The 88,332-nt window shown below is 69.0% G+C and carries 92 protein-coding genes and 4 tRNA genes; 65 read left to right on the top strand and 31 right to left on the bottom strand.

Going from position 1 to position 88,332, the window contains the following annotated elements:
* Window positions 1-381: hypothetical protein (locus tag DXK32_RS12100; protein WP_432612342.1), on the top strand; the 381-nt coding region annotated here is incomplete at its 5' end.
* 5 nt (window positions 382-386) lie between these two features.
* Here DXK32_RS12100 and DXK32_RS12095 read toward each other — a convergent pair.
* Complete coding sequence (locus DXK32_RS12095; RefSeq protein ID WP_114858721.1) at window positions 387-1,169, bottom strand: EAL domain-containing protein; 783 nt, start codon at window positions 1,167-1,169, stop codon at window positions 387-389.
* Window positions 1,170-1,299: 130 nt separating this feature from the next.
* The gene (locus DXK32_RS12090; protein WP_114858720.1) at window positions 1,300-3,618 is read right to left on the bottom strand and encodes a xanthine dehydrogenase family protein molybdopterin-binding subunit; all 2,319 of its coding nucleotides are present in this window, start codon (window positions 3,616-3,618) and stop codon (window positions 1,300-1,302) included.
* Between the two features lie 166 nt (window positions 3,619-3,784).
* Between DXK32_RS12090 and DXK32_RS12085 the strand changes: the two genes are divergently transcribed.
* The 3 genes from DXK32_RS12085 to DXK32_RS12075 all read left to right on the top strand — a co-directional run bounded on the left by DXK32_RS12085 (window position 3,785) and on the right by DXK32_RS12075 (window position 6,001).
* Window positions 3,785-4,498: an SOS response-associated peptidase gene (locus DXK32_RS12085; RefSeq protein ID WP_114858719.1), complete on the top strand. Its 714-nt coding sequence runs from the start codon at window positions 3,785-3,787 to the stop codon at window positions 4,496-4,498.
* Window positions 4,499-4,625: 127 nt separating this feature from the next.
* On the top strand, window positions 4,626-5,027 hold the full coding sequence (locus tag DXK32_RS12080; protein WP_114858718.1) for a thermonuclease family protein: 402 nt from the start codon (window positions 4,626-4,628) through the stop codon (window positions 5,025-5,027).
* Between the two features lie 194 nt (window positions 5,028-5,221).
* On the top strand, window positions 5,222-6,001 hold the full coding sequence (locus tag DXK32_RS12075) for a response regulator (protein ID WP_114858717.1): 780 nt from the start codon (window positions 5,222-5,224) through the stop codon (window positions 5,999-6,001).
* A gap of 80 nt (window positions 6,002-6,081) precedes the next feature.
* Here DXK32_RS12075 and DXK32_RS12070 read toward each other — a convergent pair whose 3' ends face one another.
* The 4 genes from DXK32_RS12070 to DXK32_RS12055 all read right to left on the bottom strand — a co-directional run bounded on the left by DXK32_RS12070 (window position 6,082) and on the right by DXK32_RS12055 (window position 8,926).
* Entirely contained in the window at window positions 6,082-6,339 is a 258-nt protein-coding gene (locus DXK32_RS12070; RefSeq protein WP_014240033.1) for a GlsB/YeaQ/YmgE family stress response membrane protein, read from the bottom strand.
* A gap of 144 nt (window positions 6,340-6,483) precedes the next feature.
* Entirely contained in the window at window positions 6,484-7,140 is a 657-nt protein-coding gene (gene rpe / locus DXK32_RS12065) for a ribulose-phosphate 3-epimerase (RefSeq protein WP_114858716.1), read from the bottom strand.
* A 220-nt stretch (window positions 7,141-7,360) separates the two neighbouring features.
* Window positions 7,361-7,774, bottom strand: coding sequence for a winged helix-turn-helix domain-containing protein (locus DXK32_RS12060; protein ID WP_114858715.1), 414 nt, complete (start codon window positions 7,772-7,774; stop codon window positions 7,361-7,363).
* Window positions 7,775-7,912: 138 nt separating this feature from the next.
* Window positions 7,913-8,926: a zinc-binding alcohol dehydrogenase family protein gene (locus tag DXK32_RS12055; protein ID WP_114858714.1), complete on the bottom strand. Its 1,014-nt coding sequence runs from the start codon at window positions 8,924-8,926 to the stop codon at window positions 7,913-7,915.
* A gap of 118 nt (window positions 8,927-9,044) precedes the next feature.
* Here DXK32_RS12055 and DXK32_RS12050 point away from each other — a divergent pair, with 118 nt between their 5' ends.
* The 6 genes from DXK32_RS12050 (at window position 9,045) to DXK32_RS12025 (ending at window position 14,299) form a co-directional block, all read left to right on the top strand.
* Window positions 9,045-9,422 carry a winged helix-turn-helix transcriptional regulator gene (locus DXK32_RS12050; RefSeq protein WP_114858713.1) on the top strand — a complete coding sequence of 126 codons (378 nt, stop codon included), beginning with the start codon at window positions 9,045-9,047 and terminating at the stop codon, window positions 9,420-9,422.
* Window positions 9,419-10,537, top strand: coding sequence for an NnrS family protein (locus tag DXK32_RS12045; protein ID WP_114858712.1), 1,119 nt, complete (start codon window positions 9,419-9,421; stop codon window positions 10,535-10,537). The genes DXK32_RS12050 and DXK32_RS12045 overlap by 4 nt, the downstream gene beginning before the upstream one ends.
* Before the next feature lie 92 nt (window positions 10,538-10,629).
* The gene (locus tag DXK32_RS12040) at window positions 10,630-11,550 is read left to right on the top strand and encodes a hypothetical protein (RefSeq protein ID WP_114858711.1); all 921 of its coding nucleotides are present in this window, start codon (window positions 10,630-10,632) and stop codon (window positions 11,548-11,550) included.
* Window positions 11,551-11,674: 124 nt separating this feature from the next.
* Entirely contained in the window at window positions 11,675-12,541 is an 867-nt protein-coding gene (locus DXK32_RS12035) for an NAD(P)-dependent oxidoreductase (protein ID WP_114858710.1), read from the top strand.
* 6 nt (window positions 12,542-12,547) lie between these two features.
* Window positions 12,548-13,303 (top strand): SDR family oxidoreductase, encoded by a 756-nt coding sequence (locus DXK32_RS12030; protein ID WP_162801148.1) that lies wholly within the window; start codon window positions 12,548-12,550, stop codon window positions 13,301-13,303.
* 3 nt (window positions 13,304-13,306) lie between these two features.
* The gene (locus DXK32_RS12025; RefSeq protein WP_114858709.1) at window positions 13,307-14,299 is read left to right on the top strand and encodes a threonine/serine dehydratase; all 993 of its coding nucleotides are present in this window, start codon (window positions 13,307-13,309) and stop codon (window positions 14,297-14,299) included.
* On the opposite strand, the gene DXK32_RS12020 is transcribed toward DXK32_RS12025, so the two are convergent.
* From DXK32_RS12020 to DXK32_RS32110, 4 genes are all read right to left on the bottom strand, one after another.
* The gene (locus tag DXK32_RS12020; RefSeq protein WP_114858708.1) at window positions 14,274-15,152 is read right to left on the bottom strand and encodes a class I SAM-dependent methyltransferase; all 879 of its coding nucleotides are present in this window, start codon (window positions 15,150-15,152) and stop codon (window positions 14,274-14,276) included. The two genes, DXK32_RS12025 and DXK32_RS12020, sit on opposite strands and share 26 nt — an antisense overlap.
* Window positions 15,153-15,287: 135 nt before the next feature.
* The gene (locus DXK32_RS12015; RefSeq protein WP_114858707.1) at window positions 15,288-15,689 is read right to left on the bottom strand and encodes a type II toxin-antitoxin system VapC family toxin; all 402 of its coding nucleotides are present in this window, start codon (window positions 15,687-15,689) and stop codon (window positions 15,288-15,290) included.
* The gene (locus DXK32_RS12010) at window positions 15,686-15,940 is read right to left on the bottom strand and encodes a type II toxin-antitoxin system VapB family antitoxin (RefSeq protein WP_114858706.1); all 255 of its coding nucleotides are present in this window, start codon (window positions 15,938-15,940) and stop codon (window positions 15,686-15,688) included. The genes DXK32_RS12015 and DXK32_RS12010 overlap by 4 nt, the downstream gene beginning before the upstream one ends.
* Window positions 15,941-16,045: 105 nt before the next feature.
* Window positions 16,046-16,186, bottom strand: a complete 141-nt coding sequence (locus DXK32_RS32110; protein ID WP_162801147.1) for a hypothetical protein — start codon at window positions 16,184-16,186, stop codon at window positions 16,046-16,048.
* Between the two features lie 167 nt (window positions 16,187-16,353).
* Between DXK32_RS32110 and DXK32_RS12005 the strand changes: the two genes are divergently transcribed.
* Window positions 16,354-17,112, top strand: a complete 759-nt coding sequence (locus DXK32_RS12005) for an HAD family hydrolase (RefSeq protein ID WP_114858705.1) — start codon at window positions 16,354-16,356, stop codon at window positions 17,110-17,112.
* Here the strand turns inward: DXK32_RS12005 and DXK32_RS12000 are convergent.
* The 6 genes from DXK32_RS12000 to DXK32_RS11975 form a co-directional block, all read right to left on the bottom strand.
* The gene (locus tag DXK32_RS12000) at window positions 17,064-18,272 is read right to left on the bottom strand and encodes an NnrS family protein (protein ID WP_114858704.1); all 1,209 of its coding nucleotides are present in this window, start codon (window positions 18,270-18,272) and stop codon (window positions 17,064-17,066) included. The two genes, DXK32_RS12005 and DXK32_RS12000, sit on opposite strands and share 49 nt — an antisense overlap.
* A gap of 144 nt (window positions 18,273-18,416) precedes the next feature.
* Window positions 18,417-18,983, bottom strand: coding sequence for a hypothetical protein (locus DXK32_RS11995; protein WP_114858703.1), 567 nt, complete (start codon window positions 18,981-18,983; stop codon window positions 18,417-18,419).
* Between the two features lie 129 nt (window positions 18,984-19,112).
* Window positions 19,113-19,652 (bottom strand): molybdopterin adenylyltransferase, encoded by a 540-nt coding sequence (gene mog / locus DXK32_RS11990; protein WP_114858702.1) that lies wholly within the window; start codon window positions 19,650-19,652, stop codon window positions 19,113-19,115.
* A 31-nt stretch (window positions 19,653-19,683) separates the two neighbouring features.
* A complete protein-coding gene (gene ccoG, locus DXK32_RS11985) occupies window positions 19,684-21,147 on the bottom strand; it encodes a cytochrome c oxidase accessory protein CcoG (protein WP_114858701.1) in 1,464 nt (487 codons plus the stop codon).
* 184 nt (window positions 21,148-21,331) lie between these two features.
* Window positions 21,332-21,823 (bottom strand): YbaN family protein, encoded by a 492-nt coding sequence (locus tag DXK32_RS11980; RefSeq protein WP_114858700.1) that lies wholly within the window; start codon window positions 21,821-21,823, stop codon window positions 21,332-21,334.
* Between the two features lie 18 nt (window positions 21,824-21,841).
* The gene (locus DXK32_RS11975; protein WP_014240051.1) at window positions 21,842-22,267 is read right to left on the bottom strand and encodes a YqaA family protein; all 426 of its coding nucleotides are present in this window, start codon (window positions 22,265-22,267) and stop codon (window positions 21,842-21,844) included.
* A 203-nt stretch (window positions 22,268-22,470) separates the two neighbouring features.
* Here DXK32_RS11975 and DXK32_RS11970 point away from each other — a divergent pair, with 203 nt between their 5' ends.
* Window positions 22,471-24,792, top strand: coding sequence for an ATP-binding protein (locus DXK32_RS11970; RefSeq protein WP_247877106.1), 2,322 nt, complete (start codon window positions 22,471-22,473; stop codon window positions 24,790-24,792).
* Between the two features lie 11 nt (window positions 24,793-24,803).
* Here the strand turns inward: DXK32_RS11970 and pyk are convergent, their stop codons facing one another.
* Window positions 24,804-26,246 (bottom strand): pyruvate kinase, encoded by a 1,443-nt coding sequence (gene pyk, locus DXK32_RS11965; RefSeq protein WP_114858699.1) that lies wholly within the window; start codon window positions 26,244-26,246, stop codon window positions 24,804-24,806.
* A 321-nt stretch (window positions 26,247-26,567) separates the two neighbouring features.
* Between pyk and rpsM the strand changes: the two genes are divergently transcribed.
* From rpsM to DXK32_RS11940, 5 genes are all read left to right on the top strand, one after another.
* Window positions 26,568-26,936 carry a 30S ribosomal protein S13 gene (gene rpsM, locus DXK32_RS11960; protein WP_014240054.1) on the top strand — a complete coding sequence of 123 codons (369 nt, stop codon included), beginning with the start codon at window positions 26,568-26,570 and terminating at the stop codon, window positions 26,934-26,936.
* 15 nt (window positions 26,937-26,951) lie between these two features.
* Complete coding sequence (gene rpsK / locus DXK32_RS11955) at window positions 26,952-27,350, top strand: 30S ribosomal protein S11 (protein ID WP_012974490.1); 399 nt, start codon at window positions 26,952-26,954, stop codon at window positions 27,348-27,350.
* A gap of 131 nt (window positions 27,351-27,481) precedes the next feature.
* Complete coding sequence (locus DXK32_RS11950) at window positions 27,482-28,501, top strand: DNA-directed RNA polymerase subunit alpha (protein ID WP_014240055.1); 1,020 nt, start codon at window positions 27,482-27,484, stop codon at window positions 28,499-28,501.
* Between the two features lie 221 nt (window positions 28,502-28,722).
* Window positions 28,723-29,145, top strand: a complete 423-nt coding sequence (rplQ, locus tag DXK32_RS11945; RefSeq protein ID WP_094304321.1) for a 50S ribosomal protein L17 — start codon at window positions 28,723-28,725, stop codon at window positions 29,143-29,145.
* Between the two features lie 161 nt (window positions 29,146-29,306).
* The gene (locus DXK32_RS11940; protein ID WP_109071710.1) at window positions 29,307-29,885 is read left to right on the top strand and encodes a YqaA family protein; all 579 of its coding nucleotides are present in this window, start codon (window positions 29,307-29,309) and stop codon (window positions 29,883-29,885) included.
* Window positions 29,886-29,934: 49 nt separating this feature from the next.
* On the opposite strand, the gene DXK32_RS11935 is transcribed toward DXK32_RS11940, so the two are convergent.
* A complete protein-coding gene (locus DXK32_RS11935; RefSeq protein WP_114858698.1) occupies window positions 29,935-30,198 on the bottom strand; it encodes a hypothetical protein in 264 nt (87 codons plus the stop codon).
* Between the two features lie 125 nt (window positions 30,199-30,323).
* Here DXK32_RS11935 and DXK32_RS11930 point away from each other — a divergent pair, with 125 nt between their 5' ends.
* Both DXK32_RS11930 and DXK32_RS11925 read left to right on the top strand, forming a co-directional pair.
* Entirely contained in the window at window positions 30,324-30,728 is a 405-nt protein-coding gene (locus tag DXK32_RS11930; RefSeq protein WP_114858697.1) for a hypothetical protein, read from the top strand.
* Window positions 30,729-30,756: 28 nt separating this feature from the next.
* Window positions 30,757-32,094, top strand: a complete 1,338-nt coding sequence (locus DXK32_RS11925; RefSeq protein WP_114858696.1) for a replication-associated recombination protein A — start codon at window positions 30,757-30,759, stop codon at window positions 32,092-32,094.
* A 7-nt stretch (window positions 32,095-32,101) separates the two neighbouring features.
* Here DXK32_RS11925 and DXK32_RS11920 read toward each other — a convergent pair whose 3' ends face one another.
* The gene (locus tag DXK32_RS11920) at window positions 32,102-32,578 is read right to left on the bottom strand and encodes a hypothetical protein (protein WP_114858695.1); all 477 of its coding nucleotides are present in this window, start codon (window positions 32,576-32,578) and stop codon (window positions 32,102-32,104) included.
* Window positions 32,579-32,662: 84 nt separating this feature from the next.
* On the opposite strand from DXK32_RS11920, the gene DXK32_RS11915 reads away from it, so the two are divergent.
* From DXK32_RS11915 to DXK32_RS11905, 3 genes are all read left to right on the top strand, one after another.
* On the top strand, window positions 32,663-33,574 hold the full coding sequence (locus DXK32_RS11915) for a hypothetical protein (protein ID WP_114858694.1): 912 nt from the start codon (window positions 32,663-32,665) through the stop codon (window positions 33,572-33,574).
* 67 nt (window positions 33,575-33,641) lie between these two features.
* A complete protein-coding gene (gene crcB, locus DXK32_RS11910) occupies window positions 33,642-34,043 on the top strand; it encodes a fluoride efflux transporter CrcB (protein ID WP_114858693.1) in 402 nt (133 codons plus the stop codon).
* On the top strand, window positions 34,043-35,062 hold the full coding sequence (locus DXK32_RS11905) for an RluA family pseudouridine synthase (RefSeq protein ID WP_114858692.1): 1,020 nt from the start codon (window positions 34,043-34,045) through the stop codon (window positions 35,060-35,062). Before crcB ends, DXK32_RS11905 begins: the two co-directional genes overlap by 1 nt.
* 10 nt (window positions 35,063-35,072) lie before the next feature.
* Here DXK32_RS11905 and DXK32_RS11900 read toward each other — a convergent pair whose 3' ends face one another.
* Window positions 35,073-35,762, bottom strand: coding sequence for a GntR family transcriptional regulator (locus DXK32_RS11900; RefSeq protein WP_114858691.1), 690 nt, complete (start codon window positions 35,760-35,762; stop codon window positions 35,073-35,075).
* 83 nt (window positions 35,763-35,845) lie between these two features.
* On the opposite strand from DXK32_RS11900, the gene DXK32_RS11895 reads away from it, so the two are divergent.
* From DXK32_RS11895 to DXK32_RS11880, 4 genes are all read left to right on the top strand, one after another.
* The gene (locus DXK32_RS11895; RefSeq protein ID WP_114858690.1) at window positions 35,846-37,069 is read left to right on the top strand and encodes a benzoate/H(+) symporter BenE family transporter; all 1,224 of its coding nucleotides are present in this window, start codon (window positions 35,846-35,848) and stop codon (window positions 37,067-37,069) included.
* Window positions 37,070-37,132: 63 nt separating this feature from the next.
* Window positions 37,133-37,822, top strand: coding sequence for an HAD-IA family hydrolase (locus tag DXK32_RS11890; protein WP_114858724.1), 690 nt, complete (start codon window positions 37,133-37,135; stop codon window positions 37,820-37,822).
* 21 nt (window positions 37,823-37,843) lie between these two features.
* Window positions 37,844-38,542: an ATP12 family chaperone protein gene (locus DXK32_RS11885; protein WP_114858689.1), complete on the top strand. Its 699-nt coding sequence runs from the start codon at window positions 37,844-37,846 to the stop codon at window positions 38,540-38,542.
* Window positions 38,543-38,643: 101 nt separating this feature from the next.
* A complete protein-coding gene (locus DXK32_RS11880) occupies window positions 38,644-39,042 on the top strand; it encodes a COG4315 family predicted lipoprotein (protein WP_205215695.1) in 399 nt (132 codons plus the stop codon).
* 70 nt (window positions 39,043-39,112) lie between these two features.
* On the opposite strand, the gene DXK32_RS11875 is transcribed toward DXK32_RS11880, so the two are convergent.
* The 3 genes from DXK32_RS11875 to DXK32_RS11865 form a co-directional block, all read right to left on the bottom strand.
* A complete protein-coding gene (locus tag DXK32_RS11875; protein ID WP_114858688.1) occupies window positions 39,113-39,706 on the bottom strand; it encodes a PRC-barrel domain-containing protein in 594 nt (197 codons plus the stop codon).
* A 160-nt stretch (window positions 39,707-39,866) separates the two neighbouring features.
* On the bottom strand, window positions 39,867-40,772 hold the full coding sequence (locus DXK32_RS11870) for a YgfZ/GcvT domain-containing protein (protein WP_114858687.1): 906 nt from the start codon (window positions 40,770-40,772) through the stop codon (window positions 39,867-39,869).
* 169 nt (window positions 40,773-40,941) lie between these two features.
* The gene (locus tag DXK32_RS11865; protein ID WP_114858686.1) at window positions 40,942-41,349 is read right to left on the bottom strand and encodes a GreA/GreB family elongation factor; all 408 of its coding nucleotides are present in this window, start codon (window positions 41,347-41,349) and stop codon (window positions 40,942-40,944) included.
* Between the two features lie 318 nt (window positions 41,350-41,667).
* Between DXK32_RS11865 and DXK32_RS11860 the strand changes: the two genes are divergently transcribed.
* From DXK32_RS11860 to DXK32_RS11845, 4 genes are all read left to right on the top strand, one after another.
* Window positions 41,668-43,203, top strand: a complete 1,536-nt coding sequence (locus DXK32_RS11860) for an ABC transporter ATP-binding protein (RefSeq protein ID WP_114858685.1) — start codon at window positions 41,668-41,670, stop codon at window positions 43,201-43,203.
* Window positions 43,204-43,351: 148 nt separating this feature from the next.
* Window positions 43,352-44,443, top strand: coding sequence for an ABC transporter permease (locus tag DXK32_RS11855; RefSeq protein WP_114858684.1), 1,092 nt, complete (start codon window positions 43,352-43,354; stop codon window positions 44,441-44,443).
* Window positions 44,440-45,372, top strand: a complete 933-nt coding sequence (locus tag DXK32_RS11850) for an ABC transporter permease (RefSeq protein WP_114858683.1) — start codon at window positions 44,440-44,442, stop codon at window positions 45,370-45,372. Before DXK32_RS11855 ends, DXK32_RS11850 begins: the two co-directional genes overlap by 4 nt.
* 79 nt (window positions 45,373-45,451) lie before the next feature.
* Window positions 45,452-46,528, top strand: a complete 1,077-nt coding sequence (locus DXK32_RS11845) for a BMP family ABC transporter substrate-binding protein (protein WP_114858682.1) — start codon at window positions 45,452-45,454, stop codon at window positions 46,526-46,528.
* Between the two features lie 77 nt (window positions 46,529-46,605).
* Here the strand turns inward: DXK32_RS11845 and DXK32_RS11840 are convergent, their stop codons facing one another.
* Window positions 46,606-47,010 (bottom strand): hypothetical protein, encoded by a 405-nt coding sequence (locus DXK32_RS11840; RefSeq protein ID WP_114858681.1) that lies wholly within the window; start codon window positions 47,008-47,010, stop codon window positions 46,606-46,608.
* Window positions 47,011-47,272: 262 nt separating this feature from the next.
* Here DXK32_RS11840 and DXK32_RS11835 point away from each other — a divergent pair, with 262 nt between their 5' ends.
* Both DXK32_RS11835 and DXK32_RS11830 read left to right on the top strand, forming a co-directional pair.
* The gene (locus DXK32_RS11835) at window positions 47,273-47,752 is read left to right on the top strand and encodes a hypothetical protein (RefSeq protein WP_114858680.1); all 480 of its coding nucleotides are present in this window, start codon (window positions 47,273-47,275) and stop codon (window positions 47,750-47,752) included.
* A gap of 68 nt (window positions 47,753-47,820) precedes the next feature.
* On the top strand, window positions 47,821-48,417 hold the full coding sequence (locus DXK32_RS11830; RefSeq protein ID WP_114858679.1) for a hypothetical protein: 597 nt from the start codon (window positions 47,821-47,823) through the stop codon (window positions 48,415-48,417).
* A 16-nt stretch (window positions 48,418-48,433) separates the two neighbouring features.
* Here the strand turns inward: DXK32_RS11830 and DXK32_RS11825 are convergent, their stop codons facing one another.
* Together DXK32_RS11825 and DXK32_RS11820 are read right to left on the bottom strand one after the other, a co-directional pair.
* A complete protein-coding gene (locus tag DXK32_RS11825; RefSeq protein WP_114858678.1) occupies window positions 48,434-48,985 on the bottom strand; it encodes an NUDIX domain-containing protein in 552 nt (183 codons plus the stop codon).
* Between the two features lie 67 nt (window positions 48,986-49,052).
* Window positions 49,053-49,955: a GGDEF domain-containing protein gene (locus DXK32_RS11820; protein ID WP_114858677.1), complete on the bottom strand. Its 903-nt coding sequence runs from the start codon at window positions 49,953-49,955 to the stop codon at window positions 49,053-49,055.
* 186 nt (window positions 49,956-50,141) lie between these two features.
* Between DXK32_RS11820 and DXK32_RS11815 the strand changes: the two genes are divergently transcribed.
* The 10 genes from DXK32_RS11815 to thiD all read left to right on the top strand — a co-directional run bounded on the left by DXK32_RS11815 (window position 50,142) and on the right by thiD (window position 62,899).
* The gene (locus DXK32_RS11815) at window positions 50,142-51,035 is read left to right on the top strand and encodes a ribose-phosphate diphosphokinase (RefSeq protein ID WP_114858676.1); all 894 of its coding nucleotides are present in this window, start codon (window positions 50,142-50,144) and stop codon (window positions 51,033-51,035) included.
* Between the two features lie 78 nt (window positions 51,036-51,113).
* On the top strand, window positions 51,114-52,721 hold the full coding sequence (locus DXK32_RS11810) for an MBL fold metallo-hydrolase (RefSeq protein ID WP_114858675.1): 1,608 nt from the start codon (window positions 51,114-51,116) through the stop codon (window positions 52,719-52,721).
* 72 nt (window positions 52,722-52,793) lie between these two features.
* Window positions 52,794-53,300: a hypothetical protein gene (locus DXK32_RS11805; RefSeq protein ID WP_109469174.1), complete on the top strand. Its 507-nt coding sequence runs from the start codon at window positions 52,794-52,796 to the stop codon at window positions 53,298-53,300.
* A 142-nt stretch (window positions 53,301-53,442) separates the two neighbouring features.
* Window positions 53,443-56,256, top strand: a complete 2,814-nt coding sequence (locus DXK32_RS11800) for a bifunctional diguanylate cyclase/phosphodiesterase (RefSeq protein WP_247877105.1) — start codon at window positions 53,443-53,445, stop codon at window positions 56,254-56,256.
* Window positions 56,257-56,493: 237 nt separating this feature from the next.
* Window positions 56,494-57,765: an ergothioneine biosynthesis protein EgtB gene (gene egtB, locus DXK32_RS11795; protein WP_114858673.1), complete on the top strand. Its 1,272-nt coding sequence runs from the start codon at window positions 56,494-56,496 to the stop codon at window positions 57,763-57,765.
* The gene (egtD, locus tag DXK32_RS11790) at window positions 57,765-58,739 is read left to right on the top strand and encodes an L-histidine N(alpha)-methyltransferase (RefSeq protein ID WP_114858672.1); all 975 of its coding nucleotides are present in this window, start codon (window positions 57,765-57,767) and stop codon (window positions 58,737-58,739) included. The genes egtB and egtD overlap by 1 nt, the downstream gene beginning before the upstream one ends.
* A 78-nt stretch (window positions 58,740-58,817) precedes the next feature.
* Window positions 58,818-59,276, top strand: coding sequence for a hemerythrin domain-containing protein (locus DXK32_RS11785; protein ID WP_014240091.1), 459 nt, complete (start codon window positions 58,818-58,820; stop codon window positions 59,274-59,276).
* A 108-nt stretch (window positions 59,277-59,384) separates the two neighbouring features.
* Entirely contained in the window at window positions 59,385-60,545 is a 1,161-nt protein-coding gene (folP, locus tag DXK32_RS11780) for a dihydropteroate synthase (protein ID WP_114858671.1), read from the top strand.
* Window positions 60,546-60,674: 129 nt separating this feature from the next.
* Window positions 60,675-62,042, top strand: a complete 1,368-nt coding sequence (glmM, locus tag DXK32_RS11775; RefSeq protein ID WP_114858670.1) for a phosphoglucosamine mutase — start codon at window positions 60,675-60,677, stop codon at window positions 62,040-62,042.
* Between the two features lie 41 nt (window positions 62,043-62,083).
* Entirely contained in the window at window positions 62,084-62,899 is an 816-nt protein-coding gene (gene thiD / locus DXK32_RS11770) for a bifunctional hydroxymethylpyrimidine kinase/phosphomethylpyrimidine kinase (protein ID WP_014240094.1), read from the top strand.
* 27 nt (window positions 62,900-62,926) lie between these two features.
* Here thiD and DXK32_RS11765 read toward each other — a convergent pair whose 3' ends face one another.
* On the bottom strand, window positions 62,927-64,321 hold the full coding sequence (locus DXK32_RS11765; RefSeq protein ID WP_114858669.1) for a PLP-dependent aminotransferase family protein: 1,395 nt from the start codon (window positions 64,319-64,321) through the stop codon (window positions 62,927-62,929).
* Between the two features lie 180 nt (window positions 64,322-64,501).
* Here DXK32_RS11765 and DXK32_RS11760 point away from each other — a divergent pair, with 180 nt between their 5' ends.
* The gene (locus DXK32_RS11760; RefSeq protein WP_114858668.1) at window positions 64,502-64,828 is read left to right on the top strand and encodes a YgaP family membrane protein; all 327 of its coding nucleotides are present in this window, start codon (window positions 64,502-64,504) and stop codon (window positions 64,826-64,828) included.
* Between the two features lie 41 nt (window positions 64,829-64,869).
* Here the strand turns inward: DXK32_RS11760 and DXK32_RS11755 are convergent, their stop codons facing one another.
* Window positions 64,870-65,208 carry a hypothetical protein gene (locus tag DXK32_RS11755; RefSeq protein WP_114858667.1) on the bottom strand — a complete coding sequence of 113 codons (339 nt, stop codon included), beginning with the start codon at window positions 65,206-65,208 and terminating at the stop codon, window positions 64,870-64,872.
* Window positions 65,209-65,485: 277 nt separating this feature from the next.
* Between DXK32_RS11755 and DXK32_RS11750 the strand changes: the two genes are divergently transcribed.
* From DXK32_RS11750 to DXK32_RS11720, 7 genes are all read left to right on the top strand, one after another.
* Entirely contained in the window at window positions 65,486-66,211 is a 726-nt protein-coding gene (locus tag DXK32_RS11750) for a Bax inhibitor-1/YccA family protein (RefSeq protein WP_114858666.1), read from the top strand.
* Window positions 66,212-66,397: 186 nt separating this feature from the next.
* On the top strand, window positions 66,398-67,690 hold the full coding sequence (locus DXK32_RS11745; RefSeq protein WP_162801146.1) for a DUF2254 domain-containing protein: 1,293 nt from the start codon (window positions 66,398-66,400) through the stop codon (window positions 67,688-67,690).
* Window positions 67,691-67,874: 184 nt separating this feature from the next.
* Window positions 67,875-68,123, top strand: a complete 249-nt coding sequence (locus DXK32_RS11740; RefSeq protein WP_114858664.1) for a DUF1127 domain-containing protein — start codon at window positions 67,875-67,877, stop codon at window positions 68,121-68,123.
* 4 nt (window positions 68,124-68,127) lie between these two features.
* Window positions 68,128-68,544 (top strand): GNAT family N-acetyltransferase, encoded by a 417-nt coding sequence (locus DXK32_RS11735; protein WP_114858663.1) that lies wholly within the window; start codon window positions 68,128-68,130, stop codon window positions 68,542-68,544.
* Window positions 68,545-68,553: 9 nt separating this feature from the next.
* A complete protein-coding gene (locus tag DXK32_RS11730) occupies window positions 68,554-69,348 on the top strand; it encodes a PhzF family phenazine biosynthesis protein (protein WP_114858662.1) in 795 nt (264 codons plus the stop codon).
* A gap of 42 nt (window positions 69,349-69,390) precedes the next feature.
* Window positions 69,391-69,846, top strand: a complete 456-nt coding sequence (locus DXK32_RS11725; RefSeq protein ID WP_114858661.1) for a MaoC family dehydratase — start codon at window positions 69,391-69,393, stop codon at window positions 69,844-69,846.
* 105 nt (window positions 69,847-69,951) lie between these two features.
* The gene (locus DXK32_RS11720) at window positions 69,952-71,235 is read left to right on the top strand and encodes an Hsp70 family protein (RefSeq protein ID WP_114858660.1); all 1,284 of its coding nucleotides are present in this window, start codon (window positions 69,952-69,954) and stop codon (window positions 71,233-71,235) included.
* A 145-nt stretch (window positions 71,236-71,380) separates the two neighbouring features.
* On the opposite strand, the gene glnA is transcribed toward DXK32_RS11720, so the two are convergent.
* Together glnA and DXK32_RS11710 are read right to left on the bottom strand one after the other, a co-directional pair.
* On the bottom strand, window positions 71,381-72,790 hold the full coding sequence (gene glnA / locus DXK32_RS11715) for a type I glutamate--ammonia ligase (RefSeq protein ID WP_014240105.1): 1,410 nt from the start codon (window positions 72,788-72,790) through the stop codon (window positions 71,381-71,383).
* Window positions 72,791-73,062: 272 nt separating this feature from the next.
* Window positions 73,063-73,401: a P-II family nitrogen regulator gene (locus DXK32_RS11710; protein ID WP_014240107.1), complete on the bottom strand. Its 339-nt coding sequence runs from the start codon at window positions 73,399-73,401 to the stop codon at window positions 73,063-73,065.
* A 337-nt stretch (window positions 73,402-73,738) separates the two neighbouring features.
* Between DXK32_RS11710 and DXK32_RS11705 the strand changes: the two genes are divergently transcribed.
* The 8 genes from DXK32_RS11705 to clpX all read left to right on the top strand — a co-directional run bounded on the left by DXK32_RS11705 (window position 73,739) and on the right by clpX (window position 81,155).
* A tRNA-His gene (locus DXK32_RS11705) sits at window positions 73,739-73,814 on the top strand.
* 110 nt (window positions 73,815-73,924) lie between these two features.
* A tRNA-His gene (locus DXK32_RS11700) sits at window positions 73,925-74,000 on the top strand.
* Between the two features lie 129 nt (window positions 74,001-74,129).
* Window positions 74,130-75,596 (top strand): NAD(P)H-hydrate dehydratase, encoded by a 1,467-nt coding sequence (locus DXK32_RS11695; protein WP_114858659.1) that lies wholly within the window; start codon window positions 74,130-74,132, stop codon window positions 75,594-75,596.
* Window positions 75,597-75,701: 105 nt separating this feature from the next.
* Window positions 75,702-77,252 (top strand): malonyl-CoA decarboxylase, encoded by a 1,551-nt coding sequence (locus tag DXK32_RS11690; RefSeq protein ID WP_114858658.1) that lies wholly within the window; start codon window positions 75,702-75,704, stop codon window positions 77,250-77,252.
* Window positions 77,253-77,425: 173 nt separating this feature from the next.
* Window positions 77,426-77,510, top strand: a tRNA-Leu gene (locus DXK32_RS11685).
* Between the two features lie 91 nt (window positions 77,511-77,601).
* Window positions 77,602-78,936, top strand: coding sequence for a trigger factor (gene tig, locus DXK32_RS11680; RefSeq protein ID WP_114858657.1), 1,335 nt, complete (start codon window positions 77,602-77,604; stop codon window positions 78,934-78,936).
* A gap of 101 nt (window positions 78,937-79,037) precedes the next feature.
* Window positions 79,038-79,670 (top strand): ATP-dependent Clp endopeptidase proteolytic subunit ClpP, encoded by a 633-nt coding sequence (gene clpP, locus DXK32_RS11675; RefSeq protein ID WP_114858656.1) that lies wholly within the window; start codon window positions 79,038-79,040, stop codon window positions 79,668-79,670.
* Window positions 79,671-79,886: 216 nt separating this feature from the next.
* Window positions 79,887-81,155 carry an ATP-dependent Clp protease ATP-binding subunit ClpX gene (clpX, locus tag DXK32_RS11670; protein WP_038528404.1) on the top strand — a complete coding sequence of 423 codons (1,269 nt, stop codon included), beginning with the start codon at window positions 79,887-79,889 and terminating at the stop codon, window positions 81,153-81,155.
* A 103-nt stretch (window positions 81,156-81,258) separates the two neighbouring features.
* Here the strand turns inward: clpX and DXK32_RS11665 are convergent, their stop codons facing one another.
* On the bottom strand, window positions 81,259-82,005 hold the full coding sequence (locus tag DXK32_RS11665) for a hypothetical protein (RefSeq protein ID WP_114858655.1): 747 nt from the start codon (window positions 82,003-82,005) through the stop codon (window positions 81,259-81,261).
* 283 nt (window positions 82,006-82,288) lie between these two features.
* Between DXK32_RS11665 and lon the strand changes: the two genes are divergently transcribed.
* The 7 genes from lon to nusG all read left to right on the top strand — a co-directional run bounded on the left by lon (window position 82,289) and on the right by nusG (window position 88,095).
* Window positions 82,289-84,703, top strand: coding sequence for an endopeptidase La (lon, locus tag DXK32_RS11660; protein ID WP_114858654.1), 2,415 nt, complete (start codon window positions 82,289-82,291; stop codon window positions 84,701-84,703).
* A gap of 164 nt (window positions 84,704-84,867) precedes the next feature.
* Window positions 84,868-85,140 (top strand): HU family DNA-binding protein, encoded by a 273-nt coding sequence (locus tag DXK32_RS11655; protein ID WP_114858653.1) that lies wholly within the window; start codon window positions 84,868-84,870, stop codon window positions 85,138-85,140.
* 107 nt (window positions 85,141-85,247) lie between these two features.
* A tRNA-Val gene (locus DXK32_RS11650) sits at window positions 85,248-85,322 on the top strand.
* 365 nt (window positions 85,323-85,687) lie between these two features.
* A complete protein-coding gene (locus DXK32_RS11645; protein WP_114858722.1) occupies window positions 85,688-85,957 on the top strand; it encodes a helix-turn-helix transcriptional regulator in 270 nt (89 codons plus the stop codon).
* 9 nt (window positions 85,958-85,966) lie between these two features.
* Complete coding sequence (locus DXK32_RS11640) at window positions 85,967-86,308, top strand: hypothetical protein (RefSeq protein WP_114858652.1); 342 nt, start codon at window positions 85,967-85,969, stop codon at window positions 86,306-86,308.
* 2 nt (window positions 86,309-86,310) lie between these two features.
* Complete coding sequence (locus DXK32_RS11635) at window positions 86,311-87,396, top strand: helix-turn-helix domain-containing protein (RefSeq protein WP_162801145.1); 1,086 nt, start codon at window positions 86,311-86,313, stop codon at window positions 87,394-87,396.
* A 165-nt stretch (window positions 87,397-87,561) separates the two neighbouring features.
* Entirely contained in the window at window positions 87,562-88,095 is a 534-nt protein-coding gene (gene nusG, locus DXK32_RS11630) for a transcription termination/antitermination protein NusG (RefSeq protein WP_114858650.1), read from the top strand.
* The last annotated feature ends 237 nt before the right edge of the window (window positions 88,096-88,332 follow it).

Below are 88,332 nucleotides of genomic sequence, written 5' to 3'. Positions count from 1 at the left end.
CCACCCCACCGAAACACTGGCGTTCCCGCCCCGCCCAAGCTAGAACCGCGCCGGTCCGTGACGGTTCTTCCTGGCGGGGGACGGGTGCAGTACCGACTCGACGACGAGGCGTCCCTGTGTTCGATCGACATCCTGGCTCAGGCGGTCGAGCGCATCTGCGTCAAAGGCGTGCTGGAGCTGCGCATGCTGCGCAACGCGCTCCGCGAGGCCGCCACCAGCCCGACCCCCGACGCGGTCAAGTTCGCCTTCGCCATGTTCTCGCGGGTGGACGGCGACTACCGGCGCCTGATCGCGCACGAGGCGCTGACCCTCGCGACCGAGCAGCGGGGCCGCTACGCCGCTCCCCGGCCGCGGGCGGTGCGCCGCCCGCGGATGCTGTAGCCCGCTCAGGCCAGCGCCGGCTCGAAGTCCATACTGGGCACCACCAGCGTCTCCACCGCCGGGCGGGCGAACAGGTAGCCCTGCATCAGCGTGATCCCCAGGTCGCGCAGCGCCTTGGCCTCGCCGGGCGTCTCGATGCCCTCGGCCACCGGTGTGATGCCGAGATCGCGGCACACGGTGAGGATCGCGCCGACGATGCTGCGGCGGGCGCGGTCGGTGTCGATGGAGCGGGTCAGTTCCATGTCCAGCTTGATGATGTCCGGCTGGAACTCGGCGAGCAGGTTCAGGCCGGAATAGCCCGACCCGAAATCGTCGATGGCGGTGTGGAAGCCCTGGCGCTTGTATTCGGTGAAGATGGACTTCAGGTGCGCGCCGTCGACCACCCGCTCGTTCTCCGTCACCTCGAAGATGATGCGCTCCGGCGGGAAGCCGGTGCGTCTGGCGGCGGCCAGCGTGGCGCGGATGCAGGCTTCGGGCTGGTAGACGGCGTTGGGCAGGAAGTTGATCGACAGCCGGGTGTCGGGCTGCTGTCCCATGCCGAGGCCGGCGGCCAATTCGATGGCCTTGACCCGACAGGCCTGGTCGAAGGCGTAGCGGTTGGCCTCGGTCACCTGGCCCAGCACCCAGCCGGCCCCCTGGCCGTCGAGGCCGCGCACCAGCGCCTCATGCGCCCAGGGCCGCCCGCCGCCCACATCAACAATGGGCTGAAAGGCCATGGTGAAGTCGAACCCCAAACCCTCGGTGCAATGCCCGCCGCACCCGCCGCCCTTGATCCGCTCCGCCGTCATGCCCGTTTCTTTCGTGGGGTGATACTGGGTTTAATTCATTATAGTGCGTATGTTGTCTCAAATTTATTCAACACAAGGTGTGACATCGGGGCTGGAAATAGGGCCTATGACGTCGTTACTCCGTTCTTCCTTATTCGGCGGCGGCTTTACTATGCGTTTGGATCGCGGTCCATACGGACAGCGGGGTCGCCGGCATGTCGATGTGCTCGATTCCATAGTCCGCCAGCGCGTCCACCAGGGCGTTGATCACCGCCGGCGGCGCGCCGATGGCCCCGGCCTCGCCGGCGCCCTTCATGCCGAGCGCGTTGGTGGTGCTGGGCACGCAGTTCAGCTTGATGCGGATGTCCGGCACGTCGACCGCGCGCGGCATCTGGTAGTCCATGAAGGAGCCGCTGAGCAGCTGGCCGCTGTCCGGGTCGAACACCACCCGCTCCTGAAGCGCCTGTCCGATGCCCTGGGCGACGCCGCCATGGACCTGCCCCATGACCAGCAACGGGTTCACCACCGTGCCGAAATCGTCGACGACGGTGTAGCCGACGACCTCGACCACCCCGGTGTCGGGATCGACCTCAACCTCCGCCACGTGGCAACCGTTGGGAAAGGTGTTGGCCGGTGGGGTCCAGCGGGCCGCCTCGGTGAAGGCGACGGGGCCTTGCGCGGCCGCCTTGGCGGCCACCTCCTTGAAGGAGACGCTGCGGTCGGTGCCGACGACGCTGAAGCGGCCCTCGACGAACTCGACGTCCACCGCGGCGGTCTCCAGCAGGTCGGCGGCGACCTCGGTCGCCTTGGTCACCACCCGCGCCGCCCCCTCGGCCAGCGCCGCGCCGCCCACCGGGACGGAGCGGGAACCGCCGGTGCCGGCGCCCCAGGACACCCGGTCGGTGTCGCCCTGCACGACCTCGACATCCTCCGGCGGGACGCCCAGCCGGTCGGCGATGATCTGTTTGTAGGCGGTCTCATGGCCCTGGCCGTTGGTCTGGGTGCCGATCATCAGGACGATGCGCCCGTCGCCGTTGACCTGCACCGTCGCCTGCTCAGCGCCGCCGCCCGCGCAGGCCTCGATGTAGGTGGCGATCCCGACCCCGCGCAGCTTCCCGCGCGCCTTCGCCGCCGCCTTGCGGGCGGGCAGGCCGGTGTGGTCGGACAGCTCCAGCCCGTCGCGCAGATTCTGCTCGAATTCGCCGGTGTCGTAGGTCTGGCCCATCGGCGTGGCGTAGGGCATGGCGGCGGGCGGGATGAAGTTGCGCCGCCGGATCTCCGCCGGGCCGAGGCCGGTGACGCGCCCGGCATGGTCGATCAGCCGCTCCAGCAGATAGGCGGCCTCCGGCCGGCCGGCGCCTCGGTAGGCGTCCACCGGCTGGGTGTTGGTGAAGACGCCCTTGACCCGCACATAGACCGCCGGTGTGGTGTAGGAGCCGACGAGCATCGCCGACCCGGCGTCGGTCGGGATGAAGGGGCCGTAGTTCGACAGGTAGGCCCCCAGGTTGGCGACCGTGTCCACCCGCAACCCGAGGAAACGCCCGTCGCCGTCCAGCGCCAGCCGGGCGCGGCTGACATGGTCGCGCCCGTGGTCGTCGCTGAGGAAGCCCTCGGTCCGCTCCGCCGCCCATTTTACGGGCCGGTTCAGGCGGCGCGCGGCGAACAGGCAGACCATGTATTCCGGGTAGTTGAACAGCTTCATGCCGAAGCCGCCGCCAACGTCGGTGGTGATGACGCGGAATTTCGATTCCGGCAGGCCGAAGAGCTGGGCGAACTGCTTGCGCAGCCCGTGCACGCCCTGGCTGGTGACGTAAATGACCAGCCGTCCGGTCTCCGCCTCCACCGCGGCAAGGCAGGCGCGGCCCTCCATCGGGTTGGCGACGACGCGGTTGTTGACGATCTCCAGTTCGACCACGCGGGCGGCCTTGGCAATCGCCGACTCCACCGCCGCCTCTTCGCCCTGTTCCCAATCGAAGCAGAGGTTGCCCGGCGCCTCGTCCCACACCTGCGGGCGACCCACCTCCAGCGCCTCCGCCGTGCCGGCGATGGCGGGCCGGTCGTCGTAATCGACCATCACCAGCTCCGCCGCGTCGCGGGCGGCGTCCAGCGTTTCGGCCACCACCACGGCGACCGGATCGCCGACGTGGCGCACGCGTCCCTTGGCCAGCGCCGGGCGGGGCGGGGCGACGTAGGGGGAACCGTCGCGCTGGGTCAGCGCCGCGGCGCAGGGGATCGGCTGGATGCCGTCCGCCTCCAGGTCGGCGACGGTGAAGACGCCGAGCACCCCCGGCTGCGCCGCCGCCTCCACCGCGTCGATCCCGCGGATGTCGGCGTGGGCGTGAGGGGAGCGCACGAAGACCGCGTAGGTCTGGCCGGGAAGCGACACGTCGTCGGTGTAGCGCCCGCCGCCGGTCAGCAGGCGCGCGTCTTCGGTGCGGGGGACCGGCTGGCCGATGCCGAACTTCATCATGGGGCGGGGCTTTCCTCTGGCGTGGGCCTATGGCGTGGGCCTATGGCGTGGAGATGCACCCGGAGAAGATAGGCGGAGCCTTGGCCGGCGAAAACCCTCGGTTGGGCATAAGCCGGCGGTGGCGTGGGGGCGCCGGGCCACCTATTCTTAGGCCATGTGCGGACGCATGATACTCGCCACACCGGCCGCGGAGGTCCAGCGGCTGTTCGGCTTCCCCGAACTGCCGAACCTCCAGCCGCGTTGGAACGTGGCCCCCACCCAGCCGGTGCCCGCCGTGCGGCGGGAGGAGGATGGGCGCCATCTGGTCACCCTGCGCTGGGGCCTCGTGCCCTTCTGGGCGGACGACCCGTCCATCGGGGCGCGGCTGATCAACGCGCGCGGGGAGACGCTGGCCGAGAAGCCGTCCTTCCGGGAGGCCTTCCGCAAGCGGCGCTGCCTCGTCCCGGTGGACGGATTCTATGAGTGGAAGGCCGTGGGCAAGCGCAAGCAGGGCTACGCCATCCGCCGCCGCGACCGCGCGCCCTTCGCCTTCGCCGGCTTGTGGGAGCGCTGGAACGGCCCGAAGGGCGGTCCGGCCCCCGCGGAGCCCCTGGAGACGCTGACCATCGTCACCACCACGGCCAACGCGGTGCTGAAGCCGCTGCACGAGCGCATGCCGGTGATCCTCGACGAGGCGGACTGGGACCTGTGGCTGGACCCCGCCGCCCCGCTGCCGGTGCTGGAGGGGCTTCTGAAGCCGGCGCCCGACGCGCTGCTGGAGGCCCGCCCGGTGGGACCGCGCGTCAACAACGTGCGCAACGACGACGAGGCGTGCGCGGCTCCCTTGGACGATTCACCGTCCGATGATGCTTGGCCCGATGACGCGCCGACCCTGTTCTGAGTGGCTCGCTCCTTTGGTGGCGATTCTTCTCATCGGCTCAACCGGAACGGTGTATGCCCAGGGAGGGACGACCAAAGGCAAGGTCGCCAACACCCCCAATGAAACGTTAAAAGGACAGGGTGTCGCCATGGAAGGCGATACGCTCTCCATCAAGGGGACGCCGGTTCGCCTCATGGGCATCGACGCCCCCGACGTCGGGCAGAAATGCCGGAACCGCTACGGGCATGAATTGGATTGTTTCCGCATCGCCACAGCGGTGCTGGCCAGCCTGATCAAGGACCAGGAGGTGACCTGCACCATCGCCGAACGTGACCGCAACGGCCAAAAGCTGGGCGAGTGCCGGGTGCTCGGCGTCGATCTGGGGGCGGCCATGGTGGCGCGCGGCTGGGCCTTCGCCTACCGCAGCCTGTCCCCCGCCTACGCGTCGAGCGAGGCCTTCGCGCAAAGCCGCCGGCTGGGCCTGTGGGCTGGTCAGGTGGAGAAGCCCTGGCAATGGCGGTCGCGCCAGCAGCGTGAGCAGGCGCGGTAGGTCTGCCGGTCGTCATCGGCCATGCGGACTCTGCCAACGGAGGAAGGGGGACTCGGCCTTTTTTTCGGTTCGCCCTCCTTGGGGGGCGTGATAGTGTTTCAGAGTGTTAACAAGTTATGAATCAAGCCGACCGGCCAGCGCCCCTCGGTGCCGAAGGCCGGACGGACCCACCCACCGGCGCGGAAGAACGGGTCATGCGAGTCTACGCACGCCAGCTTTACGATCATCTCCCCTACCTGCGCCGCTACGCGCGCGCGCTGACCGGAGCGACCGAACGCGGTGACGATCTCGTGACGCGCTGCGTCGAGGTCGCCGTGATGGCCCCCTCCCGCTTCGGGCTGGAAGCCGGGGCGCGGGTACCGCTCTACGCCTTGCTGAATCTGCTGTTCGACGAGGATGGGGACGGGCTGCCGACCCCGTCGCCGCACCCCATCGAACGGGCGCTGGCCTCCCTGCCGGAAGGCGAGCGGCGCATGTATCTGCTGATCACGCTGGAAGGGCTGACGGTTCCCGAAGCCGCCCAGGTTCTCCAGATCCCCGCGCCGGAGGCCCAGGAGCGGCTGACCATCGCCCGCGACAAGGTGCGCAACGCCCTGACCCAGCGGGTGCTGGTGGTCGAGGACAACCCGATCCTGGCGATGGAGATCGGCTCGCTGGTCACCGACATGGGCCATGTCGTCTGCGGCACCGCCAACAACGAGCAGGAGGCCCTGGAACTGCTGGAGGCCGAGAAGCCGACGCTGGCCCTTCTGGACGTCCGGCTGGCCGACGGCGGCAGCGGGGTCGAGGTCGCCCGCCGGCTGCGCCAGAAGCGTGCCATGCGGACCATCTTCGTCACGGCCTTCGACGGCGACCTGGAGGAGGCGGACGCCCGCCATCTTGGCCAGATCGTCCGCAAGCCCTTCACCAACGAGGCGATTCAGGCGGCGATCTCCCGCGCGGTCTTCATGCCGAGCCCGGTGGCCCTGGCCTAACAACCGCGGTCCGGATGGAAAAGCGAAAGGGCGGCCCCGTCGGGCCGCCCTTTGCGTGTGCGGTGTGGTGTGCCGCAGTCTCAGACGGTGGTCCGGCGCCCGGCGATCATGCGGTAGATGGCCAGGATGATGATGGCGCCGACGATGGCGCCGATGAAGCCGGCCCCTTCGCCCGCCCGGTACCAGCCCACGGCTTCGCCCAGATAGGTGGCGACGAAGGCGCCCGCGATGCCGAGCAGCGTGGTGATGATGAAGCCCCCCGGATCACGGCCCGGCATCAGGAACTTGGCGACGATGCCGGCCAGGAAGCCGATGATGATCGTCCACAGAATACCCATAACCTCTCTCCCTCCAGTATCGATGTCCTCGATCCCACGCAGCCATAACGCCCGGGACGGCGTTTGGTTCTGCCCGAAGGAGGACCCTCTTGCGGATAAACCCACCTGGAGCATGGCCGGGAGGGAGAGGGGAAGGGCCGGCGGTCAGCTCCGCAGGGCGCGGATGTTGGCGGCGTAGCGGTCCGGCCCACCGGTGAAGGTGGCGGTTCCGGCGACCAGAACGTCGGCGCCCGCCTCGATGGCGATGCGGGCGGTTTCGCCGTTGATGCCGCCGTCGACCTGAAGGTCGATGGGCTTGCCCAGCGCGTCGATGCGGCGGCGCAGCTCATGGATCTTGGGAAGCTGGTTGGAAATGAAGCTCTGCCCGCCGAAGCCGGGGTTGACCGTCATGACCAGGACGAGGTCGAGGTCTTCCAGCAGATAGTCCACAACTTCCAGCGGGGTGGCCGGGTTCAGCGACAGGCCGGCCTTCTTGCCCAGCGACTTGATGAGCTGGATGGTGCGGTGGACGTGGGCGCCGGCCTCAGCGTGGACGGTGATGATGTCGGCGCCGGCGTCCGCGAAGGCGGCGATGTAGGGGTCCACCGGGGCGATCATCAGATGCACGTCGAAGGGCTTCGCCGTGTGCGGGCGCAGCGCCTTCACCACCGCCGGGCCGATGGTGATGTTGGGGACGAAATGACCGTCCATCACGTCGATGTGGATGTAGTCGGCGCCCGCCGCATCGATGGCGCACACTTCCTCGCCCAGCCGGGCGAAATCGGCGGAGAGGATGGACGGGGCGATCTTGACCGGGCGCATGGCGGACATCCTTGGCGTGAACGGTGCGGGAAAGGGTGGTGGAAAATCCGCCTTCCCATACCACGGCTCCCCCGCCGCCCCAACCCCTCTCGCCGATAGCCCTCTCCCCTCTGGGGAGAGGGTGGCCCAGAGGGCCGGTGAGGGGGTTGCGCTTATGCCGAACGTGGCGCCGCGCGCAACCCCCTCACCCTATCCCTCTCCCCGGAGGGGAGAGGGGATACTATTTGCAGCCGGGCTTCAGCCCAGGGTCGCCGGAGAAGCTGCCGTCGTCCGCCGGGTTGCTTCCCGCGCCATACCCGGCGTTGAGCATCCCTTCCAACGCCTCCAGCCGGGGCGTGGTGGCGGCGAAGGCATCGCGCTCCACCGCTCGGTAATGCTCGATCACCCGTTCGCCGAAGGCGGTCAGCGCGGTTCCGCCGCCATGCTTGCCGCCCACCGCGGCGGAGACCACCGGTTCGGCGAAGATGCGGTTCAGGTCGTCGACCAGAAGCCAGGCGCGCCGGTAGGACATGCCCAGCGTCCGCGCCGCGGCGGAGATGGAACCGGTCTCCCGGATCCGCTCCAGCAGCATGATCTTGCCCGGCCCGACCGAGCCGCCGGTGTCGAAGTCGATGCGGATGCGCAGGCGGGTCATGGCGCCACCCAGGACGCGCCGGTCTTGCCGAGCCGCTTCCGGCATCCAACCCACGTCACCCCGGCCATTCCCGCTTCTCCGCTCCGCTCCCTTGGGACGGGAGACTGACCGTCCCCCGCCCAAAAGGCAAGGCGCGGATCAGAAGCCGGCCAGCACGATCTTGCCCTTGGCCCGCCCGCTTTCGAGCAGGGCGTGGGCGCGCGTCAGGTTGGCGGCGTTGATGGTGCCGAACGTCTCGGCCAGCGTCGTGCGGATGGTGCCGGCGTCGACGAGGCGCGACACCTCGCCGAGCAGCGCGTGCTGGGCGTCGATGTCGGCGGTGCCGAACACCGGCCGGGTGAACATGAACTCCCAATGCAGCGACACGCTCTTGCGCTTCAGCACCATGACGTCCAGCCCCGCCGGATCGTCGATCAGCGCGACGCGGCCCTGCGGGGCGATCAGGGCGGCGATCTCCGGCAGATGGGCGCCGGTGTCGTTGGTCGAGAAGACGAAGGCCGGGGCGCCGATGCCCAGCGCCTCAACCTGGGCGGCCAGCGGCTTGCGGTGGTCGATGACGTGGTGGGCGCCCAGGTCGCGGCACCAGGCCTGAGTCTCCGCGCGGGAGGCGGTGGCGATCACCGTCAGGTTGGTCAGCTGCCGGGCGAGCTGGATGGCGATGGAGCCGACGCCACCGGCCCCGCCGACGATCAGGATGGCGTTCGCCGCCCCCGGCACCGGGCGCCGCACGTCCAGCCGGTCGAACATGGCCTCCCACGCCGTGATGCTGGTCAGCGGCAGCGCCGCGGCCTGGGCGAAATCGAGGCTGGCCGGCTTCGGCCCGACGATGCGCTCGTCCACCAGATGGAACTCGGCGTTGGTGCCGTCGCGGTCGATGGCCCCGGCGTAGAAGACGGCGTCGCCCGGCTTGAACAGCGTGGCCTGCGGTCCGGCGGCGACCACGACACCAGCGGCGTCCCAGCCCAGCACCTTCATGGCGCCCGGCGCCGGCGGCATGTTGCGGCGGACCTTGGTGTCCACGGGGTTGACCGAGACGGCCTTGATCTCGACCAGCAGGTCGCGGCCCTGGGGTTCGGGGCGGGGACGCTCGACGTCGATCAGGGCGTCGGGGGCGTCGATGGGCAGGGATTGGGTGAAGGCGACGGCGCGCATGGTCTCAAGTCCTTATGCTTGTTGCGGCGTGGTGTGCTCTGCCGACAGACTTGCGCCTTGCAGCACCGGGGCGCAAGAATGCACATGAAACGCACATAGTGTCGAAAAGGATACCGTCATGGCCCGCGTTCCGCACACCAACCTGGACTGCTCGCCGGGCTGCCCGGTGGAGGGTGTCCTCGCCCTCATCGGCGGGAAGTGGAAGGGGCTGATTCTCTACCATCTTCTGGACGGCACGCTGCGCTTCAACGAAATCCGCCGCCGCGTGCCGAACGTCACCCAGCGCATGCTGACCACCCAGCTCCGCGAGTTGGAGGCGGACGGGCTGCTGGTCCGCACCGTCTATGCGGAGGTGCCGCCGCGCGTCGAATACAGCCTGTCGCCGCGCGGGCGCAGCCTGGAGCCGATCATCCTGGCGCTGAAGGCCTGGGGCGAGGAGCATCTGCGCCCCGCCGCCGCGGTTTCTGACGCCGCTTCCGCTGTCGCCGCCGCATGAGCGCCTTCGTCCCGCCGCCCCCGCAACGTCCCTGGGGGCATCGCCTGTTCTTCCCCGCCGCCGCCCTCTACGGGGCGCTCAGCGTGCCGCTGTGGGTGGCCGGCTATTTCGGCTGGCTCGGCATCGGCTGGACCCCGGCGCTGCACGCGCACGAGATGCTGATGGGCTACGCGCTGGCGGTGGTCGGCGGCTTCCTGCTGACGCGGCCGTCCGGGCTGGCGCTGAGCGTCGCCTTCGCCGCGTGGCTGGCCGGGCGGCTGGCGGTGCTGGGCGGCCTGCCGCCGGAGATCGCGGCGCCGCTGGCGCTGGCCTATCCGGTGGCGCTGTTCGTGGTGGCCGGCGTGCCCTTCCTGCGCGCCGCCAAGAGCGGCCACAACCTGCTGTTCGGACCGGTGATCGGCGCCTTCGCGCTGGCCGAGGCGCTGGTCTGGTGGGGCGGCGACGGCGGGCGGACGGGAGCCCTGTTCGCGCTGCATCTCGTCGGCATCCTGATGCTGGTGATGGGCGGGCGCATCATCCCGTCGGCCACGGCGGGGGAATTGCGCAAGCAGGGCGGGGCACTGGTGGAGCGGGTGCAGCCGCGCCTGGAAGGGGCGGGCGTCGCCGGGGCGGTGCTGGCCGCCCTGACCGTGGCCGCCGGAGTGACGGCCGGCCCGCTGGCCTGGATCGGGGCGGCGGGCGCCGCGCTGGCCGGGATGACCGCATGGGCGCGTCTGACGCGCTGGCGGACGGGCGCGGTGCTGAAGCGTCCGGACCTGTGGAGCCTGCATCTGGGCTATGGCTGGCTCGGGCTCGGCTGGCTGTTCCTCGGCGTGGAACGGCTGGCGCCGCTGACCGGCGGGGCGGGCTGGCACGTCATCGGGGCGGGCGCGCTCGGCACGCTGGCGGCCTCGATGATGGTGCGGGCGACCCTGCAGCGGGAGGCGCTGCCGCCGGACTTTTCGCGGCCCGCCACCGCCGCCGTCGCTCTGGTCGGGTTGGCCGCCGCGCTGCGCGTCGCCGCGGCCAGCACGGCGCCGGATCTGCTGATGCCCGCGGCGGCGCTGGCCTGGACGGGTGCGCATCTTCTGGTGCTGTGGGTGCTGCTCCGTGTGCCGAAGCGGATCAGGGCGTGACTCCGGCGCAATAATTTTTAGCGCTCCGCTTCTGGCCTTCGCGTACCGCCATCGCTATGGTGCGCCGGGTGCAACTGAGGTCGGCGCGTTCCATGGACACCTTGCCGTTCGAGGCCGAAACCGCCGTCGTGATCTGCGCCGATCGCGGCGTGTTCGAGCTTCTGGTTGGGCTTCTGCTGTCGCTCCGCCCGCTGGACCGTCGGCGCTACCGGGTCTGCCTGATCGATGTCGGGCTGACCGCCGCGCAGCGCGACCATGTGGCGCCGCTCTGCGACCGCATCGCGCCGGTGCGGGATGATCTGGTGGTCTGGCCGCACCCGCAGCTCGTGGCGCGGCTCGACCGGCAGATCCCTTTCTGGAAGGCGATGCTCTGCCGCCCGTTCCTGCGCGACTATTTTCCCGGTTTCCAGTGCTACCTGCATCTGGACGCCGACATCTGGGTTCAGAACGTCGCCGCCCTGGACGCCGCCGTCGAGGGCGTGCGCGGCGGGCACGCCGTGATCGTCCCGGAGGCCGACGCGGCCTATCCCTTCCTGGCCTCGCACACCGCCAACGCCCAGTCCGTGGCGGAGCGCGCCAAGCTCATCACCCGCTTCTTCGGCGAGGAGATCGCCGCGCTGGCCGGTTCGCTGCCTTATTACAACCTGGGCTTCTATGGGCTTCGCCACGACGCGCCCCATTGGGACCTGTTCCGCGACAGCCTGCGCGACGCGACGCGGACCACCTTCCACTTCCTGTGCGAGCAGATCGTCCTTAACATCGTGATGTTCCAGGTGCGGAACACGCTGCTGCTGCCGGCGACCGCCAACTGGATGTGCAGCATGGCCGTGCCGGTGCGCGGATCGGACGGGCTGTGGCGCTCGCCCGTCTACCCCCACACGCCGATCGATCTGCTGCACCTGACCGGAACGGACAAGCTGGAGCGCTACCAGCCGCTGGGGCTGCTCCACGACGGGGGGCGCTATCTGGAGGGCATCGCCCATCTGGCGGCTCCGCACGCGCAGGTCGGCTGATCGCCGGCCCGTCCGTCGCGCAAGCGCGCAACGGCTTGACGCTCCCCGTCCCAACCCCCGACACTCCTGGGCAACGGCCTCCACCGAGGGCCATGAGAGGCGGGCAAACCCGCAAGGGGGGATCATGAGCGACGCGTTGGAACCGGTCCGCAGCGCGGGCGTCGTCGGGCTCGGCTCCATGGGCATGGGGGTGGCGCTGTCGCTGCTCCGCGCCGGCTTCCGGGTCGTCGGCTGCGACCTCGACGCCGCCAAATGCATGAGCCTCGTCACCCATGGCGGGGAGGCCGCGGGGTCGCCCGCCGACGTCGGCCGCCGGGTGGACCGCGTCATCGTCCTGGTCGCCACGGCGGAGCAGGCGGAGGAGGTGCTGTTCGGCGCCGAGGGCGTGGCCGGCACCCTGGCGAAGGGCGGCGTGGTCGTCCTCTCCACCAGCGTCCCGCCGGACATGGCCACCGCCATCGGGCGCCGCCTCGCCGAGCGTGACCTGCTGATGCTCGACGCGCCGGTTGGCGGCGGACCAGTGAGGGCGGCCGAGGGCCGCATGGTGGTGATGGCCTCCGGCCCCGAGGACGCCTTCGTACGAGCGGCGGACCTGATCGCGGCCGCGTCGGGCACGCTGCACCGCGTCGGCACCGAGCACGGGCAGGGCTCCGCCGTGAAGGCGGTTGAGCAGATGCTCACGGGAATTCATGCTGCTGCGGTGGCGGAGGCCACGGCCTTCGGCGTCCGCGCCGGGGTCGATCCGCAGCGGCTGGCCGAGATCCTCGCCGCCGGTCCCTTTCACATCCCGTCGCAACGGCCGCTGGGCATCGTCGGGGCCGACCTGGGCCATGTGATGGACGCCGCGCGGCGGCTGGCCGTGCCGACCCCGCTCGCCGCCTCCGCCCTGCAACTCTTCACCATGGCCGCCGCGGTCGGGCTGGGGCGCGAGGGCGACGGCGCGCTCGCCCGGATCTTCGAGCGGCTGGCCGGCAACCCGCAGGAGGGCTGAGAAACCATGTCCACGACACTCACATCGCTGGTCGTCACCGGCGGCGGCCGGGGGATCGGGGCGGCGGTCGCCCGCATGGCGGCGCGGCGCGGCCACGCCGTCACCTTTTCCTACATCGGCAACGCGGCGGCGGCCGAGACCACGCTGGCGGCGATCCGCGAGGCCGGCGGGCAGGCCCAGGCGGTGAAGGGCGACGCGGCGCGTGAGGAGGACATCCGCGCCCTGTTCGACGCGGCGGAGGACCGCTTCGGCCCCACCGCCGGGCTGGTCAACAACGCCGGGATCATCGGCCCCTATGGGCGGCTCGACGAGGCCGCGCCGGACGAGCTGCGCCGCATGCTGGACATCAACGTGACCGGCGCGGTCCTCTGCGCGCGGGAGGCGGTGCGCCGCATGTCCACCCGCCACGGCGGGAAAGGCGGCGGCATCGTCAACATCGGTTCCATCGCCGCCGTGCTGGGATCGCCCAACGAGTATGTGGGCTACGCGGCCAGCAAGGGCGCGGTGGACAGCCTGACCGTCGGCCTCGCCCGCGAGGTGGCGAAGGAGGGCATCCGCGTGAATTGCGTGCGGCCCGGCCTGATCGACACCGACATCCAGATCATCCCCGGCATCGGCAACCGGCTCGACAACCCCGCCTTGATCCCGCCCGCCGGGCGGGCCGGGACGGCGGACGAGGTCGCCGAAACCGTGCTGTGGCTGCTGTCCGGCGCCGCGTCCTACGTGACCGGCGCCCTTCTCAACGTCTCCGGAGGCCGCTGAGCCATGCCCGTGTCGAATTCCTTTGTCATCGGCCACCAGGACATCGTGGAGGCCGCGGCGCGGCTGGACGGTTTCGCCGTGCGCACGCCGCTGCTGGAGAACGCCCTGCTGAACGAGCGGGTCGGCGGGCGCGTCCTGCTGAAGCCGGAGGTTCTGCAGCGCAGCGGCTCCTTCAAGTTCCGCGGCGCCTTCAACCGGCTCTCCCAACTGACTCCGGAGGAGCGCCGGGGCGGGGTGGTCGCCTGGTCGTCGGGCAACCACGCCCAGGGCGTGGCCGCCGCGGCGGCGCTGCTCGGTATGCCGGCGGTCATCGTCATGCCCAGCGACGCGCCGGCCCTGAAGATCGCCAACACCCGCGGCTACGGCGCCGAGGTGGTGCTCTACGACCGCTGGACCGAAAGCCGCGAAGCCATCGCCGGGGCCATCGCGGCGGAGCGGGGTGCGGCCACCGTGCCGCCCTACGACCACCCGCAGATCATGGCCGGGCAGGGCACGGTCGGGCTGGAGATCGCCGCCCAGGCGCAGGCCATCGGCGCGGTTCCCGACGACGTGATCGCGCCGTGCAGCGGCGGCGGGCTGATGTCCGGGGTCGCCACGGCGGTGCGCCACACCTTTCCGGATGCCCGCCTGTGGGCGGCGGAGCCGGCGGGCTTCGACGACGTCGCGCGCTCGCTGGCCGCCGGCGAGCGGGTGGAGAACGCCGCCGGGCAGCGCTCCATCTGCGACGCGCTGCTGACCCCGACGCCGGGCGCCCTGACCTTCCCGGTGATGAAGGACCTGCTGTCCGGCAGCCTCGCCGTCACCGACGCCGAGGTGAAGGCCGCCATGGCCTACGCCTTCACGGTGCTGAAGCTGGTGGTCGAGCCGGGCGGCGCGGTCGGGCTGGCCGCCGTGCTGACCGGCAAGCTGCCGGCGGCGGGCCGCACCGTCGCCGTGGTGCTGAGCGGCGGCAACGTCGACGCGGCGACCTTCACGGACGCGCTGGCGTCGGCGTAGCGGCGTCGCGTTCCAGCACGTAGTAAGCCGCGCCGGGGGCGAACTTCTTGCGCAGCGAGTCGCGGTGGTAGGCGATGTTCCACCGCGTCAGCGCGCAGGCCGCCTCATCCAGCCGCACCAGCAGCGGGTTGCCGTAAGGCAGGGAGACGCCCAGCAGCGGCCCCAGCCGCTCGGTCAGCGGGAAGGAGCAGAAGCGGCGCTGCCGCACCGTGAAGCCCAGCCGGGCGAAGCGCTCCTCCAGCCACGCCACGGGGAAGCCGCGTTCGTTGGCGGTCAGGCCGCGGCGGGGCTGGCGCCAGTCGCCCATGGTGCTGATCGGTTCGCGCAGGATGAACAGCCCGCCGGGAGCGGTGACACGGGCGAACTCGGCCAGCAGGGCGCCGGCATTCGGGATGTGGTGCAGCGTGTGCAGGCAGACGGTCAGGTCGTTGGCCCCGTCCGCGCAGTCGATCCGCCCGCCCAGCGTGGGTCGGCGGTACTCGGCCGGCGTGCCCGCGATGTCGGTCCGCCAGAAGCGCTCGATGGGCTCCACGGCGAGGAAGCGGTCCACCTGCCCGGCGATCGGCGCCACATCGTCCCCGGCGGCGCAGCCGAAGGCCAGCGCCTGCCGGAAGCGCCGCCCGGCCAGGAAGCGGAAGGCGTGGCGGTGGTTCAGCGCGTGGTATTCGTAGCGGTAGCCGGGCCGCTCCGGCGCCGTGCGGGCAAATTCCTCCGCCGGGTCCCGCGCCTCGACCCCATACCAGCGGGCGATCCGGGCCGCGTCGAAGTCGTCGCCGTAGAGGGCGGCGCCGGAGAAATACCGATCCTCGAAACCAGGGGCTTCGAAGCGGGCGGACTCGAACGTTGCGGTCATGGGGGCTGAGGCTCCGCTGGATGGACAGCGCGACGATAGCGCGCCGGTTCCAGCGGAAACATTCAGCTTGCCCGCCTAGGACGGAGGGGGAGTCCTATGGCGGAGTGGGATCGCGGGGCGTGAAGGGAGCGCCTCTTAAGGGGAGGGCAGGGCCGACAGGATGTCGGTGTGCGTAAAGTCCTGCCCTTTGAACAACAACGGCTCATTGGTCGCTTTTGACAGAGCGTAAGCGAAGCAGTCGCCGTAATTCAGCTTGGCCGGATGTCCGCTGCCGCGCCCGAAACGGCGATAGGCATCGCGCGCGGTACGCGCTTGCTCCTCGGTCACCGGCTCGATGACCAGTCCGGCGGCGTCGACCAGCGTGTCGAAACCGCGACTGGCGATGCTGTCACGACTGCCGTCGAAGATGATGGCGGTTTCCAGAAAGCTGGCTGCGGAGATGCGGCGCACCAACGCTTTTTCGATGGCCACCGCGTAATCCACGGCATCCGGCTCGCTGCGCAGGATGGCAACCAGGGCAGAGGTGTCCACGATCATCGTGGCAGCCCTTTGTCGTCGTACAAAAGATCCCCATGATCGGCGGAACGATAGGGTTCCTTGAGGTGGGAGGCGCATTCACGCCCGATGTCCAGAAGGCGATCGGCCAGACCGGTTCCCTGTCTGCTGCGCAGCCGGTCCAAACGCTCGCGAAGTGCTTGGGTGACAACGGTGGACATGCTCTCACCGGTCAGGGCGGCGAGTTGTTCCGCAAGCCGTTGCGCTTCCTCATCCTTGATGGTCAGGCCCATGGGCGGGTCCCTTTCAGGCGCTCGTTGACAGTATTTCTACCATCGAGCGCCCGACTGCTCAACGCAGGCGGCTTCGTCGCAACCATTGCCGGTGACCACGGATCGTCACAGTCGGATGTCGCTCTGGAACAGGCCGAGGTCGAGATGCTCCATCGGAATGCGGCGGGCGCGGCGGCGGCCGAAGCGCTTCACGGCGTGGCGGGCGCGACCGAAGAGGGCGGCGTAGCTCTTCAACGTCTTGGGCATGTCCGTTCTTCCCAATCTGTGTAAGGGGTGAACGGATCACAGCTATGACGGGTCCATGTGACAAATTCTATCGCACCGCACACCGGCCCGAGGAACGCCGGGCGGCGCCACCTGTTCGAGAAGGAATACCCCGAAAAACACGCGCAAAGCATGGTGAGGAGGCGGCGATGAGCGGCGTTCTGAAAGCCGTCATTTTCGACGTGGACGGCACCCTGGTCGACTCGGTGGATTTGCACGCCCACGCCTGGGTGGAGGCGATCCGGCATTTCGGCTACCACGCGGACTTCGACGCGGTGCGCTCCCAGATCGGCAAGGGCGGCGACCAGCTCATGCCGGTCTTCGTGCCGGAGAAGGATCTGGACCGCATCGAGGACGAGCTGGACCATTTCCGGCACGAGCTGTTCGCCCGCAAATACATGCCGAAGGTTCGCGGTTTCCGCCGGGTGCGCGGCCTGTTCCAGCATCTCCACGCCGAGGGTCTGCGCATCGCGCTTGCCTCCTCGGCCAAGGGGGACGAGCTGGAGCGTTACAAGCGCGCGGCGGAGATCACGGACTTGGTGGACGTGGAAACCTCGTCCGACGACGCCGAGCGGTCGAAGCCGCACCCGGACATCTTCGAGGCGGCGTTGGAGAGGCTTGGCCTGCCGCCGGAGGAGGCGGTGGTGGTCGGTGACAGCCCCTGGGACGCCAAGGCCGCGGGCCGGGCCGGGCTGACCGTGGTCGGGGTTCTGTGCGGCGGCTTCGCGGAGCAGGATCTGCGCAAGGCCGGCTGCGCGGAGATCTTCCGTGATCCGGAAGACCTCCAGCGCCGCTTCGCCACCAGCCTCATCGGGAAACGCAGCCCACGCGCGATGGGCCTTCTTCCGCCCGGCGGGCCTCAGCCGGGGCGGCCGTCGGCCCGTGGGGCGAGCAGAATGGGCGCGTAGACGTACAGGTAGCAGGCGAAGGCCGCAATCCAGGCGGCACCGGCGCCCTCCAAGGCGGTCCAGTAGAGGCCGCCCGGCAACTCGGGCGCCAGCACCCGCAGCAGGGCGGCGGCGGTCAGCAGGATGTAGGCGGCCACGGTCGGGCGGGTCACCACCAGCATCCGCCCGGTGTGGCCGAGCGAGGCCCGCGTCATCACCGCCACGATCATCGTGGCGAAGGCCCCCGCGGTCAGGGCATGGACCCAGGCGGAGCTTTCCACGCCCGCCCCCAGCAGATGCGCGGCCTTCAGCGCCAGCGCCGCCGGCACCCAGGCGTAGCCGAGATGCAGCACCCACAGGATCGGTTGGTCCAGCGTCTTCGCCGGCTGCCAGCCGGCCAGCCGTAGGGCGTGGGCGAGCGCCGCGACGAGAGCCAGCAGACCGGTAACAACGCTGCCCGGCAGGGCGAGGTCGGCGGGGATCATCAGCAGCGTCGAGACGAGCGTCGCCTTCTCCACCCAGGGGCGGGAAACGACGGTGCCGTCCAGCCCGCGCAGCCGCAGGGCGTTGCGGGTGAAGGCCGGGACGATGCGCCCGCCGATCACAGCGACCATCATCAGCACGATGCCGATGGCCAGCGTCTCGCCCAGCGCTGTACCGCCCGGCAACACGCCCTGCCAATCCAGATGGAACAGCAGGTTGGCGACGGTCAGCAGGCCCAGCAGGACGAGGAAGGCGGTGTTGCGGATTTTGCCCGCCGCCACCAGCGGTCCGGCCAGCGCGACGCCGAGCGCCGGCAGGAAGGCGAGGTCGAGGATGGCGGCAACCGGCAGCGGCACGCCGAGGGCGGGCAGTAGAGCCAGCCGCCCGGCCAGCCACAGCGCCGTCAGAGCGGCGAGCGGCCGGCCGGACAACGCCTTGGTGCCCGTCCAGCTCGGCACCGCGGTCAGCAGGAAGCCGGCCACCGCGGCGACCACGAAGGCGAACAGCATTTCGTGCGCGTGCCAGGAGGCCGCCGGGACGGCGCCGTCCGGCCAGGACCCGGTCGCCAGCACGGCGATCCAGGCGGCCAGCAGGACGGGTGCGGCAAGGCCGGAGAGCAGGAAGAAGGGCCGGAACCCGTAAGCGAAGATCAGGGGGACCGGCGGGCGGTCGGGCCGGTCGGCAACGGAACTGGTCATGGCGTTCCCCGCGCGTTGGAGGCATCGGTCATGCCGTCACACTGCGCCGGTGGCGGTCACCCTTCTTTGACCGCCGTCAAATACAATCCGTCAGGTTGAAGAAACGCCGCCGTGGAGAAACGCCGCCTTGGAGAAACGCCGCCGTCAGAGCGTGATGCCGTTCTCGGCCATCAGGCGCTTCAGCGCGTCGCGGGCGGGCGCGTCCAGCACGGGAAGCCCGTCGCGGGCGGTCAGGACGAAGGCGCCGGGATCGGCCAGGGTGCGCAGGGCGAAACCGCCCACGCGCGGCGGACCGCTGCTCAGCGGAGCGTCCTCGTAGATCGGCGAGAAGGTGCAGCCCAGAAGCATGGCGCGGGCGATCAGCGCCTCGTCCGAGGAGCCGCCCGACGCCGGGCTGTTGATGCCGAACAGCAGCCGCTCGGCCTCGCCATTGGTGACAAGCCCGCGTTCCTGAAGGATGTCCACCATGGCCGAGGTGGTCATCACCGGCGCGGCGCGGCCCTTCCAGCAGAAGCGACCATCGTCCCAACCGACGTCCAGGCAGCGGTAGATCATGTGCGGATCGGCACCGCCGGGCGACCCGGCGACGATGTAGTTGACCCGAAGCAACCCGTTCCACGCCCCGGCCGGAGCGACGATGCAGGAAACACCGCGCCGGGTCAGGCGCAGATAGGTGTCGTTTATGCCCGAAGGCTCGAAATCGAACAGCATGGCTGGCTCACCTTGATCGGGGACCCCGCTCCCCTCGAACGAAAAAGGTGAGCACGGGTTCCCGCAAGGCAACATGGCCATGCGTATGGTATTCCTCTCCGCACGCGCAAAAAGGGTATAGGCAAAAGCTCAGGACTTCGGGCGGAATGCCTTGCAGACCAATGGGTCAGTGTCGATGCGCGCCGCGCCGATCAGATCGAGGCAGTACGGAATTGCCGGGAAGACCGCCATCAGGCAGTCGTGAATGGCCGAAGGCTTGCCCGGAAGATTCACGATCAGGCTGTTGCCGCGGATTCCCGCGGTCTGGCGCGACAGGATGGCGGTCGGCACGACGCTCAGGCTGACCGAGCGCATCAGCTCGCCGAAGCCGGGCATCATTTTTTCGCAGACCTGCTCCGTCGCCTCCGGCGTCACGTCGCGCGGAGCGGGGCCGGTGCCGCCGGTGGTCACGATCAGGTCGCACCGCTCCCGGTCGGCCAGCTCGATCAAGGTGGCGGCGATGCCCTCGCGGTCGTCGGGGATGACGCGGGCCACCGCCTCCCAGGGGGAGGCGACGATGCGCTCCAGCTCCTCCCGGATGGCCGGGCCGCCCTTGTCCTCGTAGATGCCCGCGCTGGCCCGGTCGGACACGGTGACCATGCCGATGCGGGCGGGTGTCGAAGAGGTCATGGGCGGAGTTCCTTCCGGAATGACGGCGAGCTTACTTGGCGCCCGGCCCCAGGAACACGCTCTTGTAGCTGTCCCGGTCGCCGTTGTTGGTGTCGGTCAACTGGAAGGTGACCGGGGTGGAGGCGTCCGGCACGGAGTCGCGCGGCACCGTGACGTAGACGCGGTAGGTCGCCACGCTGTCCGGGGAGGCGGAGATGTGGCTGACCGCGCTGCCGCTGTCCTCGTCGCGCTCGCCCACCACCTTCACCTCGGCGCCGGCGATGCCGGCGGCGGCCAGCGTGTAGGAGCGGTCCTGGCGGGTCTTGTTGGAGACCTTGAAGGTGTAGGCGTTGCGGATGGTGCCGTCCTGCAGCGTGACGAAGAGCGGGGCGCGGTCGCGCTGCACGGCGATGTCCAGCCGTGGCCGCAGCGCGTAGCTCCAGGCCATGGCGCCGGTGATCACCAGCATCAGCAGGCCGTAGACGATGGTGCGCGGGCGGATCAGCCGCCACTGGTAGGGCTTGCCCTGGGCGCGGGTGTCCTGGGCGGCCAGGCTGTCGAAGCGGATCAGGCCCTTCGGCAGCTCCTGCGACACCATGATGTTGTCGCAGGCGTCGGCGCACAGGCCGCAATTGATGCAGTCCGCCTGTTCGCCGGTGCGGATGTCGACGCCGACCGGGCAGACCTGCACGCACTGACCGCAGTCGATGCAGTCGCCGAAGCCCTTGGTCCGGCGCTCGTCCCAGCTCTGCGACTTGCGCTTCGGACCGCGGGTGTCGCCGCGCAGCGTGTCGTAGGTGACGACGAGGCTGTGCTCGTCCAGCATGGCGGTCTGGATGCGCGGCCACGGGCACATGTAGTAGCACATCTGCTCGCGGGTCCAGCCGGCCATGACGTAGGTCATGCCCGCGAACAGCGCGAAGAAGCCCGCCGCCTCGTAGGTCGCGTTGAAGGTCAGCAGATCGACGGCCAAACGCGGCGCGTCGGTGAAGAAGGCGACGAAGCCGAACCCGGTGATCAGAGAGAGCGCCAGCCAGCCGGCGTGCTTGCCGGTCTTGCGCAGGGCCTTCTTCGCGCTCCAGGGCGCCTTGTCCAGGCGGATGCGCTCCGCCCGGTCGCCTTCGAAGGCACGCTCGATCCAGACGAACAGGTCGGTCCATACGGTCTGCGGGCAGGTGAAGCCGCACCATACGCGCCCGGCCAGCGCCGTCGCCAGGAACAGCCCCAGCGCCGCCACGATCAGCACGCCGGTGAGGTAGTAGATCTCCTGCGGCCAGATCTCGATCCAGAAGATGAAGAAGCGCGGCGTCGTCAGGTCGAACAGCACCGCCTGGGCCGGCGCGTCGGGGCCGCGTTCCCAGCGAATCCAGGGGGCGATGAAGAAGACCGCCAGAAGCACCCAGGTCAGGATGGTCTTCCAGCGCCGGTAGCGCCCGGAGACGGCCTTCGGGTGGATCTTCTTCTGGCTCTCGAAAAACTGGATTTTCGCCGGCGTGACAGCGCTTCCGTCGGGCATATCGTCTGCCTTGGCTCCGGATAGGGACGCAAGACCGGACAATAGCGGACAGGACCCGATCGCCTCTTGATCGGGATCAAGACGAGAACGGATTTGAAAAATCCCTATGGATTATAAGGATTTTTCAGCGGCGCTGGTGACCGGCCGGGATTGCCGGCTGTAATACGTCCATCGGCCGATAGGCTCAAGCTTCGTTTCGCAATGCGGAAACGTTTCCGCCATCCTCCACCGCCGCGCCTTCGGACGCCGCGTCCTGCGGTGCGGGCCGGGACGGGGAGGGGCGGGTGACGATGTAGACGGCCACCGCCGCCATGCAGGTGCCGGCCAGGATGGGGACCAGCGGGCGGCTGGCGGTCAGGGCGACGATCGTCCAGCTCACCCCCATGCCGATCAGCGCCGCCGCCTTCGCCTTGCGGGGGATCGCCCCTTCGGCCTGCCAGTCGCGCAGCAGCGGGCCGAAGCGCGGGTCGCGGTACAGCCGGTCGCGGAGCGCCGGGCTGCTTTTGGTGAAGGCCCCGGCGGCCAGCAGAAGGAACGGGGTGGTCGGCAGAAGGGGCAGCACGGTGCCCGCGATGCCCAGCCCGACCGCGGCGTAGCCCAGCGCCAGCCACAGCCGGCGCCGCAGGGGGGAGGCGCAGACGGCGGCGTCCTTGGGAAGGGCGGTCGGGTCATCCATGGGGTGAAGATAGGACGCTCACACGGCCAGGACCAGCACCGCGTAGCGGGCGGCCTTGCCCGCCGTGACCAGCAGCAGGAAAATCCGGATGTCCACCCGCAGGATGCCGGCCACCAGCGTCAGCGGATCGCCGATCACGGGCATCCAGGCCAGCAGCAGCGACCACACCCCGAAACGCTGGTACCAGCGGGTGGCCCGCGCCACCATGGAGGCGGGGACCGGGAACCAGCGCCGGTCCTGGAAATGCATCAGGTAGCGCCCCAGCGCCCAGTTGACCACCGATCCCAGCACATTGCCCGCCGTGGCGAACAGCAGAAGCGCCAGATGGTCGTAGTTGCCGGTGGCGTGCATGCCGACCAGCAGGATTTCCGATTGGGCCGGGAAGATGGTCGCGGCCAGAAACGCGGTCAGGAACAACCCGCCGTAGGCGGCAAACTCGGACATGCGGCGGTCGGTCCTTCCGGGCCTGGGGGTGGCGGAAGCTGGAACATGGGTGCGCATACAGGATTGCGGGAGGCGCCATGGTGCAGGTGCGGTGATCTGGTGTAGATTCATTTTGCATGAATTCGCAGCGGATGGACTCGGGAGCGCCCGACCGGTCTCATCCGGCGGCCGTCGTCTTGAGGAATGAAGGGGAGTGTTCGCGGATGGCCGCTGCCGGCCTTGCCCGCTTCGATGCCGACGGGCGCCTGATCTGGGCCAACGCCGTGTTCCGGGCGTCGCTGGGCGGCTGGGCGGGGGACCATCTCGACTCCCTTCTGGCGGCGGTCCCGTTGCATGGTGGCGGACCAGCGGCGGCGGACCGGCTGCGCGCCGGACAACCGGTGGCCCTTGCGATTCCGTCCGGTGGCGGGCATCCGACGCTGATCCCTGCCGAGGGCGAGGGCGGCGAGCTGGTGCTGACCCTCACCGACGGCAGGGGCGTCCTGGCGGGACCGCCGGATGAGACCGGTTTCATCGGTCTGGAGGATCTGCTGGGCGACCGGGCCGGCGAAGCGGAGCGGGCGATCATGCAGGCCATCGCCGTGCCCCTGGTGGTGACCCGGTTGTCCGACGGCCTGGTGATGGCGGTCAACCAGCCCGCCGGCCTGCTGTTCGGGGTGCCGCTCGACGAGGTGGTCGGGTGCAGCTTCGCCAAGGCCTACTACACCGATCCGGCGGAGCGGGAGCGGCTGCTCGCTGCCCTGCGCGACGGGGCGGGCGGCGTGGACGGCTTCGAAACGCGGTTGTGCCGGCCCGACGGCAGCGATCTCTGGGCGATGGTCTCCGCCCGGCGGTTCCGGTTCCGGGGCGAGGATGCCATGCTGGCCTCCGTCAGCGACATCTCCGCCCGCAAGCGCACCGAACAGGCGCTCGAAGCCCAGTGGGACCAGACCAGGGCTGTTCTGAACGGGCTGGGCCAGGGGGTGATGGCCTTCGACCGCGGGCTCCGCCTCGTCGCCTGGAACGGGCGGGCCGCGGAGCTTCTCGGGCTGGAGCCGGAGTTTCTCGGCTACCACACCCCCTACGAAGCCATCGCCCGACGGGTCGGGCAGGGGTTGGCCTTCGGGCCGGGGAGCGTGTGCCCGGACACCTCGCCCGCCGCGGTCCCCGGCGCGCCGCTTCCCAGCCGGCCCGCGCCGGACGAGCGGTCATGGGAATGCGCCCGCTCCGACGGGCAGGTGTTGGAATGCCTGATCCGGCCGCTGCCCGATGGCGCCTTCGTCGTCACCCACACCGACGTGACCGAGCGGCGGAACGCCGAGCGGGAGATCTTCGCCAGCCGTGAACTGTTCGAGCTGGCGATCCGGGCGGCGCGCGAAGGCATCTCGCAATGGGACCTGCGCACGGGGGAGGTGTGGCTGTCGCCGTACTGGTGGGGGATGCTCGGCTATGGCGATGACGAGATGGTCAACACCGCCGCCCGCTGGACCGAGCTGATCCTGCCCGAGGACCGCGAGCTGTCGGTGCACATGGCCCGCGACCTGATCAACGGCGTGGTGAACGAGTGCCAGTTCATCCAGCGCTTCCGCCACAAGCGCGGGAGGGTGGTCCATATGCTGACCCGCGCCATCCGTGTCCTGGGGCCTGACGGCGAGCTGTTCCGCCTCGTCGGTTCGCACACCGACGTGTCGGAACGCGTCTGTGCGGAGGAGCGCGCCCACGCCGCGCGGGAGGAGGCCGAGCGCGCCCTGCGCGATCTGAAGGAGGCGCAGGCCCATCTGATCCAGTCGGAGAAGATGGCGGCGCTGGGGTCCCTGGTGGCCGGGGTGGCGCACGAGATCAACACGCCCATCGGCATCGCCCTGACCGGCGCCTCGCTGATGGCGGAACGGACCAGGGTCATCCGGCGCGATTTCGAGGCGGGAACGCTGCGCCGGCCCGACTTCGCCGACTTCCTCGACACGGCGGGGGAGGCGGCGCACCTGATGCTGCTGAACATCGACCGCGCCGCCCAGCTCATCCAGAGCTTCAAGCAGATCGCCGTGGATCAGGCGAGCGAGGAGCGCCGCGTCTTCGACCTGCGCGACTACATCGACGAGGTTCTGCGCAGCCTGGGCGTCCGCATCAAGCGGGCGGCCCACGCCGTGGAGGTGGATTGCCCGACGGATCTGCTGATCGACGGTTATCCGGGAGCGCTCAGCCAGGTCCTGACCAACCTCGTCATGAACTCGATCATCCACGGCTATGCGCCGGGGCAGCACGGCACCCTGCGGGTCACCGCGCGCGCGGTGGGTGTCGACGAGGTGGAACTGGTCTACGCCGACGACGGGCGCGGCATCCCGCCGGACCTGCACGGCAAGGTGTTCGAGCCCTTCTTCACCACCAGCCGTGGCGCCGGGGGCAGCGGGTTGGGACTGAACATCGTCTACAACATCGCCACCCGCCGGCTGAAGGGCCGCATCGCGCTGGACAGCGCGCCGGGCCGAGGCGCCGCCTTCACCCTGCGCTTCCCCCGCGTCGCGCCGGCGGAGCGTGCGCCGGCTTGACGGCTTTCCTTTTACTGCGCGTCCACCCAGGCGATGCGCAGGATGTTGGTGTTGCCGGGGGTGCCGAAGGGCACGCCGGCGGTGATGACCAGCCGCTGCCCTTCCACCGCCAGCCCGTCCTCATAGGCGCAGCGGGCGGCCTTCTGAACCATTTCGTTGAAGTCGGCGACGTCGGCGGAATGCACGCTGTGCACCCCGTAGGCGAGCTGGAGCCGCCGAGCCGTTTCCAGGCTGGAGGTCAGGCACATGATCGGCACCTCCGGCCGCTCGCGGGCGGCGCGCAGAGTGGTGGAGCCGCTGGTGGTGTAGGTGACGATGGCCGCGGCCTGGATGGTGTGGGCGACCTGCCGCGCCGCCGCGGTGACGGCGTCGGTGGAGGTCTGCTGCGGGTCCGGGTGCTGGGCGTCGGTGATGGTGCGGTAGAGCGGGTCCTGCTCGACCCGGCGGGCGATGCGGTCCATCATCGACACCGCCTCGATGGGATAGGTGCCCGCCGCCGTCTCCGCCGACAGCATCACCGCGTCGGCTCCGTCATAGACCGCGGTCGCCACGTCCGACGCCTCGGCGCGGGTCGGGGCCGGGGCGCCGATCATCGATTCGAGCATCTGGGTGGCGACGATCACCGGCTTGCCGGCCCTGCGCGATTCGCGGATGATCCGCTTCTGGATGCTCGGCACGTCCTCCGCCGGCATCTCGACGCCGAGATCGCCGCGGGCGACCATCACGCCGTCCGACAGTTCGACGATGCGCTCCAGATGCTGGATGGCCTGCGGCTTCTCCATCTTCGACAGCAGGGCGGCCCGCCCGGCGACCAGCTTGCGCGCCTCCGCCACGTCCTCCGGCCGCTGCACGAAGGACAGGGCCACCCAATCGACCCCCTGGTCGAGCGCGAAGGCCAGATCCTCATGATCCTTCGGGGTCAGCGGCGTCAGCGGCAGGACGACGCCCGGAACGTTCACGCCCTTGCGGTCGGACAGGCGGCTGCCGGACAGCACGATGCAATCGGCGTGGTCCGGGCTGCAATCGACGACCCGCAGGCGGACCTTGCCGTCGTCCACCAGCAGCTCCGCCTCCGGCTCCAGGGCGGCGAAGATCTCCGGGTGGGGCAGGCCGACGCGGGTCGCGTCCCCCGGCTCGGTGGAGAGGTCGAGGCGGATGCGGTGCCCCGGCTGGACGGTGACGGGGCCGTCGGCGAAGGTCCCCAGCCGCAGTTTCGGCCCCTGGAGGTCGGCCATCACCGCGATGGGATGGTCCAGTTCCGCCTCCAGCGCGCGCAGCGTGGCGAGGCGCTGGCCGTGGTCCTCGTGCGTGCCGTGGCTGAAGTTCAGGCGGAAGACGTCCACGCCCGCCTCGAACAGCGCGCGGATCATCTCCGGCGTGGCGGTGGCCGGCCCCAGCGTGGCGACGATCTTGGTCAGGCGGAAGCGCCGGAAGGGGATGACTTTGCGGGTCATGGGTCTGCCTTCTGATATGTGCCGTTCGGGGCGGGACCGCTCATCTCAGGAGTTGCCACCCGGCTTGTCAACCACGGCCATCCTCCCCACAATGGCCGGACACCGGGAAAAGCACGGTAACGCCGCAGAACGGCCTTGACAGATTTCCGGCTTTTTCTATAGTCGCACCCTCCCGCGGCCCAACCGGCCCGGCGGGAGACATTGTGCGTCCCGCATCCGTGTTTTGCTTCTTGGCCTTCGGGCCTTGGCGTCCGGATCGGGGATCAATCGGTGTGTAGGCGGCCCATGAGGGCTGCCGTTGAGATATCGAGGAGAGCAGGCGTGGCGCGTATCGCTGGCGTCAACATCCCCGCGCAGAAGCGCGTGGAGATTGCGTTGACCTACATTCATGGCATCGGCCCCTTCAAGGCCAAGGAAATCTGCACGAAGCTGGAGATCCCGGCGGAGCGCCGTGTGAACCAGCTCACGGACGACGAGATCCTCAAGATCCGCGAGACCATCGACGCCGACTACCGCGTCGAAGGCGACCTGCGCCGTTCGGTCGCCATGAACATCAAGCGTCTGATGGACATGGCCTGCTACCGTGGCCTGCGTCACCGCAAGGGCCTGCCGGTCCGCGGCCAGCGCACCCACACGAACGCCCGCACCCGCAAGGGTCCGGCCAAGCCGATCGCCGGCAAGAAGAAGTAAGAGGACGCACGGACCATGGCCAAGCCCTCAGCCGCTTCGCAGCGTCTTCGTCGTCGCGAGCGCAAGAACATCACCGCCGGCGTCGCCCACGTGAACGCCTCCTTCAACAACACGATGATCACCATCACCGACGCGCAGGGCAACACCATTGCCTGGTCGTCGTCGGGCACGATGGGCTTCAAGGGTTCGCGCAAGTCGACCCCCTACGCCGCCCAGGTCGCCGCCGAGGACGCGGGCCGCAAGGCCCAGGAGCACGGCATGAAGACCCTCGAGGTCGAGGTGAAGGGTCCGGGTTCGGGGCGTGAGTCGGCGCTGCGCGCCCTGCAGTCGATCGGCTTCCAGATCACCTCGATCCGCGACGTCACGCCGATTCCGCACAACGGCGTCCGTCCGCCGAAGAAGCGTCGCGTCTAAGAAGCACCGCTACTCCGCACCCGCGGGGACCCGCCGTTCCGGGACAGGCGCCGCAGCCATCGCGGCGCCTTCGGATGGGAACGGCCGGTCCCCGCGGTCGTGTGTCCACCCCGATGGCATGAGGTAATACCGTGGCTCTTCAGAAGAACTGGCAGGAACTGATCAAGCCGAACAAGCTGGACATCCAGCCCGGTGACGACGCCGACCGCACGGCGACCGTCGTGGCCGAGCCGCTGGAGCGTGGCTTCGGTCTGACGCTCGGCAACGCGCTGCGCCGCGTGCTGCTCTCCTCGCTGCAGGGTGCGGCCGTCACGGCGATCCACATCGACGGCGTGCTGCACGAGTTCTCGTCGATCCCCGGCGTGCGCGAGGACGTGACCGACATCGTCCTCAACATCAAGTCGATGGGTCTGCGCATGGGCGGCGACGGCCCGAAGCGCATGCGCCTGCGCGCCGAAGGCCCCGGCGAGGTGAAGGCCGGCATGATCGAGACCGGCGCGGACATCCAGGTGATGGACCCGGACCTCGTGATCTGCACGCTGGACAACGGCGCCCGCCTGAACATGGAACTGACGGTCGAGACCGGCAAGGGCTACGTCCCGGCCAGCCAGAACCGTCCGGAGGACGCCCCGATCGGCCTGATCCCGGTCGACGCGCTGTTCTCGCCGGTCCGCAAGATTTCCTACAAGGTCGACAACGCCCGCGTCGGGCAGGTCACCGACTATGACCGCCTGTCGATGGTCGTCGAGACCAACGGCGCCGTGAAGCCGGACGACGCGGTGGCTCTGGCCGCCCGCATCCTCCAGGACCAGCTGCAGCTGTTCATCAACTTCGAGGAGCCGACCCACGCGGTCGCCGAGGAGAAGCACGAGGAGGTTCCGTTCAACAAGAACCTGCTCCGCAAGGTGGACGAGCTGGAACTGTCGGTCCGTTCGGCCAACTGCCTCAAGAACGACAACATCGTCTACATCGGCGATCTGGTGCAGAAGACGGAGGCGGAGATGCTCCGCACCCCGAACTTCGGCCGCAAGTCGCTGAACGAGATTAAGGAAGTGCTGGCCCAGATGGGTCTGCACCTCGGTATGGAAATCCCGAACTGGCCGCCCGAGAACATCGAAGAGCTGGCCAAGCGTCTGGAAGAGCCGTACTAAGTCTCGCAGGTTTCATTGCCCCCTCCCTGACCCTCCCCCGCCTTCGGCGAGGGAGGGGACAAGCTCCCTCTCCCGCGAGAGCGGGGGAGGGCCGGGGAGGGGGCAGCATGTTTCCCAGGGCCACCAACCGGCCCGCCCCGCGCCGTACCAGCTCTAACGACTGGGCGGTCGGGTTCACCACCGGCTCCCCGAGGGGGGCCACGCCATGAAGGAGGACCGTCATGCGTCACGGCGTTTCCGGACGTAAGTTCAGCAAGACCACCAGCCACCGCAAGGCCATGTTCTCGAACATGGCGAATGCGCTGATCAAGCACGAGCAGATCAAGACGACCCTGCCGAAGGCCAAGGATCTGCGCCCGATCGTCGAGCGTCTGATCACGCTCGGCAAGAAGGGTGGCCTCGCCAACCGCCGTCTCGCCTTCGCGCAGCTGCGCGACGACGCGATGGTGACCAAGCTGTTCACCGTTCTGGCCGACCGCTACAAGGACCGCCAGGGTGGCTACAGCCGCGTCCTGAAGGCCGGCTTCCGCTACGGCGATGCCGCCGCCATGGGCGTGATCGAGCTGGTCGACCGCGATGTCGCCGCCAAGGGCCAGGATTCGGGCCCGGTGGAGATCAAGGACGAGGTCGAGGCCGAGGGCTGAGCCCACGGTTGAGCGTTCGTGAAATCTTGTCGCCGCCGTTGCCCACCGGGACGCGGACGACGATATAGGTGACCGACCGGCCCTCCCTTCGGGTTCATCCCCGGAGGGAGGGTTTCCGGTTTTCGGGTTCCGTCATTTCGGGAGGGCGCCGCGCGCGCGGTATGCTGAAACCTCTCTACAACCGGATTCTCAAGCTCTCCGCCCGCAAGGACGCCGTCTGGTGGATGTCCGCCGTCTCCTTCGCGGAAAGCTCCTTCTTCCCTTTGCCGCCCGACATCATGCTGGTGCCGATGTGTCTGGCGGAGCCCAAGAAGCTCTGGCGCTACACCAACATTTGCGCGCTGGCCTCGCTGATCGGCGGGATGTTCGGCTACGCGGTCGGGTTCTACCTGTTCGAGAGCATCGGACGGCTGATCATCGACCTCTACAACGCGCAGGAATCGTTCCAGCGCTTCCAGGACATGTTCGCCGAATTCGGCCCCTGGTTCCTGATTCTCAAGGGCATCACGCCCATTCCCTACAAATTGCTGACGATCACCGCGGGATTCGCGCACCTCGACCTGACGGTGTTCATCCTGTGCTCGATCGTCGCGCGCTTCTCGCGATTCTATATGATCGCGATCCTGCTGCATTTTTACGGGCCGCAGGTGCGCGACATCATCGAGAAGCGGCTGATGCTTGTGACGACCGTTCTGCTGGTCATCATCATCGGCGGATTGCTCAGCTTCAAGTTCGTGTGAGCGGCGCGGGGCTTGGCCCCGCGCGTCACCCGCATTCATCAGGCGAAAATCAGTCCGGCATCCCGCGGTCCTGGCGGTTGCGCTCCGACGGGGGCAGGGCGTTGCGCTCGCGGCGGTCGCGCATGACCATCACGCCGATGGCCAGCGCCATGCCGATGCCGGCCAGCAGGGGCAGCACGACCTCGCCGGCGCTGACGGTGGGCATGGCGAGCATGCGCACGACGAGCAGCAGCAGGCCGCCGATCAGCAACGCCACGAAGACGGTGGTCGAAGTCCGGCGGCGCGGCGACGGGCCGGATTTGTTGGGACTCATTTGAGGCATTCCCTTATCGCTTGCGTTCCCGGCATAGTGGGCGCCGAGCCCGCGGCATGGTCCAATGCGGGGGACCATCCGCCAACGTCCGGGGTCACGCAAGAACAATGGGAGTCAAAGCCGCGATGTTCCGTCCGAAACTCATTCTGGGGCCGGTGCTGGCCCTCGCCCTGGTTGCGCTCGCCGCCTGCGCGGACGCGCCGGGGCGTTCATCCGGCGCCGCCGTGGGCGGTGCTCCGGCGGCCTCCACCTCCGCTCCCGCCACCGCTCCCACCGGGGCGCCGGCGGCCTCGCGCCCGGCCCGCGGGGTCGAGGATCCCTCGCTCCGCCTCGACGGCGGCGTCGGCAGCGACGATTCCTGCCGCGCGCAGTGCGAGCGCAGCAACAACTCCTGCATGGACTCGGTGGCCGCGCGCGCGCAGAGCGGGCTCGACCGTCCGGACCGCGGCGGCATCTTCTCGCCGACCGACAACTGCCAGCATTCGCTGCGCATGTGCTACCAGCGCTGCGGCGCGCCCACCAACCAGTGACCGGTCCGGTGCGATCGGTGGATCGGCGATGAGCAAGCGCGGCGACTCCGGAGCCACCGGCGGCCTGTTCGAGGCGGGCGCCCCCCGCCCGCTGGCCGACCGGCTGCGCCCGCGCAGCCTGGGCGAGGTGGTCGGGCAGGAGCATCTGCTGAAGCCCGACGGCCCGCTGGGCCGCATGGTCGCCGCGCGCCGGCTGGCCTCCATGATCCTGTGGGGGCCGCCCGGCTGCGGCAAGACGACCATCGCGCGGCTGCTGGCCCTGTCCACCGATCTGCATTTCGAGCCGCTGTCGGCGGTGTTCTCCGGCGTCGCCGACCTGCGCCGGGTGTTCGACGCCGCCCGGGCGCGGCGCGCGGCCGGGCAGGGCACGCTGCTGTTCATCGACGAGATCCACCGCTTCAACCGTTCCCAGCAGGACGGCTTCCTGCCCTATGTGGAGGACGGCACCGTCACGCTGGTCGGCGCCACCACCGAGAACCCGTCCTTCGAGCTGAACGCGGCGCTTCTGTCGCGCGCCCAGGTCTTCGTGCTGAACCGGCTCGACGACGCGGCGCTGGAGAAGCTGCTGTCGCGGGCCGAGGCGGAGATGGGCCGCCCGCTGCCGCTGACGTCGGACGCGCGGTCCGCGCTGAAGGCGATGGCCGACGGCGACGGACGCTTCTGCCTGAACCTCTGCGAGGAGCTGTTCGCCCTGCCGGTGCCGGAGGACGGGGCAATTCTCGACAACAACGCGCTCGCCACCGCCATCCAGCGCCGCGCCCCGCTCTACGACAAGGCGCAGGAGGGGCACTACAACCTCATCAGCGCGCTGCACAAGTCGCTGCGCGGGTCGGACACCGACGCGGCGCTCTACTGGTACGCCCGCATGCTGGAGGGTGGCGAGGACCCGCGCTACATCGCCCGCCGGCTGACCCGCTTCGCGGTGGAGGACATCGGCTTGGCCGACCCCAACGCGCTGGCCCAGGCCACCGCCGCCTGGGAGGCCTACGAGCGGCTGGGCAGCCCGGAGGGCGAACTGGCCATCGCCCAGCTGGTGATTTATCTGGGGACGGCGCCGAAGTCGAACGCCGGCTACACCGCCTACAAGAGCGCGGTGCGCGCCGCCAAGGAAACCGGCAGCCTGATGCCGCCCAAGCACATCCTGAACGCTCCGACCAAGCTGATGAAGCAGATCGGCTACGGCAAGGGCTACGAGTACGACCACGACACGGCGGACGGCTTCTCCGGCCAGAACTACTTCCCGGAGGGCATGGCACGGCGCGCCTTCTACCAGCCGGTCGAGCGCGGATTCGAGCGCGAGATCAAGAAGCGCCAGGATTACTGGGCGCGCCTGCGCGACCGCAAGGCGGCCGAGGGCGAGGAGTAGGAGCGTTTCACGGCTTCGGGTAGGCGACCCCGAGAATCCAGACCGGGGCGTGCGGTGGGCCGGTCCGTTCGAACACGTAGGTGACGGTGGTGCTGGTGAACGGAACCGCGTCGGTGCAGCGCCCAATGTCATCCGTTTCCCCGCACCACAGCGCGGGAACCTGCACGCTCAGCGTCTTGCCGAACTGGGTGCCGCCAAGCTCTTCGCCGCACAGGAACTCGCCCGGAGAACCGGTCACCGCGTTCCACGCGGCTCGCCACGCCCAGAGATCGGCGAACAGGGGCATGCCGACCTCCTGCGCGGCGTCCGGCGGCGGCGGCGCGCCGAAGATGTGCCGCGTGAGACGCCCGCCCTGCGCCGTGTTGAGCGCGGGGTCGGCGGAGCGCAGGACGCTCGGAATGTCCAGACACGGGCCGCTCCAGGCCGGGGCGGCGGTGAAGGCGAGGAGGGCGGTGAGAAGACCTGGGATTGAGCGAAGGGTCATGGGAGTGGTCCGGATGCAATTCCAGCGTGTTCAAATCCGGACGCTCGGCGTTGGGGCTCGTGAAATGACCGGGGAAGGGTGCGCATGACGGCAGACGAGGCGGTTCCGGCCTTCCCGCGCTTCATCGCCATCGACTGGTCGGGCGCCGCGGGCAAGCGCTACGCCGGGGTGGCGGTGGCCGAATGCGGCGCGGAGGGTCCGCCGCGGATCGTCGCGCCCGCCGACCGGATGTGGTCGCGCAGCGCCGTGTTCGACTGGCTGCTCGACGGGCTGGAGCGCGGGCCGGCGCTGGTCGGAATCGACTGCGCCTTCTCGCTGCCCTTCGACGTGGCCGGGCGCTATTTCCCCGATCCCGGCGCGGCGACGGCCTTCGACCTGTGGGATCGGGTGGAGGCGGTGGCCGGGGCTGCGCCGGACTTCGCCGGGGGCGGCTTCGCCGCGCACCCGGACTACGGCGCCGATTTCTGGCGCGCCGGGACGCAGCCGGACTGGTACCGCGACCCGCACCGCCTGACCGAGCGGGTGTGCCGCGCCGACGGCTATGGCAGCCCGCAGAGCCCCTACAAGCTGATCGGCGCCAAGCAGGTGGGGAAGGGCGGGCTGGCCGGGATGCGCATGCTGCGCGCCCTGAAGCGGGCGGCGCCGGACCGGGTGGCGGTCTGGCCCTTCGATCCGCCGGGGCCGGGCCGCACCGTCTTCTGCGAGATCTACCCGCGCCTGTTCCTGATCCGCGCCGGCTTCGGGCTGCGCAAGATCCGCGATGGGGCGGCGGTCGACGCCGCGCTGGCCGTCCTCGGCGCGCCAGCCACCGGCCTGTCCGGGGCGGTGACCGACCATGACGCCGACGCGCTGGTCTCGGCGGCGGGTCTGCGCTGGCTGGCCAAGCGGGAGGCGGTGTGGAGTCCGCCGGCCATGGACGCGCGGGCGCGGCGGCAGGAGGGCTGGATCTTCGGCGTGGGCGACAGGGATGGCGGGTTTGCCGCGCCCAGCGCGTGACAAACCGCCCTGTTTCTGGCTCTAATCCGCGCGGGATGCCCGTCGTCCCGTCCGCTCCGGAGGTTCCGTGATCGCATCACCGTCCACGCTCGCCGCGGTCGCCGTCGGCGGCGCCGTCGGGTCCATGGCGCGCTATCTGCTGATGACGGCGGTCGGCCAATGGCTGGGCACGCAGTTCCCTTACGGAACGCTGGTCGTGAACGCCCTCGGCTGCTTCACCATGGGCGCTCTGGCGGAGCTGGCCGCGCTGGTGTGGTCACCCTCGCCGGAGCTGCGGGCGCTGCTGATGGTCGGGGTGCTGGGGGGATTCACGACCTTTTCCTCCTTCACGCTCGACGTCGGTCTGCTGGTGGAGCGGAACGCCCTGCCGGCGGCGGCGGGGTACATCCTGGCCTCGATGGTGCTGACCATCGCGGGTTTCTTTGCCGGCCTCGCGGTCGTGCGTTCTCTTGTTTCGGTGCCCGTTTGATGAGTGAGAACAAGTCCCCCAGCGTGGAAACCCGGACCGTGACGTCCGACGAGGCCGACGTCCGCCTCGACCGCTGGTTCAAGCGCCATTTCCCCGACGTGGGGCACGGCTATCTGCAGAAGCTGCTGCGCACCGGCCAGATCCGCGTGGACGGCAAGCGGGCGGAGACCTCGACCCGGCTCGCCGCCGGCCAGTCCATCCGCATCCCGCCGCTGGCCGACTGGGCCAAGCCGGAGGGTGCCGCCGCGGCCCCCGCGCCGAAGAAGCCGGCCATGTCGGACAAGGACATCGCGGCGCTCCAGGCGCTGGTTCTCTTCAAGGACGGCGACGTCATCGCGCTGAACAAGCCGGCGGGCCTCGCCGTGCAGGGCGGCACCAACACCACCAAGCATCTCGACGCCATGCTGGACGCCCTGCGCTTCGACGCGAAGGAGCGGCCCAAGCTGGTGCACCGGCTGGACAAGGACACCTCGGGCGTCCTGCTGCTGGCGCGCAACACCTTCGCGGCGTCCAAGCTGACGGAGCAGTTCCGCGGCCGCGACGTGCGCAAGATTTACTGGGCCGCCACGGTCGGCGTTCCGAAGCCCTACCAGGGCAAGATCGACCTCGCGCTGGCCAAGGAAGGCGGGCCGCAGGGCGAGCGGGTGGCCGGCGACGAGGACGACGGCAAGCGCGCCGTCACCTACTACTCGGTGCTGGAAAACCTGGGCAAGCAGGCGGCCTTCGTCGCCATGTGGCCGCGCACGGGGCGCACCCACCAGCTCCGCGTCCACATGAACGCCATCGGCACGCCGATCCTCGGCGACGGCAAGTACGCCGGGCAGGGGGCCCATCTTCCGGGCGCCGAGATTCAGAAGAAGCTGCATCTGCACGCCCGACGCCTGATCCTGCCGCACCCGCGCGGCGGCAGCCGGATGATCGACGTGACGGCGCCGCTGCCCGACCACATGCTGACCACCTGGAAGTATCTGGGCTTCAGCGCCAGCCTGAAGGGCGACCCGTTCGAGGGGGTCGAGTAGGGGCGGGGGTTTACCCCGCTTCGCGCCCCTCCAGAAACGCCGTGAGCTGCTCCGCGGCTTGTCCGACATGCTCGGTGACGAGCCGGCAGGCCGTGTCCGCGTTCCCCGCCCGGCAGGCCGCCAGCAGCGCGCGGTGCTCGTCCTGCGACCGCGGCCGATAGCCCAGCGCCGCGAACTGGAAGCGCAGGTAGCGGTCGGCGGCCAGCAGATGCTGCTCCGTCAGCGCCAGCAGACGGGGCCGCCCGGCCCGCGCGTAGAGCGTCATGTGGAAGCGCCGGTTCAGCTCTCCCATGCGGCCGGGATCGGCCTCTCCATCCATCTCGGCAATCAGCTCCTCCGCCTGATCGAGGTCCGCCGCCGTCAGGCTGGGCAGCGACAGGCGCAGCGCCATCGGTTCCAGCGCCATGCGGATCGCCCCGATGTCGGCGCCGTCCGCCGCGGAGATTTCCGCGACGACGGCCCCGCGGTGCGGGTGGAATTCGGCCAGCGCCCGCGCCTCCAGCTGGCGCAGCGCCTCGCGCACCGGCATGCGGCTGACCCCGAAGGTCTCCGCCAGTTCCTCCTGCCGCAGCGGCGTGCCCGGCGCGATGACCCCGGTCAGGATCGCCTCGCGCAGCGTCGCCTCCACGAATTCCGTGGTGGTGCGGTGGCGCGGCTGCGCCCGCGCCACGAGGCGCGACAGCCCGTCGTTGACCGCCATGCGTGATCTCCCCTTGCCAGGATATTGGATCCAATCTATCACCAGTCTCATCGTCCCGCACGCCCGATGGAGAGTCCCAAGCCATGTCCTCTTCCGACACCGTCCCGGAGACGGGCCTTTCGACGGGGCTTTCCCTGCGCGCGGTCGGCGCCGGCCTGCTGGCGGCCCTGGTCGGCTACGCCAGTTCGGTGGCGGTGGTCATCCACGGCTTGACCGCGGTGGGCGCCAGCACGGAGCAGGTGGTGTCGGGCCTCGTCCTGCTGGGCTTCGCCATGGGGCTGACGGCGATGGGTCTCAGCCTGCACCGGCGCAAGCCGATCAGCATCGCCTGGACGACGCCGGGCATGGCGCTGCTCGCCGCCACCGGCGCGGTAGAGGGTGGGTTCCCCGCCGCGGTGGGGGCCTTCGTGGTGACCGGGGTGCTGATCGTCCTGGCCGGGCTGTGGGCGCCGCTCGGCCGCTGGATCGCCGCGATTCCCAAGCCGCTGGCCAACGGCATGCTGGCGGGCATCCTGCTGAAGCTCTGCCTCGCCCCCTTCCTGGCGGTGTCGCAGGCGCCGGGAATGGCGCTGCTGGTGCTGGCGACCTGGGCGCTGGTCGGGCGGGTGGCGCGGCTCTACGCCGTGCCCGCCGCGGTGGCGGTGGCGCTGGGGGCGCTGGCGCTGGACTCTTCCAGCGGTTTGGCCGGCGGCGCGGCGCTGTCCGGCGCGCTGTGGCCGGGCGTGACCTTCGTACAGCCGGTGTTCACCTGGGAGGCCATGGTCGGCATCGCGCTGCCGCTGTTCGTCGTCACCATGGCGTCGCAGAACATCCCCGGCCTCGCCGTTCTGGCGACCTACAACTACACGCCGCCGACCCGCCCGATCTTCCTGGCGACGGGGGCGGCCTCCGCCCTGACGGCGCTGGGTGGTGCTCCGACCGTCAACCTCGCGGCGATCACCGCGGCGCTCTGCGCCAGCCCGGACGCCGACCCCAACCCGGCGCGGCGCTGGCAGGCCGCCTTCGTCGGCGGCATCGGCTACATCCTGTTCGCCGGGCTGGCCGGGGTGACGGCGGTGATGGTCACCCGCTCCCCGCCGATCCTGATCGAGGCGGTGGCCGGGCTGGCCCTGGTCGGGGCCTTCGGCGCCGCCCTGATGGGTGCGGTGCAGGTGGAGGCGAACCGGACGGCGGCGCTGGTCACGATGCTGGTCACCGCCTCCGGCCTGTCCTTCGCCGGGGTGGGCTCGGCCTTCTGGGGGTTGCTGCTGGGCGGGGCGGTGCATCTGCTGTATTGGCGTCCCACGGTGTCGCAGCCGGCAAAGTGAGTTGCGCTTTCCCAATGCGAGCCGCATAAGTCCGGTACGACCCGCGTCCCGGAGGCGATGCCCGTGAGCAGCTCAGAGAATGCCCGTCCGCTGCGACTGGCCCTGTTCGATTGCGACGGCACGCTGGTGGACAGCCAGTTCGCCATCATCGACGCCATGACCACCGCCTGGGCCGCCCACGGGCTGGGCGAGCCGGACCCGCTGGAGGTGCGCCGCATGGTCGGGCTGCCGCTCGTGCAGGCGGTGTCGCAACTGCTGCCGGACCTCGACACCGACCGCCATGTGGCCGTCGCGGAAAGTTACAAGGACGCCTTCGCGGCGCTGCGCCACCGTGGCGACCTGCACGAGCCACTGTTCCCCGGCCTGCGCGATACGCTGGACGCGCTGGAGGCGGAAGGTGTGCTGCTCGGCGTGGCGACCGGCAAGTCGCGGCGCGGGCTGGACGCCGTGCTCGCTCATCACGGGCTGGCTCACCGCTTCGTCACCCTGCAGACCAGCGACATCGGCCCCGGCAAGCCGCACCCCGACATGGTCTACCGCGCCCTGGCCGAAACCGGGGTGGAGGCGGCGCGGACGGTTGTGATCGGCGACACCACCTACGACATTCGGATGGCCCGCAACGCGCGGGTCGCGTCGGTCGGCGTCTCCTGGGGCTATCACGCGGTGGCCGAGTTGGAGGGCGCCGGGGCCGACCGCATCGTCCACCGCGGGCGCGAAGTGGCCGGCGCCGTGCTGGACCTGTTGCACCGATAAGAGAGCATTCGAAGGACCCCGATGAAGCGCTTCTACAAGACCGCCTCCGTCGACGAGGCCGCCGGCGGCGGCTTCGAGGTGCGCCTGGACAACCGCCCGATCCGCAGCCCGGCCAAGGCGCCGCTGGTCTTCGCAAGCTGGCCGCTGGCCCAGGCCGTCGCCGCCGAATGGGACGCGCAGCCCGAGGACATCGCCCCGGACAGTATGCCGCTGATGCAGCTCGCCAGCACGGCGGTGGACCTGATCGGCAAGGGCCGGGCCGCCATCGTCGACGGCGTGGCCGCCTATGCGGAAACGGACCTGCTCTGCTACCGCGCGGAGCATCCGCGGAATTTGGTGGAGTTGCAGGCGCAGCGCTGGCAGCCGCTGCTCGACTGGGCGACTCTGCGCTACGACGCGCCGCTGCACGTCAACGCCGGGCTGATGCCCAAGCCGCAGCCGCCCGAGGCGCTGCGCGCCCTGCGCAACGCGGTGGAGGCCTACGACGACTGGACGCTGTCGGCGCTCCAGACCGCGACCGGCTCCTGCGGCTCGCTGATCGTCGCGCTGGCTCTGGTCGAGGGGCGCATCGACGCCGAGGAGGCCTTCGCGGTGTCGCAGCTCGACGAGACCTTCCAGATCGAAGCCTGGGGCGAGGACCCGGAGGCGACCAAGCGCCGCGCCGCCCTGCGCGTCGACATCGCCGCCTGCCGCCGCTTCGTCGATCTGCTGCGGGCCTGATCATCCTTCGGGTGGGGACGGAATAAAGCGCGACGGCGGGCGTCCTGTCAGTGAGGGCCGGGTCCAATCACCCGCCCCGTCACGACAGGGAGGTTCCGTCCATGCACCGCTTCACCCGTTTTGCTGGCGCTGCGGCCATCGCGCTCGCGCTCGGCCTCGTGGCGCCGTCCGCCTTTGCACAGGGCGCCATGCCCACCAAGACCGGCCAGTCGGCCGGCGGCCCCGTGCTGACCGACAGCAAGGGCATGACGCTCTACGTCTTCGACCGCGACGCGGGCGGCAAGTCCGCCTGCAACGGGCAGTGCGCCACCAACTGGCCGCCGCTGATGGCCCCGGCGGGCGCCAAGGCGATGGGCGACTATTCGGTCGTCACCCGCGACGACGGCTCCATGCAGTGGGCCTACAAGGGCAAGCCGCTCTATGGCTGGGCCAAGGACGGCAAGCCGGGCGACACCACCGGCGACGGCGTCAACAACGTCTGGCACGTCGCGCGCCCGTAACCACGACTCCAAACAGGGAAAAGCCCCCGCGGCGCTGGGCCGCGGGGGCTTTTCGTGACCGGACCGACGCTTACTGGCCGGTGCCCGACGGAGCGGCCGGCGGGGTGCCGGTGGCGCCGCCCGGGGCGGTCATGGTGCCGGAGGTGCCGGTGGAGGAGCGGCTCGCCGCGCCGTTCACCGTATCGCCGGCCTTGTCCTTGTTGCGGTTCAGCGAGGTGGTGGTGTCGGAGTACTCGAACTCCGGCATCTCCTTCACCTGATCGCGGGTCATGCCCGAGAGCTGCACGCGCTCCTGCTGGGCGTCCCAGTTGGCGTTGCCGATGTCCACGGCGATCTGCTTCTCGCCGATGCCGAGGAAGCCGCCCGAGGAGATCACGAGCTGCTGGGCCTGGCCGTTGCTGTCCAGGATGATGTCCTCGACCTCGCCGACCTTCTCGTTGTCGGTGCCGTAGACGTTCTTGCCCATCATGTTCTCGGCGCTGGCGAGCGTGCCGCCGGTCAGGCCCGCGGCGCTGCCGGTGGTGGCGCTGCCGCTCTTGTTCATCTCGGTCGCGGTCGGGGCGCCGGTGGTGGGGCTGCCGGTGGTCGGCGACGTGGTCTGCGCCATCGCCGTGCCGGTCATCAGCGCCAGGACGGACGCAGCCGCGATGATTTCCCTACGCATAACTCACTCCTCTCCGTGTTTCGGCGTTTCTGTCGAGTGCCTTGGTTTGTCTCGGTAAGGCAGAACGACAACAGGGCCTCGGCGGGAATGGTCACGCGGAAAATCGAAAAAATCTTTCGGCTAGTCCGTGCAAGTTTCGGGAATAAAAGTCACGAAGAACTCAGAAGCTTGCCCAGACTGGCTTTGCCGGCGTGACTGTGGCCTCTCCGGCTGTCAAGACCAATCCGTCTTGCCCCGCACGGGTGAGGTCTTCCAACCGCAACAGGGCCAGAGCCGAGGAGCCATGGCCGCTGCGGATCTCGCCGATCTCCTTGCCGTCGAGCGTCACCGGCGTGCCGGGGGCGGGCAGGGGGCCGTCGAGCGTCACCGGGAACAGCTTCTTCCTGATCAGGGCGCGGTACTTGGTGCGGGCGGTCAACTCCTGCCCCATGTAGCAGCCCTTGTCCCAGGAGATGGCGTTGAGGTCGTCCAGATCGTTCTCCAGCGGGAGCGCCTTGTCGGGCGTGAGGTCACGGCTGCCCTCCGGAACGCCGAGCGACAGGCGCAGCCGGTCGTAGTCCTCCGCCCCGCGCGGAACGAAACCCGCTGCCTCCAGCGCCGCCGCGGCGCCCTCGCGCGGCAGGAAGGCGCGGGCACCCAGCGCCGGCAGGCGCGGGTCGGTGAAGGCGACGCCGCCCGCGAAGGGGATCGCGGCCCCGGCCTCCTCCGGCAGACCCAGCCGCGCAAGCGCGTCGCCGCCGAACAGGACGACGGCCAGCAGGGCGCCGGCGCGGTCCTCCAGCGTGATCTTGGAGCGCAGCTTGTACATCTTCAGGCGGCGCAGGAATTCCTCGCGCCGCTCCGTCTCTGGGTCGAGCAGAAGGGCGCCGTCCGATTCGGCGATGCGGAAGTCGTGCAGGAATTTGCCCTGCGGGGTCAGGAACAGGGCGTAGACGGCGCGGTCCGTTGCGACGCGGCGCAGGTCGTTGGACACCAGCCCTTGCAGGAAGGCCGCCCGGTCTTCGCCCGCGACCGCGATGACGCCCCGGTCCTCCAGGATCGCGTAGCCCGCCTGTTCCGCCGTCATGCCCTTGCTCCGAATGTCCCGTTCACGTCCCCGATAGTTGGGCGAAGGGGGCAGGGGAGGCAAGGGTGGCGAGGTCCGTGCCCTTGCATGGCGCGTCCGCCTTTTCCGCGGACGCGCCACGGTGCAAGCCGTGGTCGATGGACCGTCAGACGGTCCTTCAGGCGGGCCGTCAGCCCGCCGGAGGTTCGATCCGCAAGACCTGCACCGACTTGGTGCGGCCGTCGAGCGTGCCGTAGGCGATGGATTGCCCCTCGGACAGGCCGAGCAGGGCGGCGCCCACCGGTGTCAGGATCGAGATGCCGTCCTGGCGCCGGGCCGCTTCGTCCGGTGTGATGAGTGTGGCGGTGTGTCGCGTGCCCCGGTCGTCCGCGAAGGTGACCCGGCTGCCGAGCCGGACGAAGGGGGTGCCGCCGCCATCGGGGGAATCCGCGACATCGGCGCGGTCGACCTCGCGCTGGAGGAAGTCGATGACGCCGGCGGGCTGGCTGAGATGGGCGAGAAGGACGTCGAGACGCCCAAGGTCATGGGGGGTGATTCGGATCGGCGGCGGATCGCCGAGCATCGACTTGCGGTTCATTCCAAAAGCTCCATAAGGAAAGGCCGCCGGAAATGGCGGCCCTTCCCATAGCTGATGACGACGGCGGCCTCTTGTCAACCGTGCGGCGGCGTGGCATCTGTCCGTGTGCGAAGCAACTGCTGATTTGTTGGGTCATCTGCCGCTTTGTTGGGCTGCGACAGGCGCCCGAAACGGGGCGAATGACCGCAGGCTGGGCAACCGCTTCCCATGTTGACGGCGAACAGCCTTGACGGGCAAGACTCTCCGAAAGTGGCATGGCTTTGGCAATGCCCTGCCGACTTCACCCCTACCCGGTCCGTCTCCTTGGATTCCCCCTCCGTGTCATCCCCTCCGCACCGGCTCGAACTGCGCGGCATCACCAAGCGCTTTCCGGGCTGTCTGGCGAACGATCAGGTCGATCTCGTCCTCCGGCCGGGGGAGATCCACGCGCTGCTGGGCGAGAACGGCGCCGGCAAGTCGACGCTGGTGAAGATCATCTACGGCGTGCTGCACGCCGACGCCGGCCGGATTCAATGGAATGGGCAGGACACCCACATCCCCGACCCGGCGGGCGCCCGCCGGCTGGGCATCGGCATGGTGTTCCAGCATTTCTCCCTGTTCGACACGCTGACGGTCGCCGAGAACATCTCGCTCGGCCTCGACCAGCCCGGCCCGATGGACGCGCTGTCGGCGCGCATCGCCGAGGTGTCGGAACGCTACGGCCTGTCGCTGGACCCGCGCCGCCACGTCCACAACCTGTCGGTCGGCGAGCGGCAGCGGGTGGAGATCGTGCGCTGCCTGCTCCAGGACCCCAAGCTGCTCATCATGGACGAGCCGACTTCGGTCCTGACGCCGCAGGAGGCGACCCGCCTGTTCGAGACGCTGCGCCGGCTGGCGGCGGAGGGCTGCACGATCCTCTACATCAGCCACAAGCTGGAGGAGATCCGCGCGCTCTGCGACACCGCCACGGTGCTGCGCGGCGGGCGCGTCGTGGGAAGCTGCGACCCGCGCAGGGAGACGGCACGCAGCCTCGCCGAGATGATGATCGGGACCGAGCTGTCGACCCCGGAACGGCTGCCGCAGGGCGAGGCCGGGGCGGCGAAGCTGCAGGTCCGGCATCTCTCCACCACCTCCGACAACCCCTTCGCCACCAACCTGAAGGACGTGTCCTTCGAGGTGCGGGCCGGCGAGATCCTGGGCATCGCCGGGGTCGCCGGCAACGGGCAGGCGGAGCTGATGGCCGCGCTGAGCGGCGAGGCTCTGGTGCCCGACCCGGCGTCGGTCGCCATCGAGGGGCGGCCCTCCGGGCATCTCGGCCCGCGCGAGCGGCGGCTGCTCGGCCTGGCCTTCGTGCCGGAGGAGCGGCTGGGCCGCGGCGCCGTGCCGGAGCTGAGCCTGTCGGAGAACGCGCTGCTGTCCGGCTACGCCCGCGAGCCGCTGGTGCGCAGCGGGTTGGTGCATTTCGGGCGCGCCCGCTCCTACGCCGAGCGGATCATCGGCGCCTTCAACGTGGTCACCCACGGCCACCGGGCGGAGGCGCGGTCGCTGTCGGGCGGCAACCTTCAGAAATTCATCATCGGCCGCGAGATTCTTCAGAAGCCGCGCCTGCTGGTGGTCGGCCAGCCGACCTGGGGCGTGGACGCTGGGGCCGCGGCGGCGATCCACCGGGCGCTGATCGACCTCGCGCGCTCCGGCGCCGCCGTCCTGGTCATCAGCCAAGACCTGGACGAGCTGTTCGTGCTGAGCGACCGCATCGCCGTGCTGTTCCACGGCCATTTGTCGGAGAGCCGCCCCACCCACCACACCAGCGTGGAGGAGATCGGCCTGCTGATGGGCGGCCTGTTCAACCACCCGCCCGACGAGGATGAGGAGTGATGGGACCGACGCTTCATACCCTCTCCCCTCTGGGGAGAGGGGAGGGTGAGGGGGATGCCCTTCTGCCGGACGCCGCGCCACGCGCAACCCCCTCACCCCAACCCTCTCCCCAGTGGGGAGAGGGGGATGTTTTCGGCGGAGCCTTTTCATGACCCTCCTCCGTCTCGAACCCCGCGGCGAGGCGTCGCGCGCGATGGTCTACGCCACGCCGCTGCTGGCGGTCGCGCTCACGCTCGTCAGCGGTTTCCTGCTGTTCTGGGCAATGGGCTTCGACCCGGTGAAGGCGCTGCACGCCTTCTTCATCGCGCCGCTGATGTCGCTGCGCGGCCTGGGTGAGCTGGCGGTCAAGGCGACCCCGCTGGTGCTCTGCGCCATCGGACTGGCCATCGGCTTCCGCGCCAACGTCTGGAACATCGGGGCCGAGGGGCAGCTCACGCTCGGCGCCATCACCGGCGGCGGGCTGGCGCTGGCCTTCTATGGCGAGGGCGGCTGGTGGCTGCTGCCGCTGATGATCGTCGCGGGCATGGCCGGCGGCGCGCTGTGGGGGGCGATCCCCGCCTTCCTGCGGGTGCGCTTCAACGCCAGCGAGATCCTGACCAGCCTGATGCTGAACTATGTGGCACTGCATCTGCTGAACTACCTGATGCACGGCCCCTACCGCGACCCGGACGGCTTCGCCTTCCCGGAATCCCGCCTGTTCGAGGCCGACTCGGTGCTGCCCCTGCTGGTCGCCGGGACGCGCGTCCATCTGGGATCGCTGTTCGCCCTGCTGGCGGTGGGGCTGGGCTGGTTCCTGATGGCGCGGACCTTCATCGGCTTCCAGATCAAGGTCATCGGCCTGACCCCGACGGCGGCGGGCTACGCCGGCTTCAACCAGAAGAAGATCATCTGGCTGACGCTGCTGCTGTCCGGCGCGCTGGCCGGTCTGGCCGGGCTGGGCGAGGTCGCCGGGCCGATCGGCCAGATGAACCCGACCATTTCCCCCGGCTACGGCTACACCGCCATCATCGTCGCCTTCCTGGGGCGGCTGCACCCGGTGGGCATCCTGCTGGCCGGCTTCCTGATGGCGCTGTCCTTCATCGGCGGCGAGGCGGCGCAGATCGCGCTCGGCCTGCCCAAAGCCATCACCGGCGTGTTCCAGGGCATGCTGCTGTTCTTCCTGCTGGCGACCGACGTGTTGATCCGTTACCGCGTGCGCTTCGGCGCGAAGCGAGCTGTCGTCGGGAGGGCTGTGGCATGAGCGCCGAACTGGCCCTGATCGGCCCGATCCTGGCGGCCATGCTGGCCGCCGCCACGCCGCTGCTGTTCGCAGCACTGGGCGAGCTGGTGGTGGAGAAGTCCGGCGTCCTGAATCTGGGCGTGGAGGGCATGATGCTGGTCGGCGCCGTCTGCGGCTTCGCCGTGGCGGTGCAGACCGGCAGCTCCACGCTGGGCTTCGTCGCCGGTGCCGCCGCGGGGGCGGGCATGGCGGCGCTGTTCGGCGTGCTGACCCTGTTCCTGCTCGCCAACCAGGTGGCGACCGGGCTGGCGCTGACTCTGTTCGGCGTCGGCCTGTCGGCGCTGATCGGGCAGGGCTTCGTCGGCATCCCCATCGCCGACGTGCCGGAACTCTACATCCCCGGCCTGACCGACCTGCCGGTGATCGGCAAGGCGTTGTTCGGGCAGGACGCGCTGGTCTATCTGGCTCTGGCGGCGGTGCCGGCGGTGCACTGGTTCCTCTACGCCACGCGCAAGGGGCTGATCCTGCGCGCGGTCGGCGAGAACCACGCGGCGGCCCACGCGCTCGGCTACAAGGTTATCCGCATCCGCTTCCTCGCCGTGCTGTTCGGCGGCGCCATGAGCGGCATGGGCGGGGCCTTCCTGTCGCTCGACTACACGCCGATGTGGGCGGAGGGCATCTCCTCCGGGCGCGGCTGGATCGCGCTGGCGCTGGTGGTTTTCGCCACCTGGAAGCCGGGCCGCGTTCTGCTCGGCGCCTGGCTGTTCGGCGGGGTGACCATCGCGCAGCTCCACGTCCAGGGGCTGGGAATCGACATTCCGTCACAACTCTTGTCGATGCTGCCTTATCTGGCTACCGTCATTGTCCTGGTGGTGATTTCACGCGATGTCGCCCGGATCCGGCTGAACGCGCCGGCCAGCCTGGGGAAGGTTTTCCATCCGGATGCCTGATGGGCTCCGGGATGTTTGCAAGTCTTACGTTCGTGCTCAATCAATTGGATCAGGGAGCAAACACGTGAACAGAAGGACCATGGGCAAGGCCCTGATGGGTCTGGCCACCGGCGCCGCCATGCTGGCGCTGGGCGTCGGCGCGGCCGACGCGCAGGAGAAGATGAAGGTCGGCTTCGTCTACGTCGGTCCGATCAGCGACCACGGCTACAGCTATCAGCACGACCAGGGCCGTCTGGCCGTGGAGAAGGAGCTGGGCGACAAGGTTTCCACCACCTTCGTCGAGAACGTGCCCGAGGGCGCCGACGCCGAGCGCGTGATCGAGCAGCTGGCCTCCTCCGGCCACAAGCTGATCTTCACGACCTCCTTCGGCTTCATGAACCCGACGCTGAAGGTCGCGCAGCGCCACCCCGACGTGAAGTTCGAGCACGCCACCGGCTACAAGCGCTCGGCCAACGTCGCCACCTACTCGGCGCGCTTCTACGAGGCCCGCACGGTCATCGGCCAGATCGCCGGCCAGATGACCAAGTCGAACATCATCGGCTACATCGGCTCCTTCCCGATCCCCGAGGTCATCAGCGGCATCAACGCCTTCACCATCGCCATGCGCGAGGTGAACCCGAAGGCCGAGGTGCGCGTCGTCTGGGTCAACAGCTGGTATGACCCCGGCAAGGAGGCCGAGGCCGCCAAGGCGCTGATCGACCAGGGCGCCGACGTGATCTCGCTGCACACCGACAGCCCGGCGGCCATCCAGGTCGCGCAGGAGCGCGGCCTGTGGGTGTTCGGCCAGTCGTCGGACATGACCCGCTTCGGCCCGAAGGCGCACCTGACCGCCATCGTCGACGACTGGCGCGAGTACTACGTGAACCGAGTCAAGGCGGCGCTGGACGGCTCCTGGAAGTCGCAGGACACCTGGGGCGGCTTCAAGGATCACATGCTGTTCCTGGCCCCCTACAACCCGGCGCTCCCGGCGGACGTCGTCGCGGCGGCCGAGAAGACCCGCACCGACATCATGGAAGGCAAGCGCCACTCCTTCCAGGGTCCGGTGAAGGACCAGTCCGGCAAGGTCGTGATCGCCGAGGGCAAGCAGGCCACCGACGAGCAGATCCTGAAGATGGACTGGTACGTCGAGGGTGTGCAGGGCAAGGTTCCGAAGTAAGCCGGACCCGGTCGCCAAGCAAGGAGAGGGAGGCTTCGGCCTCCCTTTTTTGTTGCCCGCTTTCGCTGGGCCGCTGCTCAGCCCGGCTGGCGGCCCAGCGCGGCCCAGCCGGCGGGGGCGAGGCGCATCACCTCCGGCCCGCTGCCGGCGGGGTTGGGCTCCATCGTCACCAGCTCCCGGTTCTCGAACCAGACCCAGCGAGGGACTTCCGCCGCGGTGGGGACCCAGCCCTCGGCCATCTTTTCCAGCACCGCCAGATCGGCGGCGGCGATGGGAAATTTCGGCTTCGCCGGGGCGCGGCCTGGGGCGGCGGGCGGGTGAGCGGACGGAGCTTCCTTTCCAGCGTGGGCATGGATCCAGGCCGTCTGGAAGGCGGTCAGCGCCGCGTTCAACTCGCCGCGCAGAGGCTCGGACGGGCAGCGCAGATAGCGGTCCAGCAGGGCGTGCAGGGACTCGGCGGAAGGGAGCGGGGTCTCGGGCATGGGGCGGTTCCGTGATCGGCGTGGTCCGGAACCGCAGCCATAAACGCAAGGGGCAGGAAAAGAAAGGCTCCGCCGCGTCAGGGAGCGCGGCGGAGCCTGTCGAGGAGGCACAATCCCCTGTGCTGCCTGACTCCAAACACACGCGCCGGGCCGCGGGTTCCATCCTCCCTTCCGGGGTGACCCGCAAGGTGGCGGTCCGAAAGCCGGGACGACGCGTTGACAGCCGCAGGACAGGCTCTCGCGTCGGAAAGGGAAGCGCATCGTGGGGAACGGATTCCGGAAGGCGTCGCAGGTCATTTATTTCCTGGCGACCGGCGTGTTGATGCTGTTCGCCCTGGTGTTCATCGGCGTGGCCGCCTATGCGGTGTTCAACAGCCTTCTGCTGCTCGACATCGAGGCGACGACTCACGGGCTGCTGGACGGCGTCGGCATGATCGTGCTGGCCATCGCCGTCTTCGAGATCGCCAAGTATCTCTACGAGGAGGAGCTGGAGCACGACCGCGAGTTGCGCCATGCCGACGAGGCGCGGCGCACCCTGACCAAGTTCCTGACCACCATCATCATCGCCGCCAGCCTGGAAGGGCTTGTGCTGGTGTTCGAGGCGCGGACCTCGGACATGAGCGCCATGATCTACCCGGCCATCCTCCTGATGGTCATCGTCTTCATGGTGCTCGGGCTCGGACTCTACCAGCTGATCAGCCGACGGGCGGAGACCATCGACCCGAAGGAGGGGGATTCCTGACCGCCCCCCGCGTTCCAACATAGCGGGGAGGAGTTGTTGATCCCTCCCAGCCAGAGCGGAGCGCCCCCATGTTCGACCCCGCCCAGATCGGCCGCATCTCTCCCATTGAGCAGGCCGATGCCCTGCGCACCCTGATCGCCGTCTTCGCCACCGCGGTGGTGCGGCCCGGCGAGGCGGCACCGCGCAACGCCGTCAGCGCCGAGATCGTCGACATCCTCGACGAGGTGCCGGCGGAGCGGGTGGAGGCGGTGGCCCAGCTCTTCACCATGATGGCGCTGCGGCTGCGGCGGAAGGGGCGACCACGCCGCACCGCCTTCCGCCTGACCCTGGAGACGGCGTTGCTCGCCCGCTCCCATGTCGGGGAGCCGGCGCCGCGCAACGAGACCAGCTACCTGTCGTCCGACCGGCCCGGCCTGGGGACCATCGACCACGCCTGCAACGCGATGCTGGAGCGCATGGCCGGGGTGCCGGACGAGGAGCAGCGGGCGTGGCTGACCGCCCAGGTCATCGCCACCGGCCTGATCGACGCCGACCGCCGCCACCGGTTGGGCGGCCCCGACCGCGACCTGGGCGACATGGCGGTGGCGGAGTTCCTTCTCCGGACGGCGGCCCAGTATCTCGCCGCCACCGCCGTCCGCACCCCGCCGGGCGACGGCAAGGGCTGAGGCCGCCGGGACGGGCTCACTTCAGGGCGATGATCGCGGCCATGGTCGCGTAGCGCTCGATCGACTGGGAGGAGGGCGAGTGCATCGCCTGCCGGGTGATGGCGAGCTGGTTCTCGTGCGAGACCGGCTGCCGCACCCCCAGATGGGAAACCACCTTGGCGAGCGGTACGACGTGGGCCGAGGACAGCTCCCAGTTCACGATGGCGCCGCCCGCCGGGCGCCCGGGCGTGACGGCGGATGGCGCGACCCGCAGGGTGATCGAGGAGGCAAGCGACTCCAGCCCGGTCACCGGGACGAAATACAGCGTGAAGCTCCGCGAGGTCGGGCGCCAGGGCTCCGCCGCCCGGCAATCGGGGAAGGCGAGGCCGGTCTGTTCGTGGAACAGGCGTTGGAGCGTCATGAGGGGGCTGGCGACGCTCTCGTAGCCGCCGCCGGGAACCGCCCATTGGCCCGCGGCGTCGACGACCCGCGGCTCCGCCGGGGCGCGGCTCCACCAGGTGCTGACTTCGCGCCGCCGGACGATCAGGACCTTCGTCCCCTCCAGAAACGCCACATGGACATGGCGCATCGCCTCTTCCCCGCATCCCGTTGGCTTCGCTGCCGGAGACGGGTGGGAGAGGCGGGGCGTGAACGGTTTAAGGGGAGGGGACCACGCGGTTCCGCCCTTCGGCCTTCGCGCGATACAGCGCGGCATCGGCCGTCCGGAGCGCGTCGTCGATGCCGCCGGGGGCGTCCGGCGTGACGGGGGCGACGCCGAAGCTGGCAGTCATGCGGAACGAATCGCCGTCCGGCCCCATCTCCTGCGCGGCGACGCGCTGGCGCAAGCGCTCCGCCACCACCGACGCATCCGCCAGCGCGGTGTTGGGAAGCAGAACCACGAACTCCTCCCCGCCGTAGCGCCCGATCAGGTCGCCGGGGCGCAGGGCGCCGTCCAGAGTCCGGACGAAGCGTTGCAGGGCTTCGTCGCCCGCGGCGTGACCGCGGCTGTCGTTGATGCGCTTGAAATGGTCGATGTCGGCGATCAGCAGGGACAGAGGCTGCCGCGCCCGCTGCGCCCGCCGGATCTCCTCGGCCGCACGGTCCAGAAGGGCGCGCCGGTTGGCGACGCCGGTCAGCGGGTCGGTCTGCGCCTGCGCAACCAGCAGCCGGTGCATTTCGGTGATGCGGCCCCCCGCCTTCAGCCGCGCCTTGAGGTGGGCGCGGTTGACCGGCTTGTGGATGAAGTCGTCCGCCCCGGCGTCCAGCGCCTTCATCTCGTGGAAGGGCTCGTCGTGGGACGTCATCAGGATCAGGTAGCTGTAGGCGGTGCGCGGATCGGCCTTCAGAAGCCAGCACACCTCCAGCCCCGACAGCCGCGGCATCTCCCAATCGATGATGGCGATGTCGAAGGATTCGGCCTGGGCAAGGTTCAGCGCTTCCCGGCCGTCCCTGGCCAGGATCACGTCATGGCCGTAGGACGCCACCTGCTCCGAGAGCATGGTGCGCATCAGGACCGTATCGTCGGCGATGAGCACGCGCATGGCGGGAAACTGCCTCATACCTTCGTCATCGGTCAATGAGTGGAAGACCGCCGCGGCATCATTTCCAGGCGTCCGTCCCTGCCGTCCTATCCCTTCACGGTAACGTTGCGCCTAAGGTCGTGGTCGCCGCGCCGCGGCCCTTGCGGCATAGTACGGGCCGATCGGGGCGCCCAGGTCCGGGCGCGCAACGCGAGAGGGGACAGCATGGCCCGCTATACGGGCGTCTATGGATTTCCGGAATCGGCCGACGGCGCGCGGCGTCTGGCCGAGGCCCTGAACGTTCCCTGCCACATCGCCGAACTGCACCGCTTTCCCGACGGCGAAAGCCTCGTCCGCCTGCCCGAACCCGTGGAGCGGGCGGTGGTCTACCGCTCGCTCGACCGTCCGAACGACAAGCTGGTGGAGCTGACGCTGGCCGCGTCCGTCCTGCGCCGCCAGGGCGCCACGGAGCTGTGCCTCGTCGCTCCCTACATGGCCTATATGCGCCAGGACGCGGTGTTCCGCCCCGGCGAGCCGGTCAGCCAGACGGTGGTGGGGGACTGGCTGGGCCGGCTGTTCGACCGCTTCGTCTGCGTCGAGCCGCACCTTCACCGCACCCACACGCTGGACGAGGTGTTCGTCGGTCGCCCCTCCATCTGCCTCAGCGGTGCCGGGGCCATCGCCGAGCGGCTGCGCCGCGACGGGGCCGCGCCCGACACCGTGATCGTCGGCCCTGATGAGGAGGCCGCCCCGCTGGTCGAGGCGGTGGCCGGGCCGCTCGGCCTCACCGCCCTGGTCGGGCGGAAGGAGCGGCGCGGCGACCGCGACGTGACGGTGACCCTGCCCGACGGCGCGCCGCTGGCCGGGCGGCCGGTGGTGATCGTCGACGACGTCATCAGCTCCGGCGAGACCATCTTTTCCTGCGCACGGGCCGCGCGGGCCGCGGGGGCCACGTCGGTCCGGGTGTTCGGCGTCCACGCCCTGTTCGACCCGGCTGTGGCCGCGCGTTTCCAATCCGAGGGGCTGGGCACGCCGTTGTCCTGCGATGGGGTTCCGCACCCCAGCAACGCCCTGCCGCTCGCCCGGCTGATCGCCGACGCGTTGGCAGCCCCCTGTTGACGGTGGCCTCGTTGACGGGCCGGTAACCCTTCGTCAGGCAGGATAGGGGGACAGGGCACAACAAGGCGGGGATTCGCCATGACACTGTCCCTCACCTTCCACGGCGCCGTCGGCACGGTCACCGGCTCCTGCTTCCGAATCCGGACCGGCGACGGCGATCTGCTGATCGACTGCGGCCTGTTTCAGGGCACCAAGACGGTCAAGGAGCTGAACTACCGACCCTTCCCCTTCAAGCCCTCGGCCGTGAAGGCGGTGCTGCTGACCCACGCGCACATCGACCATTCCGGCCTGCTGCCGAAACTGGTCCGCCAGGGCTTCAAGGGGCGGGTGCACACCACCGCCGGCACCGCCGACCTGCTGGCCTACATGCTGCCCGACAGCGGCTACATCCAGGAGACGGAGGTGGACCGCCTGAACCGGCGCAACCGCCAGCGCGGACGCCCGGCGGTGGAGCCGATCTACACCCAGGCCGACGCCCAGGCGGCGATCCGCCATCTCCACGCGGTCGATTACGGGGAGTGGGTGAAGGTGCTGCCCGGCATCCGCGCCCGCTTCTGGCAGGCCGGGCACATCCTCGGTTCGGCGTCGGTGGAACTGGAGGTGACGCGCGGCGGGACGGCGCAGACGATCCTGTTTTCCGGCGACCTCGGGCCGGGCGGCAAGTCCTTCCACGCCGACGCGGAGGGGCCGCCGCGCCCCGACTGGATGGTGCTGGAGACCACCTACGGCAACCGCGAGCGGGTCGAGGTGGGCGAGGCCGAGCGGCAGGCCCTGCTGCGCGACGAGGTGCGGGCGGCGCTCGCCGCGGGAGGGCCGTTGCTGATCCCCGCCTTCGCGGTGGAGCGCACGCAGGAGCTTCTCTACGACCTGCACCGGCTGTTCGACCGTGGCGAGATTCCGCTGGTCGACGTGTTTCTCGACTCGCCGCTGGCCGACTCCGTCACCGGGGTGTTCCGCCGCCATCTCGCCGATCTCGGCACCGGGGGCGATCCCTTCGCGCGCTCCAACCTGCACCGCGTCCGCTCCGCCGCGGAGAGCCAGAAGCTCAACGCCCTCAAGGGCGGCGCCATCATCATGGCGGCCAGCGGCATGTGCGACGCCGGGCGCATCCGCCATCACCTGAAGAACCATCTGTGGCGCCCGGAGGCCACCGTCCTGCTGGTCGGCTACCAGGCGCCGGGCACGCTGGGCCACCTGTTGCAGCAGGGGGCGGCGAACGTCCGCATCCATGGCGAGGAGATCGCGGTGCGCGCCCGCGTCCGGTCGCTGGACGTCTATTCCGGCCACGCCGACCGCAGCAGCCTTCTGGCCTGGGTGGCGGCGCGGCAGGGCGTGAAGCGCGGCCTGTTCCTGGTGCATGGCGAGGAGGAGGCCCGCGCCGGTCTGCGCGACGCCCTGGTCCGCCGCGGCTGGGACCCGGCGCTGATCCGCCTGCCCGAGCTGGACGAGGCGGCCGACCTGACCGCCGCCGTCCCGGCACAGGCGCCGGCAACGACCGAGGGCAGTCCGCCGCGGCTGGAGCCGGAGGCCGTGACCGCCGGGCGGGACTGGCACAACCGCTACGCCGCCTTCCTGCTGGACCTGCACCGGGCGCTGGACGCGGCGCCCGACGATTCGGCGCGCGAGGCGCTGCTTCGCGGGGTGGGCGACCGCCTGCCGCAGGCGCAGGGGCGGCCGGCGACGTGAACGTCCTGCCCCCGGCCGGGCCGCGCATGCTATAGATTGGTGACAGCCGCGAAACAAAAGGATGACGGGGCGATGGGGAAGGTGGCGAACATCGTGGTCCAGATGGCGCGCAAGCTGACCGACGACAACGCCCGGCTGGGTCGTGTCCGCAACGCCGGCAAGCCCAAGACCTTTCCCCATTTCCGCGAGATCCGGAACGCCTATCTGGACATCCAGGGTCTGGTCTTCTCCATCCAGGAGCGTTTGCCGGAAACGGGGAACGACCTGCCGCCGAACTTTCCGCAATGGGTGATCCGGCAGAAGCTGACGGCCATCGCCCATTTCACCGACATCAGCCACGCCTTCGTCAGCGACCCGCCCCTGGCGCTGACCAGCTCGCTCGGCGCCTTCGACGTGCTCCAGGCGGAACAAAAGGCCTTTTCGGAGACGCTGAACGCCTTCGACATGATGCTGATGGAGGCCGGCATCGACGACAAGACGGCCGACGAACTGGACGCCACCCGCACGAAGATCGAGCAGATCCTCGGCATGATCGAGACGCTGTTGCAGAACAGCCCCAAGGTGTTGCAGGAGTTTTGAGCGCCGTCGCACGCTGTGGGTGATTTCGCCCTTATTTATACGCTTCTCGCACGGGCCCATTCTGGTTAAGGTCTACCGGCGCGCGTCGTTCCGATGGTCGGAGTCCGGATGGCGGCGTCACAGGCAGCTTCGGTACGGCTCCATGCAGAGGTCTTCCAGCCCCGATCCGATCGACCGCGCGCCGGGCGAGTCCGCTGCCGGTTCCATGGCCGACTCCGCCACCGATGCGGGGGCCATTCCCAAGCGCCTTCCGCTTCTGGTTCTGCTGGCAGCACTTCTGCTGACCGCGCTGGTGTGGCAGGACACCCGCCAGCGCGTCGCCGCGGAGGCCGAAGGCCGGTTCGCCCTGCGGGTGGAGGAGCTGCACCGCCGTTTCGAGAATCAGATCCAGGCCTACGTGCAGGTGACGCGCTCCGCCGCCGCCCTGTTCACCGCTTACCCCGAGGTGAAGCGCGCGGAATGGAGCCGTTTCGTGGACGGGCTGCATCTTGCCGAGCGTTTTCCGGCGATCTCCGCCGTCGCCTTCGCGCGGCTCGCCGATCAATGGACCGGCCCGGAGCTGGTGACGGAGGCCCGGATGGACGGGCTGCGCGGTTTCCGGATCTGGCCGGACACGGCCGGTCCGATGCGGCTCGTCACCCTCTACGCCGCCCCGGTCAACGAACGCACCCTGCGCACGCTCGGTTACGATCTTCTGGCGGAGCCGGTGCGTCGTGCCGCTGTGGAGCAGGCGCGGGACAGCGGCGAACCGACGGTCGTTCGCGTCGTCGGGCTGAGGCTCGACGAAGGGGAGCCGCAGCCGCCCTCCTTCCTGGTCTTCCAGGCCGTCTACCGTGACGGGCAGCGCCCCGCCACCCAGGAACAGCGGCGGGTCGCCTTCGCCGGGCTGGTGATGACTCCGATCCAGGTCGCGCCACTGGTGGAATCCGCGTTCAGCCGGATGGGCGACGTCGCGGCAACGGTGTTCGAAGGGAAGGGGGAGTTTCCGCTCTACCGCAGCCGCCCGGAGACGTCGGACCGGCCGTTGCTGAGCGCGACCCGTGATCTCGTCCTGGCCAACCGCGTCTGGACGATCCAGTACGAGAGCCATACGAGTTTCGAGGAGGGGCTGGACCGCTGGAAGCCGACACTGGTTCTGGCGACGGGGCTGTCGCTCAGCCTTCTGCTGTCCGCCCTGCTGTGGGCGCTGGCCGCGACGCGCCACCGGGCGCTGGTGATCGCCAGGCGCATCACCGCCTCGCTGCGCCGTCGCGAGACGGAGCTGGATCTGCTGTTCAACCAGGCGCCGCTGGGCATCGCCCTGATCGGGCCGGACGCCCGGATCACCGATTGCAACCCGGCCTTCGCCCGCACGGTCGGGGTGGGGCGTGACGGGTTGATCGGAACCGACGCCAGGCTGCGCGCGCCCGACCCGGCGGTGAGCGCCGCCATCGACTCCGCCATCGCGGGGGAGAGCGTGCGGCTGGAGGTCGACCGCCTGCTGCTGGCCGGTGGGCGGCACAGCCACTTCTCCGTTCATCTCCAGCCGGTGTCCACCCCCGGCGACCCGCCCTTCGTCATGGCCTTCGTCGAGGACATCGGCGACAAGCGGCGGGCCGAGCAGCACGTCCATTATCTGGCCCATTACGACCCGCTGACCGGTCTGCCCAACCGCGTCCTGCTGTTCGACCGCATCGCCCAGGCGGCCCGGGAGGCGCGACGCGACGGCGCGCGGGTGGCCGTGCTGTTCATCGATCTGGACCGCTTCAAGATCATCAACGACAGCCTGGGCCATTCCTTCGGCGACGAGGTGCTGCGGTCGGTGGCGCGGCGGCTGCACGGCGCGATGCGCCCGTCGGACACGGTGGGCCGGCTGGGCGGCGACGAGTTCCTGATCGTCGTCCCGAACATTCCGACGCCGGGCGTGGCCGCCGCCGTTGCGGAAAAGGTGATGACCCAGCTCGCCGTGCCCTTCGCCATCGGCGGGCGGAACTTCGTGGTGTCGCCCAGCATCGGCATCAGCCTGTTCCCCGACGACGCGGAGGACGCGGAGGGGCTGATCCGCTGCGCCGACATCGCCATGTACAACGCCAAGGACGCCGGGCGGAACGCCTACCGCTTCGTGACGCGCGAGATGGGCGCGCGGTCCCGCGAACGCCTGGATCTGGAGGCGGCGCTGCGCCGCGCTTTGCAGAACCGGGAGCTGTTCCTGGTCTACCAGCCGCAGCTGCGCATTTCCGACGACCTCGTGGTCGGGGTGGAGGCTCTGCTGCGCTGGCGCCATCCCGATGCCGGCCTCATCATGCCGAACCGCTTCCTGCCGGTGGCCGAGGAAACCGGCCTGATCCAGGCCATCGGCGACTGGGTGCTGGACGAGGTCTGCGCCCAGGTCCGCCGCTGGCGCGACCAGATCGGCCTGACCGTGCCGGTCGCCGTCAACGTCTCCGCCCAGCAGTTCCGCGACGGGCAGCTCCCCGCCAAGGTGGCCGCCGCGCTGGACCGCAACGGTCTCCAGGGCTGGGAGCTGGAGATCGAGGTGACCGAGGGCACCCTGATCGACGACATCCCGTCGGCCATCGCGACGCTGCGCGCCCTGAAACAGCGTGGGTGCCTGATCGCGCTGGACGATTTCGGCACCGGCTACTCGTCGCTCAACTACCTGCACCGTTTCCCGATCGACAAGCTGAAGATCGACCGCTCCTTCATCCACGATCTGGAGCAGGACGGGACGGGCGATTCCATCCCGCGCGCCATCATCGGGCTGGGGCGCAGCCTTGGCCTGTCGGTGGTCGCCGAGGGGGTGGAGACGGAGGCGCAGCTCCAGCTTCTGCGCAGCCTGAAATGCGAAAGCTTCCAGGGCTACCTGTTCAGCCGCCCGGTCCTGGCGGAGGAGCTGGAACCGATCCTCGCCCTGCGCGCGCCCCGCGGCCGCCATCACGTTCCGAAGGCGGAGCCGGCGGCGACGGAGCCGGCCTGACGGCGTCCGGCGCGAAAAGGTCACCATCCCGTCCCCCGCCGTCCTTTCTGCCGCCCACGTCCGTTTTTCCCCCACCTGTCGGGGTCCGAAGCCGTCCGCCCTCCGCGCTGAGCGGTCGGCCCGGCGGAGCGTTGCGGTCGGGCAGCCCGTCCGGGCCACTCCGAAAGGAGGGTTGGCGGCCCGGCGAAGCGGCACAGCTTTACCGGGACCTGTCAGGCGGGGAAGGACACAGCGCCCATGCTCAAAACAGCCGCCAAAGCCGGCGGACTCGCCGACCGTTTCCGCCGGGTGCGCGCCACCTCGGCGGAGCTGGCCGTCGGGTTGTCGCCGGAGGATCAGGTGGTGCAGTCCATGCCGGACGCCAGCCCGGTCAAATGGCATCTGGCCCACACGACGTGGTTCTTCGAAACCTTTCTGCTGATTCCGAATCTGCCGGGCTACCGACCCTTCGATCCGGCCTTCGGCTATCTCTTCAACTCCTATTACGAGGCCGTCGGCGCCCGCCATCCGCGGCCCCGGCGCGGCCTGCTGACACGGCCCGGCGTGGCCGAAGTGGCGGCCTACCGCGACCATGTCGACGCCGCCATGCTGACCCTGCTGGAGCGTGGCGACGCCGAGCGGCTGGCCCCGCTGGTGACGCTCGGCCTCGCCCACGAGGAGCAGCATCAGGAATTGATCCTGATGGACCTGCTGCACCTGTTCTCCTGCAACCCGGTCGCGCCGGCCTACCGTCCGTACCGCCCCGCCTTGCGCGGCCCCGCCCACGAGGGGCGCTGGATCGCGGTGGACGGCGGGATCGTCGCGGTGGGCCATGGCGGAGACGGCTTCGCCTTCGACAACGAGGGGCCGCGGCACGAGGTGCTTCTGCGTCCCTTCCGGCTGTTCTCCCGCGCGGTGACCAACGGGGAGTGGTTGGCCTTCGTCGAGGATGGCGGCTACCGCAACCCGGCGCTCTGGCTGTCCGACGGCTGGGCCACGGTCAACGCCGAGGACTGGGAGGCGCCGGCCTACTGGCGGCGCGGCGAGGACGGCGGCTGGCGGGAGTTCACCCTGCTGGGCGAGCATCCGCTGGACGAGGACGCCCCGGTCTGCCACGTCGGCTTCTACGAGGCCGACGCCTTCGCCCGCTGGGCCGGCAAGCGCCTGCCGACGGAGGCCGAGTGGGAAACCGCCGCCGGCAAAACGCTGGACAGCGGCATTCCCGCCACCGGCAACACGCTGGGCAGCGGGCTGCTGCGCCCTGTGGCCGCCGCGGCGGACGAGGGGTTTGCCCAAATGTTCGGCGACGTCTGGGAATGGACGGCCAGCGCCTACAGCGGCTACCCGGGCTTCCGCCCCGCTGCCGGGGCGGTCGGCGAATACAACGGCAAGTTCATGGCCAACCAGTATGTGCTGCGCGGCGGATGCTGCGCCACGCCGGACGGCCATGCCCGCGCCACCTACCGGAATTTCTTCTATCCGCACCAACGCTGGATGTTCAGCGGCGTGCGCCTCGCGGAGGACGCTTGATGACCGCAATTTCCGCCGCCCGCGCCCATTTCGCGCGGGGGCCGGCGCAGGACGACGTGTTCCTGTCCGACGTGCTGGAGGGGCTGTCCCGCCCGGACAAGAGCCTGCCCTGCAAGTACTTTTACGACGCCGAGGGCTCGGCCCTGTTCGACGCGATCTGCACACTCGACGAGTATTACCCGACGCGGACCGAGACCGCGCTGCTGCACGACCGCGCGGCGGAGATCGCCCGCCTCGCCGGGCGCGGCGCCACCCTGGTGGAACTGGGCAGCGGGTCGAGCGTCAAGGTGCGCATCCTGCTCGATGCGCTGGACGCGCCGGCCATGTATGTGCCGGTGGACATCAGCCGCGACCATCTGATCGCCGCCGCCGCCCGGCTGGCCGGCGACTATCCGGCGGTGACGGTGGTGCCGGTGGCCGCCGATTATGTGCGGGGCTTCGCCCTGCCGCGGGGCGTCGCGCCGGAGCGGACGATGGCCTTCTTCCCCGGCAGCACCATCGGCAATTTCCGGCCCGCCGAGGCGATGGCCTTCCTGGACACGCTCGGGCGGCGGCTCGGGGCCGGGGCGCGGCTGCTGATCGGGGTGGACCTGCGCAAGGACCCGGCGGTGCTGGAGGCCGCCTATGACGACGCGCGCGGGGTGACGGCCGCCTTCAACATGAACCTGCTGGCCCGCATCAACCGGGAGCTGGACGGCACCTTCGACCTGGAGCGCTTCACCCACGTGGCCCGCTACGACACCGCGCGTGGGCGGATCGAGATGCATCTGCGCAGCCTGGACGACCAGACCGTCCGCATCGCCGGCCACCCCATCCGCTTTGCCCGCGGCGAGACGATCCACACCGAGAACTCCTACAAATACTCCGTACCCGGCTTCCGCCGCCTTGCCGCCCGTGCCGGCTGGCGCACCGAGCGGAGCTGGACCGACGAGCAGGGCCTGTTCAGCCTGCACTGGATGGTTCGGCATGGCTGATCCCCTTTGGCACCGGGAACACCATATCCGGGCCGGGGTTGAGTCCCGTCGAGACACCGCAACAACGGGACAGGACCGATGACCAGCATCTTCGACCGGATCAAGCAGGACCACGACACCATCCGCCGCCTGCTCGACGCGGCCGAGAAGGCGGACGGCGACGGGCGCGCCGCCTATGAGGACCTGCAGCGCGAGCTGTGGGCCCATGGCAAGATCGAGGAGGCCGTCTTCTACCAGTCGCTGTCCAAGGCGAAGAACACCAAGCAGGAAACCACCGAGGGCCTGAACGAGCATCACATCATCAACGGCTTCCTCGACGAGCTGAACGCCATGCCCGCCGACAGCACCGCCTGGAAGGCCAAGCTCCAGGTGCTGGGCGAGGTCACCCGCCACCACCTCGACGAGGAGGAGGAGGAGTTGTTCGAGGAGGCCAAGAAGGCGCTGGACGACAAGCGCGCCGAGGAACTCGGCAGCATCTATGGCGAGCGCAAGAAGCAGATGCTGGCCGCCCTGGCCCCGCTGCCCAAGAGCGCATAACACCGGGAGCAACGGCGTTCCGGTGAAACGATGGACCGCAGTCTCTTGCGCCGGGGCTTCCCGCCGTGACAGGCTGCGGTCTTCCGTTCCGCTGCACGAATCGTCGCCATGCCCCCGATCGCAAAGACTCCGATCGCCAAGCCCGCCCCGAAATCCGCCGCCGGCTCGCTTGCCTCCTTCGCACCCTGGGCGGGGGAGGAGGGCGTCCGCGTTTATCTGAGGCCGGTCGGGCTGCTGCCGGTCGCCGCCTGGAGCGCCGGGGCGGCGGTGCCGCTGGCCGGTGGGCGCTTCTCCTTCTCAACCGCCGAACTGATCGTCCGGCAGGGGGCGCGGATCGAGCGGGCCTTCGCGCCGCTGACCGAGATCATGGCCTGGGGGTGGGAGCGCGGCACCGCCGTGGCGCAGAGCCTCGACAAGCGGCTGGGCGCTCTGACCCGTGGGCGGGCGCCGTTCGGCGGGCTGGACCTCGGGCGCCCCCGGATCATGGCCATCGTCAACGTGACGCCGGACAGCTTTTCCGATGGCGGCGACTTTTTCGACGCCGGAACCGCCATCGCCCATGGCGAGGCGATGCTGGAGGCCGGGGCCGACCTGCTGGATGTCGGCGGCGAATCCACCCGTCCCGGCTCCGCCCCGGTGTCGCCCGAAGAGGAGGAGGCCCGCGTCCTGCCGGTGGTCCGCCACTTCGCAGCCAGGGGCGCCGTGGTGTCGGTGGACACGCGGCACGCGCGGGTGATGGGTGCGGCGCTCGACGCCGGGGCGGCGCTGATCAACGACGTGGCCGGGCTGCGCGACCCCGGCGCGCTGCCGCTGGTGGCGGAGAAGGCGGCCCCGGTGGTGGTCATGCACATGCGGGGCGAACCCGGCACCATGCAGCGGAATCCGACCTATGAGGACGCGGCGCTCGACGTGTTCGACTGGCTGGAGGAGCGGGTGGAGGCCTGCCTCGCCGCCGGGGTGGCCCTGGAGCGCATCGCCATCGATCCCGGCATCGGCTTCGGCAAGACGGTGGAGCACAATCTCGACATCCTGCGCCACACCGCCCTCTATCACGGGCTGGGCTGCGCCCTGCTGATCGGGCTGTCGCGCAAGACCCTGATCGGCAAGCTGTCGCGCAGCGAGCCGCCGAAGGAGCGTCTGGCCGGTTCGCTGGCCGGCGGCCTGGAAACGCTGAACCAGGGCGCGCAGATCCTGCGTGTCCATGATGTCCCCCAAACGGTCCAGGCACGCGCCGTCTGGGAGGGGCTGCATCCCGCAAGGATGCCGTGATCGTACGGCTCATGTAACCCTTTGGCGTGCGCGCGGAAGGGTTCTTGACCCCGCCCCCATGCCAAGCGATGACCTTCTCACCACATCCGCAGTTGCGGTACAGTGACTGGCCCATTCCTGAGGGATTTCATGACGCGACACCTGTTCGGCACCGATGGCATCCGCGGCACCGCCAACATCGATCCGATGACGGCGGAAACCGCCTTGCGCGTCGCGATGGCGTCCGCTTTGCAGTTCCGCCGGGGCGACCACCGGCACCGCGTGGTGATCGGCAAGGACACCCGTCTGTCGGGTTATCTTCTGGAGCCGGCGCTGACCGCGGGCTTCATCTCCATGGGCATGGACGTGGTGCTGCTCGGCCCGGTGCCGACGCCCGCCGTCGCCATGCTGACGCGCTCGCTGCGCGCCGACCTCGGCGTGATGATCTCCGCCTCGCACAACCCGTACCAGGACAACGGCATCAAGCTGTTCGGGCCGGACGGCTACAAGCTGTCGGACGCGGTGGAGATCGCCATCGAGACGCGCATGGGCCAGCCCTTCGCGCCGGACCTCGCCGGCTCCGCCGATCTCGGCCGCGCCTCGCGCCTTGAGGACTCGACGGGCCGCTACATCGAGTATGTGAAGAACACCTTCCCGCGCGGCCTGCGGCTCGACGGGCTGAAGATCGTCGTGGACTGCGCCAACGGCGCCGCCTACCGCGTCGCCCCGAAGGTGCTGTACGAGCTGGGGGCCGACGTGATCCCGGTCGGGGTCAACCCGGACGGCCTGAACATCAACAAGGACTGCGGCGCCACCGCGACCCGGACCCTGCAGGAACAGGTGGTGGCCCATGGCGCCCATCTGGGCATCGCGCTGGACGGCGACGCCGACCGCCTGATCATGGTCGACGAGGCCGGGCGCGTCGTCGACGGCGACCAGGTGATGGCGCTGATCGCCTCCTCCTGGGCGCAGGCCCAGACGCTGAAGGGCGGCGGCGTGGTCGCCACGGTGATGTCCAACCTGGGCATGGAGCGCCATCTCCAGGGACTGGGCATCGCGCTGGTCCGCACGCCGGTCGGCGACCGCTATGTGGTGGAACATATGCGCGAGCACGGCTACAACGTCGGTGGGGAGCAGTCGGGGCACGTCGTGCTGTCCGACTATTCCACGACCGGCGACGGGCTGATCGCCGCACTCCAGGTCCTGGCGGTGCTGATCCAGTCCGGCGGCCGGGCGGCCAGCGAGGTCTGCCAGGTCTTCGCTCCGGTGCCGCAGAAGCTGACCAACGTCCGCTTCGCCGCCGGTTCGAAGCCTCTGGAGATCGCCTCCGTCCAGGCGGCGATCCGCGACGGCGAGGCGCGGCTGAACGGGTCGGGACGCATCCTGATCCGCAAGTCGGGGACCGAGCCGGTCATCCGCGTCATGGCGGAAGGCGACGACGAAGGGCTGGTGCACGCGGTGGTGGCCGACATTGCCGGCGCCATCACGGACGCCGCCCGGCTGGAGACCGCCTCCTAAGGCCCACCCTCCAACCAGACGACCAGACGGAAGCAATCCCGATGCAGGCCCACCCGATCAACGGCCGTGTTCTTATCGTCGCCGGGTCCGATTCCGGCGGCGGTGCCGGCATCCAGGCGGACATCAAGGCGGTCAGCGCGCTGAACGCCTTCGCCATGACCGCCATCGCGGCGCTGACCGCGCAGAACACGACGGGGGTCTATGGTGTGCTGCCCGTCGACCCGGCTTTCGTTGCCCTGCAGATGAAGGTGGTGCTGGAGGATCTCGGGGCCGACAGCATCAAGATCGGCATGCTCGCCACCGCCGCCGTCATCGAGGCGGTGGCCGGCGAGTATGAGGCGCGGGCCATCAACGTTCCGCTGGTCGTCGATCCGGTGATGGTCTCGAAGAGCGGCCATTTCCTGCTGGAGCCGGACGCGGTGCAGACCCTGCGCAAGCGCCTGCTGCCCCATGCCGAACTGGTCACGCCCAACCTGCCGGAGGCCGAGGCGCTGACCGACATCCCGGTCCGCAATCTGGACGACATGCGCCGCGCCGCCGAGATGATCCGCACCTTCGGGCCGAAGGCCGTTCTGCTGAAGGGCGGCCATCTGGAGGACGAGCGGCTGTGCGACCTGCTGCTCACCGAGGACGGCGAGGAGGTGTTCGAGGGGCGGCGCATCCACACCCCGCACACCCACGGCACCGGCTGCACCCTGGCCTCGGCCATCGCCGCCGGCGTCGCCCAGGGCTTGAGCGTGCGCGATTCGGTGGCCCGTGCCCGTGCGTATGTGGACGAGGCCATCCGCTCCGCCCCCGGGTTCGGCCACGGCCACGGCCCGCTGAACCATCTGCACACGGTCCGGCCGTTCCCGTAAGGGCGCGGCCCTTCCGCTTCCCCTCGATCACACGATCGACAGCATCGCCGTCTGCGGATTCTCCAGCAGGTCGGCCAGCGTGCGCAGGCCGCGCGCCAGCTCGTCCCGGCTGTGCGGGTGGCAGAGGCCCAGCCGCACGGCGTGCGGGGCGCTGGCCCTTCCCACGGCGAACACGTCGCCGCCCGTCACCTTCACGCCGCGCCGCAGCGCCTCCGCGATGAAGTCGTCGCGCCGCCAGGGCTCGGGCAGGACCAGCCAGAGATGCTGCGCCGACGCGTGACCGCAGACGGCGTTGGCGGGCAGGATGGAGCGGGCGATCTGCTGGCGCGCCATGGCCTCTCCGCGCTGGGCCTCGGCGATGCGGTCGGCGCTGCCGTCGGTGATCCAACGCGTCGCGACCTCCGGCGGCAGGGGCGGGGACGAGTATTGCAGGGCGCGGATGACCGCCTCCACCCGCGGCACCAGGGCCGGCGGAGCGACCACATAGCCGACGCGCAGCCCGGCCGACACGCTCTTGGACAGGCTGTTCACATAGATGGTGACGTCCGGGGCGATGGCCTGGATCGGCTTCGCGTCATGAACCAGGAAGCCGAACACGTCGTCCTCCACCAGCATCACCCCGTAGCGGCGGGCGATGGCGGCGATCTCCACCCGCCGGGCCTGCGGCATGACCGAGGCGGTGGGGTTGTGCAGAGTAGGCACCAGATACAGCGCCTTGGGCGCCAGACGGCGGCAGGCGCTGTCGAAACTGTCCGGGATCACGCCATGCTCGTCGATGGCGATGCCTTCCAGATGGTAGCCCTCGACCGCGCTCAGCGTCTTCATGCCGTAGTTGGTCAGCCGCTCCGTCAGCACCACGTCGCCGGGACGCGCCACCGCGGCCATCGCCACCGCCATGGCGTTCTGCGCGCCGGTGGTCAGCAGGACCGTGTCCGGCGTCGCCGCCGCCCGGTGCTGCCGCGTCAGCCATTGCGCCCCGGCGGCACGGTGGGCGGGCAGGCCGGCGTGGGGCGCGTACTCCAGCAGCGTCCCGAGGTTGGGCGACGCGCCGATGGCGGCCAGGGTGGCGCCCATCATCGGCACCGACATCGGGTGCTCCGGCGTCACGACGGTCATGTTGACGACGGAGGGCTCGGGCCGGGGCGGCCAGGTGAAGGGATCGGACGGGGGCATGTGCCGCTGCCCCTGCACGAAGGTGCCGCGCCCGACCTCGCCGCCGATCAGCCCGCGCTTCTCCGCCTCCGTGTAGGCGCGGGTGATGGTGCCGACGGTGACGCCGAGGCGGTAGGCGAGGTCGCGGTGGGTGGGAAGCCGTGTGCCGGGGGCGAGCCGTCCGTTGGCGATGTCGTCGGACAGGGCATCGGCGATGGCGCGGTAACGGGGGCCTTGCCGCCCCTCCAGATCGGGAACCCACTGTGTCATGGGGACAATGATGACATTGTACCGATCAATCGACAAGTGTCACCGCATTGTCGCGATTGTGCAGTCCCGCTTGTGCCGTGCGCTCGGGAACCGGGATGGCCGGGCGGGCGTTGCAGTCAGGACCGCCCGGCGCCGCTTCGGCATCCCTTTCGCGCCGGGCACAGCCGGGAGACTTCAGGCATGAGCGCCGAAAACGCCATCCGACACACCTACGACCGCTTCTTTGGAGGCGAACGGAATCTCGGGCCGCTGGAACGCGCCGTGTCCACCGGCCTCGGCCTCGTCATGGCGGCGGGCGGCGTGCGCCGCGGCGCCGACGTGCGCGGCGCCATCATGGGGCTGGCCGGCGCCGCCCTGGTGGCCCGCGGCATGAGCGGCCATTGCCCGCTGAAGGCCATGGTCGCGGATGAGGACCACGACCGCCTGTCCGGCCCGCGGTCGGAGCGCTACAGCCCCGGCGAAGGGCCGCTGGAGCGCACGCCGGCCCGCACCGGGGCCTTTTCCTGACGCAACGGCCCCGTCAGAGGTTGACGGTCAGAGAATGACGGTCACGAGGATGAGGAAGCGGCGCGGCGGCGCCGCTTCCACTCTTTCCAGCGCCGCTCGCCGCGCACCAGGGCGCGGTTGATCGGCGGGCGGAGGAACGGAACGTCGTAGGCGAGCAGCACGAGGCCGAGGGGCAGCATCCAGATGCCCAGCACGGGCAGGAAGCTGAGCAGGCCGCCGAGAATCAGCAGCAGCCCGGCCGGGACGCGCACCCAGGTCGCCCGCGGCTCGCGGAGCCAAGCCAACACCCGCGCCATGGCGTCTGGAAGCTTCTCCTGGATGCGATCCACCCGCCGTTCGAGGCGCCTGTGGTGCTGGTCGCTCAACGCGGCACTCTCCATGTTGTTGATCCGGCTCTCAGTTGTTGATGCGTGACGCGGCGCTCCAGCTTGCCGGACCGGCCGCTCCCAAGCCGCCATATGGGAACCGCCAAGCGTGTTCCAAGCTCCCGTTCGCGTGGCTCCCGCGAGGGGGCGGGTCTCTTGAAAGACGCCGGCCATACGGCCAACTATTAGGGCAACCAGGGTCCGGGCCCCTCTGGTGGCCGAGTCGCCGCCATGCCGCCCGCCGCCGGCCAGAGGCTTGCCGGTCAGAGGCTTGAACGAGGGAGTTTTCGCAATGTTCGACCAGTATCCCAACCAGAGTCGGTGGGGCGCCGGCGCCGCGGGCGTGGACCGCGCGGCGTTCGACGAGGGCCTGCGCAAGCACATGCTGCGGGTCTACAACTTCATGATGCTCGGCCTTGGCGTGACGGGGCTGGTGGCGCTGTTCGTGGCGAGCACGCCGGCGCTGTACGTTCCGATCTTCACGACCCCGCTGAAGTGGGTGGTGATGCTGGCGCCGCTGGCCTTCATCATGGTGCTGTCCTTCCGCTTCCACGCGATGTCGGCGGCCGCGCTGCAGGGGCTGTTCTGGGCCTTCTGCGCGGTGATGGGCGTGTCGATGGCGTCGATCTTCCTGGTCTTCACCGGGGCCAGCGTGGCGCGGGTGTTCTTCATCACCGCGGCGATGTTCGCGGCGATGAGCCTGTGGGGCTACACCACCAAGGCCGACCTGTCGAAGATGGGCTCGTTCCTGATGATGGGCCTGATCGGCATCGTCATCGCCAGCCTGGTCAACATCTTCATCGGCTCCAGCGCCCTGCAGTTCGCCGTCTCGGTGCTCGGCGTGGTGATCTTCACCGGCCTGACCGCCTACGATACGCAGCGCATCAAGGAGGAGTACGCCGAGGGCTACGGCCACGAGGCCAACACCAAGCTCGCCGTCATGGGCGCTCTCTCGCTCTACCTCAACTTCATCAACCTCTTCCAGATGCTCCTCCAACTCATGGGCAACCGCGAGTAACGGAAGCGCATCCGGCGCCATCCAGGGCGCCATGCCGGGCCGGCCGCTTCCCGCGGCCGGCCTTTTTCATGTCTGGCCGATCTCCGGGGTTGGTTCGTCCGGGCTGCCGCGCCCGGGCCGGGCGGCCATATGGCGGCGCCGCACGTTGTTAAAGCCGTTTCAAACAGCACGTCTCTGGGAGCGGCAATGAGGGACCGGATTCGTCATTACTGGGCATTTCTCCGGGCCAGCCTGTGGTTCGTTCCCTTCCTGATGGGCGGGGTGGCGGCGGCCCTGGCGATTGCGCTGCTCACCTGGGGGCGTGGCGCCGTGGAGAACGCCACGGATTACTGGCTCCTCTACGCCGGGGACGCCGACAACGCGCGCCAGCTGCTGTCGTCGCTGTTGACCGGCATGATCACCATGACGTCGCTGGTGGTGTCGATCACCATGGTCGTGTTGACCTTGGCGGCCGGCCAGATCGGTCCACGATTGATCCGCAATTTCATCCAGGATTGGACGACCCAGGCGGTGTTGGGCCTCTTCCTGGCCGACATCGTCTATCTGCTGGTCGTCTTTCGGACCATCGACGGCAACCAGGCCGATCGGGTGCCCCATCTGGCGGTCAGCGTCGGCACCGGACTGACCGCCCTGTGTCTGTTCGTTCTGCTGGTCTACGTTCACAAGCTTGCCCGTTCGATCATTTACGACAATGTGGTGCAACGGGTGGCGGCGGATCTGCGCGACGTGACCGCAGCCCTGCTCCCCGAGCGCGGTGAGGGTCCCCCGGAGGTCCCCCCCGACCTGCGCGGCGATTTCGCCTGGGTGGACCTTGATCAGGACGGGTACGTCCAGGCGATCGACCTGGACGGACTGGTCGCCACCGCCCAACGAGCCGATTCGGTGATTCGTCTGGATGTCCGCCCCGGCCATTACGTCATCGGTGGCGGCGAGCATGTGGCCGTGTTTCCGGCCGGTTCCTGCACGGCGGAGCTGTCGAAGGCGATCCGCGGCGCCTTCATCGTCGGTTCGGAGCGCACCCCGACCCAGGACGTGGAGTTCGGCATCCGCCAACTGGTGGAGATGGCCACCCGCGCCCTGTCGCCGGGAATCAACGACGTGTTCACCGCCCTGGCGGTGATCGACAACCTTTCGGCCTCGATGGCCCGCATCTTCGACCGGGCGATCGAGCCGGCGGTTCTGCGCGATTCCGCCGGAATTGTCCGGGTCGTGCGTGACGTGACCGGATACGACGGCTTCGTCGGCGCTGCCTTCGATCAGATCCGGCAGGCGGGGAGCGGAAACGCCGCGGTGCTCATCCGGCTCGTCGACGCCATTCTGCGGCTGGCCCCGCGCGTGCGGTCGGACACCCAGCGGGAACCGCTGCGGGAGCAACTGGACATGATCCTCGAGGCGGGCGAGCGGAACATCGCGATTCCCCGCGATCTGGCCATTCTCCGGGACCGCTGGAGGCAGGCGACCGAGCGGTTGGCGCGCTGACGCCCGTCGGACCACGCAACCCGGTTCGGGACGTGAGGCAAAGGGGCGGGTGTGGCCGCCGGGATACATCCGATATCGGAAATGTAATGGTGACAATAACGACATTGACCGGCGCGATTGTGTCGACATAATCCCCATTGTCTCGATTGTTCGGGGCTGAATGTTTTGACGAAGGAGGTTCATCATGCGCACCACGGAAGCGACCCGCTCGTCCGGATCGTCCTCGTTCACGACCGTTCTCAAGGTCATTGCGCGCGCCCTCACCGTCGGCATCCGCCCCGTCTGGTTCGTGATGGAGGCGGGCCTGAACGGCTATGAGCGGTGGCGGCAGCGGCAGGCGCTGATGCGGCTGGACGATCATCTGCTGAAGGACATCGGCGTGTCCCGCGCCGATGTGGACAGCGAGGTCAGCAAGCCGTTCTGGCGGGGTTGAGCCGATGAGCGCCGCTGCGATCCTCTACGCCGTCGAGCCCGACCTCACCGCCGACGCCTTCATCGACGTGCTCCACCGCTCCGGGCTGGCCGAACGCCGGCCCGTCGCGGACCGCCCACGGGTGGAGGCGATGCTGCGCAACGCCGGCCTGATCGTCACCGCCCGCGACGCGGACGGGGCGCTGGTCGGTGTCGCCCGGTCCGTCACCGATTTCGCCTTCTGCTGCTACCTGTCCGACCTCGCCGTCGACCGCGCCTGTCAGGGGCGCGGCATCGGCAAGGAGCTGATGCGCCGCACCCGCGCCGCGGTGGGGGAGGGCGTGACCTGCCTTCTCCTGTCCGCGCCCAAGGCGGTCACCTTCTACGAGGCGGCGGGGATGGAGCGGCACGCCCAGGCGTTCCTGTTCACCGAGAAACCCTAAGGAGGCACCGTGCGCCTTCCCTTGTATCAGGTCGACGCCTTCGCGGACGCGGTGTTCGCGGGCAACCCGGCGGCGGTCGTGCCGCTGGAGGACTGGCTTCCCGACGCGACGCTCCAGGCCATCGCGGCGGAGAACAATTTGGCGGAAACCGCCTTCCTCGTCCGCCGCGGTGACGGTTACGAGATCCGCTGGTTCACCCCGACAGTCGAGGTGGACCTGTGCGGCCACGCCACGCTGGCTTCGGCCTTCGTCATCGCGACGATGCTGGAGTGGGGCTGCCCGCGTATCGACTTCGCCACCCGGGAAGCCGGAACCCTCAGCGTCACCCGCAACGGCGATCTCTACACGCTGGATTTCCCCAGCCGCCCGCCGGAACCGCTGGCCGGGCCGCCGGCCGGCCTGCTCGACGCGCTGGGCGGACCGCCGCCGACGGCGCTGCTGAAGGCGCGCGACCTCGTGGTCGTCTATGACGACGAGGCGACGGTGCGCGGCCTGACCCCCGACATGAGCGCCCTGGCCCGGCTGGAGGATTTCTACGCGGTCATCGTGACGGCGCCGGGCAGCGGCGGCGTGGACTTCGTCTCCCGCTTCTTCGCGCCGGCCCAGGGGATTCCCGAAGACCCGGTGACCGGCTCCGCCCATTGCACGCTGATCCCCTATTGGGCGCAGCGCCTTGGCAAGGAGCGGCTGAAGGCCCGGCAGGTCTCGGCCCGCGGCGGTTCCCTGTCCTGCGAACTGGCCGGCGACCGTGTGAGGATCGCCGGGAAAGCGGTTCTCTATATGGATGGCGCCATCTACATTTAGCGCCGTCCATACGAGGACCAATGGAACGGGAGGGCAGCGGGCATGGCGGGGCGTTACTTCGAGGATTTCCGCGTCGGTGACGTGATCGACACCGAAGGGGCGACGGTCACCGACAGCCAGATCATGGATTTCGCCCAGCGCTTCGACCCGCAGCCCTTCCACATGGACGCGGTGGCGGCGGCGGAGGGACCGTTCGGCGGGCTGATCGCCAGCGGCTTCCACACCCTGTCCCTGACCTTCCGGCTGTTCCGCGACACCGGGGCCATCACCGGCACCAGCCTGGGCGGCTCGGGCGGCGATGAACTGCGCTGGCTGCGCCCGGTGCGGCCCGGCGATACGCTGAGCGTCCGGGTGGAGGTGGTGGAGGCCATCCCGTCCCGCCGCGGCGACCGCGGCACGGTCCGGCTGGCCTACACCACGTTGAACCAGCATGGCGAGACGGTGATGACCATCACCCTGAACCACATCGTGGCCACCCGCAGCATTCCCGCCGAGTAGGCCCGCCGAATAAGACGGACAAGCGCGGCCTGTTCCGTCGCGCGTCTTGATCCGCAGGCCCGGCCCCTGTATAGCCTCGCCCCTTCCATCACGGCGGGGGTTCCCATGACGGCTTGTGGCCTCGATTTCGGCACGTCCAACACGACGCTCGGCGTGCGGACGGCGTCCGTGGCCGCCGGCACGGAAGGGAGCGGTTACGGCCTGCTTGCCCTCGACGGTTCGCGGACGACCCTGCCCAGCGCCGTCTTCTTCGATTTCGAAGCCGACGCGGTGACGGTCGGGCAGGCCGCCATCGACGCCTACGCGTCGGGCGTCGAGGGGCGTTTGATGCGGTCCATCAAGTCGATGCTGGGCACCGACCTGATCGACGCCGACACCGCGCTGCGCAAGGGCCGAATCACCTTCCGCGCGGTCATCGCCACCTTCCTGGCGGCGGTCAAGGAGCGGGCGGAGACGGCGCTCGGCGGCGAACTGACCGACGTGGTGCTGGGCCGCCCGGTGCATTTCGTGGACGGCGACCCGGCCGGCGACGCGGCGGCGGAGGAAACTCTGGGCGAGATTGCCCGCTCCGTCGGCTTCCGCGGCATCTCCTTTCAATACGAGCCGATCGCCGCCGCGCTCGATTACGAGCAGCAGGTGGACCGCGAGGAGCTGGCCCTGATCGCCGATATCGGCGGCGGCACGTCGGACTTCTCCATCGTCCGCATCGGGCCGGAGCGGCGTGGGCGGGCCGACCGCAGCGCCGACATCCTGGCCAACGACGGCATCCGCGTCGGCGGCACCGACTTCGACCGCGACCTGTCGCTGGCGACGGCCATGCCGCTGCTTGGCCACGGCAGCGCCATGAAGCGTCCGGGTCTGCTGGCCCCCAAGCATCTGTTCTTCGATCTGGCGACCTGGTCGAAGATCAACTTCCTCTACACCGCCAAGGCGATGGCCGATCTGGAGCGCCTGAAGCGCGATTCCGCAACTCCGGACCGCATCGAGCGGCTGATCGGCGTGGTCGAGCACCGGCTGGGCCATGCCCTGGCCATGGCGGTGGAGCGTACCAAGATCGCCCTGTCCGACGGGCCGGAGGCCGGCCTGCTGCTGGATTGGGGCGGCGGCGGCATGACGCGCCCGGTGTCGGTGGACGAACTGAACGAGGCGACGGCGGTTCTCGCCGGCCGCATCGGCGGGCGGGTGCGCGCCTGTCTGGCCGAGGCCGGCACGCTGCCGGCGGAGATCGACGCGGTGTTCCTGACCGGCGGCTCCACGCTGCTGCCGCAGGTGCGGGCGGCCATCCTGGCCGAACTGCCCGGCGCCCGCGTGGTCGAGGGCAACATCTTCGGCTCGGTCGGCACCGGCCTGACCATCGAGGCGGCGCGGCGCTTCGGCGGCACCGCCTGAGGCTTTCTGAAGTCCCGCACACGAAAAAGCCCGCCGACGTTGCCGTCGGTGGGCTTTTTCTTGGTCTGCTCCGCGGTTCGGTCCCCGGTGGTGTCCGCCGCGCCGCAAGGGCGGGGCGGACACCGGTGGACCGATGTCCGAAGGATCAGACCGAGTAGTACATCTTGTACTCGATCGGGTGCGGCATGGTCTCGAAGGCCAGCAGCTCCTCGGTGCGCAGGTCGATGTAGGACTCGATCATGTCCTTGGTGAACACGTCGCCCTTCTGCAGGAAGGCGCTGTCGGCCTTCAGGCTGTCCAGGGCCTCGCGCAGCGAGCCGCAAACCGTCGGAACCTTGGCCAGCTCTTCGGCCGGCAGGTCGTACAGGTTCTTGTCCATCGCCTCGCCCGGATGGATCTTGTTCTGGATGCCGTCCAGACCGGCCATCAGCAGGGCGGCGAAGGCCAGGTACGGGTTGGCCGACGGATCCGGGAAGCGGACCTCGACGCGCTTGCCCTTCGGCGAGGCGACGTACGGGATGCGGCAGGAGGCCGAACGGTTGCGGGCCGAGTAGGCCAGCAGAACCGGAGCCTCATAGCCCGGGACCAGACGCTTGTACGAGTTGGTCGTCGGGTTGGTGAAGGCGTTCAGCGCCTTGGCGTGCTTGATGATGCCGCCGATGTAGTACAGCGCCAGCTCCGACAGGTCGGCGTACTGGTTGCCGGCGAACAGCGGCTGGCCTTCCTTCCAGATCGACTGGTGCATGTGCATGCCCGAGCCGTTGTCGCCGAAGACGGGCTTCGGCATGAAGGTCGCGGTCTTGCCGTAGGCGTGGGCGACGTTGTGCACGACGTACTTGTAGTACTGCATGTTGTCGCCGGTGCGGACCAGCGTGTCGAACTTGATGCCCAGCTCATGCTGCGAGGCGGCCACCTCGTGGTGGTGCTTCTCGACCGGCACGCCCATCTCGGCGAGCACGCTCAGCATCTCGGCGCGCAGGTCCGAGCCGCTGTCGACCGGAGCGACCGGGAAATAGCCGCCCTTGACGCCCGGGCGGTGGCCCAGGTTGCCGTCCTCATAGTCCTTGTCCGAGGTGTACGGGCCTTCCTCCGAGTCGAACTCGTAGGACACCTTGTTCATCTCGACCTTGAACTTGACGTCGTCGAAGACGAAGAACTCGGCTTCCGGGCCGAAGTAGGCGGTGTCGCCGATGCCGGCCGACGCCATGTACTTCTCGGCGGCCTTCGCGATGCCGCGCGGGCAGCGGGCGTAGGGCTGGCCGGTCGACGGCTCGTAGACGTCGCAGAGGATGTTCAGCGTCGGCTGGGCCGAGAACGGGTCCATCACGGCGGTGGTCGGGTCGAGCTGGAGGATCATGTCCGACTCGTTGATCGCCTTCCAACCGGCGATCGAGGAGCCGTCGAACATGATGCCGTCCTCGAACACGTCCTCGTCGATGGTCGAGACGTGCTGAGCGGTGTGGTGCAGCTTGCCGCGCGGGTCGGTGAAGCGGAGGTCCACGTACTTGACGTCGTGTTCCTTGATCAGGTCGAAGACCTTGCTGATGTCGGACATATCTCTTTTTCCACGCTTAAGAGGTTTGGGTCCCGCTGCGTCAAACCGACCGAGGGGCGGGTGACGGCGCTCGCGGCGGACGTTATGTCATGCCTTTCCCAAGCACACAACGTGACAGCACAAAAAGTCGCGCCCGGATGGGCATCCGCGCACGGATCGTTCCGCTCGCGGTTGCGACGGTCTGCGTCGGCCCGATCGGTGTCGGCCGGCTCTGCGTCGGTTGTGGGCGGGGCTGGTTCATGTTGGCCGGTGGTCGGGTTTTCGGGACGCGATCAGATCGCGTCGCCTCCCTTCTCGCCGGTCCGGATGCGGACAACTTCTTCCACGGGGGTGACGAAGATCTTGCCGTCGCCGATGCGGCCGGTGTGGGCGGCCTGCTGGATCGCCTCGATCGCCCGCTCCACCAGGGAGTCCTCCATCACCACCTCGATCTTCACCTTCGGCAGGAAGTCGACCACATACTCCGCGCCGCGGTACAGCTCGGTGTGCCCCTTCTGACGGCCGAAGCCCTTGGCCTCGGTGACGGTGATGCCCTTGATGCCGACTTCGTGAAGGGCTTCCTTCACTTCGTCGAGTTTGAACGGCTTAATGATGGCTTCGATCTTCTTCATGGGTCTCTCGTGTACGAGGTGCCAACGTCGGCAGGCACCGTCCACGGCTCTGCCGACGGTCCGAAGTAAAGCACGTTGCGTGCCAATCGGAGGGGTTGCGATCCGGCTGCGTGGGATGCCGGGCCGCAGCGGGCCGATGCCACCGTGGGCGGCACGCGACTGCCAACGGATAGGGCGAAGTGAACAATATTTGTGCACAAGCTGCAAGCAATCCGCGCAGCCATGCCTTTTCGGATGGGGTAGGGCCGTCGTTCGCCGGGCTTTTCACATTGATGAACGCGGTGGAAAATAGAGCTTGACCCGCCCCGTCCCTTGGGGCAAATAGGCGACCCCGGTGGCGGTGGTAGCTCAGTTGGTAGAGCTCTCGGTTGTGGTCCGAGCGGTCGTGGGTTCGAGTCCCATCCATCGCCCCAGTCCCCCTTGACGGTGGATGTGCCTGCCTCGTGAGGAGTTCACGTCGGCGTTGCATCGATCGAAGCGGCGGGCGGGGTGTTTGCGGACGGTTCATTCCGTCCCCTCGGTGGCGGTGGTAGCTCAGTTGGTAGAGCTCTCGGTTGTGGTCCGAGCGGTCGTGGGTTCGAGTCCCATCCATCGCCCCAGTTCTTCCTTCCAATTCCTGTGCCAATCAGGCCGTTCCTTTCATTCCTCCTGTGCCCGGCTATGCTGCGGCCGTCGCGGTGCTTATTGTGCCGGGTGACGGTGATGCGGGATTGCGGCGGGTGGAGGCGATGGACGAACTGCTTTCCGTGGCGGAGATGTACCGCGCCGACGCGCTGACCATGGCGGGCGGCGTGCCGGGGCCTGTGCTGATGGAGGCGGCGGGGGCCGCGGTGGTGCGCGCGGTCTGCGAGCGCTGGGCACCGCACCCGACGGTCGTTCTGTGCGGGCCGGGCAACAACGGCGGCGACGGGTTCGTCATCGCGCGTCTTCTTCTCGAAGCGGGCTGGCCGGTGCGGCTGGCCCTGCTGGGGTCGCGCTCCGCGCTGCGCGGCGACGCGGCGGTGGCGGCCGGGCGCTGGACCGGACCGGTGGAAGCCGCCGACCCGTGGCTGCTGGACGGCAATCCCCTGGTCATCGACGCGCTGTTCGGGGCCGGGCTGGCCCGCCCGCTCGACGGCATGGCCAAGGAGGTCGTCGAGGCGATGGCGGGGCGCACCGTCGTCGCCGTGGACGTGCCGAGCGGCCTGCACGGCGACAGCGGTCAAGTGATGGGGGTGGCCCCGCAGGCGGCGCTGACCGTCACCTTCTTCCGCCGCAAGCCCGGCCATCTGCTGCTGCCGGGCCGGGTCCTCTGCGGGGAGGTGGTGGTCGCCGACATCGGCATTCCCGACACCGTGCTCGACGTCCTCGCGCCGCGAACCCTGCTGAATGGCCCCGACCTGTGGCGTCGACGCTATCCCTGGCCGCGGCTCGACGCCCACAAATACGCGCGGGGGCACGCGGTGGTGCTGGGCGGTGCGCGGATGACCGGAGCGGCGCGGCTGTCGGCGCGGGGGGCCCTGCGCGCCGGGGCGGGGCTGGTCACGGTGGCCTGCCCGCCCGACTCGGTGCCGGTCTACGCCGCCGGCTCGCCCAGCCTGATCGTGAACGACGTGGCGGACGGCGGCGCCTTCGAGGCGCTGCTGGCGGACCCGCGCAAGAACGCGGTGCTGCTGGGGCCGGGGGCCGGAGTCGGGCAAGGCACGCGGGACCATGTCCTCGCCGCGCTGGACGCTGGCAAGGCCTGCGTGCTGGACGCTGACGCGCTGACCAGCTTCGCCGAGTCGCCCGCCGACCTGCTCGACCGGCTGAACGGGCGCTGCCTGCTGACCCCGCACGAGGGCGAGTTCGCCCGCATCTTTCCGGACATCGCGGCGCAGGAGGGCGGCAAACTGATCCGCGCCCGTGCCGCGGCGGCGCGCTGCGGCGCGGTCGTCCTTTTGAAGGGCGCCGACACGGTGGTGGCGGCGCCGGACGGGCGGGCCGTCATCAACGCCAACGCCCCGGCCGATCTGGCGACCGCCGGGTCGGGGGACGTTCTGGCGGGCATCGCGCTCGGGCTGATCGCCCAAGGGATGGACACGTTCGACGCCGCCTGCGCCGCGGTCTGGCTGCACGGCGAGGCGGCCAACGCCTTCGGGCCGGGTCTGATCGCCGAGGATCTGCCGGAGGCGCTGCCAGGGGTGCTGAGGCGGCTCAAGGCTGGGGGGCGCTGAGTCGGCTTCCCCTGGGCATACATACGCCTGGACAGGGGGCCTACCCTTAAGGCCGGGCTCAAGCTATGGCTTGCCGAGAGCGCGCCCGCACGCCAGACTCTGGGTATGAGCGAGACGCCCGAGATCAAATCCACCGAGCCCGTTCCGTCCCAAGTCCCAACCCCCGGGGTGGGAACGCCGCCGGGGCTGCTCGACCGCACCCTGGACACGCTGCGCGCGGGCTGGCGCGAGATCGCCGCCTCCGCCCGCGGGGTGGTCGGCGCCGCGCCGCGCGCCAATCTGCCCAAGGAAGACGCGGAGCGGCTGAAGGAACAGATCGAAGCCTGCCTGGAGGGCCGCGGCGGCGAGGTGTCGGCGCGGGCGCGGGCGGCGCAGCTCGGCCGCACCTATCTGGCGCTGGACGGGCAGGGGCGGCGCAACTTCCTGATGATGCTGGCGCGCGATTTCGACGTGGACCGCGCCGCCGTCGACCAAGCGATGGCGACCTTCCAGACGGCGGGCGACCCGGTATCGCGCGGCCACGCCGAGCGCGCCCTGCGCCGCGCGCTGGAGCCGCCGCGGCTGCGCCTGCTCACCCAGTTCAACGGCCTGCCGGAAGGGGTGAAGTTCCTGGTCGACCTGCGCGCCGAGCTGATGGAGATGGCGCGCGGCGAACCGCTGCTCCAGGCCCTTGAGGACGATCTCAAGAGCCTGCTGCGCAACTGGTTCGACGTCGGCTTCCTGGAGATGCGCCGGATCACCTGGGACAGCCCGGCCTCGCTTCTGGAAAAGCTCATCAAATACGAGGCCGTGCACGAGATCAGCGGTTGGCGGGACCTGAAGGACCGTCTCGACTCCGACCGCCGCTGCTTCGCCTTCTTCCACCCGCGCATGCCGAACGAGCCGTTGATCTTCGTCGAGGTCGCGCTGGTCCAGGGCATGTCGGACAACGTCCAGGCGCTGCTCGACCCCTCCGCCCCGGTCTGCGATCCGAAGAGCGCCGACAGCGCCATCTTCTATTCCATCTCCAACGCCCAGGTCGGGCTGGCGGGCATCAGCTTCGGCAACTTCCTCATCAAGCGGGTGGTCGACGGGCTGACCGGCGAGTTCCCCAACATCAAGTGCTTCGCCACCCTGTCGCCGATTCCCGGCTTCCGCCGCTGGCTGGACCGCGAAATGGCCGAGCGCGGCGATTCGCTGCTCAGCCCGCCCGAGGCGGAGCGCATCGCCGAGGCCATGGCCGCGCGGCAGGATGGCGGCGAATCGGAGATGGAAAGCGGAGCGGAGGAGCGTCCGGTGCTGGCCGGCGCGCTGGCTCTGCCCGACTGGCACAGCGACGAGGAGCTTCAGAAGCAGTTGCGCGGCCCGTTGATGCGGCTGTGCGCGCATTACCTGACGACGGCGCGTGCGTCGGACCGCCGCAGCGAACGGCCGGGCGCCGCGCCGGCGCGGGCGCTCGACCCGGTCGCGCACTTCCACCTGAGCAACGGCGCCCGCATGGAACGGCTGAACTGGCTGGGCGACCGGTCGCCCAAGGGGGTGCGGCAGTCCTGCGGGATGATGATCAACTACCGCTACAAGCTGGGGGAAATCGACGCCAACCACGAGGCGTACCGGGGGGAGGGCAAGGTCAACGCCTCCTCCACCATACGGTCGCTGGGAAAGGGGGGCGGATGAGCCGGTTCGCCGCCCGCCGGGGCGCCGCCTTCGTCGCGTCGGGCGTCCCCCACCAATGGCGTGCGGAACGGCGCCCATTTTGCCTGTTTGCGGCGCGAACCCTGTGCTATAGAGCGGACTTCGCCGGCAGTCCGTCGGGTGTTCCGCACCCGTCGCGGGCTGTCTATGCCATTGCGGGCGTGGCGGAACTGGTAGACGCGCCGGATTTAGGTTCCGGTGACTTCGGTCGTGGGGGTTCGAGTCCCTTCGCCCGCACCATGGCAACAGCTTGGACCGCATGGGAACACACGGTTTCGGGCCGCCCGGACGGGCGCCGCCGGGCCGGACAACGAGATAGGCTTTCGTTCCGATGAACATCACCGAGACCAGCGCCGACGGCCTGAAGCGCGAGTACAAGGTCGTCATTTCCGCCCAGGATATCGAACAGAAGGTGCAGGGCCGGCTCGAAGAGCTGCGCCGGACGGTGCAGCTCCCCGGCTTCCGTCCGGGCAAGGTGCCGGTTGCCGTGATCAAGCAGCGCTACGGCGGCAGCGTGCTGGCCGAGGCTCTGGAGGATGCGATCGCCGACAGCTCGCGCCAGGCGCTGAACGAGCGCGGCCTGCGCATCGCCATGCAGCCGAAGATCAACGTCGAGAAGTACGAGGACGGCGGCGACCTGTCCTACACCATGGGCGTCGAGCTTCTGCCGGACATCGAGCCGGGCGATCTCAGCGGCCTGGAGCTCGAGAAGCCGGTCGCCACGGTCGAGGACTCGGCCGTCGATGAGGCGCTGACCCGTCTGGCCTCCGCCCATTCGGTGCAGGCCCCGGTCACCGAGGACCGCGCGGCCGAGAACGGCGACATCGCCGTGATCGACTTCGCCGGTTCGGTCGACGGCGAGGCCCTGCCGGGCATGGACGGCAAGGATTACCCGCTGGAGCTGGGCGCCAACCAGTTCGTTCCGGGCTTCGAGGACCAGCTGGTCGGCGCCAAGGCCGGCGAGCACCGCACGGTGAAGGTCACCTTCCCGGCGGACTACCCGCACGACCGCCTGAAGGGCGCGGACACCGTCTTCGAGGTGGACGTCAAGGAGCTCCGCAAGAACGTCCCGGCCGAGGTCAACGACGACCTCGCCAAGGAGTTCGGCATGGAGAGCCTGGAGAAGCTGCGCGAGGCCGTCGGCGACCGCATCAAGAGCGAGTACGCCAACGTGTCGCGCCTGCGCGTCAAGCGCCAGCTCCTCGACAAGCTGGCCGAGGCCCACTCCTTCGAGGTCCCGCCGGGCATGGTGGACGTCGAGTTCGAGGGCATCTGGCAGCGTCTTCAGCAGGAGCTGAAGAACGGTACCGCCGGCGAGGACGCCGGGAAGCCGGAAGAGGAGCTGAAGACCGAGTACCGCGGCATCGCCGAGCGCCGCGTGCGCTTGGGCCTGCTGCTGTCGGAAATCGGCCGCCGCAACGACATCCAGGTGAGCCAGGACGAGATCAACCGCGCCTTGATCGCGGAAGCCCGCCGCTTCCCCGGCCAGGAGCGTCAGGTGTTCGAGTTCTTTAAGCAGAACCGGGAAGCGCTGGAAAACCTCCGCGCCCCGATCTTCGAGGACAAGGTCGTCGACTACATCCTGGATCAGGCCAAGGTCAGCGAGAAGCCGGTGTCCGCCGAAGAGCTTATGAAGGACCCCGACGAGGAGGCCGAGGCGGCCTGACGTCAGAAAGGTTGAGGGGCGGCCTACCGGTCGCCCCTTTCCATTCCTATATGTAGACTGCTCAGACGACTAACCGAGCTGCGGGAGCAGGGAAGACCACCATGTACGACTTCGAACCGAAGATGAATGCTCTGGTCCCGATGGTCATCGAGCAGACCAACCGGGGCGAACGAGCGTACGATATTTACTCGCGCCTGCTGAAAGAACGGATCATCTTCTTGATCGGTGGCGTGAACGACGCCGTCGCCAGCCTGATCTGCTCGCAGCTGCTGTTCCTGGAATCGGAAAACCCGAGCAAGGACATCGCGCTCTACATCAATTCGCCGGGCGGCTACGTCTCGGCCGGTCTCGCCATCTACGACACCATGCAGTACATCCGTCCGCAGGTGTCGACGGTGTGCATGGGGCAGGCGGCCTCGATGGGCTCGCTCCTGCTCGCCGCCGGCGCGCCGGGCAAGCGCTTCTCGCTGCCGAACAGCCGGATCATGATCCACCAGCCGTCGGGCGGCGCCCAGGGCCAGGCCTCGGACATCGAGATCCAGGCCCAGGAGATCCTGAAGCTGCGCTCGCGCCTCAACGACATCTACGTCAAGCACACCGGCCAGTCGCTCGACACCATCGAAGCGGCCATGGAGCGTGACAAGTTCATGTCGCCGGAGGAAGCCAAGGCCTTCGGGCTGATCGACGAGGTCGTGGAGAAGCGCCCCGGCTCGGTCGGCGACGGCGCCGCCTGAAGGCGCGCGCGAACTAATGATTGATTGCGCCGGTTCCCTGTTGTTGAATGATGGGGAACCGGTCCGATGGATCTGGTTCGATGGATGAGTGAGCGGATGCGTTAACCTTGTCTCGGGCCTTTCCCGGGACAACCTTTGAAAGGACCGGCGTCGGGGGACGCCGCAGGCGGTTGACAGGTTATACGGATCAGTCCCCCGCGAGATGACGGAGTACCGATGAGCAAGTCCAGCAGCGGCGATTCGAAGAACACGCTCTACTGCTCCTTTTGCGGCAAGAGCCAGCACGAGGTCCGCAAGCTGATTGCCGGTCCGACGGTGTTCATCTGCGATGAATGCGTCGAGCTGTGCATGGACATCATTCGCGAGGAGAACAAGACGACCCTCGTGAAGTCCCGCGACGGCGTGCCGACCCCGCGCGACATCCATGCGGTACTGGACGATTACGTGATCGGCCAGCATCACGCGAAACGGGTCCTTTCGGTTGCGGTGCACAATCACTACAAGCGGTTGGCGCACGGCACGAAGCACAACGACGTCGAACTGGCGAAGTCCAACATCCTGCTGGTCGGCCCCACGGGCTGCGGCAAGACGCTGCTCGCCCAGACGCTTGCCCGGATCATCGACGTTCCCTTCACGATGGCCGACGCCACGACCCTGACCGAGGCGGGCTATGTCGGTGAAGACGTCGAGAACATCATCCTCAAGCTGCTCCAGGCCGCCGACTACAACGTCGAGCGGGCGCAGCGCGGCATCGTCTACATCGACGAGGTCGACAAGATCAGCCGCAAGTCCGACAACCCGTCGATCACGCGCGACGTGTCGGGCGAGGGCGTGCAGCAGGCCCTCCTGAAGATCATGGAAGGCACCGTCGCCTCCGTGCCTCCGCAGGGTGGCCGCAAGCACCCGCAGCAGGAGTTCCTGCAGGTCGACACCAGCAACATCCTGTTCATCTGCGGCGGCGCCTTCGCCGGGCTGGACAAGATCATCGCGCAGCGCGGCAAGGGAACCTCGATCGGCTTCGGCGCCGACGTGCGCGGCCCGGACGAGCGCTCGACCGGCGACATCCTGCGCGAGGTCGAGCCCGAGGATCTGCTGAAGTTCGGTCTGATCCCCGAGTTCATCGGTCGTCTGCCGGTGGTCGCCACCCTTGCCGATCTCGACGAGGCGGCATTGGTCGAGATTCTCACCAAGCCGAAGAACGCCCTGGTCAAGCAGTACCAGCGCCTGTTCGAGATGGAGGATGTTCGTCTGGAGTTCTCCGACGACGCCCTGCGCACCATCTCCCACAAGGCGATCCAGCGGAAGACCGGCGCGCGCGGCCTGCGGTCTATCATGGAGTCGATCCTGCTCGACCCGATGTTCGATCTCCCGGGCCTGTCCGGGGTGGAGAGCATCCTGGTGAACAAGGAAGTGGTCGAAGGGCGGGCCAAGCCGCTCTATGTCCATGCCGAACGCCGCGGGGAGCAGCAGGCACCGGGCGCCTGATTCCGGCCGCTTGTCGCCGAGCGTTTAACGGTTGCAGCGAAGGGCGCCCCAGCGGCGCCCTTTCCTGTTTCCGGGAGGCGGCTTGCGATCAACTTGCTTCCGATCAGGCGATGCGGCGAACGCTCAGGATGCTGTACATCGTATCGATTCCCTTAAAATCGGCGTCATCCACATTGTCCTTCGTGTAGGCTTGGTAGTACAGCTCCCAGCGTCCGTTCCTCAGCACGCCGACGACGGAGCAATAGGCTTCGCTGCTGTCCCTTCGGTAAGTTTCCGGTGCCAGGATGCGGCAATCGGGCAGACGTTCCCGGATCTGACTGAGGACATCGGGTTGATTCACGCCCTCCCGCTTGATCAGATTTGAATGGACGACCCGCATCCCGCCATGCGTGTCGCTGAGCCAGCCCATGGTGCATCCACTCATCGTGGCGTTTAAGAACAGCCCTGCATCGGGCCGGACATCAATCTCCGTGACGCCGCTTTCGATCCAGGTAAGGAAATAGGCGCAGGCTTCCCCGCGTATTGTTTTATCCGGTTTCCGCTTGAGTTCCGGCAAAACGTCGTAGACGGAACCAACCTCCTTCCAGGTCTTCTTCCTGGTGACGAAATCAACGGCTGTCCAAAGCCCCCCGGCCCGTACCCTGACCGTGTTTCTCATGGCGACGCCCTGGTACCGGCCCAGCCGATCCAGTTGGTCGACGTTCGCCACGATGCGGTTCTGAAAGCCTTCAAGCTGCGTCTCGTCGCCGTAGCCGCCGAACAAGGGGTAGTGGACGACGTTTTGCCAGAGAAAAGTCTCTGCGTCCGTGTAGAGACGATTCCGCAGATCCTCGGTGCTGAAATGCGCCATGGCATGTTCCTTTGTGCGATGCGCACCCGAAGAGGCGCGCGGCGACAAAGGGGTGACGTGCCGTCCATTCGTTGCGTGAAAGCCCGGCGGGAGCCCGTTCGAAGGAGCGGCCGGCGTTTGCCGCACCGCCATACGGAATTGGGGTTCTGGCCCTTGAAGGGGGGCTATGGCTGTGCCACGTTAGAAAAAGTGCCGGTTTGCGTTCCCTGCGCTCATTCCCGAGGCGGGGTTCCTCCCAGGCCCATCCCGGGCTGACGGCGTCCCAATGAAAGAGGCCCAATCAATGTTCGAAATCCCTCGTGGTGCCCTCTATCCGGTCCTGCCGCTCCGCGACATCGTGGTTTTCCCCCACATGATCGTGCCTCTTTTCGTCGGCCGCGAGAAATCCGTGCGCGCCCTGGAAGACGTTATGAAGGACGACAAGCAGATCCTTCTCGTCACCCAGAAGAACGCCGCGCAGGACGATCCGACGCCGGCCGATATCTACAGCGTCGGCACCGTTGGGACCGTGTTGCAGCTGCTGAAGCTGCCGGACGGAACGGTGAAGGTGCTGGTGGAGGGCGGCCAGCGCGCGTCCATCACCAAGTTCGCCGAGAACGAGGATTTCTTCCAGGCCCACGCCGACCTCGTCGAGGAGAAGGTCGGGGAAAGCCAGGAGCTTGAGGCGCTGGGCCGGGCCGTCGTTTCGCAATTCGAGCAGTACATCAAGCTCAACAAGAAGATCCCGCCGGAGGTCCTGGTCTCGATCAACCAGATCGAGGAGCCGGGCAAGCTGGCGGACACCGTGGCCTCCCATCTCGCGCTGAAGATTCCGGAGAAGCAGCAGCTTCTGGAATGCGCGACGGTGTCGGAGCGGCTGGAGCGGGTCTACGCCTTCATGGAGGGTGAGATCGGCGTCCTGCAGGTGGAAAAGCGCATCCGCAACCGCGTCAAGCGGCAGATGGAGAAGACCCAGCGCGAGTACTACCTCAACGAACAGCTCAAGGCGATCCAGAAGGAACTCGGCGAGACCGAGGACGGCCGCGACGAGTCGGCCGAGCTGGAAGAGAAGATCAACAAGACCCGCTTCTCCAAGGAAGCCCGCGACAAGGCCCTGGCCGAGCTGAAGAAGCTGCGCTCCATGAGCCCGATGTCGGCCGAGGCGACCGTGGTGCGCAACTATCTGGACTGGATGCTGTCCATTCCGTGGAAGAAGCGCACCAAGGTGAAGAAGGACCTGAAGCTCGCGCAGAAGATCCTCGACGCCGACCATTACGGCCTGGAAAAGGTCAAGGAACGCATCCTTGAGTATCTCGCGGTGCAGAACCGCATGAACAAGGTGAAGGGTCCGATCCTCTGCCTCGTCGGACCGCCCGGCGTCGGCAAGACCTCGCTCGGCAAGTCGATCGCCAAGTCCACGGGACGCAACTTCGTGCGCATGTCGCTGGGCGGCGTGCGGGACGAGGCTGAGGTCCGCGGTCACCGGCGCACCTACATCGGCTCGATGCCCGGCAAGGTCATCCAGGGCATGAAGAAGGCGAAGTCGTCCAACCCGCTGTTCCTGCTGGACGAGATCGACAAGCTCGGCGCCGACTGGCGCGGCGACCCGTCGTCGGCCCTGCTGGAGGTCCTCGACCCCGAGCAGAACGGCACCTTCAACGACCACTACCTGGAGGTCGACTACGACCTGTCGGACGTGATGTTCGTCTGCACGGCCAACACGATGCGCATGCCGCAGCCGCTGCTGGACCGTATGGAGATCATCCGCGTCGCCGGCTACACCGAGGACGAAAAGGTCGAAATCTCCAAGCGGCACCTGATCGAGAAGCAGATCGAGGCGAACGGCCTGAAGAAGGGTGAGTTCGCCATCTCCGACGATGCGATGCGCGACCTGATCCGCTACTACACGCGGGAGGCCGGCGTCCGCAGCCTGGAGCGCGAGATTGCGAACCTCTGCCGCAAGGCGGTGAAGGAGATCCTGATGAAGGGCTCCCCCGGCGCCAAGGTTTCGGTCACCCGCCGGAACCTGGACAAGTACGCCGGTGTTCGCCGCTTCCACTTCGGCGAGGCGGAGCTGGAGGATCTGGTGGGCGTGACCACCGGTCTGGCCTGGACGGAAGTCGGCGGCGAACTGCTCTCCATCGAGGCGGTCGCCCTGCCCGGCAAGGGCCGGGTAACCACGACCGGCAAGCTGGGCGACGTCATGAAGGAGTCGGTCCAGGCGGCGGAGAGCTACGTCAAGTCGCGCGCCACCGCCTTCGGCATCAAGCCGACGCTCTTCGAGAAGCGGGACATCCACGTCCACGTGCCGGAAGGCGCCACTCCGAAGGATGGCCCGTCGGCGGGCGTGGCGATGATCACCTCGATCGTGTCGGTCCTGACCGGCATCGCGGTCCGCAAGGACGTGGCGATGACCGGCGAGATCACCCTGCGCGGCCGGGTGCTTCCGATCGGCGGCCTGAAGGAGAAGCTTCTGGCCGCTCTGCGCGGCGGCCTCAAGCATGTGCTGATCCCGAAGGACAACGAGAAGGACCTCGCCGAGATTCCGGACAACGTGAAGCGTGGTCTGGAAATCATCCCGGTCAGCACCGTCGACGACGTCCTGAAGCACGCCTTGGTTCGGGAGGTCGAGCCCATTGAGTGGAAGGAACCGGAAGCGGTCGAGCCGGCGGTCGCCAAGCCGCAGACCGACGGCGGAGGCGAGGTGCTTCGTCACTGATCGAGTCCGGCGTTTAAAGCGTCTTTAAAACGCCACCATGCTTCGCATCGCCCGCCCGTCTGCAATTGACGGGCGGGCGACGTCGTGTTTATCGTTTGAATGCGTGAAGTCATTGGACGGCTTTGCTTCCATAGTCTTCGCCGGATTGAAGAGGGGGGAAGTAAGTGAACAAGAACGATCTGGTGGCGCACGTCGCCGATGCCGTGGGCTTGTCCAAGACCGACGCGATCAAGGCGGTCGACGCCGTTTTCGACGGAATCGCCGACTCGCTCAGGAACGGCGAGGAAGTCCGCCTGGTCGGTTTCGGCACCTTTGCGGTCTCCGAACGCGCGGCCAGCGAAGGCCGAAATCCGCGCACCGGCGAGAAGATCGCCATTCCCGCGTCCAAACAGCCGAAGTTCAAGCCGGGCAAGACCTTGAAGGACGGGCTGAAGTGATGACGCCTTGAATCGATTGGGCATTCCGGGCATAGTGCGCGCCGGTCAGCCCAAGGCTGGCCGGCTTTGCGTTGCCGGGAACGCCGATCCTGTCAACGATGCGGCGCGGGCGATTAGCTCAGCGGTAGAGCATCTCGTTTACACCGAGAGGGTCGGGGGTTCGAAACCCTCATCGCCCACCAGCCAAATCAAGCACTTAGCGACCATGAGCGGCCCCGAAAGGGGCCGTTTCGCGTTCATGGGTAACATCTGGGTAACGATCGGGCAGGGCTGGGTAGCGTGCCCGTTGCGTTCTATACAAGATGTTGACGCTGGATACAGAATGTGCGAATAGATATTGTGTCTGGTGCGCCCGGCTAAGGAGCGACGGGGCCTCACTGCAGACACGACATAGCGACAGGCAAACGCTCACTGGTGGGGCGTCCCTGCGCGCCCGATATGGCCGGTCTCAGCGAAGACATACGGGTACGGGCTGACCTACTCCCCAACACGGGATGGGCCGGCTTGCCGTATGCGCAGTTGGCTCTCCCCGCACCTGGAGCCGACCATGCGCCGTGTCCTTCGGTTCAAGCAACTCAGTGAAGTCGTCCCCTACACCCGCATGCACATTTTCCGGCTGGAGAAGGCCGGGAAGTTCCCCACGCGCGTCCAACTCGGCCCGAACTCCGTGGGCTGGTTTGAAGACGAGATCGCTGCATGGATTGACGCCCGAGGCGCAGCGCGGGATTCTGCGCGGAGTGTACACAGCGGCGCCCGCACGGTCTGCCGCCAAGCGCCGGGGGCAATCGACCCCGAGCTTGCTGCCATGCTGTCGTGAGGTGTGGCGATGCCGAATCGAGAACACCACGCCGCGCCCCTGGAGGCCCGCATTGCCGCCTTGGTCCGTGCCGGACGGCCGTATCTGATCTTGGCAATCCCCGGCGAGCAGTCGCCAGCCGAGGCGTTCGCCGGGCCGGGGCTGTCTGCCACGTTCATGGTGGACGCGGGCTGCGCCGCGGACACGCTAAATGACCCGTACTTGACCGGCTACGTCGGCCAGCATGTTCCAATCGTCTTCGCATGCAAGCGCAAGGTGGACCGGCAGAAGCTTCTTGACCGCCGTGCGAATTTCGCAGCCCGCGGATACCGCCTATGGCAGGAAGACGCTCACCCGCAGGGGAGGGCCTGAGCATGGCGGGAGGTAACAAGTCCGATCTGCCGGAAGCGACGTGGCTCGACAGGTACAAGCTCCAGCAGCGCATCGTGAGCGACCCGTCCCTGAGCCGGGGCGATGCGGCGTGCGGGTGGCACTTGGTCGACCTTTACAACGCGAGACATGGTGTGGCGTGGCCTTCTTACGAGGTGCTGGCTGCGCGCGCCTGTGTGGCCCGGTCAACCGCCGCGGTGAGCATCAAGAAGCTCGTGGACAAGGGGTACTTCTTCGTCGTGTCCCGCGGCGGCATAGGGCGTGCGAACGCCTACCGACCGAACTTCGCAATAGTCCGGCCCACCGGACTATCGGGCGAGGGGGAACCGTCCGGCCCACCGGACTTGAATAGTCCGGCCCACCGGACTGATACAGTCCGGCCCGCCGGACCCTATACCTCTTATTCCACCGAAGCACCAAGCGTAGGTGGAATAGAGGTATCCTTGCCGCATGCGGCGGCTTGCGCGGGAGCTTCAGCCGCGCGCAGCGATCAAGGGATGGACGCGGCCTTCGAGGCTCTGTGGTTTGTGTTCCCCAGGCATAGAGGCAAGGCGAAGGCGCGCAAGGAGTTCGCCAAGTTGATGGCGAGCGGGCGTGTGAGCCTCGACCACCTGAAGGTCAAGGCAATCGAGTATGGCAAGTTCATGAAGGCAAAGGGCACTCGCGAGGAATTGGTGCCCTGGCTGCATACATGGCTACGTGACGAAGTGTGGGACGAGAAATACGAGCATCATCTGCCCGAGCAGCAACCCCAGCCGGGCGAAGGCAGCAAGATCGCCAAGCCCGAGGCGGCCAGCAAGGGCGATAAGCCGAAGCGTCCACGGAGCACGAAGGGCGAGCGGAAGGAGACCGCTCTGCCTCCATCCGGCGGGGGGTGGGACCTCACTCGATCAAGTGTTGCGGACGCGGTTCTGGCTAAATTTCCGATCGGTACACGGGTGCTCTCTCCAGACATCGGCTGCGGCAGGGTTGAAGGCGTCATCGGAGATAAGATCAACGTGTGCTGGAATCAGTTCGGCACCGTGGCGATGAAGCCGGATGCAGCAAAGAAATGGCGAACCATGGGCTGATTCGCGGCTAGCATCCTGCAGCCAATGGACTTTGCTGTGTCCGGCCCTGACGCCCAAGGAAACAATATATTGCGTTCAGACCGTATGGTTTTAGCTATTAGTTGATTTCGGTCTGGCGCCCGCCTTACCGTTTGCGCTTCGCAACCGGCTCGATGCGTGGCGCAGATGACCGACCTGTTCTCCGATCGTGAATGGTTCGCCCTGGTGTCGCACCCTGGCCGTCAACACGTGGTCAAGGCCGAGCTGGAGCGGCAGCGGTACCGGGTCTTCCTGCCCATGTGCCGAAAGCAGCGCCGCCACGCCGGCAAGGTTGAGGTGGTGCTGCGCCCGCTGTTCGAGCGGTACCTGTTCGTCGGCTGCCATACCGAGCAGCCTTTCCACCCCATCACGAACACCCGCGGCGTGGCGTTCCTGGTCCGCAGCGCAAGTGGCATCCCCTGCCGGGTTCCTCCCGCCGCCCTGCGCGAGGTGAAGCGCCGCTGTGACGCCGACGGCGGAGCGGTTGATCTGGTGCCCGGCGCCCGCGTGGCGCGCTGGCAGCCTGACCAGCCGCTCCGGGTTCTGGATGGCCCGTTCCGCGACTTCATCGGCCTGTTTGCTGGTGGTGACGGCGAGACCGCCCGCATCCTCCTCGACCTCTTCGGGCGCCCGACGATCACGACGGTTGGTGCCCAGAGCTTGGAGCCCGTGCAGCCGTGACCGGAATTCCGGCATCGCCCAACCCCACCCATCCCCGACATGGGAAATCCCATATCGCCTACCGCCACCGGGCCGCGCCGCGTCGGCGCCCGCCCATCCTGGCTCCGCACCTCCAACCGCTGAGGCCCCCAATGAACCGCACCGACGTTCTGACCATCCTGGCTGCGCCGCTGATCCGCGAAGGTCACGTCCCTGAACGTGGTGTAGGAGCTGTGGGGAACCGGCCCGCCGAAGCGC

It is taken from the genome of Azospirillum brasilense, assembly GCF_003349955.1.
Lineage (GTDB): Bacteria > Pseudomonadota > Alphaproteobacteria > Azospirillales > Azospirillaceae > Azospirillum > Azospirillum brasilense_B.
This window is presented reverse-complemented; position numbering and strand designations above follow the sequence as displayed.

What these genes read in the sequence shown, in the direction of transcription:
- DXK32_RS12095 (WP_114858721.1), bottom strand. Translation starts at nt 1,169, where the DNA reads ATGACGGCGGAGCGGATCAAGGGCGGCGGGTGCGGCGGGCATTGCACC.
- DXK32_RS12090 (WP_114858720.1), bottom strand. Translation starts at nt 3,618, where the DNA reads ATGATGAAGTTCGGCATCGGCCAGCCGGTCCCCCGCACCGAAGACGCG.
- DXK32_RS12085 (WP_114858719.1), top strand. Translation starts at nt 3,785, where the DNA reads ATGATACTCGCCACACCGGCCGCGGAGGTCCAGCGGCTGTTCGGCTTC.
- DXK32_RS12080 (WP_114858718.1), top strand. Translation starts at nt 4,626, where the DNA reads ATGGAAGGCGATACGCTCTCCATCAAGGGGACGCCGGTTCGCCTCATG.
- DXK32_RS12075 (WP_114858717.1), top strand. Translation starts at nt 5,222, where the DNA reads ATGCGAGTCTACGCACGCCAGCTTTACGATCATCTCCCCTACCTGCGC.
- DXK32_RS12070 (WP_014240033.1), bottom strand. Translation starts at nt 6,339, where the DNA reads ATGGGTATTCTGTGGACGATCATCATCGGCTTCCTGGCCGGCATCGTC.
- rpe (WP_114858716.1), bottom strand. Translation starts at nt 7,140, where the DNA reads ATGCGCCCGGTCAAGATCGCCCCGTCCATCCTCTCCGCCGATTTCGCC.
- DXK32_RS12060 (WP_114858715.1), bottom strand. Translation starts at nt 7,774, where the DNA reads ATGACCCGCCTGCGCATCCGCATCGACTTCGACACCGGCGGCTCGGTC.
- DXK32_RS12055 (WP_114858714.1), bottom strand. Translation starts at nt 8,926, where the DNA reads ATGCGCGCCGTCGCCTTCACCCAATCCCTGCCCATCGACGCCCCCGAC.
- DXK32_RS12050 (WP_114858713.1), top strand. Translation starts at nt 9,045, where the DNA reads ATGGCCCGCGTTCCGCACACCAACCTGGACTGCTCGCCGGGCTGCCCG.
- DXK32_RS12045 (WP_114858712.1), top strand. Translation starts at nt 9,419, where the DNA reads ATGAGCGCCTTCGTCCCGCCGCCCCCGCAACGTCCCTGGGGGCATCGC.
- DXK32_RS12040 (WP_114858711.1), top strand. Translation starts at nt 10,630, where the DNA reads ATGGACACCTTGCCGTTCGAGGCCGAAACCGCCGTCGTGATCTGCGCC.
- DXK32_RS12035 (WP_114858710.1), top strand. Translation starts at nt 11,675, where the DNA reads ATGAGCGACGCGTTGGAACCGGTCCGCAGCGCGGGCGTCGTCGGGCTC.
- DXK32_RS12030 (WP_162801148.1), top strand. Translation starts at nt 12,548, where the DNA reads ATGTCCACGACACTCACATCGCTGGTCGTCACCGGCGGCGGCCGGGGG.
- DXK32_RS12025 (WP_114858709.1), top strand. Translation starts at nt 13,307, where the DNA reads ATGCCCGTGTCGAATTCCTTTGTCATCGGCCACCAGGACATCGTGGAG.
- DXK32_RS12020 (WP_114858708.1), bottom strand. Translation starts at nt 15,152, where the DNA reads ATGACCGCAACGTTCGAGTCCGCCCGCTTCGAAGCCCCTGGTTTCGAG.
- DXK32_RS12015 (WP_114858707.1), bottom strand. Translation starts at nt 15,689, where the DNA reads ATGATCGTGGACACCTCTGCCCTGGTTGCCATCCTGCGCAGCGAGCCG.
- DXK32_RS12010 (WP_114858706.1), bottom strand. Translation starts at nt 15,940, where the DNA reads ATGGGCCTGACCATCAAGGATGAGGAAGCGCAACGGCTTGCGGAACAA.
- DXK32_RS32110 (WP_162801147.1), bottom strand. Translation starts at nt 16,186, where the DNA reads ATGCCCAAGACGTTGAAGAGCTACGCCGCCCTCTTCGGTCGCGCCCGC.
- DXK32_RS12005 (WP_114858705.1), top strand. Translation starts at nt 16,354, where the DNA reads ATGAGCGGCGTTCTGAAAGCCGTCATTTTCGACGTGGACGGCACCCTG.
- DXK32_RS12000 (WP_114858704.1), bottom strand. Translation starts at nt 18,272, where the DNA reads ATGACCAGTTCCGTTGCCGACCGGCCCGACCGCCCGCCGGTCCCCCTG.
- DXK32_RS11995 (WP_114858703.1), bottom strand. Translation starts at nt 18,983, where the DNA reads ATGCTGTTCGATTTCGAGCCTTCGGGCATAAACGACACCTATCTGCGC.
- mog (WP_114858702.1), bottom strand. Translation starts at nt 19,652, where the DNA reads ATGACCTCTTCGACACCCGCCCGCATCGGCATGGTCACCGTGTCCGAC.
- ccoG (WP_114858701.1), bottom strand. Translation starts at nt 21,147, where the DNA reads ATGCCCGACGGAAGCGCTGTCACGCCGGCGAAAATCCAGTTTTTCGAG.
- DXK32_RS11980 (WP_114858700.1), bottom strand. Translation starts at nt 21,823, where the DNA reads ATGGATGACCCGACCGCCCTTCCCAAGGACGCCGCCGTCTGCGCCTCC.
- DXK32_RS11975 (WP_014240051.1), bottom strand. Translation starts at nt 22,267, where the DNA reads ATGTCCGAGTTTGCCGCCTACGGCGGGTTGTTCCTGACCGCGTTTCTG.
- DXK32_RS11970 (WP_247877106.1), top strand. Translation starts at nt 22,471, where the DNA reads ATGGCCGCTGCCGGCCTTGCCCGCTTCGATGCCGACGGGCGCCTGATC.
- pyk (WP_114858699.1), bottom strand. Translation starts at nt 26,246, where the DNA reads ATGACCCGCAAAGTCATCCCCTTCCGGCGCTTCCGCCTGACCAAGATC.
- rpsK (WP_012974490.1), top strand. Translation starts at nt 26,952, where the DNA reads ATGGCCAAGCCCTCAGCCGCTTCGCAGCGTCTTCGTCGTCGCGAGCGC.
- rplQ (WP_094304321.1), top strand. Translation starts at nt 28,723, where the DNA reads ATGCGTCACGGCGTTTCCGGACGTAAGTTCAGCAAGACCACCAGCCAC.
- DXK32_RS11940 (WP_109071710.1), top strand. Translation starts at nt 29,307, where the DNA reads ATGCTGAAACCTCTCTACAACCGGATTCTCAAGCTCTCCGCCCGCAAG.
- DXK32_RS11935 (WP_114858698.1), bottom strand. Translation starts at nt 30,198, where the DNA reads ATGAGTCCCAACAAATCCGGCCCGTCGCCGCGCCGCCGGACTTCGACC.
- DXK32_RS11930 (WP_114858697.1), top strand. Translation starts at nt 30,324, where the DNA reads ATGTTCCGTCCGAAACTCATTCTGGGGCCGGTGCTGGCCCTCGCCCTG.
- DXK32_RS11925 (WP_114858696.1), top strand. Translation starts at nt 30,757, where the DNA reads ATGAGCAAGCGCGGCGACTCCGGAGCCACCGGCGGCCTGTTCGAGGCG.
- DXK32_RS11920 (WP_114858695.1), bottom strand. Translation starts at nt 32,578, where the DNA reads ATGACCCTTCGCTCAATCCCAGGTCTTCTCACCGCCCTCCTCGCCTTC.
- DXK32_RS11915 (WP_114858694.1), top strand. Translation starts at nt 32,663, where the DNA reads ATGACGGCAGACGAGGCGGTTCCGGCCTTCCCGCGCTTCATCGCCATC.
- DXK32_RS11905 (WP_114858692.1), top strand. Translation starts at nt 34,043, where the DNA reads ATGAGTGAGAACAAGTCCCCCAGCGTGGAAACCCGGACCGTGACGTCC.
- DXK32_RS11900 (WP_114858691.1), bottom strand. Translation starts at nt 35,762, where the DNA reads ATGGCGGTCAACGACGGGCTGTCGCGCCTCGTGGCGCGGGCGCAGCCG.
- DXK32_RS11895 (WP_114858690.1), top strand. Translation starts at nt 35,846, where the DNA reads ATGTCCTCTTCCGACACCGTCCCGGAGACGGGCCTTTCGACGGGGCTT.
- DXK32_RS11885 (WP_114858689.1), top strand. Translation starts at nt 37,844, where the DNA reads ATGAAGCGCTTCTACAAGACCGCCTCCGTCGACGAGGCCGCCGGCGGC.
- DXK32_RS11880 (WP_205215695.1), top strand. Translation starts at nt 38,644, where the DNA reads ATGCACCGCTTCACCCGTTTTGCTGGCGCTGCGGCCATCGCGCTCGCG.
- DXK32_RS11875 (WP_114858688.1), bottom strand. Translation starts at nt 39,706, where the DNA reads ATGCGTAGGGAAATCATCGCGGCTGCGTCCGTCCTGGCGCTGATGACC.
- DXK32_RS11870 (WP_114858687.1), bottom strand. Translation starts at nt 40,772, where the DNA reads ATGACGGCGGAACAGGCGGGCTACGCGATCCTGGAGGACCGGGGCGTC.
- DXK32_RS11865 (WP_114858686.1), bottom strand. Translation starts at nt 41,349, where the DNA reads ATGAACCGCAAGTCGATGCTCGGCGATCCGCCGCCGATCCGAATCACC.
- DXK32_RS11855 (WP_114858684.1), top strand. Translation starts at nt 43,352, where the DNA reads ATGACCCTCCTCCGTCTCGAACCCCGCGGCGAGGCGTCGCGCGCGATG.
- DXK32_RS11850 (WP_114858683.1), top strand. Translation starts at nt 44,440, where the DNA reads ATGAGCGCCGAACTGGCCCTGATCGGCCCGATCCTGGCGGCCATGCTG.
- DXK32_RS11845 (WP_114858682.1), top strand. Translation starts at nt 45,452, where the DNA reads ATGGGCAAGGCCCTGATGGGTCTGGCCACCGGCGCCGCCATGCTGGCG.
- DXK32_RS11840 (WP_114858681.1), bottom strand. Translation starts at nt 47,010, where the DNA reads ATGCCCGAGACCCCGCTCCCTTCCGCCGAGTCCCTGCACGCCCTGCTG.
- DXK32_RS11830 (WP_114858679.1), top strand. Translation starts at nt 47,821, where the DNA reads ATGTTCGACCCCGCCCAGATCGGCCGCATCTCTCCCATTGAGCAGGCC.
- DXK32_RS11825 (WP_114858678.1), bottom strand. Translation starts at nt 48,985, where the DNA reads ATGCGCCATGTCCATGTGGCGTTTCTGGAGGGGACGAAGGTCCTGATC.
- DXK32_RS11820 (WP_114858677.1), bottom strand. Translation starts at nt 49,955, where the DNA reads ATGAGGCAGTTTCCCGCCATGCGCGTGCTCATCGCCGACGATACGGTC.
- DXK32_RS11815 (WP_114858676.1), top strand. Translation starts at nt 50,142, where the DNA reads ATGGCCCGCTATACGGGCGTCTATGGATTTCCGGAATCGGCCGACGGC.
- DXK32_RS11810 (WP_114858675.1), top strand. Translation starts at nt 51,114, where the DNA reads ATGACACTGTCCCTCACCTTCCACGGCGCCGTCGGCACGGTCACCGGC.
- DXK32_RS11805 (WP_109469174.1), top strand. Translation starts at nt 52,794, where the DNA reads ATGGGGAAGGTGGCGAACATCGTGGTCCAGATGGCGCGCAAGCTGACC.
- DXK32_RS11800 (WP_247877105.1), top strand. Translation starts at nt 53,443, where the DNA reads ATGCAGAGGTCTTCCAGCCCCGATCCGATCGACCGCGCGCCGGGCGAG.
- egtB (WP_114858673.1), top strand. Translation starts at nt 56,494, where the DNA reads ATGCTCAAAACAGCCGCCAAAGCCGGCGGACTCGCCGACCGTTTCCGC.
- egtD (WP_114858672.1), top strand. Translation starts at nt 57,765, where the DNA reads ATGACCGCAATTTCCGCCGCCCGCGCCCATTTCGCGCGGGGGCCGGCG.
- DXK32_RS11785 (WP_014240091.1), top strand. Translation starts at nt 58,818, where the DNA reads ATGACCAGCATCTTCGACCGGATCAAGCAGGACCACGACACCATCCGC.
- folP (WP_114858671.1), top strand. Translation starts at nt 59,385, where the DNA reads ATGCCCCCGATCGCAAAGACTCCGATCGCCAAGCCCGCCCCGAAATCC.
- glmM (WP_114858670.1), top strand. Translation starts at nt 60,675, where the DNA reads ATGACGCGACACCTGTTCGGCACCGATGGCATCCGCGGCACCGCCAAC.
- thiD (WP_014240094.1), top strand. Translation starts at nt 62,084, where the DNA reads ATGCAGGCCCACCCGATCAACGGCCGTGTTCTTATCGTCGCCGGGTCC.
- DXK32_RS11765 (WP_114858669.1), bottom strand. Translation starts at nt 64,321, where the DNA reads ATGACACAGTGGGTTCCCGATCTGGAGGGGCGGCAAGGCCCCCGTTAC.
- DXK32_RS11760 (WP_114858668.1), top strand. Translation starts at nt 64,502, where the DNA reads ATGAGCGCCGAAAACGCCATCCGACACACCTACGACCGCTTCTTTGGA.
- DXK32_RS11755 (WP_114858667.1), bottom strand. Translation starts at nt 65,208, where the DNA reads ATGGAGAGTGCCGCGTTGAGCGACCAGCACCACAGGCGCCTCGAACGG.
- DXK32_RS11750 (WP_114858666.1), top strand. Translation starts at nt 65,486, where the DNA reads ATGTTCGACCAGTATCCCAACCAGAGTCGGTGGGGCGCCGGCGCCGCG.
- DXK32_RS11745 (WP_162801146.1), top strand. Translation starts at nt 66,398, where the DNA reads ATGAGGGACCGGATTCGTCATTACTGGGCATTTCTCCGGGCCAGCCTG.
- DXK32_RS11740 (WP_114858664.1), top strand. Translation starts at nt 67,875, where the DNA reads ATGCGCACCACGGAAGCGACCCGCTCGTCCGGATCGTCCTCGTTCACG.
- DXK32_RS11735 (WP_114858663.1), top strand. Translation starts at nt 68,128, where the DNA reads ATGAGCGCCGCTGCGATCCTCTACGCCGTCGAGCCCGACCTCACCGCC.
- DXK32_RS11725 (WP_114858661.1), top strand. Translation starts at nt 69,391, where the DNA reads ATGGCGGGGCGTTACTTCGAGGATTTCCGCGTCGGTGACGTGATCGAC.
- DXK32_RS11720 (WP_114858660.1), top strand. Translation starts at nt 69,952, where the DNA reads ATGACGGCTTGTGGCCTCGATTTCGGCACGTCCAACACGACGCTCGGC.
- glnA (WP_014240105.1), bottom strand. Translation starts at nt 72,790, where the DNA reads ATGTCCGACATCAGCAAGGTCTTCGACCTGATCAAGGAACACGACGTC.
- DXK32_RS11710 (WP_014240107.1), bottom strand. Translation starts at nt 73,401, where the DNA reads ATGAAGAAGATCGAAGCCATCATTAAGCCGTTCAAACTCGACGAAGTG.
- DXK32_RS11695 (WP_114858659.1), top strand. Translation starts at nt 74,130, where the DNA reads ATGGACGAACTGCTTTCCGTGGCGGAGATGTACCGCGCCGACGCGCTG.
- DXK32_RS11690 (WP_114858658.1), top strand. Translation starts at nt 75,702, where the DNA reads ATGAGCGAGACGCCCGAGATCAAATCCACCGAGCCCGTTCCGTCCCAA.
- tig (WP_114858657.1), top strand. Translation starts at nt 77,602, where the DNA reads ATGAACATCACCGAGACCAGCGCCGACGGCCTGAAGCGCGAGTACAAG.
- clpP (WP_114858656.1), top strand. Translation starts at nt 79,038, where the DNA reads ATGTACGACTTCGAACCGAAGATGAATGCTCTGGTCCCGATGGTCATC.
- clpX (WP_038528404.1), top strand. Translation starts at nt 79,887, where the DNA reads ATGAGCAAGTCCAGCAGCGGCGATTCGAAGAACACGCTCTACTGCTCC.
- DXK32_RS11665 (WP_114858655.1), bottom strand. Translation starts at nt 82,005, where the DNA reads ATGGCGCATTTCAGCACCGAGGATCTGCGGAATCGTCTCTACACGGAC.
- lon (WP_114858654.1), top strand. Translation starts at nt 82,289, where the DNA reads ATGTTCGAAATCCCTCGTGGTGCCCTCTATCCGGTCCTGCCGCTCCGC.
- DXK32_RS11645 (WP_114858722.1), top strand. Translation starts at nt 85,688, where the DNA reads ATGCGCCGTGTCCTTCGGTTCAAGCAACTCAGTGAAGTCGTCCCCTAC.
- DXK32_RS11640 (WP_114858652.1), top strand. Translation starts at nt 85,967, where the DNA reads ATGCCGAATCGAGAACACCACGCCGCGCCCCTGGAGGCCCGCATTGCC.
- DXK32_RS11635 (WP_162801145.1), top strand. Translation starts at nt 86,311, where the DNA reads ATGGCGGGAGGTAACAAGTCCGATCTGCCGGAAGCGACGTGGCTCGAC.
- nusG (WP_114858650.1), top strand. Translation starts at nt 87,562, where the DNA reads ATGACCGACCTGTTCTCCGATCGTGAATGGTTCGCCCTGGTGTCGCAC.